We start from the raw sequence: 95,175 nt of genomic DNA, 5'->3' as shown, positions 1-95,175 counted from the left end.
CCGTGCGCCTCGCCCCGGCCTACGGTCAACGCCTCAGCGATTTTCAGCCGGACCAGGGGACCGCTGTAAGTCTTTTATTATCCTGTAATTTTTTCATTGCTTTAAGAGCAAGAAAATTACTGGGGAACCCTCAGCCTATGGGGAGAGGGTTAGGGTGAGGGGATAACCTCAGCGTCTCACCGGCGCGCCATTCGCCACATAATACGCCGCGGTGCTCTTCGCCAGCGGCTCGCGCCCGCGAATGGCATCGGCAATTTTCTCGCCGATCATGATGGTGGTGGCGTTCAGGTTGCCGGTGATGATCTGCGGCATGATCGACGCATCCACCACGCGCAGCCCTTCAACCCCGTGAACGCGGCCCTCGCCGTCGACCACCGCCATCTCGTCGCTGCCCATCTTGCAGGTGCCGCACGGGTGGAAGGCGGTTTCGGCGTGGTTACGCACGAACTCGTCCAGCTGCTCGTCGGTCTGGCACTCGGCGCCGGGACTGATTTCGCGGCCGCGGTATTTGTCCAGCGCGGGCTGGTGCATGATTTCGCGGGTGATGCGGATCGCGTCGCGGAACTCCTGCCAGTCCTGCTCGTGGGACATGTAGTTGAACAGGATCGCCGGATGCTGGTGCGGATCGCGCGATTTGATGCGCACGTGGCCGCGGCTCGGCGAGCGCATGGAGCCGACGTGGCACTGGAAGCCGTGCTCTTTTACCGCGTTCGAGCCGTTGTAGTTAATCGCCACCGGCAGGAAGTGGTACTGAATGTTCGGCCACTCGAACTCCTCGCGGCTGCGGATAAATCCGCCCGCCTCGAAGTGGTTGCTCGCGCCCACGCCGGTGCCACCAAACAGCCATTCCGCGCCAATCTTCGGCTGGTTCCACCACTGCAGGGCAGGGTAGAGGGAGACCGGCTCCTTGCATTCGTACTGGAGGTACATCTCCAGGTGATCCTGCAGGTTTTCGCCCACGCCCGGCAGATCGTGGACCAGCGGGATATCGAACTGCTTCAGCAGCTCCGCGCTGCCCACGCCGGAGCGCTGGAGGATCTGCGGAGAGGCGATGGCCCCCGCGCACAGCAGGACCTCTTTGTTTGCCGTCGCTTTTGACGGAATAGTGCTTTCCCCCTCCAGCCACTCGACGCCCACCGCGCGCTTGCCGTCAAATATGATGTGATCGGTCATGGCATGGGTGCGGATGGTCAGGTTCGGGCGCGGCTTCGCCTGGTCCAGATAGCCGCGCGCGGTGCTGGCGCGTCGGCCCTGCGGCGTCACCGTGCGGTCCATCGGGCCGAAGCCTTCCTGCTGGTAGCCGTTGAGATCCTCGGTGCGCGGATAGCCCGCCTGCACGCCTGCTTCCACCATCGCCTCAAACAGCGGGTTAACGCCCGGTTTGGAGGTGGTGACGCTCACCGGACCGTCGCCGCCGTGGTAGTCGTTCGGCCCCACGTCGCGGGTCTCCGCCTTGCGGTAGTAGGGCAGGCAGTTGAGGTAGCTCCAGTGCTCCAGGCCGTCTTCCTTCGCCCAGTTGTCCAGATCCATGGCGTTGCCGCGGATGTAGCACATGCCGTTGATCAGCGACGAACCGCCCAGCCCTTTACCGCGTCCGCACTCCATGCGGCGGTTGTTCATGAACGGCTCAGGCTCGGTTTCATACGCCCAGTTGTAGCGCTTGCCCTGCAGCGGGAACGCCAGCGCGGCGGGCATCTGGGTGCGAAAATCCATGCGGTAATCCGGACCGCCCGCCTCAAGCAGCAGCACGGTGGTGTTCGGATCTTCGGTCAGGCGCGTGGCCAGCACGTTGCCGGCAGAGCCGGCGCCAATAATGATGTAGTCAAATTGCAAATAAACCTCCCGGTTAAAATATGGACTGGAATTTACCCATCTCAACCTGGATGGACTTCACCTGGGTGTAGCTTTGCAGCGTCATCACCCCGTTCTCGCGGCCAATGCCGGAGTGTTTGTAGCCGCCCACCGGCATCTCGGCGGCGGATTCACCCCAGGTGTTGATCCAGCAGATGCCCGCTTCGAGCTGGTGAATGGCGCCATGCGCGCGGTTCAGATCGGCGGTGACGATGCCTGCCGCCAGGCCGTAGTCGGTGTCGTTGGCGCGGCGAATCGCTTCTTCGTCGGATTCGTAGGTGAGGATGGACATCACCGGCCCGAAAATCTCCTCGCGCACGATGGTCATCTCGTCGGTGCAGTCGGTGAACACCGTTGGAGCCACCCACGCGCCGCTGTCAAAGCCGTCGCCCTTCAGCGCGTCGCCGCCGCACAGCACGCGCGCGCCTTCCTCTTTGCCTTTGGCGATGTAGCGCAGCACGCTGTCGCGGTGCGGGAAGCTGACCATTGGGCCGAAGTTGGTGTTTTCATCGAACAGATCGCCCGCGCGGATGCGGCCCACGCGCTCAACGATCTTCTGCTCAAAAGCGGCTTTATGCTTTGCGGGCACGAACACGCGGGTGCCGTTGGTGCACACCTGGCCGGAGCTGAAGAAGTTGGCCATCATGGCGATGTCCGCCGCCAGATCCAGATCCGCGTCGTCGAAGACGATCAGCGGGGATTTGCCGCCCAGCTCCATCGTCACCTCTTTCAGGGACGAGGCCGCCGAGTTCGCCATCACCTTTTTGCCGCTGGCAACGCCGCCGGTGAAGGAGACTTTGGCAATGCCCGGGTGTTCGGTGAGGAACTGCCCGGTCTCCGCGCCCACGCCCGGCAGGACGTTAAACACCCCGTCCGGCACGCCCGCTTCGGTGTAAATTTCGGCAAGCTTCAGCGCGGTGAGCGGCGTCACTTCGCTCGGCTTGAAGATCATCGCGTTGCCCGCCGCCAGCGCCGGCGCGGATTTCCACAGGGCGATCTGGATCGGGTAGTTCCACGCGCCGATGCCCGCCACCACGCCCAGCGGCTCGCGGCGGGTGTAGACGAACGAGGTGTCGCGCAGCGGGATCTGGCTGCCTTCCAGCGCCGGGATCAGCCCCGCGTAGTACTCCAGCACGTCCGCGCCGGTGACGATATCGACGGTTGAGGTTTCGGAAAACGCTTTACCGGTATCGAGGGTTTCGAGCTTCGCCAGCTCGTCGTTGCGCTCGCGCAGGATATCCACGGCGCGGCGCAGGATGCGCGAGCGCTCCATGGCGGTCATCGCCGCCCAGATTTTTTGCCCGCGCTGTGCGCTTTCTACGGCGCGATCGACGTCCTCGCGCCCGGCGGCCTGTACGGTCGCCAGGACTTCACCGTTGGCCGGGTTGATGGTCTCGAAGGTGCGACCGCTGGTGGCCGATGTATAACCACCGTTGATATAAAGCTGCTGTTCTGCCATTCGGGACATAATTTCTCCTCGGTTAATCGGTCGGTAAATGCTGGCTGATAAAGTGGCCGGTAATCGACTGGGCCAGCGTTTTGTCCAGCGGCCTGCCGCTCAGCGCGGCGCGCAGCCACAGCCCGTCAATCAGCGCGGCGAGCCCGTAGCCCGCCTCCTGCGCCTGTTCGCGCGGCAGCTCGCGGCGAAACTCGCTCACCAGGTTCGACAGCAGGCGGCGGCTGCTGACCTGCTGCAGGCGGTAGAGCATCGGCTGGTGCATGCTGCTCGCCCAGAAGGCCAGCCAGGCCTTCATCGCCGCGCTGCTGACCTGGGTTTCATCAAAGTTGCCGCTGACGATTGCCTGCAAACGCTGTTCGGCACTGCCGTGCGGTAAGGCGTGCAGACGGTTCAGCACCGCGTCGCGCAGCTGGCCGGTGATGTCGCGCATGGTCGCTTCCAGCAGGCCGTTTTTGTCCTTGAAGTAGTGACTGATGATCCCCGTGGAAACGCCCGCCCGACGGGCGATCTGCGCGATCGTCGCGTCGTGCATTCCCACTTCATTTATTGCTTCCAGCGTGGCGTCGATAAGCTGCCTGCGCCGGATCGGCTGCATCCCCACTTTGGGCATTTTTGCCACTCCATTCATCAGCGTTGGTAATACATTAAAGCGGTTTTTGATTGGACGTTCAATATAAAATGTGTCTTAATTGTTGCGGATTTGGATTTTAATAGTTGCAAAAACAGTGGGGATACTGGATGACAGACCTTTCACAAGACAGAGAAAAAGACAAAATCAACCCGGTCGTTTTTTACACCTCCGCCGGGCTGATTTTGTTGTTTTCCCTGACGACGATCTTCTTTCGTGATTTTTCCGCCGAGTGGATTGGGCGCACCCTGAACTGGGTGTCGAAGACCTTCGGCTGGTACTACCTGCTGGCGGCGACGCTCTACATCGTCTTCGTCGTCTGCATTGCGTGCTCGCGCTTCGGCTCCGTGAAGCTCGGGCCGGAGCAGTCCAAGCCCGAGTTCAGCCTGCTGAGCTGGGCGGCGATGCTGTTTGCCGCGGGCATCGGCATCGACCTGATGTTCTTCTCGGTGGCCGAGCCGGTCACGCAGTATATGCAGCCGCCGGAAGGGGCGGGGCAGACGATGGAGGCCGCGCGCCAGGCGATGGTCTGGACGCTGTTCCACTACGGCTTAACCGGCTGGTCGATGTACGCCCTGATGGGGATGGCGCTGGGATACTTTAGCTATCGTTATAATTTGCCCCTCACCATCCGCTCCGCGCTCTACCCGATCTTCGGCAAAAAAATTAACGGGCCGATTGGCCACAGCGTGGATATCGCGGCGGTGATCGGCACCATTTTTGGTATCGCGACGACGCTGGGGATTGGCGTGGTGCAGCTCAACTACGGGCTGAGCGTGCTGTTTGATATCCCGGATTCAATGGCGGCGAAAGCGGCGCTGATTGCGCTGTCGGTGATTATTGCCACCATTTCGGTGACCTCCGGCGTGGACAAGGGCATCCGCGTGCTCTCCGAGCTGAACGTCGCGCTGGCGCTGGGCCTGATCCTGTTCGTGCTGTTTATGGGCGACACCTCGTTCCTGCTCAACGCGCTGGTGCTCAACGTGGGCGACTACGTGAACCGCTTTATGGGCATGACGCTGAACAGCTTCGCCTTCGACCGCCCGGTAGAGTGGATGAACAGCTGGACGCTGTTCTTCTGGGCGTGGTGGGTGGCGTGGTCGCCGTTTGTCGGCCTGTTCCTGGCGCGCATCTCGCGCGGGCGCACCATTCGCCAGTTCGTGATGGGCACGCTGATTATCCCGTTCACCTTTACGCTGCTGTGGCTGTCGGTGTTCGGCAACAGCGCGCTGCACGAGATCATTCACGGCAATGCGGGCTTTGCTCAGGAAGCGATGGCGCACCCGGAGCGCGGCTTCTACAGCCTGCTGGCGCAGTATCCGGCGTTTACCTTTAGCGCCTCCGTGGCGACCATCACCGGCCTGCTGTTCTACGTCACCTCGGCGGACTCCGGCGCGCTGGTGCTGGGCAACTTCACCTCGAAGCTGAAGGACATCAACAGCGACGCGCCGAACTGGCTGCGCATCTTCTGGTCGGTCGCCATCGGCCTGCTGACCCTCGGCATGCTGATGACCAACGGCATTTCGGCGCTGCAAAACACCACGGTGATTATGGGGCTGCCGTTCAGCTTCGTGATCTTCTTCGTGATGGCCGGGCTGTATAAATCGCTCAAGGTAGAGGACTATCGCCGCGAAAGCGCCAGCCGCGATACCGCCCCGCGCCCGCTGGGATTGCAGGACCGCCTGAGCTGGAAAAAGCGCCTCTCGCGCCTGATGAACTACCCCGGCACGCGCTACACCAGGCAGATGATGGAAACGGTCTGCTACCCGGCGATGGAGGAGGTGGCGCAGGAGCTGAAGCTGCGCGGGGCTTACGTCGAGCTGAAAAGCCTGCCGCCGGACGAGGGCGAGAATCTGGGGCACCTGGATCTGCTGGTGCACATGGGCGACGAGCAGAACTTTGTCTACCAGATTTGGCCGCAGCAGTATTCGGTGCCCGGGTTTACCTACCGCGCGCGCAGCGGGAAATCGACCTATTACCGGCTCGAGACGTTCCTGCTTGAGGGAAGTCAGGGTAACGATCTGATGGACTACAGCAAAGAGCAGGTGATCACGGACATTCTCGACCAGTACGAGCGCCACCTGAACTTTATTCACCTCCACAGGGAAGCGCCGGGCAATAGCGTTATGTTCCCGGATACCTGATTCCCTTCAAACATTTTCCGTTCCTCTGCGGGCAAGGTTGATAGTCAACCTTGCCTTTTTTTTACCTGCGTGATGCAGCGGTGATTATTGTTAATTTGCGTTGAGAAAATTGATCTGGGAAGGGGTTTTAATTCAATTATATGATTTTGTTAAGATTATTTTGCTTTTTGGAAGCGCCTGGAATGTTTCAAGTGTAAAGAAGGTTCAGCGTTTGTCAGTTTTCATTTGGGAAAATCGCAAAAGATGTCATGAAAAATCCTAAATTAACCCTATTAAGACTAGGTTTAACAGGGCTGAGATATCTTTGTAACTCATTGATTATAAAATAATGTTTATTTTTTGTAGGTTTTTTTACTAATCATACGTAAATTTTAGATAGATATATTGATGTGAATTTTTTGTTTCGCAATGCGGTTATAAAAAACATAAATGCAACATTTGTGTTTTTAAACTTAATAAAACGTGTTAAGTGGATTTTTGTGTCGCATTGAGTGTGTATGGTAGTGATTTGCTTTAATAAATTAGTCTCATTGTCACATTTTCTCCATTTTAATAACATTTCAGTGCATCAGATGAACACCGAAACCCTTTCGAATGGAGAAGACGCCGACATGGAAATGAGAACGATAAACTTCTAAGGAGTCTTTGTGCCTTTTGTCTCTGACGAGCTTCTGTATGGATACACGATTTTCCATCATCTTGAGTATCGGCTTTCAACCAGAACGCTTATCAACATCAAGAATGGACGTATTAAAAGATTCGGCACGACGAAAGCGAGACTGTTCGAGTATCTCCTGGCGGGGATGGATAACGAAATTGTTTACGATAATGACATCATCATCCACGTGTTCGACGATTATGGACTCCGGTGCTCGAAATCCTACTTGTTGTCCATGATGAAGAAAATTCAGAACGCGTTTAATACCGTGGGCTTTGAACGGTACCCTTTTACAAGAGCGTATGGGAAAGCGTACAAAATCGACCGCGGTTCGTTAGAACGCATATATGTTGTCAAACCTTCTTCACAATGACGATGATAAATTTCAAAAGGAATGAATTTTGACGGCGCTATTAGTTTTCTCCCGAAACTTTGCCATGAGGCAGGCAATTAAATCATTGAACTCAGGCAGCAGGGAAATATTTTATTTTGACAACCGGCTGGAGTTTTTAGTCAGCGCGACCATTCTGGATAAGTCCTACATTCTCATCGATACCATTGGAGAAAGTAGCGAGAATATCCGCTGGCTCTATTACCGGCTTGCGGCGAGAGGGTTATTGCGCCTTACCTATTTTATTGCGCCCGAGGATAATGCGGAGAACGGATTTTTAAAATTCTTCCGCCTTGTCACCACGCTTAAGGATCTCAAGCAGCTGTGCGAGCGCGCCTCTAAGCATCGGGCGACTGAAAACCCCTGCGTATTAAAAGACGTGCTGTATCAGAGGCTGTCGACGCGGCTATCGGACGATCATTTAAACTTTCTCCTGAAGGTTTATGACAAATCGACGAGCCAGTGTCGAATTAAAAATAAATACGAAATTAACAAAAATTACTATGTCAGAAATCGACTGGCGTTAGGCAATGGTCTGGAAATGAAACAGCTTATTTTACTTTTATCATCGCAAAGCCTGAGGTGTTCATAGCAAAACCACGCCTGATTACCGCCTCGAACGAAAAAAATTAATTTAGCGGCCCAGTTCCGCTCTTCCTGCGCAAAAGCGAATTTTGCGCAGATACCTTCAATCCTGAGGATATATAGCTATGCAAATGAAGTTAAGCAGTGTCATTCGAAATATGGTCGCGGCAGCAGCCGTTTCTGGAATAACGTTTGCCGCCAGCGCGGCCGACGGACAAATCAACTTTACCGGCACCATTCTGGATTCTGCCTGTACGATTGATACCAACACGGCGAACCAGACCGTTAACCTCGGCAAAATCCCTAAGAGCTCGTTTAACGCGGCCGGGGCCGTTGCTGCCGCAACCCGCTTCAGCATTGTGTTGAACAACTGCCCTGCGGCCGTCACCTCTGCCTCCGTGAAGTTTGACGGCACGGCGGACAGCAGCGACACCAACATTCTTGCGCTGAACAGCGGTCAAACGGCGAAAGGCGTCGGCGTGGCGTTCTATGAAGAGGACGGTATCACCGCGATCCCGCTGGCGACCCAGTCTAAGAGCATCACCCTCGACACCAGCGCAGGCGAAGAGCCCGCCAACAGCAACAAGATGACCTTCGTGGCGAAATACAAGGCGACGCAGGCTGCCGTGGTGGCGGGTACGGCAAACGCAACGTCAGATTTTACCATTACCTATCAGTAATACGCCGGGCGTACCTAAGGTGCGCCCCGTTGTTTCCTGCCGGAATATCGGGGAAGTATGATGAGTCAACTTATTCGAACGATTGTATTATTAGGCGCTTGCCTGCTCTCCATTCCTGGACAGGCCAGCATCACCGTTGGCGGAACGCGCTTAATTTATAATGGAGCTGAAAACGAAGCCTCACTTCCTGTGAGTAACAGCAAGGATGCTGTTCCTTATTTAATTCAGTCATGGGTTGAATTAAGCGAAAATTCGAAGGAGCAGGTTCCTTTTATCGTCACGCCGCCGTTGTTTCGCCTCGACGGTGGCCATGAAAATACGCTGCGGGTCATTTATACCGGCGAGAAGCCGCTGCCTGAAAATCGCGAATCCGTTTTCTGGCTTAACGTAAAGTCTATTCCCTCCATGACCCGGTCAGATGAAAACCGTCTGCTTATTGCCGTGAAGACGCGCATGAAGCTTTTCTACCGGCCTGCGGCCCTCTCGTCGGAAAACGCGGCTGAGGCATGGGCGAAATTAACCTTTGAGCCGCGCGGCGACCGTCTGGTGATAGCGAATCCGACGCCGTTCTACGTTTCTCTTTATTCATTAACGGTTGGCAATAAAACGATCGCGCAGCCGCCCATGATTTCGCCCTTGAGTTCCGTAACGGTGGCCGGGAGTGGAGGGCAGGTGGCGTGGAAAGCCATAAATGATTTTGGTGGCGTAACGACAGAAAAGCGCCAGATGCTGAAATAAAAAATATTAACAACACGCTATGTCACTCGCGCAGGTAAGCAAAGTGAATATTGTTTCTTATTCTCGATATGGTTTTTTCTCTGGCTCGTGGCCTCACCGCGTCAGTCGACTTTCGACGATAGCGCTTTTTATTTCGGGCGTATTTCCCGCAGCCGCGGGCGATCTCTATTTTATGGCCGATGCGCTTGAAAAAATGCACTCTACGTCTCAGGAGATCGATCTGGGCCGCTTCGAGCGGGGCGAGCAGTTGCCCGGCACCTACAGGGTGGAAATTTGGCTCAATGAAAATTATATCCGAACGGAAAATATCTCTTTTGTACCTGTAAACGGCGTCGGGCTGGCGCCGGAGCTTAACCGCGGCGAGCTGGAGTCGCTCGGCGTCAGGGTTAAAGCCTTTCCTGAATTAGCGATGCTGCCGGGCGAGACCATTATTACCGATCCCGGCGCATTTATACCGGATGCCACCGCCCGCCTGGATTTTGACCGGCAGAGGCTGGATATCTCCATCCCGCAATCGGCGCTTAACGCGCGGGCGCGCGGCACCGTCGATCCGGCGCTCTGGAACCAGGGCATTTCTGCGCTGCTGGTCAATTACAGCATCAACGGGTCGCGCAGCTGGAGCCGGGGCGGCGAGACGCAGGATCAGCTCTACACCAACCTGCAAAGCGGCATTAACGTGGGGCCGTGGCGCCTGCGCAACTACAGCACCGCGACGAAGAACAACGGAAAACAGTCGTTTTCGTCACTGAATACCACCCTGAGCCGCGACGTGCAGTTCTTGCGGGGGCAGTTCCAGGTGGGGGAAACCAGCACCCCCGGCGACGTGTTTGACAGCGTGATGTTTCGCGGAGCGCAGGTTTTTTCCGATGACACCATGCTGCCGGAGAGCATGCGCGGCTTCGCCCCCATCATTCGGGGGATCGCCCGCACCAACGCCACGGTCACCGTGAAGCAAAACGGCTATACGGTCTATCAAACCTACGTGGCGCCCGGCAGCTTTGAAATTCGCGATCTCTATCCCACGTCGGCGAGCGGCGATCTGGACATTGTGGTCACCGAAGCCGACGGCAGCGTCCAGCATTTCGTGCAGCCTTTCTCTGCGGTTCCGGTCATGCTGCGGGAAGGGCGCGTGAAGTATGCGCTGAGCACCGGGGAGTACCGCACCACGAAGCACGGCGCGCAAACGCCCTCATTCGGCCTCGGCACGCTGGCCTATGGCCTCTCCAATCACCTCACGCTGTATGGCGGCGTTCTGGGGGCGAGCAACTATACCTCCGGCGTGCTCGGTACCGGCCTCAGCTTTGGCGACATTGGCTCGCTGTCGGCGGACGTTACCGTTGCCGATAGCCAGCTCGATGATGAGAAAAAGCGCCGCAGCCGGGGGCAGTCCTATCGCGTGCAGTATTCGAAAACGGTGGCCACCACCGACACCACGGTGACGCTCGCCAGCTATCGCTACTCGACGGAAGGGTTTTATACCTTTCAGGAAGTGAATGAATTTAGCAGCCAGCGCTACAACAAGCGCAGCCGACTGCAGCTCAACCTCAGCCAGTCGCTGCAGAGCTGGGGAAACTTTTATATTTCGGCCTATCAGCAGGACTACTGGAGCAAGCGGGGCTATGAGCGCAACGTCAGCACCGGCTTTAACACCAGCATCAGCGATGTCAATTACTCGCTCGGCTACACCTACAGCGAAACGCCGGGCAAAGACCGCAAGGACCAGATCCTGGCCTTCAGCCTGCAGGTGCCGCTGAGCAAATGGCTGCCGCAAAGCTGGGCCAGCTACAGCGTGAATATGCAAAAGAATGGTCCGGAGACGCATCAGGTGGGGCTGAGCGGCACCGCGCTCGCCGATAACAACCTGAGCTACCTGGTCCAGCAGGGCTATACCTCGTCGGGCGGGGAGTCGAGAAGCGCCCTGAGTGGAACCTACAAGGGCGGCTACGGCACCGTGAGCGCGGGCTATAACCACAGCCGACAGAACAGCCAGCTGAACTTTGGCCTGCAGGGGGGGATCGTCGGCCATGAGCACGGCGTGACCTTCTCGCAGCCGCTGGGAGATACCGTTGTGCTGCTGGAAGCGCAGGGCGCGCCCGGCGTGCGGGTGCGCAACAACCCCGGCGTGAAAACGGACTGGCGCGGCTACGCGGTGGTGCCCTATGCCAGCGCCTATCAGGAAAACCGGATTGCGATAGACACCGGCTCGCTGGGGCCGGACGTGGATGTGGCCGAGTCGGTGGTCAACGTCGTGCCGACGCGCGGCGCGGTGGTGCGCGCGACGTTCAACGCGCGAACCGGGTACCGGGCCTTAATCACGCTGCGGTATCAGAACTCGCCGGTGCCCTTTGGCGCGATGGTCACGCTCAGCGGTAGCGATGCGATGAGCATTGTGGGAAGCGACGGCGAGGTTTACATGAGCGGCCTGAACGACGGCGACGGCTTAACGGTACGCTGGGGGGCGAAAACCTGCCGCGCCAGAATAACCCTGAATGCCCTACCGGGGAAAATTCAGCGTACCGCCGCGGCGTGTCGTTAAATTTCTTACTGCGTTGACGCGCATGATGACTTTTGTGAGGGAAGGCCTACGCCTCACCTAAAAGGAAGGAACGTATGATGTCCACCGGATTAAAAATCGCGACGGCCGCTGCATGTTGCGCGCTCTCCTGGAACGCCCTTGCGCTCTGCACCGCAAACGACGTGGCGGTGAACGTTGAGCAGAATATCGTCGTTCAGCGGGATGCGCCCGTTGGGACGGTATTGGCGACGATCGTCACCAGTAACCCCATGACGTGCGATCCTCAGGGACAGCAAATTGGCTACGATGGCTCGTGGTTTATTCAGCTCTCCGGGACGAATGCGGATTATGGCGCCTCGCCGCTGGCCAACGTGCGGGCGACGGAGGTTCCGGGCATCGGCATCCGCTGGAAGAACTTTTCCAGCACCACGCAAAGCAGCGAGTTTGTCACCCGGATGAACCTCAATAATGCGAGCTGGCGGCGAGGGATCCTCCAGGATGGCGTATCAACGTTCACGGATACCTTCGAGCTGATCAAAACCAGCACCACCCCGGCGACGGGCTCAATACCCGCGATGACGATCAATATGGAGTACAGCACGCCGGTCAGTAATAACGTCAAGCGCCTGCCGCTGTATAAATATCTCTTTTCGCCGATCAATATCAGCACCGCCTCCTGCCAGATTGAGGATAAAAATTTGAATATCAATATGGGGATTGCGCTGCTGCCGAAGTTTAACGGCGTGGGCAGCACCCAGAATCCGGTGGCGTTTTCCATACCGCTGATTTGCGATGCGCAGACCGCGGTGAATGTAACCCTGGATAACGTCAGCCCGCTTGCCGATCCCGCTAACGGCGTGCTGGGGTTAAACAGCAGCTCGACGGCACAAGGCTTGGGCATTCAGCTGAAATATAACGATGCGCCGGTGCAGTTCGGCACGCTCATCAACTACGGCACGACCACCTCGCCGGGGGAGGTGGTCAATATTCCCTTCAGGGCCGCGTATTATATGACCGCAGCGAATGCGCGGTCAGGCTCGGTGAGTGCCACGGCGTCATTTACCATGACCTACCGTTGACCTGCCCGCAGGCGGAAATACGCGAAAGGGGGCCATCTGGCCCCCTTTGCAACGGCGTAAATCTTGCCCTTATTTCCCCAGCAGCTCCCTGCGCACAATGTCCGCGCCCGCGCTCAGCGCGGCCAGCTTGCCGCGCGCCACGCCGCGGGACAGCGGCGCCATGCCGCAGTTGGTGGACGGATACAGCTTATCGGCATCCACGAACTGCAGGGCCTTGCGCAGCGTGGCCGCCACCTCTTCCGGCGTCTCGATGGCGTTTGTCGCCACGTCAATTGCGCCGACCATCACCTTTTTCCCGCGAATGATTTCAATTAAATCCATCGGCACGCGTGAGTTCTGGCACTCCAGCGAGATGATGTCGATGCTCGATTTTTGCAGCTTCGGAAATGCCTCTTCGTACTGACGCCACTCCGAGCCCAGCGTTTTTTTCCAGTCGGTATTAGCCTTGATGCCGTAGCCGTAGCAAATGTGCACGGCGGTTTCGCATTTTAGCCCTTCGACGGCGCGCTCCAGCGCGGCGACGCCCCAGTCGTTCACCTCGTCAAAGAAGACGTTAAACGCGGGCTCGTCGAACTGGATAATGTCCACGCCCGCCGCCTCAAGCTCTTTCGCCTCCTGGTTGAGGATGCGGGCGAACTCCCAGGCCAGCTTTTCGCGGCTTTTGTAGTGGCTGTCGTACAGCGTGTCGATCATCGTCATCGGGCCGGGCAGCGCCCATTTGATCGGCTGCGCGGTTTGGCTGCGCAGGAACTTCGCATCCTCCACGAAAACCGGCTTCAGGCGCGACACCGCGCCCACCACCGTAGGCACGCTCGCGTCATAGCGATTGCGGATTTTCACCACTTCGCGCTTCTCAAAATCGACGCCGTTCAGGTGCTCGATAAAGGTGGTGACGAAGTGCTGGCGCGTCTGCTCCCCGTCGCTGACGATATCAATCCCCGCCTGCAGCTGGTCCAGCAGGGACAGGCGCAGCGCATCCTGCTTGCCCTCGATGAGCCCTTCGTCCTGCAGTTTCCACGGCGACCACAGCGTCTCCGGCTGCGCCAGCCATGATGGTTTCGGCAGGCTGCCCGCGGTGGACGTCGGTAATAGCTTTTTCATAATCAGTAACCCTGTAAATTCGGTGAATCAGCGCGCGTAATGAGCAGACCACTGCTCGAGAATCGCTTTGTTCGGCTTAATGAAGTGTTCTTCGGTAAATTTCCCCTGCTCAACCGCCAGGTGGCTGCGCTCCTCGCGATCGTAAACAATGCGCGTCAGGGAGTGATCCGGGTTCGCCAGGCTGGGCTGATAGCGCTCGCCCGCCGCGGAGTTGGCGTTGTAAATCTCCGGGCGATAGATTTTCTGGAACGTCTCCATCGTGCTGATGGTGCCGATCAGCTGCAGCGGGCTGTAGTCGCTGAGCACGTCACCGGCGAAGTAAAAGGCCAGCGGCGCAACGCTGTTTTCCGGCATAAAGAAGCGAGCCTTCAGGCCCATCTTGCTGAAGTAGAGATCGGTGAGCGAGGGCGCATCCTGCTGGTATTCAGCCCCTAGCACCGGATGCACGTAGCCCGTGCGGGTGTAGACATTTTTACTCGACACGCTCAGGCAGATGGTCGGCTGCTGTGAAAAATGGCGTTTATATTCATCCGAATTAACGAAATGCTTAAACAAATTGCCGTGCAGCACGCCGAAATTTTCCGGCAGGCTGAAGGTGTGCCGGTTTTTATTATGCTCGGGCAGCAGCACGCTAAAGTCGTAATCACGAACGTAGGAAGAGAAATTATTCCCGACGATGCCCTCAGTGCGCTCGTTCGTCTGCCTGTCGAGAACGGTGGTTTTCAATATTTCAATGGCCGGGAAGGTTTCGCCGTTGCCGTTTATATCCACCTCGGCAGAGATAATATCCAGCTCTACGGCATAGCGATCGCCGTTCGGATTATCCTTTTGCGCCAGCGAGTTAAAGCGGTTGTTCATCATCAAAATGGCGTTACGCAAATTTTGCTGACGACTTTCTCCGCGCGCCAGGTTCGCAAAGTTGGTGGTAATACGCGTATTTTTTGAAGGGTTATAGTCTTCATCAAAACGAAGCGTTTTTATGGTGAAGGCGAAGGCTTTATTCATCGTAATAGGGTATCCCGGTCTCTCATATAAAATCTGACGCGATTCTATAAAACAATATTCTCGATATTGCTGGCGGTTAATAACATTACGTTATTTATGTCAGAGTCACCGGGCGGCGAACAGTGATTTAATTTCACTGAAGATGAACAAACTTCACGTTGGCAAAAGGGGCGGGGCGGCGGCACCTGCTGCGCCTGACGTCAGCGGCCGCGCTAAAAATCAATAATGATAACTATTTTCATTTAAATATAGCCTGTGCTATACAATATAGCTAAGGCTAATTTCGATATGTTTTTAACCACTTCAGGAGACTTCTGCGATGCACCCTATGCAAGGATTGAAAACGCTGCTGCTGAGCGCGCTGCTTATGGTGGGGACCTCCGCCAGCGCGCGGGCCGCCGAAAAATTTCAGGTCATCACCACCTTTACCGTCATTGCGGATATGGCGAAAAACGTGGCGGGCGACGCCGCAGACGTCACCTCGATCACCCGGCCGGGCGCGGAGATCCACGAGTATCAGCCGACGCCCGGCGACATCAAGCGCGCCCAGAAGGCGCAGCTGATCCTGTCCAACGGCATGAACCTCGAGCTGTGGTTTCAGCGGTTTTATCAGCACCTGAGCGGCGTGCCCGAAGCGGTGGTGACGACGGGCATCACCCCGATGGGCATCTCCGAAGGGCCTTACGACGGCAAGCCGAACCCCCACGCGTGGATGTCTCCCGATAACGCGCTGATTTACGTCGACAACATCCGCGACGCGCTGGCGAAGTACGACCCGGCGAACGCGCAGACCTATCAGCGCAACGCTGAAGCCTACAAGCAGAAGATCACCTCCACCCTCGAACCGCTGCGTAAGCAGGTGGCGGCGATCCCGGAAGACAAGCGCTGGATGGTGACCAGCGAAGGCGCCTTCTCCTATCTGGCGCGGGATCTGGGCATGAAGGAGCTGTACCTGTGGCCGATCAACGCCGATCGGCAGGGCACGCCGCAGCAGGTGCGCAAGGTCATCGACCTGGTGAAAAAACATCGCATTCCGGCCGTGTTTAGCGAAAGCACGGTCTCGGATAAGCCCGCCCGCCAGGTGGCGCGGGAAACGGGGGCGCACTACGGCGGCGTGCTGTACGTTGACTCCCTGAGTGCGGCAAACGGTCCGGTGCCAACCTACCTCGACCTGCTCAACGTCACGACCCGCACCCTGGTGCAGGGCATTAACGACGGTATGAAGGAGTAATTATGCCGAAGGGGATTGTCGTCACCGATCTGACCGTAACCTACCGCAACGGCCACACGGCGCTGCGCAACGCGTCGTTCAGCGTGCCCGGCGCATCGATAGCCGCGCTGGTGGGGGTTAACGGCTCTGGCAAATCCACGCTGTTCAAAGCGGTGATGGGCTTCGTGCGGGCGTCAGGCGGCGACATCACTATTCAGGGGCTGCCTCCGCAACGGGCGCTGCGGCAGAACCTGGTCGCCTACGTTCCGCAGTCCGAAGAGGTCGACTGGTCGTTTCCGGTGCTGGTTGAGGATGTTGTCATGATGGGCCGCTATGGGCACATGGGCTTTTTGCGTCGACCCAGGGCGGGCGACAGGCAGATCGTCACCGACGCCCTGAGGCGCGTTGATATGCTCGAGCTGCGCCACCGGCAAATCGGCGAGCTGTCCGGCGGGCAAAAGAAACGCGTTTTTCTGGCCCGGGCGATAGCCCAGCAGGGCGAGGTGATCCTGCTCGACGAGCCGTTTACGGGCGTGGACGTCAAAACCGAAGCCAGGATCATCACCCTGCTGCGGGAGCTGCGCGACGAGGGTAAAACCATGCTGGTGTCGACGCATAACCTGGGCTCGGTCACCGAGTTTTGCGATTACACGGTGATGGTTAAAGGCACGGTGCTGGCGAGCGGGCCGACGGAGACCACCTTCACCGCGGATAACCTTGAGCGCGCCTTTAGCGGCGTGCTGCGCCACGTGGTGCTCAGCGGTTCCGAAGATCGCATCATCACCGATGACGAACGTCCGTTTGTCACCCACCGTCAGGAGGCCAAATGAACGCGCTGCTTGAGCCGTTTGGCTATGAGTACATGCTGAACGCGATGTGGGTCTCTGCCATGGTCGGCGGCCTGTGCGCCTTTCTCTCCTGCTACCTGATGCTCAAAGGGTGGTCGTTAATCGGCGATGCCCTGTCGCACGCCATCGTCCCCGGCGTGGCGGGGGCCTATATGCTCGGGCTGCCGTTCGCGCTCGGGGCGTTCCTGTCCGGCGGGCTGGCCGCGGGCAGCATGCTGTTTCTCAACCAGCGCAGCCGCCTGAAAGAGGACGCCATTATCGGGCTGATTTTCTCCTCCTTTTTCGGGCTGGGGCTGTTTATGGTGTCCCTTAACCCGACTTCGGTGAATATTCAGACGATCGTGCTGGGCAACATTCTGGCGATTGCCCCGGCCGATATCCTCCAGCTGGCGATCATCGGCGCGGTGTCGATGCTGGTGCTGCTGGTGAAGTGGAAAGATCTGATGGTGACCTTTTTTGATGAGAACCACGCGCGGGCCATCGGCCTGCGTCCGGAGCGGTTAAAAATTCTGTTCTTTACGCTGCTGGCGGTGTCTACCGTCGCGGCGCTGCAAACCGTCGGGGCGTTTCTGGTGATCTGCCTCGTCGTCACGCCTGGCGCCACCGCGTGGCTGCTGACCGATCGTTTTCCGCGGCTGCTGGTGATAGCCGTCGCGATTGGCAGCATCACCAGCTTTCTCGGCGCGTGGGCCAGCTACTATCTGGACGGCGCGACCGGCGGCATTATCGTCGTGGCGCAGACCCTGCTGTTCCTGCTGGCGTTCGTCTTTGCGCCTAAGCACGGGCTGCTGGCGAGCCGCCGTCGCGCGCTGGAGGCACACCCATGATCGCGCTGCTCCTTGAACCATTCCAGTTTGCGTTTATGAACAACGCGCTGCTGATTGCGCTGGTGGTGGCAATTCCCTGCGCGCTGCTGTCGGTTTTTCTGGTGCTCAAGGGCTGGGCGCTGATGGGCGACGCCATGAGCCACGCCGTTTTCCCCGGCGTGGTGCTGGCGTGGATGATGGGCCTGCCGCTGGCGCTGGGCGCGTTCGTTGCCGGTCTGTTCTGCGCGGTAGCGACGGGATACCTGAAGGACAACAGCCGCATCAAGCAGGACACGGTGATGGGGATCGTCTTCTCCGGCATGTTCGCCGTCGGGCTGATTTTATACATCGCGGTAAAACCGGAGGTGCATCTCGACCACATTCTGTTTGGCGATATGCTGGGGATCAACGATATGGACATGCTGCAAAGCGGGATCGTGGCGGCGGGCATCGCGCTGGTGATTGGCCTGAAGTGGCGCGATTTTCTGCTCTTCAGCTTTGATTACCAGCAGGCTCAGGCCTGCGGGCTGCGCACGCGCTGGCTGCACTACGGTCTGCTGTGCATGGTCTCGCTGACGATAGTGGCGACCCTGAAGGCGGTGGGCATAATTCTGTCGATCTCGCTGCTGATTGCGCCGGGCGCGATTGCCGTGCTTCTGACCCGACGCTTTCACGCGGCGCTGCTGGCGGCAACGGTGATTTCGATGCTGACCTGCGTTACCGGCGTTTACCTCTCTTTCTACATTGACAGCGCGCCCGCGCCCACCATCGTGGTGCTGTTCGCGCTGGTGTTTATCGTCACCTTCACGGCGACCAGCCTCAGCGCGAAGCGGCGGGAGCAGAGTGCAGCAGCGCGATCAGCATAGTGTCCTCGCGCAGCCAGGGCAGCCGGAACGTGAAGCCCTCCCCGAAGCCCGCGAGCGGGCGGGTTAGGGCCAGCGTCAGGCTCTCGTCGTCCAGCGCGGTGACGCGGGCGCAGTCAAAGCCCATCATCTCGCCGACCGCGGGGTAAAGCGCCTTAAACAGGCTCTCTTTGGCGCTGAACGCCAGCGTCAGGGCCAGGGCAAAAGGCAGCGCCGCCGCGCGCAGCAGGGGCTCTTCGTCGGGGCCGATAATGCCATCCTTAATCTCTTCAGCCTCGCCTGCGGGAAGCATGATCTCGCAGTCAATGCCCGTAAGGGCGTTCGTTGCCACCACCGCCAGCGCGCAGCGCGAGGTGTGGCTGATGCTGCCGCTGAACCCGGCGGGCCACAGCGGCTCGCCGCTGCTGCCGGTGCCCGGTACCGCCGTGATGCCGTGCGCCTTCAGCGCATGGGCGGCGGCGATGCGTCCGGCCAGGTGTTCGGCTTTCCGCTTTGAGGCGGCATGTGAGAATTTTTCATGGTGAGGGAGCCAGAGGAGATCGGCGTCGGTGAAGGTTTCAGGAGCGAAGTCGACGCGGTGTACGGTGTGTCCGGCAAGAGAAAATGTGCCGTGGGCTGTGCGCATGGTTTTTCCCCCTCACCCTGACCCTCTCCCCGGAGGGGAGAGGGAATGATTGACTCCGATACCTTAAAAGCGCGTATTCACGCTCATATACCAGGTCCGACCCGGTTCATTATACGTATACGCTCCCGCACCGTACATATACGCGCCGGTCGCGGCGTTGCCGGTGGTCTGGGCGTTACCCGCACGCCACTGGCGCTTGTCGAAGACGTTGTCCACGCCGCCGGTCAGGCTGACGTTTTTGGTCATGTCCCAGGTCGCGCTCAGGCCGACGATACTGTAAGGGCTCACTTCGTCTTTCTCCGAGCCGGTCACTGGCTGGCCCTTGTAGTTGTATTTCTTCGGCTGCTGCTTGCCGTACCAGGTGAAGGTCGACTGCAGCGACACGTCCTGATGCACCTGCCAGCTCAGCGTGGAGTTCAGGGTGTATTCAGGAATGATCGACAGACGGTCGCCGGTCTCCTTGTTTTTACTCTGCAGCATGTAGGTGATGTTGTTGGTCCAGTTGATCGTGTCGCTGACCGGCACGTTCAGGGAACCTTCCAGCCCTTCCACCACCGCCTTCGGCACGTTTTCCCACTGGTAAATATCCGTGGTGACTTTGCCGGATGAGGTCTGGCCGATAGGCGCATAGCCCGCCTCAATCTTGTTGCGGTAATCGTTGCGGAACCAGGTCACGCCCGCCAGCCAGCCGTCGTGTTTCCACTCGAGGCCAATCTCCTTGTTGATGCTGGTTTCGGCTTTCAGATCGTCATTACCCATCATGTAGCAGCCCACGCCGTCGGAACTGGCGTAGCAGCCCTGGCCCTTGCTGTAGAGCAGGTAGTTCGGGTTCGTCTGGTACAGGCTCGGGGCTTTGTAGGCGCGCGCGATACCCATCTTCAGGGTGAAATCATCGCCTAAACCCTGCGACAGGTTCAGGGACGGGCTCCAGTTGTTGCCCACGATCGTGTGGTGATCGAAGCGCAGCGCCGGGGTCAGCATGGTGCTGTCGGTCAGCTCCATGTTGTTTTCGGCGAACAGGGAGAAAATCTCCGCCGAGGTGTACGGGCTGCGGTCGTCGCTCATGCCCGGAATGGTGCCGCCCTGCTGGGTCTGGGTGAAGGAGGTCGAATCCTTCATGCGCTGCTGGTTCCACTCGGTGCCCAGCGTCAGGTTCTGGTTGACGAGGAAATCAATCGGCAGGTTGATTTCGCTGTGCAGCATCACGTCGGCCAGGTCGGTATCGGTAAATTTATCGCTGCTGAACAGCCCCTCCAGGCCGCCCGCCAGCCCCTCGCCGAGGCGGGAGTTGCGCGTATGTTCGTACTGCGCCCAGTTGCTGGTGGTAATGCCGTTATCCCAGCCGCCGTTCCAGGTCACGGCGTAGTTCTGGCGATAGATACGGTTGGTCTCTTTGCCGTAGTTTTTCTTCACCAGCGCGTTGTCGTTGTTGGTGTTCTGGGTATCGCCCGCGTAGAGGTTGTTCTGGCGGCTGTAGCCCGCCTCAAACTCCAGGGACTGCATCGGGGCGAAGTCCCAGCGCACCACGCCGTTGATGTCCTTATTCTCAACGCCCTCACGGCCTGCGGGCAGCGTGTTGGCATAGGCGCCGGTACGTTCAGACTGGTGGCCCTGGTTGATGTCCCACGCGTCGGCCTGGGTTTTGTCCAGATTGCCGAACATGCGGAAGCTGAAGTCGCCGCCCAGCGGGCCGCTGAGGCTGAAGTTGGTGCGTTTCGTTGAGCCTTCGTCTTTGTGCTCGGGCGCGTTGAAATAGGTGTTCCAGGAGCCATGCCACTGGTTATCGAATTTTTTGGTGATGATGTTCACCACGCCGCCCGCGGCACCGTTGCCGTAGCGCGCGGCGGCAGGACCGCGAATGACCTCAATGCGTTCGATCATCTCCGGCGGCACCCAGCCCGTGTCGCCGCGGGTATCGCGCTCGCCGCGCCAGCCCAGGCGGATAGAGTTACGGCTGGTCACCGGCTTGCCGTCGATCAGGATCAGGGTGTTTTCCGGCCCCATGCCGCGAATGTCGATCTGGCGGTTGTTGCCGCGCTGGCCGCTGGTGGAGTTCCCGGTGAGGTTAACGCCGGGCATGGTGCGGATGATTTCAGCCACGTCGCGGGCGGGCGGGTTTTTACGGATTTGATCGGCGGTAATGGTGGAGACCCCCGGCGCCTGCAGGTTTTGCTCGGCGGCGGTGATGACCATCGTATCTTCGTGCTGTGCGGTGGCCTTATCGTCTGCCAGCGCCGGCAGCGCGACGCCGTAAATCCCTACGTTGACCAGCAAGGCCAGGGAGTGAATCTTCTTATTCATTGTACGTCCTGCTTTTCGTGCCGCATCCCCTTGGCTCCATTCCCAAAGGGGAGAGGAGGCGGCAAGTTGTCATCCGCATGTTGCGTAAGCAGCCCTGTCCTCGAGCGCACACAACGCGTGGCATGGTTATTTTATAAGCGCGCTTCCCACAGCGCGGGCACTACGCTATTGCAAATGCAAATAGTTATCAATAATATTATCAATAAAATTTGTCTTGTAACAAAAAAAGACGTGTCAGACGTGGGGTTATAAGGGTGACGGCGTTAACAACGGGAAGTGAAGCCTGGTGGCAGTCGAAGCGCGGGCCTGAATGGGTGCGTGAAAAGGAGAAATATCGCGTCACGTTCTGGTGGCGCGATCCGGCAGGCGCGCAGGACGCCTCACCGGTAAAGCGCGTCTGGCTGTACGTCACCGGCGTGACCGATCACCATCAAAATGCCCGCCCGCAGTCGCTGACGCGCATTCCCGATACCGACGTCTGGCAGTGGCAGGGCGAGTTCAGCCCCGAGTGGCGCGGCAGCTACTGTTTTATCCCCTCAGAAAATGAAGATGACTTTGCCGATGCGGTGTTTGCAGGCGAGCAGCCGGACCGCGCTTCTCTGCGCGAAGGCTGGCGAAAACTACTGCCGCATGCGGTTTCTGATCCGCTCAACTCCCAGAGCTGGCGCGGCGGGCGCGGCCACGCGGTCTCCGCGCTGGAAATGCCCGGCGCCCCCGAGCAGCCCGGCTGGAACCGCCCCGATACGCCATATACCCCGCCCGTGCTTATCGACTGGCGCAGCGAGCGGCTGGGCAACCGCCGCCGCGTCTGGATCTTCACCACCGGAGAAGCGACGCCGGATCGCCCGCTGGCGGTGCTGCTCGACGGCCAGTTCTGGGCCGAAAGCATGCCCGTCTGGCCCGCGCTGGCGGCGCTCACCCGCGAGGGCAGGCTGCCGCCCGCGGTCTACGTGCTGATCGACGTCATCGATACCGCCCACCGTAGCCGCGAGCTGCCCTGCAACCCCGATTTCTGGCTGGCGGTGCAGGACGAACTTCTTCCCCGAATTAACGCCCTCGCGCCGTTCAGCGACCGCGCTGACCGTACCGTCGTGGCGGGCCAGAGCTTCGGCGGCCTGTCCGCGCTCTACGCCGCGCTCGGCTGGCCGCAGCGCTTTGGCTGCGCGCTCAGCCAGTCCGGCTCCTTTTGGTGGCCGCACCGCGGCGCGGCGCAGGACGGGCTGCTCGTCGAACGGCTGAAGGCGGGTGAAATCGCCGCGCGCGGCCTGCGCATCGTGCTTGAGGCCGGGCGCAACGAGCCGCTGATCTTCCGCACCAATCAGGCGATTTACGCCGAGCTGCAGCGCGCGCACCAGGTTGACTGGCGCGAGGTTGACGGCGGACACGACGCGCTGTGCTGGCGCGGTGGGCTGACGCAGGGGCTAATGACCCTGTGGCAGCCGCTTACTCAATAACGGAGCCCGTATGCAATTCAGCAATCCTTTCGATAATCCGCAGGGACGCTTTGCCATTTTGCAAAATGACCAGGCGCAGTACAGCCTGTGGCCCCAGCAGTGCGCGCTGCCGGCGGGCTGGCGCGTGGTGTGCGAAGCGCAGTCCCAGGAGGCGTGTCAGCAGTGGCTGGCCGAGCGCTGGCAAACCCTGCAACCCACCTGTTACGCGGGGGAAAACGCATGAACCGTCTTCCTCTCGTCGCCGCCCAGCCAGGCATCTGGATGGCGGAGCAGCTTTCCGCGCTGCCGAACGCCTGGAGCGTGGCGCACTACACCGAGCTAAGCGGTGACATTGACGCGCCGCTGCTGGCGCGCGCCATTGTTGAAGGAATAAGGCAGGCCGACACGCTGCGCACCCGCTTTGCTGAGGATAACGGCGAGGTGTGGCAGTGGGTGGACGACGCCATGACGCTGCCCGAACCGCCCATCGTTCGCGTGGATTCCCACGCCGCCGCCGTGGCGCTGATGGAGGCCGATCTCGGCCAGAACCTGCGCGTCGACGGCGGCCAGCCGCTGGCCTTTCATCAGCTGATTCAGGTCGGCGAACGCCGCTGGTGCTGGTATCAGCGCTATCACCATCTGGTGGTGGATGGCTTCAGCTTCCCGGCCATTACCCGCCAGATCGCCGCCATTTATCGCGCGTGGCAAAACGGGGAGCCAACCCCCGCATCGCCGTTTACGCCGTTCGCCGAGGTGGTGGACGAGTACCAGCGCTACCGTGAAAGCGACGCCTACGCGCGCGACGGCGCCTTCTGGGCCGAGCAGCGCAGGCAGCTGCCTCCGCCGGTGTCGCTCTCCTCTGCACCGCTGCCGGGACGGGCGGCAACGACCGATATTCTGCGCATGAAGATCGCGGCCGACGGCCACGCGTTTCGCCAGCTTTCGCAGGCGGCGGGGGCGGTGCAGGGCACCGATCTGGCGCTCGCGCTGGTAGCGCTGTGGCTCGGTCGCCTCACCGGGCGGCTGGACTATGCCGCCGGATTTATCTTTATGCGCCGCATGGGGTCCGCGGCGCTAACCGCGACCGGCCCGGTGCTGAACGTGCTGCCGATGGCGGTGAACATCGCGCCGCACGAGAGCCTGCCGGAGCTGGCGATGCGCCTTGCGGGCCAGCTGAGAAAAATGCGCCGCCACCAGCGCTACGACGCCGAGCAGATCGTTCGCGACGCCGGAAAGGCGGCGGGAGATGAGGCGCTGTTTGGCCCGGTGCTCAACGTTAAGGTGTTCGACTATCAGCTGGATATCCCGGGCGTGGAGGCCATCACCCACACGCTGGCGACCGGCCCGGTGAACGATCTTGAGCTGGCGCTGTTCCCGGACGAGCGGGGCGGCCTGAGCGTTGAAATCCTGGCCAACAAGCAGCGCTACGACGAGGCGACGCTCGCCCGCCACGCGGCGCGCCTGAACGCAATGCTGGTGCAGTTTGCGGCGAACCCGGACCTGCGCTGCGGCGAGGTCGAAACCGTTTCAGACCAAGAATACGCCCGGCTAGCGCGCGTCAACGATACCGGGCTGGCGCTGCCGTCCACCACGCTCGCGGATCTGGTGGCGGAGCAGGCGCGCAGAACGCCGGACGCTCCCGCGCTGGCGGATGCGCACATTACGCTCAGCTACCGCGAGATGCGCGAGCAGGTCGTGGCGCTGGCAAACCTGCTGCGCGCGCGCGGCGTGAAGCCGGGCGACAGCGTGGCCGTGGCCCTGCCGCGCTCGGTGTTCCTGACGCTGGCGCTGCACGGCATCGTTGAAGCGGGCGCCGCGTGGCTGCCGCTGGACACCGGCTACCCGGACGATCGCCTGCGGATGATGCTGGAGGACGCAAAGCCGTCCCTGCTGATCGCCACCGACGAGCAGCGCTCGCGCTTTAGCGATCTGTCGATTACCGCGCTTAGTTACAACATGCTTTTACCTGCTGCGGGCACGGAGCCGCTGCGGCTGGCGAAACCGGAGCAGACCGCGTATATCATCTTTACCTCCGGGTCGACCGGGCGTCCGAAAGGGGTGATGGTGGGGCATACCGCCATCGTCAACCGCCTGCTGTGGATGCAGAACCACTACCCGCTCACCGCGCAGGACGTGGTGGCGCAGAAAACGCCGTGCAGCTTTGACGTGTCGGTCTGGGAGTTCTGGTGGCCGTTTATCGCCGGGGCGAAGCTGGTGATGGCCGAGCCGGACGCGCACCGCGATCCGCTGGCGATGCAGAGCTTCTTTGCGCAGCACGGCGTCACCACCACCCACTTCGTGCCGTCGATGCTGGCGGCGTTCGTCGCCTCCCTCACGCCGGAAAACGTTGGCTGCTGCAGCACGCTCAACAAGGTGTTCTGCAGCGGCGAGGCGCTGCCGACGGCGCTGTGCCGCGAGTGGGAGCAGCTGACCCACGCGCCGCTGCACAACCTGTATGGCCCGACCGAAGCGGCGGTCGACGTAAGCTGGTATCCGGCGTATGGCCCGGAGCTGGCGGCGGTGGAGGGCAACAGCGTGCCGATCGGCTTCCCGGTGTGGAACACGGGGCTGCGCATTCTGGATGCGATGATGCGCCCGGTGCCGTTCGGCGTGGCGGGCGATCTCTACCTGACGGGGATCCAGCTGGCGCAGGGCTATCTGGGGCGGCCCGATCTCACCGCCAGCCGCTTTATCGCCGATCCGTTTGCCCCCGGCGAGCGTATGTACCGCACGGGCGACGTCGCCCGCTGGCTGGAGAACGGCGCGGTGGAATATTTAGGCCGCAGCGACGATCAGCTGAAAATTCGCGGCCAGCGCATCGAGCTGGGCGAAATCGACCGGGCGATGCTGTCGCTACCGGACGTGGCGCAGGCGGTGGCGCACGCGTGCGTCTTTAACCAGGCGGCGGCCACCGGCGGCGATGCCCGCCAGCTGGTGGGGTACGTTGTTTCTGAATCGGGCTTACCGCTGGATCGCGACGCACTGCTGGCCTCGCTCAGGGCGCAATTGCCGCCGCACATGGTCCCGGTGGTGCTGGTGCAAATCAGCGCGCTGCCGCTCAGCGCCAACGGCAAGCTCGACCGCAAGGCGCTGCCGCTGCCGGAGCTGACCAGCAAAGCCTCCGGCCGCGCGCCGGAGACGGAAACCGAGCACGCCGTCGCGCAGGCGTTTTCCGCGCTGCTGGGCTGCGAGGTGAACGATATCGAAGCCGATTTCTTTGCCCTTGGCGGCCACTCGCTGCTGGCGATGCGCCTGGCGGCACAGCTTAGCCGGGCGTTTGCCCGCCGGGTCACGCCGGGGCAGATCATGGTCGCCTCGACGGTCGGCCAGCTTAGCGCGCTGCTGGACTCAGCGATGAGCGACGAGCAGGCGCAGCGTCTTGGCTATGAAACGATCCTGCCGCTGCGCGAAAGCGACGGCCCGACGCTGTTCTGCTTCCATCCGGCGTCCGGATTTGCCTGGCAGTTCAGCGTGCTGGCGCGCTACCTCAGCCCGCGCTGGTCGATTACCGGCATTCAGTCGCCGCGCCCGGACGGACCCATGCAGCAGCGTGCGGATCTCGACGGCGTGATTGAGCATCACATGAACACGCTGCGCCAGCAGCAGCCGCAGGGGCCGTACTATCTGTTTGGCTACTCCCTTGGCGGCACGCTCGCACAGGGTATCGCTGCCCGACTGCGCGAACAGGGCGAAGCGGTGGCGTTCCTCGGCCTGCTGGACACCTGGCCGCCGGAAACGCAGAACTGGGCGGAAAAAGAGGCCAACGGCCTCGACCCGGAGGTGCTGGCGGAGATCGAGCGCGAGCGTCAGGCGTTTATCGCCGCGCAGCAGGGGCAGGGTTCCAGCGAGCTGTTTAACGCCATCGAGGGCAACTACGCCGATGCGGTGCGTCTGCTCACCACCGCGCACAGCGCGCGCTTTGACGGCAAGGCGACGCTGTTTGTCGCCGAGCGCACGCGCACGATGGATCCGCAGGCCGCCTGGGCGCCGTGGGTGGCGGATCTGGAGGCGTACAGCCAGGACTGCGCCCACGTGGACATCATTTCACCGCAGGCGTTTGAGAGGATTGGGCCGGTGCTGAAGGGGATTTTGGGGTAACGTCAAAAGCGCCTCACCCCAGCCCTCTCCCCAAAGGGGAGAGGGTGTAATCGTCCCCTCTCCCCTTTGGGGAGAGGGTCAGGGTGAGGGGACATCAAACCGCACGTTTTCCAAGCGGCACCACCAGCGGCGTGCCCGCCACCGGATCGTCAATAATCATGCAGCGCATGCCGTAGATCCGCTCGATCAGATCCGGCGTCACAATTTCCTTCGGCGCGCCCTGCGCCACGATCTCGCCGTCGCGCAGCGCAATCAGATGCGTGGCGTAGCGGCACGCCTGATTCAGATCGTGCAGCACCGCTGCCAGCGTATACCCCTGGGTGCGGTTCAGCTCGCTCAGCAGCTCAAGCAGATCGATCTGATGGCTGATGTCCAGCCAGGTCGTCGGCTCGTCCAGCAGCATGATCGAGGTTTCCTGCGCCAGCACCATCGCAATCCACGCCCGCTGGCGCTGCCCGCCGGAAAGCGTATCCACGCTCTGCAACGCAAGGTCGGTAATGCCCGTCGCCCGCATCGCGCGCGTCACCGCCGCGTCGTCCTCTTTGCGCCAGCGGGTGAACAGCGGCTGGTGCGGATAGCGCCCGCGCGACACCAGCTCCTGCACCGTGATATCCCCCGGCGTGGTGGCGTTTTGCGCCAGCAGCCCGATGCGCCGCGCCACCTCCTTGCTGGCAAAGCGCTGGATCTGCTCCCCGTCGAGGAACACGCTGCCCTCGGTCGGCGTCATCAGGCGGCTCAGGGTGCGCAAGAGGGTCGATTTGCCGCAGCCGTTCGGGCCGATTATCGCCGTGAAGTGGCCGTCCGGAATGGAAACGCTCAGGTCGCGGGCAATGATTTTTTTGCCGTAGCCGAGGGTTAAGCTTTCGCCGCGCAAGCGGGTTGTTGAATCGGTCATTTCCTGCGTGACTCCTGAACGAGCAAGACGATGAGGTAAATCCCGCCGAGGCTGACGGTCACCACGCCCACCGGAAGTTGATAAGGCATAAACAGACGCTGGGCGCAGAGATCGGCGGCCAGCAGCAGCAGGGAACCGCACAGCGCCGCCTGGGTTAAGCCCCAGCGTGCGGTGCCGCTGACCCGCCGCGCGATGTGCGGAGCCACCAGCGCGATAAACGAGATCGGCCCGGCGATCGCCGTGGCGGCGGCGGTCAGCAGTACGGCCACCAGCATCAGCATCAGCCGCGAGCGCTCGACGCTCACGCCCAGGGCGCAGGCGCTGTCGTCGCCCATCTCCAGCAGGCGCATGCGGCGCACCAGCAGCAGCGCGCCGACAAACATCAGCACGATCAGCGGCGCGGCGGGCCAGACCTTGCTCCACGTCAGCCCGTTGAGCGATCCGGCGTACCACAGCCCGGCCGAGACCGCCGTCTCCAGCGAGGCCTGCAGCAGAAGCCAGGTGTTGAACGCCATCAGCATGGCGCGCACCCCGATGCCGATAATGATCAGGCGGAAGGTGTCGATGCCGTTGCGCCAGGCCAGCGCCCAGATGACCAGCGAGGTTAAAATCCCGCCCGCCATCGCCGTCACGGTGATGGCCGTCAGGTGCTGACCAAACAGCACCATCGCCACCAGCACGCCGCTCCACGCCCCGGTGTTCAGGCCCATCACGTCCGGGCTGCCGAGGGGGTTGCGCATCAGCGACTGGAAGATCGCCCCGCTGACGCCCAGCGCCGCGCCGACGAGGATCGCCATCGCCACGCGCGGCAGCCGCCACTCGGTTACGACGAGGGTGACGTTGCGCGGCGCGTTGCCGAGCAGGGCGTTAAAGACCTGCGTAAAATCGAGCGTTACCGCGCCGCTGCGCAGGCTCCAGGCGGCCAGCAGCACAATGGCGAGAGCCAGCAGGGAAAGGCTGGTCACTAAGCGACGGGACGGGGCCATCATGCGCCACCTCCGCGCCTGCGTCGTACAAGGAAAATCAGCACCGGCGCGCCGATAAAGGCGCTCACCACCGACACGCGCAGCTCGCCCGGCACCAGCAGGCGGCCCAGCACGTCGGCAAACAGCAGCAGGGCAGGGGTGGCGAGCAGCGTCACCGGCAGCGACCAGCGGTGATCGGCCCCCACCAGCCAGCGCGCCATGTGCGGCATCATCAGGCCGATAAAGGCAATCGGGCCGACGACCGCGGTGGCGCTGCCGCAGAGTACGGTAATCGCCAGCAGGCCAATAAGCTGCGTGCGCGCCACGCGGTTGCCGAGCGCGGTGGCGGTGTCGCTGCCCAGGCTCAGGCTGTTGAGCGCCCGGCTTAAGAACAGCGCGACGGCGGCGGCAATTGTCACCGGGATGACGACGACCTTGAGGGTGTCAAGGGTGCGGATATCCAGCGAGCCCGCCTGCCAGAAGCGCAGCTGGTCGTAGACGTCCGGGTTGAGCAGGGCGATGCCGTTGGTCATGCCTTCCAGCACCGCGGCCAGCGCCACGCCTGCCAGCGTCAGGCGCACCGGGCTAAGCTGCCCGCCGCCCTGGCTGCCGGTAAAGGCTACCAGCAGCGAGGCAGCCAGCGCGCCGCAGAACGCCATCGCCAGCTGTTCGGTGGGCGACGAAAAGCCAAACAGCGCCGCGCCGAGGACAATGGCAAAGCTGGCGCCGGAGTTCACGCCCAGAATGCCGGGGTCGGCGAGCGGGTTGCGGGTCAGGGTTTGCATCAGCGCACCGGCAAGGCCGAGCGCGCCGCCGGCCAGCAGCCCGGCAAGGGTGCGGGGAAGACGCGCGTCCAGCACGATGGTGCAGTCGGCGCTCGTGCAGGTGCCCGAGAGCGCATCGATAATGACGGAAGCAGGCAGCGGCTTCGCGCCGACCAGCAGGCTGAGCGCAGCCGCAAGGATCAACAGCAGCAATAACGCGGGCACGGCAAGGGCGCGCACCGCGGAAGAGGAAAACGACATAGCAACATCCATGATGTGATAATGATAGTGATTATCGTTATCTATCTTATTTGGCTATGTTAGCATGTGCGCCCATGGAATGGATAGAAATACGCACAAGGCCTTGTCATGAATCAAAAATCCTGGCTGCTCAACCTCAGCCTGCTGAAAACGCATCCGGCGTATCGCGCCGTTTTTATCGCCCGCTTTATCTCCATTTTGTCCCTCGGCCTGCTCGGCGTGGCCGTGCCGGTGCAGATCCAGGCGATGACGCACTCCAGCTGGCTGGTGGGGCTTTCCGTGACCTTAACCGGCGGGGCGATGTTTATCGGCCTGATGGTTGGCGGCGTGCTGGCGGACCGCTACGAGCGTAAAAAGCTGATCCTGCTGGCGCGCGGCACCTGCGGCGTGGGCTTTATCGGACTGTGCCTGAACGCCCTGCTGCCAGAGCCGTCGCTAATGGCGATTTATGCGCTCGGCCTGTGGGACGGCTTTTTTGCCTCGCTCGGCGTCACGGCTCTGCTGGCGGCGACGCCCGCGCTGGTGGGGCGCGAAAACCTGATGCAGGCGGGGGCAATCACGATGCTCACCGTGCGCCTCGGCTCGGTGATTTCGCCGATGGTGGGCGGGCTATTGCTGGCGACCGGCAACGTGGCGTGGAACTACGGGCTGGCGGCGGCGGGGACGTTTATCACCACGCTCACGCTGCTGCGCCTGCCGCTGCTGCCGCCTCCGCCGCAGCCGCGCGAGCATCCATTGAAGTCGCTGATGGCGGCGATCCGCTTTCTCTTCAGCAATCCGCTCATCGGCGGCATTGCGCTGATCGGCGGCCTGCTGACGATGGCGAGCGCGGTGCGCGTGCTGTACCCGGCGCTGGCGGGCGAGTGGCGGATGAGCGCCTCAGAGATCGGCATTCTGTATGCGGCTATTCCGCTGGGGGCCGCGCTCGGCGCGCTGACCAGCGGCAATCTGGCGCAGAGCGCGCGCCCGGGGCTGATTATGCTGGCGTCGACGCTGGCGTCGTTTATCGCCATCGGCTTCTTTAGCCTGATGCCCGTCTGGGCGCTGGGCGTGATGTGCCTGGTGATTTTCGGCTGGCTGAGCGCGGTGAGTTCGCTGCTGCAGTACACCCTGATCCAGACCCAGACTCCGGAAGGCATGCTCGGGCGCATCAACGGCCTGTGGACCGCGCAGAACGTGACGGGCGATGCGATTGGCGCGGCGATCCTCGGCGGACTGGGTGCCGTGATGACGCCGGTGGCCTCGGCGAGCAGCAGCGGGTTCGTCCTTGCGATTATTGGCGTGATTTTACTGGTGACGTTGGCGGAATTGCGGCGGTTCCGGCAGGAGCCTGCTCCGGTTTAATGTGGTGGAATTTGCCGGGTGGCGCTGCGCTTTACCCGGCCAACATTTTGCACTCCGCCGACCCTGTAGGTCGGGTAAGGCGTAGCCGCCACCCGACAAAAAGTCCCGGTGGCGCTGCGCTTATTTAAATAACGAATCCAGACGCTGCAGCACCAGCATCGCGCTGTAATAATCCAGGCGGAACGTCTCCGTGCCTAATGCCCAGACGCGTTTGTTCTGCACGGACGGCAGGTGCGCCAGCAGCGGGTTGGCGTAAATCGCCTCTGCGTCCTTCTCGTCTCCGGCAAACAGGAACAGCCCTTCGCCGTTCAGGCCCGCCGCCAGGTTTTCCCCGCCCAGCTGAATGATGTCGTGGCGTTTGCCCTGGCTTGTCGAGGTCTGCAGCCCGGCAGGCAGCTCCGCCAGCGTGAAGCCGAGCTGGTGCAGCAGCTGGCCCTGCGCGGACTCGGCGGTCCACAGATTCGCGCTGTGCGCGGCGGCGGTGTAGACGATGGCGTTCACCGGCTGCGGCGGCATCTTCATCTGCTGTTTCACCTGCGCCAGCTGCTTATCAAACTCGGCAACGCGCGCGCTGGCCTGCTTCTCCTGCCCGGTTATCGCGCCGAGCTGCGTCAGCAGATCCTGCCAGCTTTTATCATCGTAGTTAATCACCAGCGTCGGGGCGATGGCGGAAAGCTGGTCGTACAGCGCCAGCGCGGAATCGCCCCCGGTGGCGCTGATCAAAATCAGGTCCGGCATCTGGGCCGCCACCGCTTCGGCGCTCGGCTCGCCGATGTACAGCCGCGCAACGTTACGCTGCTTCGCAATCTCTCCCCACTGGCGCAGGAAGCCCTGCGCATCCGCCACGCGGTTGTTGGGCGTAGTGGCGCCGCTGGCAACGACCGGCGCGTCAATGGCCAGCAGGGAGCCGGTCAGCGTCACGCTGGTGGAGACGATGCGCGTCGGTTTGCTTTCAAGCGTGTGGACGCCGCGGGCGTCGGTAACCTGACGCGGCCAGTCGGCGGCGGTGGCTGAGGTAAGTCCTAAAACCCAAATCCCGGCTAAAAGGAGGGCGTTTCGGCAAAGCGCGGAGAATTTCACGGCACGTGATCCTGTTTTTATTGAGGTTAATGCTTCTCATTTTCATCACTCCGCCGCCGCGATGCAAGCGATAGTCGCACAAGTTGCGCGCTCTGCGGTTGACAGTGAGGCGGTCTGGGATTAGGTTAGCGGTCGAAAATATAAATGATAATCATTATTGCTACTTTTATCATTTTAAGGAGGATGATATGGATACGTCATTGGCTGAGGACATCCAGCACACCGCGACCACGCTGCAATCAGACAGCTTTTTCTTTATGTCGCCTTACCGCAGTTTTACCACGTCAGGCTGCTTTGCCCGCTTTGCTGAACCCGCCGCTGGCGGCGACGATCCGGCCGGGCGCTTCCAGCAAAAGCTCGCGCAGGCTTTCCAGACCGCGAAGGCCAGCGGCATTGCTCACCCGATTATGGTGGGCGCTATTCCGTTCGATACCCGCAAGCCGTCTTCCCTGTTTATTCCCAAACAATGGCAAACCTTCTCGCGCCCGGCGCGCCAGCAGTCCGCGCGCTATTTTTCCGACGTCCAGGCGCTGAAGGTCGCGCAGCGCACCGAGATCCCGCCGCAGCCCGAATTTGAAGAGATGGTGGCCCGCGCGGCGGCGCTGACCGCCACGCCGCAGGTGAATAAGGTGGTGCTGTCACGCCTGATTGATATCGCTACCGACGCAAACATTGACGCCGGGGCCCTGCTGGAGCGCCTGATCGCCCAGAACCCGGCGAGCTATAACTTCCACGTGCCGCTGGAAGACGGCGGCGCGCTGCTCGGCGCAAGCCCGGAGCTGCTGCTGCGCAAAGAGGGGACGCATTTTAGCTCGCTGCCGCTGGCGGGCTCCGCGCGCCGTCAGCCGGACGACGTGCTCGACCGCGAGGCGGGCCACAGGCTGCTGGCGTCGGAAAAAGATCGCCACGAGCACGACCTGGTGACTCAGGCGATGAAGGCCGTGCTTGCCCCGCGCAGCCACCACCTCAGCATGCCTGCGACACCGCAGCTAATCACCACGCCGACGCTGTGGCACCTGGCCACGCCGGTGGAGGGCGACGCGCGCGACGGCGAAAACGCGCTGACGCTGGCCTGCCTGCTGCACCCGACGCCCGCGCTGAGCGGCTTCCCGCATCTGGCGGCAAAAGAGCTCATTGCCGAGCTGGAGCCGTTCGACCGCGAGCTGTTCGGCGGCATCGTCGGCTGGTGCGACAGCGAGGGCAACGGCGAGTGGGTGGTCACTATCCGCTGCGCGCGCCTGCGCGAAAACCGCGTTCGCCTGTTTGCCGGCGCGGGCATTGTCCCTGCCTCCTCACCGATCGGCGAGTGGCGTGAAACCGGCGTGAAGCTTTCCACCATGCTGAACGTGTTTGGCCTGCACTGAGGAATCCCCATGACTATTCCCTTTACCCGCTGGCCCGAGGATTTTGCCCGCCGCTACCGTGAAAAAGGCTACTGGCAGGATCTGCCGCTGACCCACATTCTGACCGACCGCGCGCAGAGCGATGCCGTCGCCATCATCGACGGCGAGCGCCTGCTGACCTACCGCGAGTTTCATCAGGCGGCGAACAACCTTGCCGCCGCGCTGCAGGCGCAGGGCGTCAAGCGCGGGGAGACCGCGCTGGTCCAGTTGGGCAACGTGGCCGAGTTTTACATCACCTTCTTTGCGCTGCTGCAAATCGGCGTCGCGCCGGTCAACGCGCTCTTCAGCCATCAGCGCAGCGAGCTGAACGCCTACGCCGCGCAGATTAAGCCCGCAGTGCTGATTGCCGATCGCGATCACTCCCTGTTCGCCAATGATGACTTCCTCAACGCCTTTGTGGACGAACACCGCTCGGTGCGCGCGGTGCTGCTGCGCGGGGATAGCGGTGAACGCGCGCTGGAAGCGGCGATTGCCCGCCGCGCGGAGGGCTTTATCCCGACCCCGACGCCCGCCGATGAGGTTGCGTTCTTCCAGCTCTCCGGCGGCAGCACCGGCACGCCGAAGCTGATCCCGCGCACGCACAACGACTACGACTACAGCATCCGCCGCAGCAACGTAATTTGCGGCATCACCGCCGAAACCCGCTACCTGAACGCGCTGCCCGCGGCGCATAACTACGCCATGAGCTCGCCGGGCTCGCTGGGCATTTTCACCGCGGGCGGCCGCGTGGTGCTGGCGAACGATCCAAGCGCCACGCTCTGCTTCCCGCTGATTGAAAAACATCAGATTACCGTCACCTCGCTGGTGCCGCCTGCGGTCAGCCTGTGGCTGCAGGCGATCGCCGACGGCGCGGGCAACGCGCAGCTTGCCTCCCTGACGCTGCTCCAGGTCGGCGGTGCGCGCCTCTCCGCCACGCTCGCCGCGCGCATACCGGCAGAGATCGGCTGCCAGCTTCAGCAGGTGTTCGGCATGGCGGAAGGGCTGGTGAACTACACCGCCCTCGACGACACGCCGGAGCGGATTATCAACACCCAGGGCCGCCCGATGTGCCCGGACGACGAGGTGTGGGTCGCCGACGAGAACGGCAATCCGCTGCCGCGCGGGGAAGTGGGGCGCTTAATGACGCGCGGCCCGTACACCTTCCGCGGCTATTTCAACAGCCCGGAGCACAACGCCAGCGCCTTTGACGCCGACGGCTTTTACTGTTCGGGCGATCTGATTGCCATCGACGAGCAGGGCTACATCACCGTGCAGGGGCGCGAAAAAGATCAGATCAACCGCGGCGGGGAGAAGATCGCCGCCGAGGAGATCGAGAACCTGCTGCTGCGCCACGAGGCGGTGATCCACGCCGCGCTGGTGAGCATGGAGGACAGCCTGCTGGGCGAGAAAAGCTGCGCGTATCTGGTGGTCAAGCAGCCGCTGCGCGCGGTCGAGGTGCGCCGCTTCCTGCGCGAGCAGGGCGTTGCCGAATTTAAGCTGCCGGACCGCGTGGAGAGCGTCGACGCGCTCCCGCTCACGCCGGTTGGCAAAGTCGATAAGAAACAGCTGCGCCTGTGGCTCGCGGAACGCGCACAGGGCTGAGGAAAAAGAGTATGGCTATCCCAAAATTAACCGCCTACGCGCTGCCAACGGCGGCAGAGCTGCCGACCAACAAGGTGAACTGGGCGTTTGAGCCCGAGCGCGCGGCGCTGCTGATCCACGACATGCAGGAGTATTTCCTGAACTTCTGGGGCGAAAACAGCCCGATGATGGCGCAGGTGGTGGCGAACATCGCGAAGCTTCGCGCGTACTGCAAAGAACACAACATTCCGGTCTACTACACCGCCCAGCCTAAAGAGCAGAGCGATGAAGACCGCGCGCTGCTGAACGACATGTGGGGGCCGGGGCTGACCCGCTCGCCGGAGCAGCAGCGCATCGTTGCCGAGCTTGCGCCCGACGAGGCGGACACCGTGCTGGTGAAGTGGCGCTACAGCGCGTTCCACCGCTCGCCGCTGGAGCTGATGCTGAAAGAGACCGGGCGCAACCAGCTGCTGATTACCGGCGTGTATGCGCACATCGGCTGCATGACCACCGCTACAGACGCGTTTATGCGCGACATCAAGCCGTTCTTCATCGCCGACGCGCTGGCGGATTTCACCCGCGACGAGCACCTGATGTCCCTCAACTACGTGGCCGGACGATCCGGGCGCGTGGTGATGACCGACGAGCTGCTGCCGTCCGTTCCGGCGTCGAAAGCCGCGCTGCGCGAGGTGGTACTGCCGCTGCTGGACGAATCCGACGAGCCGATGGACGACGAAAACCTGATCGACTACGGGCTGGACTCGGTGCGCATGATGGCGCTGGCCGCGCGCTGGCGCAAAGTGCACGGCGATATCGATTTCGTGATGCTGGCAAAAAATCCAACGATCGACGCCTGGTGGGCGCTGCTCTCCCGCGAGGTGAAGTGATGGCGTGTGATTTTACCGGCAAAAACGTGTGGGTCACGGGGGCCGGAAAGGGCATCGGGTACGCGACCGCGCGGGCGTTTAGCGAGGCGGGCGCGCGGGTGACCGGGTTCGACCTGGCCTTCCCGCTGGACGATTACCCGTTCGCAACCGAAACGCTGAACGTGGCGGACGCCGCGCAGGTGGGTGACGTTTGCGGGCGACTGCTTGGTCGCGTTGAGCGGCTGGACGTGCTGGTCAACGCGGCGGGCATTCTGCGCATGGGGGCGACGGAGCAGCTCTCGCAGGAGGACTGGCAGCAGACCTTCGCGGTCAACGTCGGCGGCGCGTTTAACCTCTTCCAGCAGACGATGGGCCAGTTCCGCCGCCAGCAGGGCGGGGCGATCGTTACCGTGGCGTCCGACGCGGCGCACACGCCGCGCATCGGCATGAGCGCCTACGGCGCGTCGAAGGCGGCGCTCAAAAGCCTGGCGCTGACCGTCGGGCTGGAGCTGGCGGGCAGCGGCGTGCGCTGTAACCTGGTGTCGCCAGGCTCAACGGACACCGATATGCAGCGCACCCTGTGGACCCGCGACGACGCGGAACAGCAGCGCATTCGCGGCTTCGGCGAGCAGTTCAAGCTCGGCATTCCGCTCGGCAAAATCGCCCGTCCGCAGGAGATTGCCAGTACCGTGCTGTTCCTCGCGTCCGACGCGGCCAGCCATATCACCCTGCAGGATATCGTCGTGGACGGCGGCTCCACGCTGGGGGCGTAAGATGATCTGGAAACGGCATTTATCCCTTGATGAGCTCAACGCCACCAGCATGAACACGATGGTGGCGCATCTCGGCATCGTTTATACCCGCCTCGGCGACGAGACGCTGGAAGCGGAGATGCCGGTGGACGCGCGCACCCATCAGCCGTTTGGCCTGCTGCACGGCGGGGCGTCCGCGGCGCTGGCGGAAACGCTCGGCTCAATGGCCGGGTTTTTGATGACCCGCGACGGACAGAACGTGGTGGGCACCGAGCTGAACGCCACGCACCACCGCGCGGTGTCGCAGGGCAAGGTGCGCGGCGTGTGCCAGCCGCTGCACCTGGGGCGTACCAGCCAGAGCTGGGAGATTACGGTGTTTGACGAGCAGGGAAGGCGGTGCTGTACGTGCCGGTTGAGTACGATGGTGCTGGGGTAGTATTGCGCAGAATTGCCGGGTGGAGGCTTCGCCTTACCCGGCCTACATTCGACGCGTAGGCCCGGTAAGCGAAGCGCCACCGGGCGGTATTTACAGCATCGATACAATCCGCTTCAACAACCGAATCCTCGGTTCAATCGACGCCTTATCCAGCCACTCTGCCGGGCTGTGGAAGCCCGCGCCAATCGGCCCCAGGCCGTCGAGGGTCGGAATGCCGAGTGCGGCGGTGTGGTTGGCGTCGCTGCCGCCGCCGACCGCCTGCCAGGTGATGGCGATCCCCTCTTCTTTGCCCGCCCGCTCGACCAGCTGCATCAGCTGCTGCGTGGCGTCACTCGCCGCCATCGCCGGCTTGTGGTTCACGCGGGTTAATGTGGTGGTCACGCCCTCTAAAAAGCCTTTTTCGCACAGCGCGTCCAGCGCCTGATTCACCCGATCGTACTCGTCGTTTTCCCAGAAGCGCACGTCGAGTTCGGCAAAGGCGCTGTCCGCCACCACGTTGGCCGCGCTGCCGCCGCGGATCGCGCCGACGTTCAGCGTGGTGCCGCGATCCCAGTCGGTCAGCGCGTTAATGGCGGCCACGGCGTGCGCCAGCGCGGTAATCGCCGAGCGGCCTTTTTCCGGATCGTTACCCGCGTGCGCCGCCACGCCGCTGAAGGTGAGGTGGTATCCCGCCATGCCTTTGCGCGCCTTCACCAGCGAGCCGTCGGCGCGCGCGGCTTCGCACACCAGCACGCGGCGCGAGCGCTTAGCCAGCTCGCCGATCCACGCGTGGGAATAGACCGAGCCGGTCTCTTCGTCGGGGTTCATCGCCACCGCGATCGCCAGACGATCCTTATCGGCGGCGTCCAGCTCGCGCATCGCCCACAGGATGTTCAGCAGCCCGCTTTTCATATCGGACACGCCCGGGCCGTACAGGCGGGTTGCGTCTTCGCTCATCGGACGCTCGGCCACGGTGCCGGGGGCAAATACGGTATCAAGATGGCCAACGAGCAGGACGTCGAACTGCTCGGCCTGCGGTTTGTTGCTGACGAAGACGCCGGGGCCAACCTTATCGCCCAGGTCAACCCGCTCGGCGTGCCAGCCTTCGCGCTGCCAGAGCGCTTCGATAATGCCCGCCACGGTGGCGACGCCGTCGGTGGTCTGGGTGCCGCAATCCACGTTCACCAGGGTTTTTAGCTCTTCAATATAGTGGTCAAGATTCATGATTACGTCCTGTTCAGAGAATGATGCGCATCAGCAGCATGGCTAAGAAGGCGTTGACCACCGAAATGGCGATCATCAGGGGAATGCGTTTGGCGCGCGTGCCGATCACGCCGAGGATGCGGCCGAGGTACTGCACCTGCGAGCCCATCAGGTAGATAGCCGGGGCGAGAATGGCCAGGTGTTCCCCGGTCAGAATGCCTTTATCAAACAGGCCAATGGCGACGCCGATGCCGCCGCCCATCGACATCCAGCCGCCGATCAGCACGGCGGCGGCTTCGCCCGGCAGGCCAAACAGCCCCATCAGCGGCGCGAAGATCATGCCGAGCCCTTTCAGCGCGCCGGTGATCTCCAGCGCCTTGATGATGATAAACGCCATTACCACGTTGGGCAGGGTGCTGCTGGTGGCGATGCCCCAGCCCTTGCGCGCGCCCTCGACGAAGACGTCGGTAATAACCGGATTAGACTGTGGCGCACTCATGCGGCTTCTCCTTGCTTCACGGCGGCAGGTTTTCCTGTAAACGTCAGGATCAGGCGCAGCAGGTTTGCGCCGACTATTTTCATGATAAACATCACGGCGACGCAGGCGCCTATCGAGGCGGGAACCGCCGCGGTGCCATCAGCGGCGACCAGCGTAAAGAGGATCGCCCCCGAGGAGAAGAAGTTGGTGATCATCGCACCCGCGGAAAACTGGAACATGGCGAAGACGTCTTTTTCCGTTTCGCTGATTTGCCCCTCATCGGACAGGTTGCGCGTGAGCGACGCGCCGACGTCGGTGCTTTGCAGGCTGCCGATCAGCGCCAGACCGGCGGTGCCGGGAATGCCCAGCAGCGGGCGCAGCAGCGGAGTTAACAGCTTGCGGGCGGCACGCAGCGCGCCGTAGTGCTCCAGCACGTTGATCATGCCGAGCGCAAACATAACCGCCGGGATCAGCCCGAGCGCGAAGAGAAATCCGTCCATCGCGCCGCTGCCGCCCGTGCCGCGAAAGGCGCTGGTTGCGGTGGTTAACGCGCCGTCGTCGAGGCTGGCCTTGCTGACCACCTTGCCGAACGCGCCGTTGAGGGTGGTGAAATCAAACACGCCGTACCACTCTTTGCCGCCTAACAGGCCGGAGAAGAAAACGGCAGCAAAAGCCAGCGCAAAGTACGCGCCGGGCCCGACCTTATACTCCTGAGGTTCTGAACTTTTCATATCCTTTTCCTTGTTAATGCGCGGGTGCGCAGGCTCATTCTGGCGATGTTTTGCGCAAAAAAAATGATGCAAATCATTTCGTAACGGCGTCACAGGCTGAAAAAGATAAAAATGTGACCAGCGACTGAGCGGGAGCAGGGGGAAAGTGATCGGCTTAACACTGTGGTGTAAATGTCTGGTTTGACCACGCATTATTGCGTTTCAAAGTTGTTAAATTTTAGCGGTTGTTCTAGAAACAAAATGTAACATCTCACTGTTCCACTACAACGGACAACAACTATGAACAACTCAGGGAAATACCTTTTATGGGCAGGGCTCTCCGTTGTGGGAGCCTTTGCCCTGGGCTATATCGCCCTTAATCGGGGCGAGCAGATTAACGCGCTGTGGATTGTGGTCGTCTCGGTCTGTATTTATCTGATCGCGTATCGTTTTTACGGCCGCTATATCGCGAAGAACGTTCTCGGCGTTGACGCGACGCGCATGACGCCTGCCGTGCGCCATAACGACGGGCTGGACTACGTGCCGACGGATAAAAAAGTGCTGTTCGGTCACCATTTTGCCGCTATCGCCGGCGCGGGCCCGCTGGTGGGGCCGGTGCTGGCGGCGCAGATGGGCTACCTGCCGGGAATGATCTGGATCCTGGCGGGCGTGGTGCTGGCCGGTGCGGTGCAGGACTTTATGGTGCTGTTCGTCTCTACCCGCCGCGACGGGCGCTCGCTGGGCGAGCTGGTGAAAGAGGAGATGGGCGCCACCGCAGGCGTGATCGCGCTGGTGGCGACCTTTATGATCATGGTGATCATCCTCGCGGTGCTGGCGATGATCGTGGTAAAAGCGCTGACCCACAGCCCGTGGGGTACCTACACCGTGGCCTTTACCATTCCGCTGGCGCTGTTTATGGGGATCTACATTCGCTATCTGCGCCCGGGGCGCATTGGCGAAGTGTCCGTCATCGGCCTGGTATTCCTCGTGTTCGCGATCATCTCCGGCGGCTGGGTGGCGGAAAGCCCGACCTGGGCGCCGTGGTTTGACTTTACCGGCGTACAGCTGACGTGGATGCTGGTGGGCTACGGATTCGTTGCCGCCGTACTGCCCGTGTGGCTGCTGCTGGCCCCGCGTGACTATCTTTCGACCTTCCTGAAAATCGGCACTATCGTCGGCCTGGCGATCGGCATTCTGATTATGCGCCCGACGCTGACCATGCCCGCGCTGACCAAGTTCATTGACGGCACCGGCCCGGTCTGGACCGGCAACCTGTTCCCGTTCCTGTTTATCACCATCGCCTGCGGCGCGGTGTCCGGCTTCCACGCGCTGATCGCCTCCGGCACCACGCCGAAGATGCTGGCGAATGAAAATCAGGCCTGCCTGATCGGCTACGGCGGCATGCTGATGGAGTCCTTCGTGGCGATTATGGCGCTGGTCTCCGCCTGCATTATCGACCCGGGCGTCTACTTCGCGATGAACAGCCCGATGGCGGTACTGGCCCCTGCCGGAACCGTTGACGTGGTGGCGTCTGCCGCGCAGGTGGTGAGCGGCTGGGGCTTTGCCATTACCCCTGACACGCTGACGCACATTGCGAACGAAGTGGGCGAGCAGTCGATCATCTCCCGCGCGGGCGGCGCGCCGACGCTGGCGGTGGGGATGGCCTATATTCTGCACGGCGCGCTCGGCGGGCTGATGGACGTGTCGTTCTGGTATCACTTCGCCATCCTGTTCGAGGCGCTGTTTATCCTGACGGCGGTCGACGCGGGCACGCGCGCGGCGCGCTTTATGCTCCAGGATCTGCTGGGGGTGATTTCGCCGAACCTGAAGCGTACCGATTCGCTTCCGGCGAACCTGCTGGCGACGGCGCTGTGCGTGCTGGCGTGGGGTTACTTCCTGCACCAGGGCGTTGTCGACCCGCTGGGCGGCATCAACACCCTGTGGCCGCTGTTCGGCATCGCCAACCAGATGCTGGCGGGCATGGCGCTGATGCTCTGCGCGGTGGTGCTGTTCAAGATGAAGCGCCAGCGCTACGCGTGGGTGGCGCTGGTGCCAACCGCGTGGCTGCTGATTTGTACCCTGACCGCGGGCTGGCAGAAAGCGTTTAGCCCGGATAACAAGGTCGGCTTCCTGGCGATTGCCAACAAGTTCCAGGCGATGATCGACAGCGGCAAAATCCCGGCGCAGTACACCGAATCCCAGCTGTCGCAGCTGGTGTTCAACAACCGCCTGGACGCCGGGCTGACCATCTTCTTTATGGTGGTGGTTGTGGTGCTGGCGTTGTATTCTCTCAAGACCGCGCTGGCGGCCCTGAAGGAAGATAAGCCGACGGCAAAAGAGACGCCGTATGAGCCGATGCCGGAAAACCTGGACCAGATTGTGACCCAGGCCAAAGGGGCGCATTAACATAACCAAACCCCTCACCCCAGTGTTATAAGTTCCCTCTCCCCTTTGGGGAGAGGGTTAGGGTGAGGGGGAAAAAAACGAGAAATGACCTATGTTCGACACCCTTTCCAAAGCAGGCAAATACTTAGGCCAGGCCGCCAAAATGATGATCGGCGTGCCGGACTACGATAACTACGTCGATCATATGCGCGTCACCCATCCGGACCAGACGCCGATGACCTACGAGGAATTTTTCCGCGAACGCCAGGAGGCGCGCTACGGCGGCAAGGGCGGCGCGAAGTGCTGTTAACCCTCTTTCGGTAAATAGAGGCTGATCTGCTCCTGCTTACAGCCGTAAATGGCCGCCAGCTTTTCGCGGGTGCGCTTTTGCGGGCGGGAGTCGAGGGCTTCAAGCTGCGACACCGCGGACTGGGTGATGCCCAGTTTCTCCGCCACCTCCTGCTGGGATAACCCGCAGTGGATGCGCCACGCGGCCTGCAGGCTGACGTTTTGCCAGGTCATGATGCTGCACACTTCACCGGGCAATTCCACGTCATCCAGACTATCGTGTTCGACTTCAATATCCTCCAAATCGTCGTCGGTTTCGTCGTCAATCTCAGCCATCTGCAAGCACATGCGGAAGTATTCGTGATAGGGAATAACCACGTACTGCGTTTTTCCGTTATCGTCCTTAATTAGCTGAACAGCCATAGGTGGCTTTCTCCTCGTGCAGGTAAGTTGTTGATGTTCTACGCTTAATGGCCAGAACATAACAATGGTCATCGGGATCGTCCCGAAGCGTATAGATGATGCGGTAATCGCCAACGCGAAGCCGGAAATGATTTTCTGTCGCCGATATTTTTTTGATATCGGGCCGGGGAGCCGAGCGGTCATCCAGCTCGGCAAGCTTTACCTCAATGCGACGCTGATACCGCTCGTCAATTCTGGAAAAAGCCTTTTTTGCACCATTAGACCAGACAATCTTCATCCGTACCTCCACTGTACGCCCACACGAAATATAAGGAAATAGTAAGACTATTAGATAAATTCCGAATTTCTAATGTGTACTGTAGGGCGGGCAACGCGCGGGAGAAAGCGGCAAAACGCAACGCGTCGAGGCGGCTCGAAAACGCCTCTGCCGGGCGGCAGAGGCTTGCAGAAAAAATGCGATCAGGCGTTCAAACCGCCGTCGACGTCCAGCCCCGTGCCGGAGATCTGCCCGGCGGCCGGGCTGGCCAAAAAGGTCACGGCAGCGGCGATATCATCCGGCTGGCCGTAATGGCCGACGGCAATCATCTGGCGCTGCGCGTCGGCCTGTTCGCCGTCTTCCGGGTTCATATCGCTGTTCGTCGGGCCGGGATGGACAATATTGACCGTAATACCGCGCGGCCCGAGGTCCCGCGCCAGCCCGCGCGTGAGCGAGTTAAGCGCCGATTTGGTCATCGAATAGACGGCAATGCCCGGCATCGCCACGCGATTTGCCAGGCAGCTGCCGATGTTGATGATTCGCCCGCCGTCCGAAAGGTGAACGAGCGCCGCCTGGGTGGCGATGACCACGCCGCGGATGTTGACGTTGATCAGCGCGTCGATGTCAGCCAGCGTCATCGACTCCAGCGGGCCACCGCGGGCGATCCCGGCGTTGTTGACCAGAATGTCCAGCCCGCCGAGGGCGCGCGCCGCATGGGTCACGGCGTCCTGAATGGCCTGCGCGCTGGCGCTGTCGGCCTGAACGGCCTCGCCGTGCCGCCCGGCCGCCTTTATTTCATCGGCGACCGCCTGCGCCTTATCGGCAGATTTTTCATACGTAATGACCACGTCGGCCCCGGCCTTTGCCAGCGAAAGGGCGATGGCGCGGCCTAGCCCGCGGCTGCCGCCGGTAACCAGCGCCTTCTTACCTGTTAAATCGATCTGCATGATGACCTCGTTGTGAAAGTGGTGAGGATCCTCATTAGGTATAGTCGGTCGGCGCGATTAACGGCTGAAGGATTCTACCTTCTCAAACGCGGCGCGCAGGACGTCGGGGGTGACGTCGATCGGCAAGGCGTGAATGGACTCAACGGGGCGCAGGGTATGGGCAATGACCTTATCCAGTTCGGCGCGATTGTGAATATCCACGTCCAGCGCGCGAAGCGTGGTCGGCAGGTTAAAGCGCCGATACGCCGTTGCCAGCTGGGCCAGCACGTCGTCCTGGCCGAGAAGGGCGCATTGCACCAGAATGCCGTAGGCCACCTTGGTGCCGTGCAGGTATTTCTCCGTCTGCGGCAGGACGGTTAAGCCGTTATGCACCGCGTGCGCGGCGGCCACGCGGGTGTAGCGCTCGCCTAAGCCTCCCACCATTCCGCCGCCCGCGATGATGGCGTCCACGATATCGCGAAACGCCTGGGTCAGCTCGCCACGCTGCTGGTCCGCGAGCGCCGCCTCGCTGTGCTCAAGCAGGATGTCGCGGATCGCCAGCGCGGCGTTGATCCCGAGCCGCACGGTGAGTGGCAGGTTTTCCGGCTCAGGAGCTAACACAACGGCTTCATACCACTTCGCCAGCGTGTCGCCGATGCCCGCCAGCAGGTATTCCGCCGGAGCGCTGAGGATGATGTGCGGCTCCACCAGCACCAGGAAGTTCGCGTCGTCAAAAATCTCAAACTGCAGCGCCTGCCCGGCATCGTTGTACCAGACCGACAGCGGCGTCCACGCGGCGCAGGTGGCGGCAATGGTAGGAATAGCCACGAACGGCACATTCAGGCGGCGCGCCACCGCCTTGGCGGTATCCATCACCGCGCCGCCGCCGACGCCAATCACCACGCTGGCGCTGCTGCCGGAGTCGGTCACCAGCTGATTGACGTCGCGCTCGCTGCAGTGGCCTTTAAACAGCAGATGCTTCGCTCCCGGGGCGCTAAAGCTCTGCGGCAGGAACGGACGAGCGCCCTCGATGGCGCGTTCTCCGTAGATCCACACCGCCCGGGAGAGCTGCTCCGGGGTAAAAAAATCGTTCAGGCGGGCAAGGCAGCCGGGGTGCGAGAAGTAGTTCGCCGGGCCCGGCACAACGCGAATATCGGTATTGCTCATGATGGTGTCCTTTTTAGCAAGCGCTAACCCGATGTTATGTCTGGACATCCGGATGGCTAATATTATTTCGCTTTATCTTATGCCTTTTATGTCGTTGTCAGTCAACCTCGCCTGTGAAAAATTCGATAAATCAAAAGGGTAATGAAGGGGTTAGGCGAATGGCTTCCAGTCGGCTTGAGATGCGCGGTATCAGCCTGGCCTTTTCCGGCTTTCAGGCGCTGTCGCGGGTGGATTTCACGCTGAGCGGCGGCTCGGTGCACGCGCTGACCGGCGCAAACGGCGCGGGAAAATCGACGCTGATGGCGGTGCTGTGCGGCACGCACGATCGCTACGAGGGGGAGATCTGCATAAACAACCAGCCCGTGACGATCCGCGAGCCTCGCGACGCCAGGCGGCTGGGTATTCATCTGGTCCAGCAGGAGGTGGACGTGGCGCTGATCCCGGGCCTGAGCATTGCCGAAAATATCATGCTCGACCAGCTGGCGCTGCCGGGGCATCGCTACAGCTGGCGCGCTATCCGCCAGCAGGCGAGACGGGCGCTGGCGCAGCTCGACGTCTCCCTTGACGTGCGTCGCGGCATCGACGGCTGCACGCTTGCGGAAAAGCAGCAGATTTTGCTGGCGCGGGCGCTGTCCCACCACTGCCGCTTTTTGATTCTGGACGAGCCCACCGCGCCGCTGGACGCGCACGAGAGCGAGCGCCTGTTCGCGGTAGTGCGGCGCTTAAAAGAGCAGGGCATCGGCGTGGTGTTTATCTCCCACCGCATTCACGAGCTGAAGGCCATCTGCGACACCCTGACGGTGCTGCGCGACGGCAGGCGCGTGGAGACCGGACCGATGGCGGCGCTCAGCGGCGAAGAGATTGTCGAGAAAATGCTCGGCCACGAGCTGAGCGATATCTACCCGCCCGCGCGGCCGCGCCACAGCGAGGAGACGCTGCTTCGGGTTGAGGGGCTTCACGACGACGCGCTGCTGAAGGACGTCTCCCTGCACCTGCGCAAAGGCGAAATCCTCGGCATTGCGGGCCTGGCGGGCGCGGGGAAAACCGAGCTGTGCAAAGCGCTGTTCGGCGCCAGCCGGAGCGTTGTGGCGCGCGGCGAGCTGAACCATCAGGCCTGGACGCCGCGCGATCCGGCGGACTCCGTGCTGCGCGGCCTGGCGCTGGTGCCGGAGGAACGGCGGAAAGAGGGCATTTTTATCGATGAGACGGTCAGCATGAACCTGGCGGTCGCGGCGGACAAAACGTTTTCGCGCTGGAGCCTGTTCGGCCACCGCCGGGCGTGGCGCTGGGCGGAAGAGGTGATCGCCCGGGTTGGCGTGCGCACGCGCGGGCCGGGGCAGGTGTTGCGTCGCCTGTCCGGCGGCAACCAGCAGAAGGTGGCCATCGGCAAATGGCTGCGCAACGACGCCCGCGTGCTGATTTTTGACGAGCCGACGAAGGGCGTGGACGTAAAGGCCAAAACCGAGCTGTTCCAGCTGATTGACGGCCTGGCGCGCGAGGGGAAAGGGGTGATTTACGCCTCCGGCGAGTTTGCCGAGCTGGTCGGGCTGTGCGACCGCATCTGCGTGCTGTGGGACGGGCGCATCGTGGCGGAGCTGGAAGGCGCGGCCGCCCGCGAAGAGACATTACTGTACTATTCAACCGGAGGAACGGCGCCGTGAGCAAGGCCCTTTCAGTGAACGCGGCGGCGTCTGGCCGTCAGCAGATTTTCGATTTTTTCTACAGGTGGGGCATGCTGCTGACCGTGGTGGCGCTGGTGGCCGTTTTTGGCCTGGCGTCGGACAGCTTCCTCGATCCCAATAACATCATCAACATCCTGCGCTCGATCGCCATCGTAACGGTGATTGCCATTGGCGTGTCGATTTCCCTGACGGTCGGCGGCTTCGATCTCTCCGTTGGGTCAACCGCGTCGCTGGCCAACGCGCTGGTGATTTCACTCTTCGTCTGGCACGGCTTTGGCACCACCGAGTCGATTGCGATCACGCTCGCGCTCTGCACGCTGGTGGGGCTGTTTAACGCCTTTCTGATCGTCATCCTGCGCATTCCGGACATGCTCGCCACGCTGGCCAGCCTGTTTGTGGTGCAGGGCGTGGCGATGACCTACAGCTACGGCGGCTCGATTACCGAGAACATGGTTCTGCCGAGCGGCGACATGGCGGAGGGCACCGTTCCGGCGGCGTTTGGCCTGCTGGGGCAGGTGCCGACCATCGTGATTATCATGCTGGCCGTGACGGTCGTCGCGCAGCTTGGGCTGTCGCTGACCACCCACGGTCGGCGGATGTACGCCATCGGCGGCAATCCGGAGGCGGCGCGGCTCTCCGGCATTCGCACCACGCGCTATAAGGTGGCGGCCTACGTCATCGCCTCGCTGCTGGCGGGGCTGGGCGGCATCCTGCTGGCGTCGCGCATCGGTTCGTCGCAGGTGAACGCGGGCGGCGGCTACCTGATGGACGCGGTGGCGGCGGCGTGGATAGGCTTCTCGCTGGCCGGATCGGGCAAGCCGAACGCGCTCGGGACGCTGGTCGGGGCGATTATTCTTGGCGTGCTGTCGAACGGGCTGGTGATGCTCTCGGTGCCGTATTACGCCATGGACATTATAAAAGGGCTGGTGCTCGCGGCGGCGCTGGCGCTGACCTACGTACAAAAACGCTAACCACACAACGGGATAACAGAATGAAAAAAACGGCACTTTCTTTGGCGGCGCTTGGGCTGCTCACTGCGCTTCCGGGCTTTGCGGCCACGCCCGCGCCGCTTCCGGCGGCGATTGCGAACCACGACGGGCCGATTCGCATCGCGGTGATCCGCAACCTCGGCTCGGACGACAACACCACCCAGTTCGTCGCGGGGGCGATTCAGGAAGGGAAGAAGCTCGGCTTTAAGGTCAGCACCTTTTTGAGCAACGGCGATGACGCCAAATTCCAGGACTTCGTCAACCAGGCGATTGGCCAGAAATATGACGGGATTATCCTCTCGCAGGGGCGCGATCCGTATTCGACGGCGCTGGTGAAAAAGGCGGTTGACGCCGGGATTAAGGTGTCGGTGTTTGATACCGCCGTCAACGGCGAGATCCCCGGCGTGACCGTGACCCAGCAGGACGATGCGTCGTTGACCGAGCTGTCGTTCGGCCAGCTGGCAAAGGATTTCAACGGCAAGGCCAACATCGTCAAGCTGTGGGTGGCGGGCTTCCCGCCGATGGAGCGCCGTCAGGCGGCGTATAAAGCGCTGCAAAAACAGTATCCGGACATCAAAGAGCTGGAGTCCATCGGCGCGGTTTCATCTGACGTGCAGGGCGATACCGCCAACAAGGTGGGCGCGATCCTGGCGAAATACCCGAAAGGCAAAATCGACGCCATCTGGGGCACCTGGGACGCCTTCAGCCAGGGCGCCTATAAGGCGCTGAAGGAGAACGGCCGCACCGAGGTTAAGCTCTACAGCATTGATATCTCCAACCAGGATCTCCAGCTGATGCGCGAGCCGGGCAGCCCGTGGAAGGTGAGCGTGGCGGTCGATCCGAAGCTGATTGGCGCGACCAACGTGCGCCTGGTGGCGAACAAAATTGCCGGGGAAGCGACGCCAGCTACCTACGATTTTAAAGCGGCGGCGATCCCGCAGGCGCTGCTGGCCGCGCAGCCGGGGGCGGTGAACGTGGCGTCGCTGGGGAAAATCATTCCGGGCTGGGGCCAGACGGAAGATTTTATCGCGCCGTGGTTTGCGACCCTGGAAGCCAGGTCAAAATAATGCCCGGTGGCGCTTCGCTTACCGGGCCTACGGTGTTGTAGGCCGGATAAGGCGCAGCCGCCATCCGGCGAAAGGACTCAAATATGTCTGCATTACCTCAACCCGAATACAGCCGCAACATGCGGCTGATTGGCCATAGCGATCAGGGCGGTCGTCCGGACGGCGTGCAGCTGATGGTGCATCGCGGCTTTGCCTACATAGGCCACATGGTGTCGCAGGGCTTTTCCATCGTCGACGTGCGCGACCCGAAAAATCCGCGTCCTGCAGGCTACGTGCCCGCGCCGCCCGGCACCTGGAACGTGCACCTGCAGGCGCACGACGACCTGCTGCTGGTGATTAACGCCCGCGATCTGTTTGCCGACGCCCGCTTTGCCGACGAGAAGGTCTACTACACCCGCCAGGTGGGGGAAACCGTCCGCGACGTGCAGGACAGGGGCTGGAGCGCGGGGCTGCGCGTCTTCGATATTTCGACGCCGGACGCGCCGCGCGAAATTGGCTTTCTGTCTCTGAGCGGCATCGGCATTCACCGCATCTGGTACGTCGGCGGGCGCTGGGCGTACGTGTCGGCGCTGATCGACGGCTTTACCGACTACATCTTCCTGACCATCGATCTGGCTGACCCGCGCCGGCCCGAGGTGGCGGGGCGCTGGTGGCTGCCGGGCATGAATCAGGCCGAAGGCGAACAGCCGAACTGGCCGGAAGGAAAACGCTATGCGCTGCACCACGCGATTATCGCGGGCGACACCGCCTACGGCAGCTGGCGCGACGGCGGGCTGACGCTGCTGGACGTGAAGGACAGAACGAACCCGACGCTGATTAGCCACCGCAACTGGAGTCCGCCGTTTGGCGGCGGCACGCATACCGCGCTGCCGCTCCCGGATCGCGACCTGCTGGTGGTGCTGGACGAAGCGGTGCTGGATAACCAGCAGGACGGCGAGAAGCTCATCTGGCTGTTTGACATCCGCGAGCCGTCGAACCCGGTGAGCATCTCTACCTTCCCCCAGCCGGATGAGATCGACTACGTGGCTAAAGGGGCGCACTTTGGCCCGCATAACCTGCACGAGAATCGGCCGGGAAGCTTCATCAGCTCGACGCTGATTTTTGCGACGTACCAGAACGCGGGCGTGCGCGCGTATGACATTTCGAACCCGTATCATCCGGTGGAAACCGGCGCGCTGGTGCCTGCCGCGCCGCAGAAGATGATGGATACGCGGCCCAACCGGCCGCAGGTGATCCAGTCGTGTGACGTGTTTGTGGATGCGCAGGGGATTATCTACAGCACGGATTACAACGGCGGGCTGTCGGTGATTGAGTATTTGGGGTGAGTTTTTGCCGGGTGGCGGCTTCGCCTTACCCGGCCTACATTCGATTCGTAGGCCCGGTAAGCGCAGCGCCACCGGGCACAAAGCCGGTACTCAGCTGTACTGCCGAACCCGCGCCACCAGCTCTTCCACGCTGTCGATGCGATCGGCAATCACGATCAGCGCCTTGCCGAGCGTAACGGCGTGGCGCAGGCACTCGTGGCGCATCGCCTCGTCCTGAATGGTGTCGATGTCGGCCACGTGCGATAACCCGACGCTGCGGCGGATCAGCTCGGTGCCGCAAAAGCCGACGGCGTCCGTCCAGACCTTCTTCAGGAATCCGGAGGCATAGCCCGGCGCGGCGAGCGCGGCGTCGCGCGTTTTTTCGCTAGCCAGCGCCTGGAAGCGCTCGGCAAACGCGTGCCATAGCTCCTGTATGTCGGTCAGGCGCTGCTCGCGGGCGGCGGCGGCATCGCGAATGCCCAGATGCCCCGGCAGGCCGCAGAAGTTCAGAAGCAGGTTGCCGATAGCGGTGCCGATATCAAAGCCAATCGGACCAAAATAGCCGAACTCGGCGTCGATGGCCTTCAGGCTGTTTTCCGCCACGAAGATCGACCCGCTGTGGATATCGCCGTGCAGCAGGGCCTCGGCCTGCGAGAAGAAGCGGTGTTTCAGGGAGGCCACGGCCAGCTTTAGCTGGGCGTCGTCGCGCAGGGCGGCCACGTCGTTTTCCAGCTCGGCCGGGTAGCTGTTGCGCGCGTGGATCTGATACGGATCGTTGAAGAACAGATCTTCGGTGATCTCGCACATCTCCGGGTTGATGAACTGCGCCACCTGCGCCTTTTTCTCGTGCGGGTGCAGATAAAAGTCGCTGGTGTGGAACAGCGCGTGGGCAAGATATTCCCCCACCTGGCGCGCGGCCTGCGGGTAATAGACATTGTTAATCAGCTCGCCGCGCCAGATGCGGTGGCTGGAGAGATCTTCCATCACCATCACCGCCAGCTCCGGGTCGAAATGGTGGATTTTCACCGTGTGCTGCGGGCTGTGCCGGTAGTGTTCGACCAGCGTTTGCGCCTCAAGGCGCGCGCGGTCCAGCGTCAGCGGCCAGGATTCGCCGACGCAGCGCACGTAGGGCAGCGCCTGCTTGACGATGATGCGGCTGGTGCCTTGCTGGTCGAAAATTTTAAATACCAGATTGAGGTTGCCGTCGCCCACCTCCTGCGCCTCCACCAGCGATGATGGGTTATCAACGCCGCCAAACTGCCTGGCATACTCCACGGCGTCCTGGGCGGTAAAGGTACGGTATTGCGGCATGGCCTGCTCCTCGCGCGTTTTGCTAATTAAAGACATGTAGACGTCTATACATCTGGATTTCATCCTGACACAATGTGATACAACAACGCAACAGAGAATTAACGACATGCAGACATTACAGACGACCAGCCTGCGGGTGGCGGATAATCAGCTCCTTATTCTCGATCAGCAGGCGCTTCCGCAGGAGAAACGCTGGCTGGACGCCTCCAGCGTCGAGGCGCTGGTGGGGCATATTCACGCCCTGCGCGTGCGCGGCGCGCCGCTAATTGGCCTCTCCGCGAGCCTGCTGCTGGCGCTGCTGGCGGAAAACGGCAACAGCCGCGACGCGCTGGCGGCGGCGCTGGAAACCCTGCGCGCCTCGCGCCCGACGGCGGTGAACCTGATGAACAACCTCGACCGCATGAAGCAGGCGCTGTGGCAGGAAGATTATGTTCCGGCCCTGGTGGCCGAAGCGCTGCGCCTGATTGACGAAGATAGACAGCTTTGCGACGCGATTGCGAAGGCGGGCAGCGCGCTGGTGAAGCCCGGCAGCCGCCTGCTGACCCACTGCAATACCGGCGGGCTGGCGACCGCGGGCGTCGGCACGGCGCTGGGCGTGATTGCCCGCGCGCATCGGGAAGGCAACGTCAGCAGCGTCTGGGTGGATGAAACGCGCCCGCTGCTGCAGGGCGGCAGGCTGACCGCGTGGGAGCTGGGCGAGCTGGGCGTGCCGTATCGTCTCATCACCGACTCCATGGCCGCCAGCCTGATGGCGAAAGGGCAGGTAGACGCCGTGTGGGTCGGGGCCGATCGCATTGCCGCCAACGGCGACGTGGCGAACAAAATTGGCACCTATTCCCTGGCGGTGCTGGCGAAATTCCACGGCATTCCGTTCTACGTTGCCGCGCCGCAAACGACCCTCGATCCGGACTGTCCGAACGGCGAGGCGATCCCGATTGAACAGCGCGCCGCCAGCGAGGTAACGGGCGTGGCGGGGAGCTTCGGTGCGGTGCAGTGGGCGCCGGAAGACGCGCAGGTCTATAACCCGGCGTTCGACGTAACGCCTGCCTCGCTGATCAGCGGCTGGGTGCTGGATTCGGGCGTGGTCACGCCGGAAGAAGTGGCGGCGGGGAAATTTGCCTGAGTGCATGAAGGGTGGGGGATTGTACTGGATCAGCTGGTGGGGTACGTGAAGGGATTGAAGGCGTAGAGACTTTAGACCCCCTCTCCCTTGAGGGAGAGGGTTGGGGTGAGGGGGAGAATTCAATGATCACGTCGAAGAGTGATTTCTCCTTTTAGTGTTCCTCATCTGACGAAATATTGGCTCTCCCTTCTCATCAACATACCTTTCCGGCCATATCACATCCGGCGGAATGTTTAGCGCCTGAGCGATAAGCAGTTCTCCTTTTGGCCACGGTCGGGTAAGCGCATTAGACAGTGTGGATGATGAAAGCCCGGCTTTTCGGGACAGTGCTGCCAGACTTGTTCCATGTTTCTTTAGCGCGGCGATGATATCGGCAGGATGCCAGTTCTGATGACGCATTGTGTCCTCCTTACATGTGTTCGTTACGCTCTCAATTATCCTGTTTTGGGATAAAAACGCAACGAGAGGATATTCGATTTCAGGATATTTTAGGGAATCGGAACAATGGCCTCAGTCTATTCAGAAGAATATCAGCGCGTTATCAATGCGTTGAAAAAAGCGCGTAAAGATAAGGGGATGACTCAGGCGCAGCTTGCGGAGGCGTTGGGCAAGCCGCAGTCTTTTATTGCGAAAGTGGAAAACGGTGAGCGCAGACTGGATGTGGTGGAGTTTGTGCATCTGGCGAGGTTGGTTGGAGCTGATACGCAGCGGATTATCGCCAACATTTAATTAATGCCTGAACAGGGAACTGACTCCCTGAGCCGTATGTTCCCCTCACCCTAACCCTCGCCCCAGAGGGGCGAGGGGATAGCACAGTGCTCGCATTACTTTGTGGGGTTTCCTCAGCCCACAGGGAGAGGAAGAAAGGATCAAGCGAGGCGTGGATACGCATCCGCGATCGCATCACCCGTAAACTGGGCCACCCAGCCTTCAGGGTTATCGAAAATACGAATGGCGGTAAAGTTCGGCTCTGAGCCCATATCAAACCAGTGCGGCGTGCCCGCAGGTACGGAAATCAGGTCGTTTTTCTCGCACAGCACCTGATACACCTCATCGCCTATGTGCAGGCAGAACAGTCCCGCGCCTTCGACGAAAAAGCGCACTTCGTCTTCGCCGTGGGTGTGTTCGTTCAGGAACTTCGCGCGCAGCGCCTCTTTCTGCGGGTTATCGGCGCGCAGGCTGATGACGTCCCAGCTCTGATAGCCTTTCTCCGCCACCAGCCTGTCGATCGCGTGCTGATAGGCGTCGATCACCGCGTCGGGGGCAGGATCGCGGCCTAAATCACGATCCGCCGCCCAGCGCTCGAAGCGCACGCCTTTCGCGTTGAGCTTTTGGGCGATCTCGGCGGCGTCGATGCTGTGCCACAGCGGCTGGCTGGCGTCTTTGTCGGAATAAAGGGTCAATGCGCTCATGAAGGGATCTGCTCCGGGTTTATCTCGTCAAACTGGTGAACCTGGTGATGATGGCTTGCGCCGTCGTCGTCACCGCGAATCAGCTGCAGGGTGCGAAAGCCGGCCTGCTCGGCGGCGTCCAGCTCCTGGTGAACGTCGGACAGGAACAGGATCTGCGACGGGGCAATGCCCGCGTGCGCCGCGATGTTCTGATAGGACTGCACCTCGCGCTTGGCGCCGATGCGCGTGTCAAAATAGCCGCTGAACAGATGAGTAATATCACCTTCGTCGCTGTAGCCAAATAACAGTTTCTGCGCGGCAACGGAGCCGGAGGAATAAACATAGAGATCAATGCCCTGCGACTTCCATTTTTCCAGCGCGGGCAGGACGTCCGGGTAAAGATGGCCGGTAAAGTCGCCGTTGACGTAGCCGTCGTGCCAGATGATGCCCTGCAGCGCCTTCAGCGCCGTGGATTTGCGGTCTTCGTCCATAAACGCAAACAGCGCGTCGATAAGCTCGCCGGTAGTGGCGTGCGGATTGCTGATTTCATCGCGCAGGTTGTCCAGAATTGATTTGACCGGCTCGGCGTACTGCTGGGCGGTGACGAACGCCGCCAGACGCTCGCGCGCATAGGGGAACAAAACGTTGTGGACAAAACGAATATCGCTGGTGGTCCCTTCAATATCCGTCACAATCGCGCGAATCATACTCTCTCCAGTTGTCGTAAACGCATCTCGCATTCGAATAAAAACTCTAATCCTTCCAGATGGCGGCGGGCTTCGGCCACGTCGCGCCCCCAGCAGGTTAAGCCATGGCCGCGCAGAAGAAAACCATAATTAAGCGGGCGCGCCTGCGCGGAGTGGGCGATGCGGGCGGCGAGGGCGTCGATATCCTGGTCGTTGTCAAATACCGGGATAACCACCGTATCAAGATGCGAGGTTTGCCCGGCGAGGGATTTTTGCATTTCAAAGCCGCTGAGGCGCAGTTCCGCCCCTTTCACCAGCCTGGAAAGCACCGTGGCGTTGACCGTGTGAACGTGCAGCACGGCGTTGGCTTGCGGATACAGGCGATAAATCAGCGTATGCAGCCCGGTTTCTGCCGAGGGTGTGCGGCCGGACGGCGCGCGGTTTGTCGCGATCTCGACCTGGAGAAAATCGTCGGTCGTCAGGCTGCCCTTGTCCTTGCCGGATTCGCTGAGCCAGCACAGGCTCGCGTCCTGGCGTACCGACATATTTCCGCCCGTGGCGGGCGCCCAGCCTTTGGCGCCGATCCAGCGGCAGGCCTCGACCAGATGTGTAAGCTGCAGGTTGTCCGTCATTTTCCTTTACCCTCCCGGCGAGGAATATTCATATTGTTTAGACGTCTAAGCGTCTTGATTGCCAAAGACTAACATCGTGTTATAGTGGCAGCAACATAAGTATTACAAACAGGCGCAGCGTAATGAGCAACAACGCATTGATTCCACAAAGTAAACTTCCTGATTTAGGCACAACCATCTTTACCCAGATGAGCGCGCTGGCTCAGCAGCATAACGCCATCAACCTTTCGCAGGGATTCCCGGATTTTGACGGCCCGGCCTATCTGCAGGAGCGCCTGGCCTACCACGTTGCTCAGGGCGCAAACCAGTACGCGCCGATGACCGGCGTGCAGGCGCTGCGGGATGCGATTGCCGATAAAACCGCGGAGCTGTACGGCTACAGGCCGGATGCGAACAGCGACATCACGGTGACGGCAGGGGCGACCGAAGCGCTGTATGCCGCGATTACCGCGCTGGTGCGTACGGGCGATGAGGTGATTTGCTTCGACCCAAGCTACGACAGCTACGCGCCTGCGGTGGAACTTTCCGGCGGCGTGGTGAAACGCATCGCCCTTGAGCCGCCGCATTTTCGCCCGGACTGGCAGGCGTTCGCCGCGCTGCTGAGCGACAAAACCCGCCTGGTTATTCTTAACACGCCGCACAACCCGTCCGCCACTGTGTGGCAGAAAGCGGACTTCGCCGCGCTGTGGCAGGCCATTGCCGAGCGCGAGATCTATGTTCTGAGCGACGAGGTGTATGAGCACATCTGTTTTTCAACGGAAGGGCACGCCAGCGTGCTGGCGCATCCGCAGCTTCGCGAGCGCGCCGTCGCCGTATCTTCGTTTGGCAAAACCTACCACATGACCGGCTGGAAGGTGGGTTACTGTGTTGCGCCCGCGGCCATCAGCGCGGAGCTGCGCAAGGTGCATCAATATCTGACCTTTGCGGTGAACACCCCGGCGCAGCTGGCGCTGGCGGATATGCTGCGCGCGCAGCCGGAGCATTATCGCGAGCTGCCGGAATTTTACCGCGCGCGCAGGGATCTCTTCGTTGATGCGTTAAGCCAGAGTCGGCTGGAAATTTTACCGTGCGAAGGAACCTATTTCCTGCTCGCCGACTACAGCGCCATTTCCGATCTGGACGACGTGAGCTTCTGCCAGTGGCTGACGAAAGAGGTTGGGGTTGCGGCGATCCCGCTGTCGGTCTTCTGCGCCGACCCCTTCCCACACAGGCTGATTCGCCTGTGCTTCGCGAAGCAGGCGTCGACGCTGCTCGCGGCGGCCGAGCGCCTGAATACGCTCTGACTATTTTACCGTCCAGGCTTCCGAGTATCGACGGTCTGCAAACAGCTCCAGCAGGCCGTTGATTTGCTTCAGGCGCAGCACTTCGTCGCTGTCCATGCCCAGCTCTTTTCCTACCCTCACGTCGTCCCAGCCGAGCTGCACAAGCTCGCGGACAATCTCCGACATCGCGTGGATCTGGTGCCGCCCTCGGGCGCGGTTGTGGCGAATCGTCGCCGCCATGCGGTTGTATTTGTCCTGACGCTCTTTTCGCAGGCAGGTGACGGGTAAATATCCCTTCAGCTGCCGTTTTAGCGCGGCTTTATTTTTACCTATTTCGTGGCGATGAAAGCCGTCGATGATTTCATAATGCCGTGGTGTATTTTCCGTCACGACAATAGGTTGGGTGAAGCCGTCCAGCTCCAGCGATTTGCTGAGTAAACGCTTTTCGGGCGGCGCGACGTTATTCGGGTTGTAATCATTGGCGGTAATATCGTCCTGCTTAATCCACAGTACGCAGTCTACGGGCTGTTCGCGAAAAGGACTGTTTTCATGTATCGCCTGACGAAAGGCGTTGATGGCCTCAATACGCTGCTCTTCAGGAAGTGACTGAAGATATATGTTCATTTCCTCGATCAGTCTTTGCTGCATAATATATTCCACTCCTTGCGTTTCAATTTTATGCGGTCGCTGTAGCGCTTATAGTGCTTTGGCTTATTCGGGCTAAAGGATAATGCCCGGCACCAGTAATCGTTATTCAGCAGGACCTTGCAGATGCGTCTCCATGACGGAATATCTTTTGAACCGATGTCACCCTCTTGGGTATCGGGTATATCGGCCATTCCCTTATTGATGTACCAGTGCAGATAAACGGCAATTTTATTCCGGTAATGCTCTGCCGTGTTTTGCGGCATGCTGTTGAGCAGCAGCAGGGCATATTCTTTCCAGCTAAGCCGATCGGGCTTAAGGATTTTGCGGTGCCCGTAGAAGTGATTATCCTGGCCGGCATAGACGCCGCCGCTTCGAACGCCGCTGACGCGCTCGCACATGGCGGCCCAGCGATCGGGTTCAATAACGTGATAAAGCCAAAGCCCCTGGCGCTGCTCTGGGCCAAACGGCTCGCAGATGCGCATATAGCGCGGAGGGACGCCCGCCTGAAACATCAGGTCATACAGGGGGTTATAGCTACTGCCGGTTTTGGCGAACCAGGTCCACAGATCGGCGGTTTTCCAGTCGTAGATGGGATAGAGATACCACGCGTGCCCGCCGGGCGCGACGGTCGTCCAGGGTTTGTCGTCGGCAAACCGCTGCTTGCGGGCGTTGGCGATGGTCAGAAATCGGTTATAGGACTCATCCGCGCGTATGCCGATCATGACGGCGGCGGGGCGGTTGTTGGCAAACCAGTCGGAAAAGGAGCGGACAAACTCTTCAAAGGTCATGCCCGGTTGATAAAAATCGAAATAGTCCGGAGAGGTAATGGCCTCCTCCGGGGGCTGGCGCACCCATTTTGCATCCGGTTCCCAACATTGCCACTCAGGCTGGTACTGCGAAAGGGCGTTTTGCGTCGTCAGGGGAAGGGCGACCCAGTAGAAGTTTTCAATCACGTCCCGATACGCTTCGCGCATCCTAATAACATGCTCGATGGTGCATGAGAATTGCGCTTCCCAGTCGATAAAGAGGACGCTAATTTTCTTATTACGCTTACGGGCTAATTGCGCCGTAAGGTGCAGCATAACGGTAGAATCTTTTCCCCCGGAAAAAGAGACGCAAATGCGAGGGAAATTGGCAAGAGTCCACTCAATGCGTTCTTGCGAAGCCTCAAGCACGTTTTGGACGAGCGGGTATTTATAGAGTGACATATTCAATCTCTTCCTGAGTATGAATGTCTGGAATTGGGTGGTTACCTATTCAATATGTCTCATTTTCCTTTATGCTTCAAGATATATTTGGGTAAAACACTTTCAGAATCTTACCCAATGTAACATTTTGAAAATATAGTGCTGCTAATCTTTATCCATCGACTCAATAAATTGTGCAAATATGCGATTATTTAACGCGGAGCGATTATATTGCATAAATATTTCCGGCGTCGGCAGCGGGAAATTAATATTTACCTTTCTAAGGTTCATTAATTCTTTATAACGTTCAAAGATCTGGATGGGCATATACCCTAATAAATCGCTTGCGCAAATAACGTTTAAGATTGAAATATAGGAATCACCACGAAAAGCAATGGTGCGATCCGGGAAGACGATTTCCGCCTGCGTTTGAAGATCTTTGACGCCAGACTCCTGGGTCCTGAACTGCGTGAATTTTTCCTGCTGCAGATCTTCTTGCGACATGATGTCCTTGATGCGCGGATGGTCGGCGCGAGCCGCCAGAATCATGGGCAAGGTGTGAAAGCGTGTGCTGATGACGGAGCGATTGTTTATCGGCGCAAAGGTAAAGACCAGATCGGCCTTGCGGTAGGCCAGTAAGTCTTCCGCTGAATCCGGTGATAACAGCATATCATACTGATCTATATTATAATTTCCCTCGTCGAGCATTCGCGTCATAAGTTCGACCAGGCGTCCCTGAAGAATAATTTGCGGACAATAGATAACGAAATTTTTCTTTAAATGGGACTCATTCATCACGTTGATGGTCTGCTCAATCTGGTTGAGATTTTGTTCCAGATGGTGGTGCAGGTTAACGCCAACCGTCGTCGGGGTAATGCCCTTTCCGGCACGAATGAACAGGGGATCGTTAAGCTGCGTACGCAGACGCTGCAGCGACTGGCTTACCGCTGAAGGCGTGATATAGAGCGTTTCTGCTGCTTTACTGATGCTCAGGTTTTGGTAAATACACTCAAAAATGACAAGCAGGTTGAGATCGAATTTTTTAAGGTCGTAAAGGTTGGCCATGGTTCATCCTGAGTGAGCTGATGTTGTGAGGGCTAGTACATAATCGTTAACTATAGTTTCAGGTTAACCATTTACAATCCTTGTGGATGGCTAACTTAAAACAATTTGAATATTTACTAAATATATCACGATGCTGGATTATTGAAATAGAACTTTAATTGAGATTAAGATATTTTTACTCCTGAAATATGCGGATTTTTTTATAGAGATAATCTGTCGTTATAACTCATCTTCCTGGTATTTTTCCTGGTTGTAGTTTTGCCTCCATTTCTTGTCTGTTGCGATTAATTCTCATTAATAATGCCGCCTGTTTATGGCTAAAGTCGGACATGTTCGTTAAAACCTATTGTAACCATAGACAAGATTGCCCCTGTTGCGGATTGCCCGGCATTCATTGAAGTGATGTAATCGTTGCGCTGTTACGGCCTTGATATAAAGGGTTGTAGAGCGCAACGCAACGCCAGCTTCGGCTGGCACTGAATAACCCGCGGGAAGTTCAGGTATCAGGGCCGCCCGCTGAGGCGGCCTTTTTACGTTCAGGCGTTCCGCTGCATTTTTCGCGTTGTTAGGTTTGGCTGATTGATTTGATAAAGCATACGCATTAGCCCCGATGAACAAAGTTAGTTACCTTACATCTCAACGAAAACACGGAGGAAGTACAGATGTCCTTGATTAACACTAAAATTAAACCTTTCAAAAACCAGGCGTTCAAAAACGGTGAATTCATCGAAGTTACCGAAAAAGATACCGAAGGCCGCTGGAGCGTCTTCTTCTTCTATCCGGCTGACTTCACCTTCGTATGCCCGACCGAACTGGGCGACGTGGCTGACCATTACGACGAACTGCAGAAGCTGGGCGTAGACGTTTACTCTGTTTCTACCGACACCCACTTCACCCACAAAGCGTGGCACGGCAGCTCTGAAACCATCGCTAAAATCAAATACGCGATGATCGGCGACCCAACCGGTGCCCTGACCCGTAACTTCGACAACATGCGTGAAGATGAAGGCCTGGCCGACCGTGCGACCTTCGTTGTTGACCCGCAGGGCATCATCCAGGCTATCGAAGTGACCGCTGAAGGTATCGGCCGCGACGCGTCTGACCTGCTGCGCAAAGTGAAAGCCGCTCAGTACGTGGCGTCTCACCCAGGCGAAGTGTGCCCGGCGAAATGGAAAGAAGGCGAAGCGACCTTAGCGCCATCTTTAGACCTGGTCGGCAAGATCTAAGTCTTTTTTGCCTGGCGGCGCTGCGCTTGCACAGGCCTACAACAACCGTAGGCCGGGTAAACGAAGTGCCACCCGGCATTCGATGGGCGCACCCCGCGCCCATTTCATTCCAGCACCATGATGCAAGTTGCATTCAAGCCGCCTGTCTAAGGCAGCTTGCATGATGACGTTTTAAGAGAGGGAAGAACAATGCTCGACACAAACATGAAAACCCAGCTCAAGGCATACCTTGAGAAACTGACCAAACCCGTTGAGCTGATTGCCACGCTGGACGACAGCGCGAAATCGGCTGAGATCAAGGCGCTGCTGGTGGAGATCGCCGAGCTGTCGCCGAAGGTGACGTTCAGGGAAGATAATTCACTGGCCGTGCGCAAGCCCTCTTTCCTGATTACCAACCCGGGCTCTGACAAGGGGCCGCGCTTTGCGGGCTCTCCGCTGGGCCACGAATTTACCTCCCTGGTGCTGGCGCTGCTGTGGACCGGCGGCCATCCGTCGAAAGAGGCGCAGGCTTTGCTCGAACAGATCCGCGATATCGACGGTGACTTTGAGTTTGAGACCTACTACTCGCTCTCCTGCCACAACTGCCCGGACGTGGTGCAGGCGCTCAACCTGATGGCGGTGCTTAACCCGCGCATCAAGCACACGGCGATTGACGGCGGCACGTACCAGAACGAAATCACCGAGCGCAACGTGATGGGCGTTCCGGCGGTTTATCTGAACGGTAAAGAGTTTGGCCAGGGCCGCATGACGCTGAGCGAAATCGTTGCCAAAGTGGATACCGGCGCGGAAAAACGCGCGGCGGAAGAGTTGAACAAGCGCGATGCCTACGACGTGCTGATCGTGGGTTCCGGCCCGGCGGGCGCGGCGGCGGCGGTTTACTCCGCGCGTAAAGGCATTCGTACCGGCCTGATGGGCGAGCGTTTCGGTGGTCAGGTGCTGGATACCGTGGATATCGAAAACTATATCTCCGTGCCGAAAACCGAAGGCCAGAAGCTGGCAGGCGCCCTGAAGGCGCACGTTAGCGATTACGAGGTTGACGTCATCGACAGCCAGAGCGCCAGCAGGCTGGTTCCGGCGGCGGTTGAAGGCGGCCTGCACCAGATTGAAACGGCGTCCGGCGCGGTATTGAAAGCGCGCAGCGTTATCATTGCCACCGGCGCGAAATGGCGCAACATGAACGTACCGGGTGAAGATCAGTATCGCACCAAAGGCGTCACCTATTGCCCGCACTGCGACGGCCCGCTGTTTAAAGGCAAGCGCGTGGCGGTGATCGGCGGCGGTAACTCCGGCGTTGAGGCGGCTATCGACCTGGCGGGGATCGTGGAACACGTGACGCTGCTGGAGTTTGCCCCAGAGATGAAGGCGGACCAGGTGCTGCAGGACAAGGTGCGCAGCCTGAAAAACGTCGACATCGTGCTGAACGCGCAAACGACGGAAGTGAAGGGCGACGGCAGCAAGGTGACCGGCCTGGAATACCGCGACCGCGTAAGCGGGGACGTACACAGCGTGCCGCTGTCGGGGATCTTCGTTCAGATTGGCCTGCTGCCAAACACCACCTGGCTGGAGGGCGCCATTGAGCGCAACCGCATGGGCGAGATCATCATCGACGCGAAATGCGAAACCAGCGTGAAGGGCGTGTTTGCCGCCGGTGACTGCACGACCGTCCCGTACAAGCAGATCATCATCGCGACGGGCGAGGGCGCGAAGGCATCGCTGAGCTCCTTCGACTATCTGATCCGCACCAAAACCGCATAATAAAAGAAAGTAAGGCTACACCTGCACGCCGCCTCTTCATGAGGCGGCTTTTTTTTATTTCTATTTTATTTTTTACCGATTTTCCTCCCGATTTTTCCCTTCAAGAATCGAGTTGCCCGCTTTGATCAAAGAAAATATTTAATGTATTGCTAATATCTGCGAGATTTTTAGCGGATAATTATTTGCATTTCGTATGAATGATAAAAACATATTCACCAATTCAATATATGACGCGCTGTCATTATTTGAGTCAACGGGGCTGGCGCTGCGCGACTTTTTTAACGCCGCGGAAATGACCTCCCGAAATAAGGCCTTGCGACAGCTTCTTCCCGAAAGCGCAGAGTGGCATGACGATATCTGGCTGGATATTGAATATGACTTCAATGCGCTCTTCGTCGGCCCCATGGCCCCGCTGGCTGCGCCCTACGCCTCGGTGTATATCGATGATGAACCGATGGTGATGGGCCCGACGACCCTGGGGGTCCGCGAGTTTTTACACAGCATTGGTCTGTTTGTTGATGACGAAAACGGCGTGCCGGACGACCACGTCAGCTTCGAGCTGGAATTAATTGTGATGTTATCCGCGCATGCCAGACGGTCCCCGCAATATCATGACGCGTTAACCCGCTTCACGACGGGACATGTCGAATTATGGCTACCGACATTTATTGAAAAAATAAATAACAAAGCAAAAACTTCCGCAATCAAATCGGTCGCGAATCGTATGACTAATTGGTTAGATGAATTAAAAGCGAGAGTAATATTATGAGCATTGATACAGGGCAACTGAACAGGCGCTCCTTTTTAAAGGGGCTTATTGCATTAGGCACGGTCGCCGCGTTACCCGGCGGATTATTATCCTCCCGCTGCGCGATGGCGCAGCCGCCGATTCCGTTTAATCCGAAGACCTACAAAATCTTCCGCAACGCCTGCCCGCGTAACTGCTATGACACCTGTAGCTTAAAAACCTGGGTGAAGGATGATGTGATCACCTTCGTCGAAGGCGCGAGCGAATCGACCTTTACCCACGGCTCGCCGTGCGTGAAGGGGCTGACCTATCCTCGCCGCGTTTACTCTCCGGACCGCATTAAATATCCGATGATTCAGGACGGGCGCGGCAGCGGTAAATGGCGCCGCATCTCCTGGGATGAAGCGATGCAGCGTATTGCCAGCAAAATGCTGGAGATCAAAAAGAAAGACGGCTCCCTGCTGGGGCTGGCGCTGACCAAATACTCCGGCAACCTCGGCGTGATGAGCTATGCCGTCGAGGGGATGATGTCCTCTCTGGGCTACACTACCCGCTTTGCGGGCACGCCGTGCTGGCCTGCGGGCATTGACGCCCAGCATTACGACATGGGCGACATGTGGTGTAACGACCCGGAAGATATGGTGAAAGCCAAGTACATCATCCTCTGGGGCGCGAACCCGGCGTGGTGCTCCATGCACTCCATGAAGTACATCTACGAAGCGCGCGAGAAAGGGGCGAAGGTGGTGGTAATCGATCCGCTGTTCTCGCAAACCGCCGCAAAAGCCGACCTCTACCTGCGCGTGCGCTCGGGCTCCGACGGCGCGCTGGCGCTCGGCATGGCCCGCCATCTGGTCGACATCGGCCGCGTGGACCAGGATTTTGTGAACAACTATGCTCACGGCTATCCGGAGTTTGAACAGTATCTGCTCAACAACGTGACCGTCGAGTGGGCCTCTGAAATCTGTGGCCTGGCGCCGGACGTGATCCGCCAGCTCGCCGAAGAGTTTACCGCCGTGAAGCCGTCCACCGTCTGGATTGGCTACGGCATGCAGCGCCACGTCAACGGCGGCGCGAACGTGCGTGCGATCGATGCCTTTGTGGCCATGACCGGCAACATCGGCGTAGAAGGCGGCGGTGCGCGCTACGGCCAGCTGCAAACCTGGGGCTATAACTACCACGCGATGGCGCAGAAGCCGCCGGTCGGCTCCGTTGGGATGGAAGGGACGTCAGGCCCGGTCGGGGAATTCGTCAGCGACAGCGGTGAAAAGAGCAAATACTCTGACCGCGCGCTTAACCTCAACCAGACCGCGCAGAGCATTCTCGACGCCAACGATCCGCCGATCCGCATGCTGTGGGTGGCCTGTAAGAACCCGTTCGCGCAGGATTTTGACCGCAACAAGATGGAAAAAGCGTTCGAGAAGCTGGAAATGGTGGTCTGCGTTGACCAGTTCTTCAACGAGACGGTGCAGCACGCAGACATCGTTCTGCCGGTGACCACCACCTTCGAACACTGGAGCGCGTCGTCCTCCTACTGGCACTACTGGCTGACGGTTAACGAACCGGCCATCAAGCCGATGTACGAATGCAAGAGCGACCTGGACATTGCCGTGCTGCTCTCCCGCACCATCAACAAAATGGAGCCGGGTTCGTGCACCTTCCCGCAGGATGTCGATCAGAAAACATGGCTGGATCTGGAGTTCAACGACGGGCTGGCGGAGAAGTTTGGCATCAGCTCCTGGGACGATCTGCTGAACGGGCCGGTGAAGGCGAAAATGCCGAGCAGCGCCGCCTGGTACGATCGCAAGTTCAAAACGCCGTCGGGCAAGTATGAGTTTTTGTCCGAACTGTGCGAGAAAAACGGCCACAAAGCGCTGCCGGAATACCTGCCGGCTGCCGAAGGCAAGCTGCCGTTCCACCTCTTTACGCCGCACCTGCAGTACGGCCTGCACTCCCAGTTCGTTAACCTCGACTGGATGCAGGTCTTCTGGCCGGAACCGTTCGTCTATATCCACCCCGTCGCGGCGAAGAAAAAAGGCATCCGCGACCTGGCGAAAGTCCGGGTATTCAACGAGATCGGTCATGTAGAGCTGCGCGCCAAGGTAACCACCAACGTGCCGGAAGATTTCCTGGTGATGTACGAGTCCTGGTTCAACAAGCTCAGCTATAACGTGCAAAACGTGGTGAAAGACACCCCGGCCGATATGGGCCTGATGGCTACCGGCGCGCCGGGCGCGGCGATCCACGACCAGTTTGTAGATATTGTCCTCATCGCGAATGAAGGAGTAGAGGCATGAGACGCGCATTTTTAGTGAACAGTGATAAGTGTATTGGCTGCCGCGGATGCGCAATGGCCTGCAAAAGCTTTAACCAGCTTGAGCCGGAGCGCTTCTGGCGCAACGTTTACCCGCTGGATAAAGAGATTTATCCGCACGAGGAGCGCGCCTTCTTCTCGCTGGCCTGTAACCACTGTGAAAACCCGGCCTGCCTGGCGGCCTGCCCGGTTGAGGCCTATACCAAACGCGACGACGGCGTGGTGGTGCATAACCCTGAGCGCTGCATCGGCTGTAAGAACTGCATCCGCAACTGTCCTTACGGCGCGCCGCGCTTTAACGAAGAGACGCAGAAAGCCGAGAAGTGCAGCATGTGCTACGAGCGTCTGGATATCGGCATGAATCCGGCCTGCGTGAACGCCTGTCCGGTGGGCGCGCTGACGCTTATCGATCTCGATGCCGATCCGCTGCCAAATAACGCCGTGCAGTATCCGCCGGGATTCCCGCGCATGCCGCAGCTCAACCCGGGCACGCGCTTTATTCTCGCTCGTCAGCCAAAACAGCCGGGGGATAAATAATGGAAAAGTATGAACTGCCGCTCGTCATCTTCACCGTGCTAAGCCAGATGTCCGTCGGCATGACGCTGCTGTTGACCTGGCGCACGCTGCGCGGCGAGCTTGAGGGCAATCGCATCCACTGGCTGATTACGGGGCTGATCCTCGGCGTGGCCTCCGTGGCCGCGATCCTGCACCTGGCGCACCCGGAGCACGCCTACAACGCGCTGATTAACCTCAAGCACGCCTGGCTGAGCCGTGAAATCCTCGGCGCGACGCTTTACGGCGGCACGATTGGCCTTGCCTTCCTGACCAAGGGCAACAAAGGCGCGGCGCTGCTGGCCTCGCTGTTTGGCATCCTGCTGGTGGTGGTTCAGGGCATGACCTACGCCGCTCCGGCGATGCAGGCGATTGCGAACGGCATCACCATGATGCTGTTCTTCGCCACCGTCTGGGTGATGGGTTGCGCCGCCGCGCCGCTGCTGCGTCTGAACGCCTCTAACTGCGCCCTGCGCAATGGCGTGCTGGTGCTGCTGGCGCTGATGATTGCCGCGCCGGTGATGTGGCTGAGCGGGGGAACCATCATGAAGATGACCGCCCACGCGTGGCTCAGCTCACCGCTTTATCTGGGGAGCCTGGCCTGTTGCGCAGTGGGTTGTGCGCTGACCCTGATGCGCCAGCCGAAGCAGAAAGCCATTTTTGTCATTCTGCTGGTGGGCCTGGTGCTCAGCCGCCTGACGTTCTTCGGCGATACCGTGAGCACTATCGTCAATATCGGTCACTTGTACTGAGAGCAAAAACCCCGCAAAAGCGGGGTTTTTTATGCGCGCTATCTGACCACCATCACCGGGATATGGGTATGGCGGATCACGCTGGAGGCGTTGGAGCCCAGAAGATGCGTGGTGATCGACGGATTGCGCGAGCCAATGACGACGACGTCGGCCTTCAGCTCGCCCGCCAGCTCGTTCACCGCGTCGCGCACGCTGCCAAACCGGACGTGGGTTTTAATACGTGAAGGGTCGATGCTGAAATGCCCGACCATGGTTTGCAGGCGCGTTTCCGCTTCATGCTGCAGATGCTCCTCGAAGCGGCGCACGTCGGCGGCGAAGCGATGCAGGCTCAGGCTGGCCGAACCCGGCAGAACGTGTAAAAGATGAATGATCCCATCCTGCTGCGCCAGGAACTCGGCGTGGCGAACGGCCTTGTCGCTCAGCTCCATTTCAAAAACATCAACCGGCATTATGATTGTCTGATACATACCCGTTTCTCCTTGTTTAAAAACGCTAAAAACATTCAACCACAAAATAATACAAGTTTCTGCTAGCCGTCTGGCATTTTTTTGCCTTGCCAGGAAAAATCTTAAAAGACCCGATTTCCGGGGCGGATCGTCTGAGGTAGCTACCCTTTTTAAAAGCTTACCCCTATCCCTGGAGATCGTATGAAAGCGCTTACTTACCACGGTCCACACCATGTTAAGGTTGAAAATGTTCCCGATCCCATCATCGAACAGCCTGATGACATTATTCTTCGCGTGACGGCGACGGCCATCTGCGGCTCGGATCTTCATCTCTATCGAGGCAAGATCCCGAAGGTGGAGCACGGCGATATCTTTGGCCACGAGTTTATGGGGGAAATCGTCGAGTGCGGCCGCGACGTGAAGGGGCTGCAAAAGGGCGAGCGGGTGGTTATTCCCTTCGTGATAGCCTGCGGGGACTGCTTCTTCTGCCGTATCAACCAGTTTGCGGCCTGTGAAAAAACCAACGCCGGGCAGGGCGCGGCGCTTAACAAGAAGCAGATCCCCGCACCGGCCGCGCTCTTTGGCTACAGCCACCTCTACGGCGGCGTACCGGGCGGCCAGGCGGAGTACGTCCGCGTGCCGAAAGGCAACGTGGGGCCGTTCAAAGTGCCCCAGCTGCTGTCGGATGACAAAGCCCTGTTCCTCTCGGATATCCTGCCGACGGCCTGGCAGGCCGCCAAAAACGCCCAGATTGAGAAGGGCTCAAGCGTGGCCATCTTTGGGGCGGGCCCCGTCGGGCTGCTGACGATCGCGTGCGCGCGGCTGCTGGGCGCAGAACAGATTTTCATCGTCGATCATCATGCCTATCGGCTGCGTTTTGCTCAGGAGCGCTACGGCGCTATCCCCATTAACTTCGATGAGGACAGCGACGCCGCCGAAAAAATTATCGAGCAAACGGTCGGGCAGCGCGGCGTGGATGCCGTCATCGACGCGGTTGGCTTCGAGGCCAAGGGCAGCACCACGGAAACGATCCTCAGCAACCTTAAGATTGAGGGCAGCAGCGGCAAAGCGCTGCGCCAGTGCATTGCCGCAGTGCGGCGCGGCGGGGTGGTCAGCGTGCCGGGTGTGTATGCCGGGTTTATTCACGGCTTCCTGTTTGGCGACGCCTTCGACAAAGGATTGAGCTTTAAAATGGGTCAGACCCACGTTCACGCGTGGCTGGGCGAGCTGCTGCCGTTAATCGAAAAAGGCCTGCTGACGCCGGAGGAGATCGTGACCCATTACCTGCCGCTGGCGGACGCGGATCGCGCCTACAAAATTTTCGAGAAGCGGGAAGAAGAGTGCCGCAAGGTTATTCTGGTGCCCGGCGCGGCGTCCGCGGAAGCGGCGGAGCAGAAGGTCAAAGGTCTTGTTAACGCCTTTCCCGGCGGGGTCGTGTGAGGGCGATCGCTTACCAGTGTCGTTCAAGATAAAGCACGGCTGTGACGATGACCGCCAAAATAATGAGAAAAACCAGCGTAATAACCAGCGCCTCACTCATGACCGTCCCCGCGGCACCAAATCAGATTAAGCGTGGATTAAGGGCGTGTAGCGCGAAATAGGACGATTGGGTGAAAATGCACAAAGAGGATGCCGGGCATCCTCCGGGCAGCGCGGAAGGGCGCGTGATGAGGCGGGATTAACGCAGGTATTCGCCCGCGGCTTCTGGCTGGTAGATCAGCTCAAGCACTTCCAGATGGGCAGCGGCACCGCCCGGCAGCTCCCAGTGGATGGTATCGCCAGTGCGCAAACCGAGCAGCGCAGCGCCCACGGGAGCCAGAACGGAAAGCTGCGTGCTGCTGTCGGTCATGTTCGCCGGGTAGACCAGCGTGCGGGTCAGCTCCTCGCCGGTCGTCAGGTTGCGGAACTTCACCTGGCTGTTCATCGTCACCACGTCGTGCGGCATAGACTCCGGGGTGCACATTTGCGCCCGGTCGAGCTCCTCGTTCAGCGCGTCGGCTACCGGAAGCGAGGCGAACTCCGGTTTTTCCAGGAGTCGGTCGATACGTTCTGCGTCAAGTTCGTTAATGATGATTGTAGGTCTGGACATTTTTACTCCATGTCGTTAATGCTGCGCGTCACGCAGAAACCAATCCAAAAGAAAACCCTCGCCGTCTGGCAGCGAGGGTTTAACTCTCCTGATGATACTGGCTGAGCGCACAAGTTTGAAGTGATGAGGGTCACATTCATGCGCCAGATGAATATTTAGCGAAAAACGTGAAGCCTCGCCAATTTGCATTACGCTTTTTATGCGCCTTTTGTCGGCGACGCTCCGCACCGTGCTTTTTTCGGTCATCATTTAGGGCGGATTGCGTTACGCTGAGTGTCCCGTAACGGAGCGAAGCGCAGTTCGTTCGCCCATCTTAAAGAGAACGCTATGTACTTTTACCAACCGTCTGAGGGGCACGGCCTGCCGCATGACCCGCTGAACGCCATTATCGGCCCGCGTCCGATTGGCTGGATCTCATCCTGCGATAACGACGGGCAGCTCAACCTCGCGCCGTACAGCTTTTTCAACTGCTTTAACTATCGCCCGCCGATTATTGGATTTTCCAGCAACGGCTGGAAGGACAGCGTGCGCAATATTACCGAAACCGGCGAGTTTGTCTGGAACCTGGCGACGCGCGAGTTGGCCGAGGCGATGAATCAGACCTCCGCCATGCTGCCGCACGGCGAGGATGAATTCCGCTTTGCCGGGCTGACGCCCGCTGCCAGTAACCTTGTGCGTACGCCGCGCGTGGCGGAAAGCCCGGTTAACTTTGAATGCAGGCTTTCACAGTGTATTCAGCTGACGGGTGCCGACGGTGCGCCGATCGACACCTGGCTGGTGCTGGGAGAGGTGGTCGGCATTCATATCGCCGAAACGCTTCTGGAAGAGGGGATTTACCAGACCGCCAGGGCGCAGCCCATCCTGCGCGCGGGCGGGCCGACGGCCTACTATGGCATCAGCGATGAGCATCGCTTCGATCTGGTTCGTCCTGGGGCAGGTCAGTAACCGACCTTATCAATCACGAACTGCTTGCCGCAGTTGCCCGGGTGCGGCTGCGGTGCAAAGGAACCCGCCGCGAGCGGATTATTAATGGTGCTGGCCTTCAGCGAGATCTGCATCTCGGTGAGATACGCCGGGTTGCCATTGCAGGTAAGTTTGAACGCCTTCACATTCTCTTTGCCCCAGCTTTTCGCCACGGCGTCGTCAAAGTCGCGGCGGCTCACGGTTTTTCCGTAATTCTGAGCCAGAAAATCACCCACCGCGCTCTCTTTGACCTCCTGGTTCATCCGCACCATGGTGCCGAAATAGGCGTCCGGATCGAAGCCAAAGCAGACGCCGTGCTTGGCGTACTCGTAGCGCTCAAGGCAGGAATCTCCTCCCGCGGCGGGCATCACGCCGTTCAGCTTAGCCGCGGCGGAAAGGGATAAGCCCGTTTCGGCGGCCGCGCATTTGCGGCTGGCGCGCGCCTCCGGCATGTTAGGCACGGGCCGGGTGGCGCAGCCAAAGCGCATCCAGCGGCGTTCGTCCACGCCCCGCGCGGCGACCGATTTCGGCAGGCCGGGCCAGAGGCCGTGAACGGTCAGAAAATCGGTTTTGCGGTCGCTCTCTTTTTGCAGGCGGCACTCGGGCGGCTCGTTTCGGTTGCGTTCGACCATGCTCTGACAGAACCCCGTCTGCCAGGAGAGCGCCAGAACGTAGCGATCGAAGTCGCCGTACTGCGTCGCCTTAAGCGGTTCTGCCTGTACAGAGAATAGGCAGAGTGCAAGCCCGAGGGCGCCAGAGGGGATAACGATATCCTTCCTGAACATTTGATTTCCTGATCGGTGGGGTGTGATTTATTTCTGAGGGTTATTAAAGCACAAAAAGCGCCGGGAGGCGCTTTTTGATGGTCAGGGGATTTAGCGTATGGCAGAGCCGGGGACCATGATTTCCGTGGCGATAATCACGATGATCAGGCCAACCACGACGGGAACCGAGGTGCGTTTTACCACTTCGAACGGGGAGATTTTCGCCATACCCGCAACGGCGACCACGACGCCGGAGACGGGCGAAATGGTGCGCCCCAGGTTTGACGCCTGCAGCATAGGAATAGACAGGTAGGCCGGGTTAATGCCGGATGAGTGGGCCAGCTTCGGGATCATCTCAACGAACGCGTAGAACGGCGCGTTACCGGAACCGGTGGTCATCGCCGCCAGCATGGTCAGCACCACCAGCACCAGCATCAGGATAATGCTGGCCGAGCCGAACGAGGTGGCGATAGAGATCAGGCTTTGAATAAAGCCGATGGTGCTGAGGCCCTGGGCAAACACGCCCGCGGCCACCAAAAGCATCACCACGCTGGCAAAGGCATCGGCCATGCCGCGGTACGCCACTTCCAGACCGGAAAACACCTTTTGCGTATTGAAGCCGCGAACGAACTCCAGCACCGCCGCCAGCAGCATGCAGATCACCAGGATGGTAATAATGTGCAGCTGCGGGCCCCACTTACCGTCAAAAATCAGCACGCCAATAATCGGCGTGAACGGCAGGATGGCGTAAAAGGCGGGCGCGGTGGTGGTGATTTCACTCACGTCCAGCATCTCGTGGTTAATGTTCTCTTTTTTATCGAGATAGCGCTGCCAGAAGAAGTGCGCAATCGCCATGCCGATAATGGCGGCAATAGAAATCGGCAGCGTGGTTTTAAAGGCAAAGTCGATCAGCGACATTTCTGCGGCTTTTGCCGCCAGCACCACGTCGCCGGACGTAGGAGAAAGAATGATCGCCGCAGGGGAGGCGCAAATGGCCGCTGCCGCGCCGCGGCTAATGCCCACGTTTACCATCACCGGGAACAGGGTCGCCATTAATAACACGCCCAGGCCGGTCGCCGAGGAGACGGCGAGGGACATCAGGCAGGCAACGAAATAGGCGGCGATCATCAGCAGATACGGGGAGTTAATAAACTTGAGCGGTTTGGACGCCAGCTTCACGACCATGTCGTTCGCGCCGATGTGGGTCATATAGGCGGCGAAACCGCACAGCATCATAATCATCATGCCCAGATCGCCGCCGCGGCTCATGAGCAGGATCTTGATGTATTCGACGATGTCGGTGGCCGTGTAGCCGGTGCTGGTTTCGCTGGCAGGCAGAACCTGGTGGCCCATGAGCGCGCTGATAATCAGCAGCGTCAGGCCGCCGACAAACAGCACGCCCGTGGCGGAATACCCTTTGATGATGTAGCGCGCGACGCCGACAATGACGACGACTCCAATAAGGAGCTCGATAAACGTTAGCATGGTTTCCCCTGTATCCTTGCTGCCTGAGAGCAAAAAAAAATCAATAAAAAAGAAGGATGAAATGTGCCGAATTAACACTCACCCATAGCTGATTAAAATCAAGAAATGGATGACTAGAGACAATATCGGCGTTATTTTGCCATCGCGGCAACATTTATGTCATGAGTTTATTGACCGACTGAATGATTATCATATGTCATTGATATGCTAATAAATTGTTAGCGTGCTGAGAATAATTAACAGGTATTTGATTAAAAACGTAAATCTCCTTAAACGCGCTTTTCTCTGTTTTCTTTTGCCGCTTATACTTGGCCCACTCTTTATCACCCGATGACGCCGATATGCACGCCAGCTGGACCTATCGTCTGCGCTTTCTCAAAAAGCATCTGCTGATGTTTTTGATCGCCTTTGGCTGGCTGCTGATCCAGAGTCAGGTGGCCGCTGCGTCTCACGGCTGCTCCATCGATCTGCGCGGAGAGGTTGCCGCTATCCAGCATATGGATATGATGGGCAAAACCGCTCCGCTGCACGCGTCCGACGCTTCGCCGCTGTGTGAAAAACACTGCATGCCGGATCAGGCTCAGAAAGATCCGGCCCAGCCGCAGCTCGTCGCGCTTCCGTCAGCAATGACGATCGCCCTGAACGTGCCGGAATGCCGCGCTGCGAGCCCTTCTGCATGGTCCGTTAACCCGCCCGCCGTGGGGCCACCGGCAACGATTCGCTATTGCCGGTTTAGAGAATAAGAACCTGTTAATTCGTTGATTTTATTTTAATTTACGTTTAACAGGAGCTTTATCATGCGTGCTTTATTTTTCTCTGCGCTGCTTGGCGCATCGCTTTCTTTCGCCCCTTATGCCGCTCAGGCCACCGAGGCCGCCGCGCCGTCGGCGCAGCGCTGGCAGGGCCACGGGGTTGTCCAGTCCTTCTCTGCGCAGTCGGTCATGCTTGAGCATGACGCCATTCCCGAACTGCAATGGCCAGCCATGACCATGCCCTTTACCTTATCTCCCGGTGCCGTGCTGAACGGCGCGAAGCCCGGTGACAAGGTGACCTTCATCCTCGAACGCGCGGGCGATGGTTTCCAGATTGTCTCGCTGACGCCGCAGCGCTAGGCGAGGACACCATGAAACAACACACACTGAGCCTGTGGCTCGGTGGGGTGCTGTTCGGCCTTTTAAGCTCCGCCGCACAGGCGGAGCCGTGGACGCTCGAACAGACCCTGGCCGAAGCCCAACGCTATTCAGCCGAACTTTCCGCCAGCCGCAACGAGGCGCAGGCGCTGGATGCCATGGCCGATTCCGCCACGCAATTACCCGACCCAAAGCTGAAGTTTGGCATTGAAAACGTGCCCGTACAGGGCAGCAACGACCGGCGGATGACGCGGGAAGGCATGACGATGCAGAAAATTGGCATCATGCAAAGCTACGTCAGCGCCGAGAAGCGCGAGCGCAAGGCGCAGACGTTCCAGGCGCAGGCGCGGGGCGTGCTGGCAAAATCTGAGGCGATCCGCGCGGCGCTTCAGCGCGATACCGCCCAAGCGTGGCTGGATTTAGCGCTTGCGCAGCAGGCGTTGAAAACCGCGAGCGCGCTGGTCCGCGAAACGGAACGCCAGCGCGGCGTACAAAAGGCGAGCGTCGGGGCAGGCGGTTCCGCCCCTGACACCGTGCTGGCACTGCAGGTCACCCTGAGCGCGATGCGCGACAAAGAGACGCTGGCGCGTCGCGACGTCAGGCTCGCCCAAAGCTGGCTGCTGCAGCTGACGGGACAGACCGTCACCGACGCGAGCGGGCCGCTCCCGCGCTACCAGCGCCTGCCTGCCGATATCAACACCCTGGAAGCGGGCGTGCTGCAGCATCCTGAAGTTGAAGCCGCCCGGCGCGAAGCGGAAACGGCCAAGGCCCGTTCGGCGCAATCCGCCGTGGCGGCCATTCCCGACGTTGATGTGGAGGTGTTTTACGCCCATCGCGCGGAAGGCTATGACGACATGGCGGGCGTGATGTTTAGCGTCGATCTGCCCCTGTTCCAGTCCAAAAGGCAGGACAAAGCGTATGCCGCCGACGTTTCCCGCTCAATGCAGGCGGTGGATCAGCTCACGCTTATCAAACGTGAACATATCGCGCAGATCCAAACGCTGGTGGCGCAGTATCAGGCGGCGCAGGCCCTGTGGCAGCGTCAGCGCGATGAGGTGTTACCCCTGCAGCGCCAGCGGCTGAATCTCCTGACCGCGCAGTATCGATCGGGACAATCGGATCTTCCCGCACTGCTCGAGGCACGCCGAAGCGTGCTGGATACGGAACTGGCGGTCAATCAGGCCGAGCGCGAGATGGCGCGCACCTGGTCCGCCGTAAACTGGCTGATCCCGCAGGAGCTGGCGAAATGAAAAAACTGACCTTAACGACTATCGCCCTTGCGATCCTCGCCGCAGCCGGCGGCGGCTATCTGCTGGGACAGAAGGCGGCCCATCCACCCGCAGCGGCGCACGCGCCAGAGCGTACCGTGCTGTACTGGTACGATCCGATGGTGCCCGGACAGCGCTTTGATAAGCCGGGTAAATCGCCGTTTATGGATATGGCGCTGGTTCCACGCTATGCCGATGAAGAGAAGGCGGCGAGCGGCGTGGCGATTAGCGCCCGGCAGCAGCAAAATCTCGGCATGACGACGGCTAAAGCGCAGATGCGCCAGATGGTCTCCCCGTTCTCGGCGTTTGCCACGGTGTCGGCCGACGAGCGCAGCGTGTCGGTGGTCTCTTCGCCCGCGAACGGCGTGGTGTCAAAGCTGTTTGTGAACGCCCAGCAGCAGCAGGTCAAGGCCGGAGAGCCGCTGGCAACGCTGTGGATACCGCAGTGGACGGCCGCGCAGCAGGAGTATTTAGCCGTTCGCCAGCTCGGTGATGCAGGATTAACCCGCGCCGCGCGGGAGCGGCTGGCGCTGCAGTTTATGCCGGAAGCGGTGATCCGCGCGGTGGAGAGCAGCGGCAGGCCGCAGGCCACGCTGACCCTGCGGGCCGAACGGGCGGGATACGTCGTGAAGCTGGACGTGCGGGAGGGGGCGCAAATCACGGCAACCGCGCCGCTTTTCGAAATCGCAGGCCTCGATCCCGTCTGGCTGATCGTTGATTACCCGCAGGCTCAGGCGCAGTCCCTGACGGTGGGCAGTGAAATGGTCGCCACGTCGGAAAGCTGGCCCGGCGAGGTGTTTCACGGTGCGGTCAGCGAGCTGCTGCCGCAAATGGACGCCGCGACCCGAACCCTAAAGGCCCGCGTTGCGCTGAAGAATGCCGGGCAGAAGCTAAGGCCCGGCATGTACCTCACGGTTCGCCGCGCGCAGGCCCCGGAGCGCCCGCCGGTGCTGGCCGTGCCGGAGGAGGCGGTCATCAGCAGCGGGGACGCCTCGCGGGTGCTGATCGCGACGGGGGACGGCTACTTCAGGCCGGTGAACGTCACGCCGGGCATCACGGCGCAGGGATGGACGGAAGTTCGCGCGGGGCTGAAGGAGGGCGACACCGTGGTGACGTCCGGCCAGTTCCTGATTGATTCAGAAGCCAGCCTTCGCAGCGCAGTGCCGGAGGTGACGCCATGATTGCCGCCGTGATCCGCGCTTCATTGCGTAACCGACTGCTGGTGATCCTTGCCGCGCTGGCGATGGCGGGGTGGGGCATCTGGGCGGTGCAGCGCGCGCCGCTGGACGCGCTGCCCGATCTTTCTGACGTGCAGGTTATCGTCAAGGCCAGCTATCCCGGCAAAGCGCCGCAGGTGATTGAGGATCAGGTCACCTGGCCGTTGACCACCTCAATGCTGTCCGTTCCGGGGGCGAAAACGGTCCGCGGGTTTTCAATGTTTGGCGATGCTTACGTCTACGTGCTGTTTGAGGAGGGGACCGATCTCTACTGGGCGCGCTCCAGAGTGCTGGAGTATTTAAGCCAGGTGCAGGCGCAGCTTCCGGCGGGGGTGAAGGTTTCTCTTGGGCCGGACGCAACGGGCGTCGGCTGGATCTATGAATATGCGCTGATCGACCGCAGCGGGAAGCACAGCCTGGCGGATCTGCGCGCCATTCAGGACTGGACGCTGAAGTTTGAGCTTAAGTCCGTGCCGAACGTATCGGAGGTCGCGAGCATCGGCGGGATGGTGCGCCAGTATCAAATCGTCGCCGATCCGGCAAAAATGCGCGCGCTCAACATTACCCACGTCCAGCTTTCCAGCGCCGTTCAGGCCGCCAATAAGGAGAGCGGCGGCGCGCTGCTGGAAATGGGCGAGGCGGAGTATATGGTGCGCACCACGGGCTACCTGCACTCGCTGGAGGATTTTCGCAACGTGGTAATAACCAGCCGGGACGGCGTGCCGGTGATGCTCAAGGACGTGGCGACGATCGGCTTTGGTCCGGAGATCCGTCGCGGCGTGGCCGAGCTGAACGGAGAGGGAGAGGTCGCCGGGGGCGTGGTGGTGATGCGCTACGGGCAAAACGCGCTGGAGACCATTCGCGCGGTGAAGGCGAAGCTGGCTGAACTGCAGAAAACGCTGCCGCAGGGCGTTGACGTTGTGCCGGTGTATGACCGTTCGGCGCTGATTGAGGACTCGGTCAAAACCCTCACCCACAAGCTGCTGGAAGAGTTTGCGGTGGTTGTGCTGGTGTGCGCGCTGTTCCTGTTCCATTTCCGCTCGGCGCTGGTGGCGATCGTCTCGCTGCCGCTGGGTATTTTGGGCGCGTTCGTCGTCATGCATTATCAGGGCATCAACGCCAACATCATGTCCCTCGGCGGGATTGCGATTGCTATCGGCGCAATGGTGGATGCGGCAATCGTGATGATCGAGAACATGCATAAGGTGCTCGAGCAGTGGCGGCATGATAACCCGGGGCGGCAGCCTTCGTCCGCGGAGTACTGGCAGCTGGCGGAACGGGCGGCTATTGAGGTGGGGCCCGCGCTGTTTTGCAGCCTGCTGATCATCACCCTGTCGTTTATTCCGGTGTTCTCGCTGGAAGCGCAGGAGGGGAAAATGTTCTCGCCGCTGGCGTTCACCAAAACGTGGTCAATGGCCGTAGCGGCCGGGCTTGGGATCACGCTGGTGCCCGTGCTGATGGGTTACTTCATTCGCGGGAAAATCCCGGATGAAAAGGCGAACCCGATCAACCGCGCGTTGATTCGCTTATATGAACCTCTTCTGGATAAGGTCCTCACCTTTCCAAAAACCACGCTGGTGCTGGCGTTTGCGCTGTTACTCGCCACGCTATGGCCGCTGAGCCGCCTGGGCAGCGAGTTTATGCCGCCGCTGGATGAGGGCGATTTGCTGTATATGCCTTCAACCCTGCCGGGAATTTCAGCCAGGGAGGCTTCAAGACTGCTACAGCAGACGGACAGGCTGATTAAAAGCGTGCCGGAGGTTGAGAGCGTATTCGGTAAAGCCGGGCGGGCGGAGTCGGCCACCGATCCCGCGCCGTTAACCATGCTTGAAACGACCATCCGCTTTAAGCCGCGCGAGCAGTGGCGCCCCGGGATGACGCCGCAAAAGCTGGTCGACGAGCTCGACAAAACGGTATCGCTGCCGGGCATCGCAAACGTCTGGGTTCCGCCTATCCGCAACCGGCTGGACATGCTGGCTACCGGGATCAAAAGCCCGGTCGGCATTAAGGTGAACGGCAATAATATTGCCGATATCGAGCGCGTTGCGCAGCAGATTGAGCACGTGGTGAAGCAGGTGCCCGGCGTGACCTCCGCGCTGGCTGAACGATTGGCAGGCGGGCGCTATGTGGATATTCAGATTGACCGGCTCAAGGCCGCGCGCTACGGCGTCTCGGTTGACGAGCTGCAGGGCATGGTTTCCACGCTGGTCGGCGGCGATAACATTGGCGAAGTCATACAGGGGCGCGAGCGTTATCCCATCAACCTGCGCTATCCGCGCGATATTCGCGACAATGTCGACAAGCTTCGCACGCTGCCGGTCGTCACCGCAAACGGCAGCCAGGTGGCGCTGGGCGAGCTGGCTAAAATCACGGTGTCAGAAGGTCCGCCAATGTTGAAAAGCGAGAACGCCCGCTTATCCAACTGGATTTACGTCGACTTGCGCGGGCGTGACCTGAAATCAGCCGTGGATGAGATGCAGCGGCGCGTGGCTGAACGGGTGGCGCTGCCGCAGGGCGTTTCACTTGCCTGGTCCGGGCAGTTTGAATATCTTGAGCGGGCAACGGCAAAGCTCAAATTAGTCCTGCCGGTAACGCTAATGATTATATTTCTACTGCTTTGGCTGACGTTCAAACGCGTTTCTGATGTCCTGATAATAATGGGGACATTGCCGTTTGCGCTAATAGGCGGCGTATGGCTGCTGTGGCTGCTGGGATATAATCTCTCCGTGGCCGGAGCTGTGGGCTTTATCGCCCTTTCCGGGGTAGCGGCGGAATTCGGCGTAATTATGGTTTTATATTTAAACCATGCGCTGGATAAATATTGGCGGCACGGATCCGAGGGTAAGAATAGCGTGCTGATGCAGGCGATTCATGAAGGCGCGGTGCTGCGCGTGCGCCCGAAGGTGATGACGGTTGCCACCATCATGGCGGGCCTGCTGCCCGTGATGTGGGGCGGCGGCAGCGGCTCTGAGGTGATGCAGCGTATCGCCGCGCCGATGATTGGCGGTATGGTAACGGCACCCTTATTGTCGATGCTGGTTATTCCCGCCCTTTACAAGCTGATACACCAGCGGTAAGGCCGACGCCTGCATGCGCTTATTACGGCATGCAGGCGTTCTTTTATGAGAATATTCCCATTTGGCCTGAAGGTAATAAGGTTTCACATTAATGCTGTTAAGGTTTTATTCAACTTTTCTGTGATAGACTTCACGCTTAATAGCAAGAATGGTAATAGTAAAGTGAACGCACGTAATAGATTTTTTTTGATTTTATTGTTTATTTTTGGGCAGTTGACCCTTTCATCCGTTGCACAGGCTGATGACAGCGCTGCGGGCAAAGGCTGGCTGTCAACTTTTGGCGATAACGTCGCGCAGACCTGGAAGGAACCAGAGCATTATGAACTTTATATTCCGGCGATAACGTGGCATGCACGTTTTGCCTACGACAAAGAAAAAACGGACAAGTACAACGAGCGTCCGTGGGGCGCGGGCTTTGGCCAGTCCCGCTGGGATGAAAAGGGGAACTGGCACGGCATCTATCTTATGGCCTTTAAAGACTCCTATAACAAGTGGGAGCCTATTGGGGGCTACGGCTGGGAGAAGACCTGGCGCCCGCTGGCCGACGATAATTTCCACCTGGGGCTGGGCTATACCGCCGGGGTGACGGCGCGTGATAACTGGAAGTACATTCCCATTCCGGTACTCCTGCCGCTGGCGTCCATCGGCTATGGCCCGGCGACGTTCCAGATGACCTACATTCCCGGAACGTACAATAACGGTAACGTTTACTTTGCCTGGATGCGCTTTGAGTTTTAACTGCTAAAAAGGACCATTCTGGTGAAAAAACACCCTGCCGTTGAACCCTAAAGCATAAAAATTCAACGGCAGAAATTAACGCGACTTTTGTCACTTTTTAACAAAGATCCGCTGGACAAAATGCCTAACAATTGTTGTACTGATACCCGACACAGCATTTGTGTCGTTTTTTAATGTAAAGGTAATTTTGATGTCTAAGATTAAAGGTAACGTTAAGTGGTTTAATGAGTCCAAAGGATTCGGTTTCATTACTCCTGAAGATGGCAGCAAAGACGTGTTCGTACACTTCTCTGCAATCCAGTCTAATGGTTTCAAAACCCTGGCTGAAGGCCAGCGCGTTGAGTTCGAAATCACTAACGGTGCCAAAGGTCCTTCTGCTGCTAACGTAATCGCTCTGTAATTCAGACGCGTCAGCAAGAATTTCAAAACCCGCTCATTGAGCGGGTTTTTTTCGTTTGGCGCTAGCCTAAAAAATACATTTTCAGGAAAATGGCGACGATTGCCACGCTCAGCAACACCATACCCGCACTCATCACGCTCTCTTTCATTCTGCCACCCTCGTTCAGTATTGAGGCAAGAGTGACAGAGAAAAATTAAGCCAACATTAATGTGCTGGCGTTTAGTGCGCGCTGGCAGAAGAAAATAGCCAAAATGCGAGCGCGGTCATCGCAAAGGAGCCGAGCATGTTGACCGCAATATTGCTCAGCGCCCATCCCACGCGGCCCTCCTGGAACAGAAAAACAACCTCAGCTGAAAACGTAGAGAAGGTGGTTAAGCCGCCGCAGAAGCCCGTGGTAATCAATAATTTCCACATCGGATCAACGTTCGTCATGCGGTTAAACCAGGCGAGCCCCATGCCGATGATGAATGCGCCAATCAGGTTTGCTGCCAGCGTGCCCACGGGGATAGCATGATGCAGCGGATTCAACCGCATGCTCAGCAGCCACCGCGCGACGCTCCCGGTACCTCCACCAATAAAAACGGCTAAAAGAAGTTGAATCACCGTAAATACCTGCTATTTGATGTGTAAGAGCGTCAAGTGTAACGCTGTTTTGGATGAGGGGACAAATATGCATGTGGCGGTTGGGCAGTTTGCGGTCACGCCGGACTGGAAGGAGAATGCGCGCAAGTGCGTCTCTCTTATGGCACAGGCCCGAGAAAAAGGCGCGGCGCTGCTCGTACTCCCTGAGGCGCTGCTGGCCCGTGACGACGGCGATCCCGATCTGTCGGTGAAATCGGCGCAGCCGCTGGAAGGCCCGTTTCTGCAGCAGCTGCTGAGCGAGAGCGTCGGCAATCGGATGACGACCGTGCTAACGATCCATGTGCCTTCAGCGCCCGGACGGGCGCTGAACACGCTGGTGGCGATCCGCGAGGGAGCCATCATTGCGCGCTACGCAAAGCTTCATCTTTATGACGCGTTCAGCGTGCAGGAATCACGGCTGGTCGATCCGGGCGACTGCGTGCCTCCTCTGGTGGATATTGAAGGGATGAGAATCGGCTTAATGACCTGCTACGACCTCCGCTTTCCCGAGCTGGCGCTTAGCCTCGCGCTGCAGGGGGCCGATGTGCTGGTTCTCCCCGCCGCGTGGGTGAAAGGCCCGGCAAAAGAACACCACTGGTCAACGCTGTTGGCTGCCCGCGCCCTGGACACCACCTGCTATGTGGTGGCCGCAGGAGAGTGTGGAAATAAAAACATCGGGCAGAGCAGGGTAGTCGATCCGCTGGGCGTGACGATTGCAGCGGCGGCGGAAGCGCCCGCGCTGCTGGTTACGGAGATAATTTCAGCGCGGATAACGCTTGCGCGCGAGCAATTACCTGTTCTTCGCAACCGCCGCTTTGCGCCACCGCAATTATTGTGATGTTTTTTTCAACAATGCTTGATTCACCTTGTTACAGATTGCTATTGTGTGCGCGCGCCAAATGACCGTTAATACATTCAGGTTTTATTGGCGCTGAATGCAGCCTGTTTTATGTAAAGAAGGTATCTATGGGTGAGATTAGTATTACTAAACTGCTGGTGATTGCCGCACTGGTCGTCCTGCTGTTTGGTACCAAGAAGTTACGTACGCTGGGTGGAGACCTGGGTACCGCCATTAAAGGCTTTAAGAAAGCGATGAATGATGATGACGCGGCTGCTAAGAAAAGCGCCGAGGATGACGTCCCTGCAGAGAAGCTTTCTCACAAAGAGTAACCGCATGGCTTTCGCGCATGCAAAAGAAAAAACCGGCTACTGAGCCGGTTTTTTTTCGCTTAACGGTAAATAAATATTACCGTCTTACTTCACTTCTTCGCCCTTCGCCTGCATGTCGGCGTGATAAGAAGAGCGTACGAAAGGACCGCAGGCAGCATGCGTGAAGCCCATCGCCATCGCTTCGGCTTTCATCTCATCAAACTCGTCCGGGCTCACGTAGCGCTGAACCGGAAGGTGATGGCGGCTTGGCTGCAGGTACTGGCCCAGCGTCAGCATGGTGACGCCGTGGCGGCGCAGATCGCGCATCACCTCAATGATTTCGGCATTGGTTTCGCCAAGGCCAACCATCAGGCCCGACTTGGTAGGAATGTGCGGGTGCGCCTCTTTGAAACGCTCCAGCAGCTTCAGGGACCAGTTATAGTCGGCTCCTGGACGGACCTGACGATAAATGCGCGGCACGTTTTCCAGGTTATGGTTAAACACGTCCGGCGGCGTCGCGGTGAGAATATCCAGCGCGCGGTCCATACGGCCGCGGAAGTCGGGAACCAGCGTCTCAATCTTAATGGTTGGGTTCTTTTCGCGGATAGCCGTAATGCAGTCCGCAAAGTGCTGAGCACCGCCGTCGCGCAGATCGTCGCGGTCAACGGAGGTAATCACCACATAGCGCAGCCCCATGTCGGCGATGGTCTGCGCCAGTTTTTGCGGTTCGTTGGCGTCAGGCGCGACAGGGCGACCGTGCGCAACGTCGCAGAACGGACAGCGGCGGGTACAGATGGCACCCAGAATCATAAAGGTCGCCGTACCGTGGTTGAAACATTCAGCAAGGTTAGGGCAAGAGGCTTCTTCACACACGGAGTGGAGGCCATTTTTGCGCATCGCCGCTTTGATCCCCTGGATACGCGAAGAGTCTGCCGGAAGTTTAATTTTCATCCATTCCGGTTTTCTTAACAGCGCTTCGCGCTCTGTAGCCACGTTTTTAACCGGGATAAGGGCCATTTTATCGGCATCGCGGTATTTAACACCGCGTTCCATCACAATGGGTTTACTCATAGCGTGCGTGTTCCAGTTGCGAATATCGAAGGAAAGCGTTTTAGTTCAAGGGAATGTTGTATTTATCAACTATTTTTGAACGAACGACAGGCAGTATATCATTTAAAGGGCCGATAAAGCAGCCTGCCGCGTCGCCAATTTGTAAAATAGTTGTTGTTTAGTGCCTTTTGCCCCACCGGCTTCTGGGGCAGATGGGGGCTTATCGGTCAGAAGGTCTGGCGGATAATGTTAATCACGTTGTCGAGCACCGGATCGCGCAGGCTAAGCTTGTTGTAATGAAGTGAAATTTCAACAGATTCTGTATTAAGCGAGCTCAATGGGATGCGCTCAAGCGGCCAGCATTTTTTGAGCAGGTTAAAGAGGCGCAGTGGCATCACGCAGAGCATGTCGCTGCTGCCCAGCAGGGATGCAATCGTAAACATATTGTAACTGCTGAAACTGACCTGACGTTCCGGGAAGAGCTCGTTGATGCGCTGACGCTGCGGTAGCTGTGCATGCCCTTCGGTCAAAAACGATGAATGCTCGTAGTGGCGTAGGTTCTCGAGCGTTGGCGGCTGGCCTAGCGCCGGATGCTGCTGGCGGCACACAAGAACCAGGCTGTCGGCGTAAAGAACATGTTGTCCTAACGCCCGTGCGCTTAAGCTGGTGATATCGATTACCAGGTCGGTCTGGAATTGCGCCAGCTGGGCTTCTGGCTCGGTTATAGGCACGTTGCGCAGGAGAAGCTGCGGCGCATGCTGCTTTACGGCCTGGTAGATCGCCGGCATCACCAGCACCCCAAGGGCAGGGGAGGTGCCGATGGTGATGGTTCTTTGCTTATCGTAGCTGCCGGTTAAATCGAGCGCGCCGAGGATCGATTCAAGCCCCTGACTAATGTATTCATGCAAATGGGTTGCGTAGGCCGTAGGGGTGACGCCCTGGCCTTTGCGAATAAATAACGGATCGGGAAATATGGCGCGTAGCTTTTGAATAGACTGGCTAATTGCGGAAGGCGTGAGGTTTAGAATTTTCGCCGCGTTGACGATACCATTATGAACATATACCGCCTCAAAAATAGTCAGTAAATTGAGATCTATATTACGTAAAGTCCGAAAAATTTGCGGCTTATCATCTCCAACGGATTCGTTGATACGCTTAGCTGGTAGATTTTTATACTCCACGCTTTCACTCCGTATTCATTCACAGTATGAATGATAGTTGAATTTATTTATTATGCTTGTAGAGATTCGTAAAATAGCTGATGTAATTCGCTTGTTTATCAAAAACAAACAGTTGGGTGATTATCACACATGTTGCATTTTTCCCGCAGGCCAGCCCAGGCAGGGCCTGAGAATAAGTGATGCTAATATGCGGAAGCATCGAAAATATAGAATCTGCTGAATGTTGTAAAGTATAAAAGCGGGAAATAAGTCATGGTCCGGTAAATAAATGGACCATGATGTATGTTGTATTAAGCGGTGATATATTCGTGAGGGGGATTGTTAAGTAGTGCTAAAAGATTGTTTAAGAGCACTGGTCGAATATTATCGGGTGTCGCTTCTTCGACCCACTGACGCATTTGCGTCATTTCCATGCCCGCGTAGCCGCACGGGTTGATACGCTGGAAGGGGGCCAAATCCATATTAATATTGAGCGCCAGCCCGTGGAATGAACAGCCCTTGCGGATGCGCAGCCCAAGCGAGCAGATCTTACTCTCACCCACGTACACGCCGGGCGCATCGGCGCGCGGATGCGCTTCAATACCGTATTCTGCAAGCGTGTTAACGACGGTGTTTTCCAGCAGGGTCACCAGCTCACGCACGCCAAGCTTCCTGCGCTTCAGGTTCAGCATGACGTACATCACCTGCTGACCCGGGCCGTGGTAGGTCACCTGTCCGCCGCGATCGCTTTGAATCACGGGGATGTCGCCCGTCATCAGCAAATGTTCAGCTTTTCCGGCCTGGCCCTGGGTGAACACCGGCAGATGCTCTACCAGCCAAATTTCATCCGGGGTGGCGTCGTCGCGGGAATCGGTGAAGTCGTGCATGGCCTGGGAGACAGGCTCATAGGGCTGTAGCCCGAGGTGGCGGACAAGGATTTTATCCTGATACAAAACAACGTCTCCGAAGACGAGGGACAAAAGGTAGCGGGAAGTATATCACAGCGGGGGAGTGGGTTACCCGGCTAACCGGGCAACCGCAAAGGGACTACAGCACCATACGAACAATTTCGATATTGCCGAGCTCTTCGTACAGCGTCTCAACCTGCTCAATGTGCGTCGCAGTAATGGTGATCGAGACAGAGTGATAATTGCCTTTGCTGCTTGGTTTCACCGACGGAGAGTAGTCGCCCGGCGCATGGCGCTGAACCACTTCAACCACCTGATCAACCAGCTCAGGTTTCGCCAGACCCATTACTTTGTAGGTAAATGAGGTAGGGAATTCAAGCAGTTCGTTAAGTTTGGTTTTCATGTCAGCTCCGGCGTAACGTCAAAAAATAATAACTCCCACGTCAGGTGGGAGTTATCAGGATACTTAGTATATGGGGATCAAAATCACACTTTCAAGTGTTCAATTTTTAGCCAAACCAGTGGTGGAACATCAATTTAATGTAATCAATGATTTTGCCGAAGAAGTTGCCTTCTGGAATTTCATCCAGCACAACGAGCGGACGCTGGTCGATGGTTTTGCCGTCCAGCTGGAAGTTAATGGTGCCCACAACCTGGTTTTTCTGCAGCGGAGCATGCAGTTCGGTGGTGTTGAGCACGTAGCTGGCCTTAAGGTCTTTCATGCGGCCGCGCGGGATGGTCAGATAAAGGTCTTTATCTACGCCGAGTGACGCGCGGTCGTTGTCGCCGAACCAGACCGGTTCAGACGCAAATTCTTTACCTGCTTTCAGCGGATTGACGGTCTCGAAGAAGCGGAAGCCCCAGGTCAGAAGTTTCTTACTTTCCGTTTCGCGGCCCTTGAAGGTACGACCGCCCATCACCGCAGAGATCAGACGCATTTGACCTTCGGTTGCCGAAGCCACCAGGTTATAGCCTGCTTTGTCCGTATGGCCGGTCTTGATACCGTCGACGTTCAGGCTGTTGTCCCACAGCAGGCCGTTACGGTTGGTCTGACGAATGCCGTTGAAGGTGAACTCTTTTTCTTTATAGATGGAGTACTCGTTCGGCACGTCGCGGATCAGCGCCTGGCCGATCAGCGCCATGTCGCGCGCAGAGCTGTACTGCCCTTCGGCGTCCAGGCCGTGGACGGTCTGGAAGTGGCTGTTTTTCAGGCCCAGCGCGGAGACGTAGCTGTTCATCAGGCCAACAAAGGCATCCTGACTGCCAGCAGCAAAGTCCGCCATCGCCACGCAGGCGTCGTTACCGGACTGCAGGTTGATGCCGCGGATCAGCTGGGAGACCGGCACCTGCATGCCAGGCTTCAGGAACATCAGCGATGAGCCTTTGAACACCGGGTTACCCGTTGCCCACGCGTCGTTGCCGATGGTCACCAGGTCGGTTTCTTTAAACTTGCCCGCCTTCATGGCCTGGCCGATGACGTAGCTGGTCATCATTTTGGTCAGGCTAGCCGGATCGCGACGCGTGTCGGCGTTCTGTTCTGCCAGCACTTTGCCAGAGTTGTAATCGATCAGGATGTAGGATTCCGCGTCGATCTGCGGAACGCCAGGGATCATGGTCTTGATGTTCAGGTCATCCGCGTGAGCCGCAGAGAATGCAGCCGCGCATAAGGCCGTGGTCAGCGCCATGCGCTGCACAAAACGAGCAGATAAAGTGGTCTTCATGGTCAGAACTACGACGTCCGTGATGGAATTAAAAAAAGTGCCCTACTATAGCAAATGCTATACGGGCAGGCATCCGACTTTAAGCGTGAGTTTGTTAACGTTGTTTACACAAACTGACGTTTCGGATACCACCGATTCATTATTTTGCAACAGTAATAAACGACTGCAGCTGGGCTTCGCTTTGCAGACGCTGCTGCAGCCTGGCGGCCTGAGACTTGCTCGCAAACGGCCCCATCTGAATACGCCAGACCGCGCCGTTTTGCTGAACGCGGCCAGGCACGCTGAACTGCTGGCTCAGGCGCTGCTGATACTGCTGCGCTCTGGCCTGGTCGCTGACGGCACCCACCTGTACCACATAGCTGCCGCTTGCCGCTGCCGGGGCAGCGACCGCCGCGCTTTGCTGTGGGGCAGGGGCCGTGACGGGCGCAGGCTGTGCGACCGGAGCGGCCGCTGGGGCGGGTGTAGGTTCGCTGCCCTCAAGCACGCCAGAGGCCAGGGTCGTTGGCGCACCGAGGAAGCCGCTGCTTTTTACCGGCGCACCCGTGCTGTCATCGCTTTGCAGCGTATCGTTGCTGATGGCGCGCACTTCGCCCTGAGGCTGGGCTGGCTCTGCCGGAGAGGATACGCCGCCCATGCCCCCGCTCAGGTCAGGACGTGCGGGAAGGGCGTAGGTCTGCTTGGCTACCGTCGTACAGGCGGTGCCCGGGCCAGAGAGCGTGCCGTCCTGGGCCACAATAATCGGGTCAATACGCACTTTGGTATTGTTTGAAGTGTTCAGACGGTCAGCGGCCGCGCGCGACAGCGAGATCACGCGGTCGTTGCCGTACGGGCCACGATCGTTAATGCGCACCACAATCATGCGTCCGTTTGCGAGGTTGGTTACGCGAACGTAGCTTGGGATGGGTAGCGTAGGGTGCGCGGCGGTGATTTGCATCGGATCGAACGTCTCGCCAGATGCCGTCAGGTTGCTGCCGGGCTCCGCATCATAAATGGCGGCAAAGCCGGCCTGGCTGAAGCGGGACGGGTCCTGGACAATTTTGTAGCTCTTGCCGTCGCGCTGGTAATCCTGATTCGCGCTGGCATTCAGCGGTTCATAAACAGGATCGGCACCGCTGATTTCCACTATCGGGCCATTACATACCGCAGGCTGCGGCGGCGCGACGGTTGCCTGTTGCTGACCATCATCACTTGTGCAAGCTGCAAGTAAACTTGCTGCGATACAGATCCCCAGCCACTGCTTACGCATTGCGAACCCCTTATTTTTATACGCTTTTTGACAACATTTTTCTGTGGGTATGGATCGACATGACGATACCAAACCCGGCCATCAACACGATCAGTGCCGAGCCTCCGTAGCTCACCAGCGGCAGCGGAACGCCTACAACCGGCAGAATACCGCTCACCATACCAATATTTACGAAGACATAAACGAATAAAATCAGCATCAGCCCACCTGCCATCACGCGGCCAAAGGTGGTTTGCGCCCGTGCGGCAATCCACAGGCCGCGCATAATCAGCAGCACGTAGAGGGCAAGCAGGATCAGAATGCCCACCAGCCCCAGCTCTTCGGCCAGAACCGCAAAGATAAAGTCGGTGTGGCGCTCGGGTAAAAATTCCAGCTGGGACTGCGTGCCGTGCAGCCAGCCTTTACCGCTCAGGCCGCCCGAGCCAATCGCAATCTTCGACTGAATGATGTGGTAGCCCGCGCCCAGCGGATCGGTTTCCGGATCGAGCAGCATCATCACGCGCTGGCGCTGATAGTCATGCATCAGGAAGAACCACAGGATCGGGATAAAGGCCGCCACGAGCACCACGGCGATGCCGATCAGGCGCCAGCTCAGTCCAGATAAGAACAGCACAAACAGGCCGGACAGGGCGATCAGGATCGAGGTGCCCAGGTCAGGCTGTGCCGCCACCAGCAGCGTCGGCAGGAAAATTAACACCAGCGCGATGGCCGTATTCTTCAGCGAAGGCGGGCAAACGTCGCGGTTAATAAAGCGCGCCACCATCAGCGGCACGGCGATTTTGGCAATTTCCGAAGGCTGGAAGCGGACGATGCCGAGGTCCAGCCAGCGCTGCGCGCCCTTGGAGATGGCGCCAAAAGCGTCCACCGCAACCAGAAGAATAATACAGAAGATATAGAGATACGGCGCCCAGCCCTCGTACACGCGCGGTGGAATTTGCGCCATCACCACCATAATAACCAGACCCATTGCGATCTGGCCAATCTTGCGCTCCATCATGCCGATGTCCTGGCCGCTCGCGCTCCAGATCACCATCGCGCTGTAGAAGAGCAGGGCCAGCAGGATCAGCAGCATGGCAGGGTCGATGTGGATTTTGTCCCACAGCGATTTTTTATTTGGATTATCCGTCATGATTATTGGTCCTCACCTGCGGCGGCGGCCGCCGGGTTTTCAGCCGGCAGATCGGTGTTGTTGTCGCCCAACATAATGTGATCGAGGATCTGGCGCATGATTGTCCCTACTGCCGGACCCGCGCCGCCGTTTTCCAGAATCATGGCCACCGCAACCTGCGGGTTATTGTAAGGGGCAAATGCCGTCATGAGCTTATGGTCGCGCAGACGCTCCGCAATGCGGTGGGCGTTATAGGTTTCGTTGGCCTTCAGGCCGAACACCTGCGCGGTACCCGACTTCGCGGCCACCTTATACGGCGCGCTGGCGAAATATTTATGTGCCGTACCGTTCGCACGGTTGGCTACGCCGTACATCCCGTCCTTGGCAATCTCCCAGTAGCCGGAATGAATGTCGCCAACGGGCGCTTCCTGCGGCTGAACCCACGGCACTTTTTTGCCGTCTTCAACCGTGCTTTGCAGCAGATGCGGCACTTTAACAATGCCGTCGTTGATGAGGGTCATCATCGCTTTGTTCATCTGGATAGGCGTCGCCGTCCAGTAGCCCTGGCCGATACCGACCGGGATGGTGTCGCCCTGATACCACGGCTTCTTAAAGCGCTTCTGCTTCCACTCGCGGGTTGGCATGTTGCCGGAGCGTTCCTCGGAAAGATCCACGCCGGTGTAATGCCCGTAGCCGAATTTGCTCATCCACTCCGACAGGCGGTCAATGCCCATGTCATAGGCGACCTGGTAGAAGAAGGTATCCGCCGACTCTTCCAGCGATTTGGTCACGTTAAGATGGCCGTGGCCCCATTTTTTCCAGTCGCGGTAGCGTTTTTCAGAGCCGGGGAGCTGCCACCAGCCCGGATCGAACAGGCTGGTATTGCGGGTGATCACGCCTGCGCTCAGCGCGGAGACGGCGACATACGGCTTCACCGTGGAGGCCGGAGGGTAGACCCCCTGCGTGGCGCGGTTCACCAGCGGCGTGTTCGGATCGTTGAGCAGGCCGGAGTAATCCTTGCTGGAGATACCGTCGACGAACAGGTTAGGGTCGTAGCTCGGCATTGATACCATAGCCAGAATCCCGCCGGTTCGCGGATCGGTCACAACGACGGCCGCGCGGCTGCCCGCCAGCAGGGTTTCAATATACTGTTGCAGCTTAAGGTCGAGCGTCAGATAAACGTCGTGCCCCGCCTGTGGCGGCACCTCTTTCAGCTGACGAATAACGCGGCCGCGGTTGTTAACTTCAACCTCTTCATAGCCGGTTTGTCCGTGAAGAACCTCTTCGTAATAGCGCTCAATGCCGAGCTTGCCGATATCGTGCGTCGCGGCGTAGTTCGCCAGCTTGCCGTCTTTATCGAGCCTTTCGACGTCTTTATCGTTAATTTTGGAGACGTAGCCGATGACGTGCGTCAGCGCGGAGCCGTAGGGGTAGTAGCGGCGCTTATAGCCTTTGACCTCGACGCCGGGAAAGCGGTACTGGTTTACGGCGAAGCGGGCAACCTGGACTTCCGTCAGGTTGGTTTTCACCGGAATGGACGTAAAGCGGTGCGAGCGCGAGCGCTCTTTCTTGAACGCGGCGATATCATCGTCGGTCAGGTCGACCACGCTTTTCAGCGCTTCCAGCGTATCCTGAACGTTATCCACTTTTTCCGGCATCATCTCGATTTGGTAGATGGTGCGGTTCAGCGCCAGCGGCGTGCCGTTGCGGTCGTAAATAATGCCCCGGCTGGGCGCGATGGGAACCAGCTTGATGCGGTTTTCGTTTGAGCGCGTCTGGTAATCGGTATAGCGAACGATTTGCAGATTATAAAGGTTGGCGATCAGCACGCCGGTAAGCAGCAAAATCCCCAAAAAGGCGACCAGCGCCCGGCGCACAAACAGCGCGGACTCAGCCGTATAGTCGCGAAAAGAATTCTGTAGTTTCATCCGCTGCTTAATCTACCCTGGTCAAGTCACTACTCGCGGTGATAGGGGTGGTTGGTCGTTATGCTCCATGCGCGATAAAGACTTTCTGCCACCAGCACCCGAACGAGGGGGTGGGGGAGCGTCAGCGCGGAGAGAGACCAGCTTTGTTCTGCCGCCGCTTTGCAGGCGGGGGATAACCCTTCCGGGCCGCCAATCAACAAGCTGACGTCGCGGCCATCCTGCTTCCAGCGCTCCAGTTCGTGCGCCAGCTGCGGCGTATCCCAGGGTTTGCCTGGAATATCGAGGGTGACGATGCGGTTTTTGCCTGCGGCAGCCAGCATCAGCTCCCCCTCTTTATCGAGAATACGTTTGATATCCGCGTTCTTGCCGCGCTTTCCTGCTGGGATCTCCACCAGTTCGAACGGCATATCTTTGGGGAAACGACGCAGATACTCAGTAAAACCGGTTTGTACCCAGTCCGGCATTTTGGTGCCGACGGCGACCAGCTGCAACTTCACGCATTAACCCCAGAGTTTTTCCAGCTCATACAGACGACGGCTTTCGTCCTGCATGACGTGGACAATCACATCGCCAAGGTCGACAACCACCCAGTCAGCGGTCGCTTCACCTTCAACGCCAAGCGGTAACAGCCCTGCGGCGCGCGATTCCTGAACAACATGATCGGCAATAGAAACCACATGGCGAGTAGACGTCCCGGTGCAGATGATCATGCAGTCGGTGATGCTGGATTTACCCTTAACGTCGATAGCGATGATGTCCTGACCCTTCAGGTCATCAATTTTGTCGATAACAAAATCCTGGAGTGCTTTACCCTGCAAGTTTTCCCCCTGGGTGAAAAGATGGTGCAACAAAGAATTTGTGGTCAGCCAGTATACCTGAACTGAGGCCAGTGTCGGGACAAATGTCACCGTCCGGGCTTTTGAAGGCGGGTATCATCCCACCCTCCGCCTGAGATTGCATCGCCATTTTTGTAAAACAATTTCTGTAAAGCAATGTTCGGCGGGAAAGTCTGGCAGCGGAGGATAACAGTATGACTTTACCTGTCAAGGCAGGATAATCAATAAGGTGTTTTTTCAGGTGTCGGGATTATTGATCTGCTCTTTTCTGATACAAACCGTGCTGATGAATATATTCCAGCACCGGGGAGGGCAGCAGGGCGTCGCAGGGCTGGCCCGCCTGTAGGCGCTCGCGGATAAGCGTTGCTGAGATATCAAACCACGGCGTCTCGGCCAGATAGATTTTACCGGCGGGCAGCGCGTGGAGATCGTCAATATTGTCCGTCAAATGGTCTTCCAGCCATGCCTGATACTGTTCTTCGCGCATGGTCAGGGGATAGCCCGGGCGACGGGTCACGATAAGGTGGCTGTTGTTCAGAATCGTGTCGTACTGGTGCCAGCTGGGGAAGTTAAGCAACGAATCCTGGCCAATGATAAACGCCAGCGGTTTCTCCGGCCCTTCTTCCGCGCGCCACTCCCGCAGCGTTTCGGACGTCCATGACGGCGCGTCGCGCTTGAGCTCGCGCTCGTCGAGGGTGAACAGCGGCTTATCGGCAATTGCCAGCGCCAGCATCGCTTTACGCTGCTCGCTGGTCGCTTCCGGCTGGGGGCGGTGCGGCGGAACGTTGTTAGGCATGATAATCACGCGCTGCAGGCCAATCAGGTTTGCCAGAATTTCGACGGGCTTGAGGTGACCATAGTGTACCGGGTCGAAGGTACCGCCATACAGCGCCTGTAAAGAGTGCATATTATCCATCAATAAATACGTCGGCCAGCGCCTTATGGCACAGCAGCAGGGAAAGACTTTCAAGCTCTTCCCACACCGATTGACCGTAGTCCTGCTTCAACGTCAGCTCGGCGCGTGTGAGCAGATGCACGGCCTGGCGCAGCTGGTCGTGGCTGAGGCGGTTAATGGCCTCGGTGGTCATCGCCCTGCGGTTTTGCCAGACGCGGTGTTTATCAAACAGCGAGCGCAGGGGCGTGTGGGCCGACTGGCGCTTAAGATTGATTAACAGCAGCAGTTCGCGCTGGAGCGTACGCAATAAAATGACCGGCTCGCTGCCTTCAAGGCGCAGCTGCTGCAGGATATGCAGCGCGCGTTTGCTCTTGGCGGCCAGCAGCGCGTCCACCCAGTGGAACGGCGTAAAGTGCGCGGCGTCGTTAACCGCCTGCTCAACGCGCGGCAGCGTCAGCTTGCCGTCCGGCCACAACAGGGAAAGCCTGTCCAGCGCCTGCGCTAATGCCAGCAAATTGCCCTCATAGCAGTAGCAAAGCAGCTGATTCGCCGCATCGTCAAGCTGCAGGTTATGCTGCTTTGCCCTTGCCGCAACCCACTTAGGCAGGTGTGCCTGCTCGGGTGTCTGGCAGGTCACAAGCACCGCGTTGGTGGCGAGCGTCGTTACCCACGCCGCATTTTCCTGCGGTTTAGTCAGCTTGTTGCCGCGCACAATCAGCAGCAGATCGCCGTGAAGCAGGCTTACCAGCGTCGCCAGCTGTTCATTTATGGCCGCGTTAGGGCCATTTTCCGGCAGCAGGATCTGGATGGTTTGACGAGACGCGAACAGGCTCATCGCCTGACAAACTGAAAAGATCGCGTTCCAGTCTGTGCTGTAATCAAGCTGGAAGGTGTGGTGTTCATCGAAGCCATGCGCCGCCGCCGCGTGGCGAACGGCATCAAGACTTTCCTGGAGCAAAAGCGGATCGTTTCCGAGCAGCAGATACGCCGCGCGCAGCCCTTCATTGAGCTGCGCGCGGAGTTGTTCAGGATACAGCCTGATCATCAGTTACCCAACGAAGTGGCTGCCGGAAGCGACGCTGCCTCAGGCTTGTCGACAATGTCTGAACCCTGTTTAGACGTTGAGGCAATGCGCGGCAGCTGACGGATCAGCTGTTCCGCAGCCTTGTCGTACATTTCGTTAATGATAATTTGCTGTTCGGCATCTTTCGCCAGCGCCGTCTGCGGGTTATCAAAGAACGAACGGTAGACCTTGGTGCTGATTGGGTAGATATCTTTACCCGGGATCAGCACGGCTGCGCTAACCGACATCACCATCTGATATTCCGCCGTGCGCCCGTCCTGGAAGATAGACGCCGTATCTTTGCTCAGCGTTGAGCGCAGAACGCGGAATGACGGTACATCCTGGCGAAGCGTGTCTTTCTCAATGATCTCCACGCCGTTCAGGCGCAGCTGACTACGAAGCGCACGGCTAAGTGGGCCGTTTGGATCCGAGGAGTCGAAGATCATCGTTTTCATCTGCTCTGGCACCGCCGTTGTATTGCGCAGGTGCCAGCCACAGCCGGCGGTGACAAGCACCGCCAAAGATAGAAGTATTGTTGCCAGTTGTCGCACGTTTCCTCCCGCGCTTAGCCAACGACCAGATTAAGGAGTTTACCCGGTACGTAGATAACCTTACGTACGGTAACGCCCTCAAGATATTTCGCCACCAGATGCTCCTGGCCCGCGCGCTCGCGCACCTGTTCCTCGGTTGCATCCACGGCAACGGTAATTTTACCGCGCACTTTACCGTTAACCTGCACGACGACCAGCGTGGTGTTTTCCACCATTGCCGCTTCGTCCGCGACCGGCCACGGCGCGTTGTCGATATAGCCTTCGCCCTTCAGCGCCTGCCACAGGGTGAAGCTGGCGTGCGGAGTGAACGGGTTCAGCATACGAACGACGGCCAGCAGCGCTTCACGCATTAAGGCGCGATCCTGCTCGCCCTCCTGCGGTGCTTTAGCCAGTTTGTTCATCAGTTCCATAATAGCCGCAATTGCGGTGTTGAAGGTCTGACGACGACCGATATCATCGGTGACTTTCGCAATGGTTTTATGCACGTCGCGACGCAGCGCCTGCTGATCTTC

At 59.4% G+C, this 95,175-nt stretch carries 91 protein-coding genes (1 of these 91 cut by a window edge); 45 read left to right on the top strand and 46 right to left on the bottom strand.

Annotated elements, in window-relative coordinates:
• Positions 1–168: 168 nt before the first annotated feature.
• From betA to betI, 3 genes are read right to left on the bottom strand one after another with little or no spacing between them, the layout of a single operon-like run.
• Positions 169–1,833, bottom strand: a complete 1,665-nt coding sequence (gene betA / locus AB8804_RS11245; protein ID WP_371186025.1) for a choline dehydrogenase — start codon at positions 1,831–1,833, stop codon at positions 169–171.
• Between the two features lie 13 nt (positions 1,834–1,846).
• Complete coding sequence (betB, locus tag AB8804_RS11240) at positions 1,847–3,319, bottom strand: betaine-aldehyde dehydrogenase (protein WP_371186023.1); 1,473 nt, start codon at positions 3,317–3,319, stop codon at positions 1,847–1,849.
• 13 nt (positions 3,320–3,332) lie between these two features.
• Positions 3,333–3,920 carry a transcriptional regulator BetI gene (gene betI / locus AB8804_RS11235; protein WP_371186021.1) on the bottom strand — a complete coding sequence of 196 codons (588 nt, stop codon included), beginning with the start codon at positions 3,918–3,920 and terminating at the stop codon, positions 3,333–3,335.
• 128 nt (positions 3,921–4,048) lie between these two features.
• Between betI and betT the strand changes: the two genes are divergently transcribed.
• The 6 genes from betT to AB8804_RS11205 all read left to right on the top strand — a co-directional run bounded on the left by betT (position 4,049) and on the right by AB8804_RS11205 (position 12,728).
• Positions 4,049–6,082: a choline BCCT transporter BetT gene (gene betT / locus AB8804_RS11230; protein ID WP_371186019.1), complete on the top strand. Its 2,034-nt coding sequence runs from the start codon at positions 4,049–4,051 to the stop codon at positions 6,080–6,082.
• 1,059 nt (positions 6,083–7,141) lie between these two features.
• Complete coding sequence (locus AB8804_RS11225; protein ID WP_371186016.1) at positions 7,142–7,723, top strand: hypothetical protein; 582 nt, start codon at positions 7,142–7,144, stop codon at positions 7,721–7,723.
• A 118-nt stretch (positions 7,724–7,841) separates the two neighbouring features.
• Positions 7,842–8,396 carry a fimbrial protein gene (locus AB8804_RS11220; protein ID WP_371186014.1) on the top strand — a complete coding sequence of 185 codons (555 nt, stop codon included), beginning with the start codon at positions 7,842–7,844 and terminating at the stop codon, positions 8,394–8,396.
• Between the two features lie 57 nt (positions 8,397–8,453).
• On the top strand, positions 8,454–9,134 hold the full coding sequence (locus AB8804_RS11215) for a molecular chaperone (protein ID WP_371186012.1): 681 nt from the start codon (positions 8,454–8,456) through the stop codon (positions 9,132–9,134).
• Between the two features lie 172 nt (positions 9,135–9,306).
• Positions 9,307–11,670: a fimbria/pilus outer membrane usher protein gene (locus tag AB8804_RS11210; protein ID WP_371186010.1), complete on the top strand. Its 2,364-nt coding sequence runs from the start codon at positions 9,307–9,309 to the stop codon at positions 11,668–11,670.
• Between the two features lie 74 nt (positions 11,671–11,744).
• The gene (locus AB8804_RS11205; RefSeq protein WP_371186008.1) at positions 11,745–12,728 is read left to right on the top strand and encodes a fimbrial protein; all 984 of its coding nucleotides are present in this window, start codon (positions 11,745–11,747) and stop codon (positions 12,726–12,728) included.
• 69 nt (positions 12,729–12,797) lie between these two features.
• Here the strand turns inward: AB8804_RS11205 and AB8804_RS11200 are convergent, their stop codons facing one another.
• Positions 12,798–13,829, bottom strand: coding sequence for a methionine synthase (locus tag AB8804_RS11200; RefSeq protein WP_371186006.1), 1,032 nt, complete (start codon positions 13,827–13,829; stop codon positions 12,798–12,800).
• 27 nt (positions 13,830–13,856) lie between these two features.
• Positions 13,857–14,834 carry a DUF1852 domain-containing protein gene (locus tag AB8804_RS11195; RefSeq protein ID WP_371186004.1) on the bottom strand — a complete coding sequence of 326 codons (978 nt, stop codon included), beginning with the start codon at positions 14,832–14,834 and terminating at the stop codon, positions 13,857–13,859.
• 319 nt (positions 14,835–15,153) lie between these two features.
• On the opposite strand from AB8804_RS11195, the gene AB8804_RS11190 reads away from it, so the two are divergent.
• From AB8804_RS11190 to AB8804_RS11175, 4 genes are read left to right on the top strand one after another with little or no spacing between them, the layout of a single operon-like run.
• Positions 15,154–16,065 (top strand): metal ABC transporter substrate-binding protein, encoded by a 912-nt coding sequence (locus AB8804_RS11190; RefSeq protein WP_371186002.1) that lies wholly within the window; start codon positions 15,154–15,156, stop codon positions 16,063–16,065.
• 2 nt (positions 16,066–16,067) lie between these two features.
• Positions 16,068–16,874, top strand: coding sequence for a manganese/iron ABC transporter ATP-binding protein (locus tag AB8804_RS11185; RefSeq protein ID WP_371186000.1), 807 nt, complete (start codon positions 16,068–16,070; stop codon positions 16,872–16,874).
• Positions 16,871–17,719 (top strand): iron/manganese ABC transporter permease subunit SitC, encoded by an 849-nt coding sequence (sitC, locus tag AB8804_RS11180; RefSeq protein WP_371185998.1) that lies wholly within the window; start codon positions 16,871–16,873, stop codon positions 17,717–17,719. The genes AB8804_RS11185 and sitC overlap by 4 nt, the downstream gene beginning before the upstream one ends.
• A complete protein-coding gene (locus tag AB8804_RS11175; protein ID WP_371185996.1) occupies positions 17,716–18,564 on the top strand; it encodes a metal ABC transporter permease in 849 nt (282 codons plus the stop codon). The genes sitC and AB8804_RS11175 overlap by 4 nt, the downstream gene beginning before the upstream one ends.
• Here AB8804_RS11175 and entD read toward each other — a convergent pair.
• Both entD and AB8804_RS11165 read right to left on the bottom strand, forming a co-directional pair.
• Positions 18,518–19,186 (bottom strand): enterobactin synthase subunit EntD, encoded by a 669-nt coding sequence (entD, locus tag AB8804_RS11170; RefSeq protein WP_371185994.1) that lies wholly within the window; start codon positions 19,184–19,186, stop codon positions 18,518–18,520. The two genes, AB8804_RS11175 and entD, sit on opposite strands and share 47 nt — an antisense overlap.
• Positions 19,187–19,249: 63 nt before the next feature.
• Positions 19,250–21,487: a TonB-dependent siderophore receptor gene (locus AB8804_RS11165; protein WP_371185992.1), complete on the bottom strand. Its 2,238-nt coding sequence runs from the start codon at positions 21,485–21,487 to the stop codon at positions 19,250–19,252.
• Between the two features lie 254 nt (positions 21,488–21,741).
• Between AB8804_RS11165 and fes the strand changes: the two genes are divergently transcribed.
• The 3 genes from fes to entF are packed head-to-tail and all read left to right on the top strand — an operon-like array spanning position 21,742 to position 27,018.
• The gene (gene fes, locus AB8804_RS11160) at positions 21,742–22,941 is read left to right on the top strand and encodes an enterochelin esterase (RefSeq protein ID WP_371185990.1); all 1,200 of its coding nucleotides are present in this window, start codon (positions 21,742–21,744) and stop codon (positions 22,939–22,941) included.
• Between the two features lie 10 nt (positions 22,942–22,951).
• Positions 22,952–23,164, top strand: coding sequence for an MbtH family protein (locus tag AB8804_RS11155; protein ID WP_371185988.1), 213 nt, complete (start codon positions 22,952–22,954; stop codon positions 23,162–23,164).
• Complete coding sequence (gene entF / locus AB8804_RS11150; protein WP_371185986.1) at positions 23,161–27,018, top strand: enterobactin non-ribosomal peptide synthetase EntF; 3,858 nt, start codon at positions 23,161–23,163, stop codon at positions 27,016–27,018. The genes AB8804_RS11155 and entF overlap by 4 nt, the downstream gene beginning before the upstream one ends.
• Positions 27,019–27,112: 94 nt before the next feature.
• Here entF and fepC read toward each other — a convergent pair whose 3' ends face one another.
• From fepC to fepD, 3 genes are read right to left on the bottom strand one after another with little or no spacing between them, the layout of a single operon-like run.
• Positions 27,113–27,913, bottom strand: coding sequence for an iron-enterobactin ABC transporter ATP-binding protein (fepC, locus tag AB8804_RS11145; RefSeq protein WP_371185984.1), 801 nt, complete (start codon positions 27,911–27,913; stop codon positions 27,113–27,115).
• A complete protein-coding gene (fepG, locus tag AB8804_RS11140; protein ID WP_371186040.1) occupies positions 27,910–28,899 on the bottom strand; it encodes an iron-enterobactin ABC transporter permease in 990 nt (329 codons plus the stop codon). The genes fepC and fepG overlap by 4 nt, the downstream gene beginning before the upstream one ends.
• A complete protein-coding gene (gene fepD, locus AB8804_RS11135; RefSeq protein ID WP_371185982.1) occupies positions 28,899–29,903 on the bottom strand; it encodes a Fe(3+)-siderophore ABC transporter permease in 1,005 nt (334 codons plus the stop codon). The genes fepG and fepD overlap by 1 nt, the downstream gene beginning before the upstream one ends.
• A 108-nt stretch (positions 29,904–30,011) precedes the next feature.
• Here fepD and entS point away from each other — a divergent pair, with 108 nt between their 5' ends.
• Positions 30,012–31,247 (top strand): enterobactin transporter EntS, encoded by a 1,236-nt coding sequence (gene entS, locus AB8804_RS11130; RefSeq protein ID WP_371185980.1) that lies wholly within the window; start codon positions 30,012–30,014, stop codon positions 31,245–31,247.
• 120 nt (positions 31,248–31,367) lie between these two features.
• On the opposite strand, the gene fepB is transcribed toward entS, so the two are convergent.
• Entirely contained in the window at positions 31,368–32,327 is a 960-nt protein-coding gene (fepB, locus tag AB8804_RS11125) for a Fe2+-enterobactin ABC transporter substrate-binding protein (protein WP_371185978.1), read from the bottom strand.
• Positions 32,328–32,515: 188 nt separating this feature from the next.
• On the opposite strand from fepB, the gene entC reads away from it, so the two are divergent.
• From entC to entH, 5 genes are read left to right on the top strand one after another with little or no spacing between them, the layout of a single operon-like run.
• A complete protein-coding gene (entC, locus tag AB8804_RS11120; RefSeq protein WP_371185976.1) occupies positions 32,516–33,691 on the top strand; it encodes an isochorismate synthase EntC in 1,176 nt (391 codons plus the stop codon).
• Positions 33,692–33,700: 9 nt separating this feature from the next.
• Positions 33,701–35,311 (top strand): (2,3-dihydroxybenzoyl)adenylate synthase EntE, encoded by a 1,611-nt coding sequence (entE, locus tag AB8804_RS11115; protein WP_371185973.1) that lies wholly within the window; start codon positions 33,701–33,703, stop codon positions 35,309–35,311.
• Between the two features lie 11 nt (positions 35,312–35,322).
• Complete coding sequence (locus AB8804_RS11110; protein WP_371185971.1) at positions 35,323–36,177, top strand: isochorismatase family protein; 855 nt, start codon at positions 35,323–35,325, stop codon at positions 36,175–36,177.
• Positions 36,177–36,929, top strand: coding sequence for a 2,3-dihydro-2,3-dihydroxybenzoate dehydrogenase EntA (gene entA / locus AB8804_RS11105; RefSeq protein ID WP_371185968.1), 753 nt, complete (start codon positions 36,177–36,179; stop codon positions 36,927–36,929). The genes AB8804_RS11110 and entA overlap by 1 nt, the downstream gene beginning before the upstream one ends.
• Position 36,930: 1 nt before the next feature.
• A complete protein-coding gene (gene entH, locus AB8804_RS11100; RefSeq protein ID WP_371185966.1) occupies positions 36,931–37,344 on the top strand; it encodes a proofreading thioesterase EntH in 414 nt (137 codons plus the stop codon).
• Between the two features lie 90 nt (positions 37,345–37,434).
• Here entH and AB8804_RS11095 read toward each other — a convergent pair whose 3' ends face one another.
• Genes AB8804_RS11095 through AB8804_RS11085 form a run of 3 tightly spaced genes read right to left on the bottom strand, consistent with a single transcriptional unit; the run spans position 37,435 to position 39,735 of the window.
• Complete coding sequence (locus AB8804_RS11095) at positions 37,435–38,547, bottom strand: M20 family metallopeptidase (RefSeq protein ID WP_371185964.1); 1,113 nt, start codon at positions 38,545–38,547, stop codon at positions 37,435–37,437.
• A gap of 13 nt (positions 38,548–38,560) precedes the next feature.
• Positions 38,561–39,025, bottom strand: a complete 465-nt coding sequence (locus tag AB8804_RS11090) for a YjiG family protein (protein WP_371185962.1) — start codon at positions 39,023–39,025, stop codon at positions 38,561–38,563.
• Positions 39,022–39,735: a nucleoside recognition domain-containing protein gene (locus AB8804_RS11085; protein ID WP_371185960.1), complete on the bottom strand. Its 714-nt coding sequence runs from the start codon at positions 39,733–39,735 to the stop codon at positions 39,022–39,024. The genes AB8804_RS11090 and AB8804_RS11085 overlap by 4 nt, the downstream gene beginning before the upstream one ends.
• Positions 39,736–40,014: 279 nt before the next feature.
• Between AB8804_RS11085 and cstA the strand changes: the two genes are divergently transcribed.
• Entirely contained in the window at positions 40,015–42,120 is a 2,106-nt protein-coding gene (gene cstA / locus AB8804_RS11080; RefSeq protein ID WP_371185958.1) for a pyruvate/proton symporter CstA, read from the top strand.
• 91 nt (positions 42,121–42,211) lie between these two features.
• Entirely contained in the window at positions 42,212–42,409 is a 198-nt protein-coding gene (locus tag AB8804_RS11075) for a YbdD/YjiX family protein (protein ID WP_371185956.1), read from the top strand.
• On the opposite strand, the gene AB8804_RS11070 is transcribed toward AB8804_RS11075, so the two are convergent.
• The 4 genes from AB8804_RS11070 to AB8804_RS11055 all read right to left on the bottom strand — a co-directional run bounded on the left by AB8804_RS11070 (position 42,406) and on the right by AB8804_RS11055 (position 45,159).
• Complete coding sequence (locus AB8804_RS11070; protein WP_112011568.1) at positions 42,406–42,810, bottom strand: helix-turn-helix domain-containing protein; 405 nt, start codon at positions 42,808–42,810, stop codon at positions 42,406–42,408. The genes AB8804_RS11075 and AB8804_RS11070 overlap by 4 nt on opposite strands.
• Positions 42,791–43,087, bottom strand: coding sequence for a type II toxin-antitoxin system RelE/ParE family toxin (locus AB8804_RS11065; RefSeq protein WP_371185954.1), 297 nt, complete (start codon positions 43,085–43,087; stop codon positions 42,791–42,793). The genes AB8804_RS11070 and AB8804_RS11065 overlap by 20 nt, the downstream gene beginning before the upstream one ends.
• A 182-nt stretch (positions 43,088–43,269) precedes the next feature.
• Positions 43,270–44,013 carry an SDR family NAD(P)-dependent oxidoreductase gene (locus AB8804_RS11060; RefSeq protein WP_371185951.1) on the bottom strand — a complete coding sequence of 248 codons (744 nt, stop codon included), beginning with the start codon at positions 44,011–44,013 and terminating at the stop codon, positions 43,270–43,272.
• 57 nt (positions 44,014–44,070) lie between these two features.
• Entirely contained in the window at positions 44,071–45,159 is a 1,089-nt protein-coding gene (locus AB8804_RS11055) for an oxidoreductase (RefSeq protein ID WP_371185949.1), read from the bottom strand.
• Between the two features lie 158 nt (positions 45,160–45,317).
• Between AB8804_RS11055 and AB8804_RS11050 the strand changes: the two genes are divergently transcribed.
• From AB8804_RS11050 to AB8804_RS11035, 4 genes are all read left to right on the top strand, one after another.
• Entirely contained in the window at positions 45,318–46,820 is a 1,503-nt protein-coding gene (locus AB8804_RS11050) for a sugar ABC transporter ATP-binding protein (RefSeq protein WP_371185905.1), read from the top strand.
• A complete protein-coding gene (locus AB8804_RS11045; protein ID WP_371185903.1) occupies positions 46,817–47,812 on the top strand; it encodes an ABC transporter permease in 996 nt (331 codons plus the stop codon). Before AB8804_RS11050 ends, AB8804_RS11045 begins: the two co-directional genes overlap by 4 nt.
• A 20-nt stretch (positions 47,813–47,832) precedes the next feature.
• On the top strand, positions 47,833–48,897 hold the full coding sequence (locus tag AB8804_RS11040) for a sugar ABC transporter substrate-binding protein (RefSeq protein ID WP_371185901.1): 1,065 nt from the start codon (positions 47,833–47,835) through the stop codon (positions 48,895–48,897).
• An 83-nt stretch (positions 48,898–48,980) separates the two neighbouring features.
• Positions 48,981–50,222 (top strand): LVIVD repeat-containing protein, encoded by a 1,242-nt coding sequence (locus tag AB8804_RS11035; protein ID WP_371185899.1) that lies wholly within the window; start codon positions 48,981–48,983, stop codon positions 50,220–50,222.
• Positions 50,223–50,312: 90 nt separating this feature from the next.
• Here the strand turns inward: AB8804_RS11035 and mtnK are convergent, their stop codons facing one another.
• The gene (gene mtnK / locus AB8804_RS11030) at positions 50,313–51,512 is read right to left on the bottom strand and encodes an S-methyl-5-thioribose kinase (protein ID WP_371186038.1); all 1,200 of its coding nucleotides are present in this window, start codon (positions 51,510–51,512) and stop codon (positions 50,313–50,315) included.
• A 106-nt stretch (positions 51,513–51,618) separates the two neighbouring features.
• Between mtnK and mtnA the strand changes: the two genes are divergently transcribed.
• Complete coding sequence (gene mtnA / locus AB8804_RS11025) at positions 51,619–52,635, top strand: S-methyl-5-thioribose-1-phosphate isomerase (protein ID WP_371185897.1); 1,017 nt, start codon at positions 51,619–51,621, stop codon at positions 52,633–52,635.
• A gap of 126 nt (positions 52,636–52,761) precedes the next feature.
• On the opposite strand, the gene AB8804_RS11020 is transcribed toward mtnA, so the two are convergent.
• Positions 52,762–53,034 (bottom strand): helix-turn-helix domain-containing protein, encoded by a 273-nt coding sequence (locus AB8804_RS11020; protein WP_371185895.1) that lies wholly within the window; start codon positions 53,032–53,034, stop codon positions 52,762–52,764.
• A gap of 105 nt (positions 53,035–53,139) precedes the next feature.
• On the opposite strand from AB8804_RS11020, the gene AB8804_RS11015 reads away from it, so the two are divergent.
• A complete protein-coding gene (locus AB8804_RS11015) occupies positions 53,140–53,364 on the top strand; it encodes a helix-turn-helix domain-containing protein (RefSeq protein ID WP_371185893.1) in 225 nt (74 codons plus the stop codon).
• Between the two features lie 140 nt (positions 53,365–53,504).
• On the opposite strand, the gene AB8804_RS11010 is transcribed toward AB8804_RS11015, so the two are convergent.
• From AB8804_RS11010 to AB8804_RS11000, 3 genes are read right to left on the bottom strand one after another with little or no spacing between them, the layout of a single operon-like run.
• Entirely contained in the window at positions 53,505–54,047 is a 543-nt protein-coding gene (locus AB8804_RS11010; RefSeq protein ID WP_371185891.1) for an acireductone dioxygenase, read from the bottom strand.
• Entirely contained in the window at positions 54,044–54,733 is a 690-nt protein-coding gene (mtnC, locus tag AB8804_RS11005; RefSeq protein ID WP_371185889.1) for an acireductone synthase, read from the bottom strand. The genes AB8804_RS11010 and mtnC overlap by 4 nt, the downstream gene beginning before the upstream one ends.
• Positions 54,730–55,344 carry a methylthioribulose 1-phosphate dehydratase gene (locus tag AB8804_RS11000; protein WP_371185887.1) on the bottom strand — a complete coding sequence of 205 codons (615 nt, stop codon included), beginning with the start codon at positions 55,342–55,344 and terminating at the stop codon, positions 54,730–54,732. Before AB8804_RS11000 ends, mtnC begins: the two co-directional genes overlap by 4 nt.
• Before the next feature lie 122 nt (positions 55,345–55,466).
• Between AB8804_RS11000 and AB8804_RS10995 the strand changes: the two genes are divergently transcribed.
• Positions 55,467–56,627, top strand: a complete 1,161-nt coding sequence (locus AB8804_RS10995; protein ID WP_371185884.1) for a pyridoxal phosphate-dependent aminotransferase — start codon at positions 55,467–55,469, stop codon at positions 56,625–56,627.
• On the opposite strand, the gene AB8804_RS10990 is transcribed toward AB8804_RS10995, so the two are convergent.
• From AB8804_RS10990 to AB8804_RS10980, 3 genes are all read right to left on the bottom strand, one after another.
• Entirely contained in the window at positions 56,628–57,254 is a 627-nt protein-coding gene (locus AB8804_RS10990; RefSeq protein WP_371185882.1) for an IbrB-like domain-containing protein, read from the bottom strand.
• Entirely contained in the window at positions 57,239–58,462 is a 1,224-nt protein-coding gene (locus AB8804_RS10985) for a phosphoadenosine phosphosulfate reductase (protein WP_371185880.1), read from the bottom strand. The genes AB8804_RS10990 and AB8804_RS10985 overlap by 16 nt, the downstream gene beginning before the upstream one ends.
• Before the next feature lie 144 nt (positions 58,463–58,606).
• The gene (locus AB8804_RS10980; protein ID WP_371185878.1) at positions 58,607–59,506 is read right to left on the bottom strand and encodes a LysR family transcriptional regulator; all 900 of its coding nucleotides are present in this window, start codon (positions 59,504–59,506) and stop codon (positions 58,607–58,609) included.
• A gap of 662 nt (positions 59,507–60,168) precedes the next feature.
• On the opposite strand from AB8804_RS10980, the gene ahpC reads away from it, so the two are divergent.
• The 6 genes from ahpC to AB8804_RS10950 all read left to right on the top strand — a co-directional run bounded on the left by ahpC (position 60,169) and on the right by AB8804_RS10950 (position 66,850).
• Complete coding sequence (ahpC, locus tag AB8804_RS10975; protein WP_032638815.1) at positions 60,169–60,732, top strand: alkyl hydroperoxide reductase subunit C; 564 nt, start codon at positions 60,169–60,171, stop codon at positions 60,730–60,732.
• A gap of 189 nt (positions 60,733–60,921) precedes the next feature.
• Positions 60,922–62,487 carry an alkyl hydroperoxide reductase subunit F gene (gene ahpF / locus AB8804_RS10970; RefSeq protein WP_371185875.1) on the top strand — a complete coding sequence of 522 codons (1,566 nt, stop codon included), beginning with the start codon at positions 60,922–60,924 and terminating at the stop codon, positions 62,485–62,487.
• 193 nt (positions 62,488–62,680) lie between these two features.
• A complete protein-coding gene (locus AB8804_RS10965) occupies positions 62,681–63,256 on the top strand; it encodes a molecular chaperone (RefSeq protein ID WP_371185873.1) in 576 nt (191 codons plus the stop codon).
• The gene (locus AB8804_RS10960; protein WP_371185870.1) at positions 63,253–65,529 is read left to right on the top strand and encodes a molybdopterin-dependent oxidoreductase; all 2,277 of its coding nucleotides are present in this window, start codon (positions 63,253–63,255) and stop codon (positions 65,527–65,529) included. Before AB8804_RS10965 ends, AB8804_RS10960 begins: the two co-directional genes overlap by 4 nt.
• Entirely contained in the window at positions 65,526–66,083 is a 558-nt protein-coding gene (locus tag AB8804_RS10955) for a 4Fe-4S dicluster domain-containing protein (protein WP_112011542.1), read from the top strand. The genes AB8804_RS10960 and AB8804_RS10955 overlap by 4 nt, the downstream gene beginning before the upstream one ends.
• Positions 66,083–66,850: a dimethyl sulfoxide reductase anchor subunit family protein gene (locus tag AB8804_RS10950; RefSeq protein ID WP_371185868.1), complete on the top strand. Its 768-nt coding sequence runs from the start codon at positions 66,083–66,085 to the stop codon at positions 66,848–66,850. Before AB8804_RS10955 ends, AB8804_RS10950 begins: the two co-directional genes overlap by 1 nt.
• A 38-nt stretch (positions 66,851–66,888) precedes the next feature.
• Here AB8804_RS10950 and uspG read toward each other — a convergent pair whose 3' ends face one another.
• The gene (gene uspG, locus AB8804_RS10945) at positions 66,889–67,317 is read right to left on the bottom strand and encodes a universal stress protein UspG (protein ID WP_371185866.1); all 429 of its coding nucleotides are present in this window, start codon (positions 67,315–67,317) and stop codon (positions 66,889–66,891) included.
• Between the two features lie 180 nt (positions 67,318–67,497).
• Here uspG and AB8804_RS10940 point away from each other — a divergent pair, with 180 nt between their 5' ends.
• Positions 67,498–68,736, top strand: a complete 1,239-nt coding sequence (locus tag AB8804_RS10940) for a zinc-dependent alcohol dehydrogenase (protein WP_371185864.1) — start codon at positions 67,498–67,500, stop codon at positions 68,734–68,736.
• A 10-nt stretch (positions 68,737–68,746) separates the two neighbouring features.
• Here the strand turns inward: AB8804_RS10940 and yldA are convergent, their stop codons facing one another.
• Both yldA and rnk read right to left on the bottom strand, forming a co-directional pair.
• The gene (yldA, locus tag AB8804_RS10935) at positions 68,747–68,836 is read right to left on the bottom strand and encodes a small membrane protein YldA (RefSeq protein WP_371185862.1); all 90 of its coding nucleotides are present in this window, start codon (positions 68,834–68,836) and stop codon (positions 68,747–68,749) included.
• Between the two features lie 138 nt (positions 68,837–68,974).
• Positions 68,975–69,385 carry a nucleoside diphosphate kinase regulator gene (gene rnk, locus AB8804_RS10930; protein WP_371185860.1) on the bottom strand — a complete coding sequence of 137 codons (411 nt, stop codon included), beginning with the start codon at positions 69,383–69,385 and terminating at the stop codon, positions 68,975–68,977.
• Positions 69,386–69,712: 327 nt separating this feature from the next.
• On the opposite strand from rnk, the gene AB8804_RS10925 reads away from it, so the two are divergent.
• A complete protein-coding gene (locus AB8804_RS10925) occupies positions 69,713–70,330 on the top strand; it encodes a flavin reductase family protein (protein ID WP_371185858.1) in 618 nt (205 codons plus the stop codon).
• Here the strand turns inward: AB8804_RS10925 and rna are convergent.
• Together rna and dcuC are read right to left on the bottom strand one after the other, a co-directional pair.
• Complete coding sequence (rna, locus tag AB8804_RS10920; RefSeq protein WP_371185855.1) at positions 70,324–71,133, bottom strand: ribonuclease I; 810 nt, start codon at positions 71,131–71,133, stop codon at positions 70,324–70,326. The two genes, AB8804_RS10925 and rna, sit on opposite strands and share 7 nt — an antisense overlap.
• A 90-nt stretch (positions 71,134–71,223) precedes the next feature.
• Positions 71,224–72,597, bottom strand: a complete 1,374-nt coding sequence (dcuC, locus tag AB8804_RS10915) for an anaerobic C4-dicarboxylate transporter DcuC (RefSeq protein WP_371185853.1) — start codon at positions 72,595–72,597, stop codon at positions 71,224–71,226.
• A 341-nt stretch (positions 72,598–72,938) separates the two neighbouring features.
• Between dcuC and AB8804_RS10910 the strand changes: the two genes are divergently transcribed.
• The 7 genes from AB8804_RS10910 to cspE all read left to right on the top strand — a co-directional run bounded on the left by AB8804_RS10910 (position 72,939) and on the right by cspE (position 80,427).
• A complete protein-coding gene (locus AB8804_RS10910; RefSeq protein ID WP_371185851.1) occupies positions 72,939–73,340 on the top strand; it encodes a hypothetical protein in 402 nt (133 codons plus the stop codon).
• A 54-nt stretch (positions 73,341–73,394) separates the two neighbouring features.
• Positions 73,395–73,709, top strand: a complete 315-nt coding sequence (locus AB8804_RS10905) for a copper-binding protein (protein ID WP_371185849.1) — start codon at positions 73,395–73,397, stop codon at positions 73,707–73,709.
• Positions 73,710–73,720: 11 nt separating this feature from the next.
• Positions 73,721–74,977 (top strand): TolC family protein, encoded by a 1,257-nt coding sequence (locus tag AB8804_RS10900; protein ID WP_371185847.1) that lies wholly within the window; start codon positions 73,721–73,723, stop codon positions 74,975–74,977.
• Positions 74,974–76,176, top strand: coding sequence for an efflux RND transporter periplasmic adaptor subunit (locus AB8804_RS10895; protein WP_371185845.1), 1,203 nt, complete (start codon positions 74,974–74,976; stop codon positions 76,174–76,176). Before AB8804_RS10900 ends, AB8804_RS10895 begins: the two co-directional genes overlap by 4 nt.
• Positions 76,173–79,289, top strand: coding sequence for an efflux RND transporter permease subunit (locus AB8804_RS10890; protein WP_371185843.1), 3,117 nt, complete (start codon positions 76,173–76,175; stop codon positions 79,287–79,289). The genes AB8804_RS10895 and AB8804_RS10890 overlap by 4 nt, the downstream gene beginning before the upstream one ends.
• A gap of 162 nt (positions 79,290–79,451) precedes the next feature.
• A complete protein-coding gene (pagP, locus tag AB8804_RS10885) occupies positions 79,452–80,027 on the top strand; it encodes a lipid IV(A) palmitoyltransferase PagP (RefSeq protein ID WP_371185841.1) in 576 nt (191 codons plus the stop codon).
• A 190-nt stretch (positions 80,028–80,217) separates the two neighbouring features.
• Positions 80,218–80,427 (top strand): transcription antiterminator/RNA stability regulator CspE, encoded by a 210-nt coding sequence (cspE, locus tag AB8804_RS10880; RefSeq protein ID WP_002439184.1) that lies wholly within the window; start codon positions 80,218–80,220, stop codon positions 80,425–80,427.
• Between the two features lie 219 nt (positions 80,428–80,646).
• On the opposite strand, the gene crcB is transcribed toward cspE, so the two are convergent.
• Positions 80,647–81,030, bottom strand: a complete 384-nt coding sequence (crcB, locus tag AB8804_RS10875; protein ID WP_371185833.1) for a fluoride efflux transporter CrcB — start codon at positions 81,028–81,030, stop codon at positions 80,647–80,649.
• A 67-nt stretch (positions 81,031–81,097) separates the two neighbouring features.
• Here crcB and AB8804_RS10870 point away from each other — a divergent pair, with 67 nt between their 5' ends.
• Together AB8804_RS10870 and tatE are read left to right on the top strand one after the other, a co-directional pair.
• Complete coding sequence (locus AB8804_RS10870; RefSeq protein ID WP_371185831.1) at positions 81,098–81,886, top strand: deaminated glutathione amidase; 789 nt, start codon at positions 81,098–81,100, stop codon at positions 81,884–81,886.
• Positions 81,887–82,014: 128 nt separating this feature from the next.
• Positions 82,015–82,218: a twin-arginine translocase subunit TatE gene (gene tatE / locus AB8804_RS10865; protein WP_371185829.1), complete on the top strand. Its 204-nt coding sequence runs from the start codon at positions 82,015–82,017 to the stop codon at positions 82,216–82,218.
• A gap of 84 nt (positions 82,219–82,302) precedes the next feature.
• Here the strand turns inward: tatE and lipA are convergent, their stop codons facing one another.
• The 14 genes from lipA to leuS all read right to left on the bottom strand — a co-directional run.
• On the bottom strand, positions 82,303–83,268 hold the full coding sequence (gene lipA / locus AB8804_RS10860) for a lipoyl synthase (RefSeq protein WP_112011524.1): 966 nt from the start codon (positions 83,266–83,268) through the stop codon (positions 82,303–82,305).
• A 206-nt stretch (positions 83,269–83,474) separates the two neighbouring features.
• Positions 83,475–84,428: a YbeF family transcriptional regulator gene (locus AB8804_RS10855; protein ID WP_371185826.1), complete on the bottom strand. Its 954-nt coding sequence runs from the start codon at positions 84,426–84,428 to the stop codon at positions 83,475–83,477.
• 290 nt (positions 84,429–84,718) lie between these two features.
• On the bottom strand, positions 84,719–85,360 hold the full coding sequence (lipB, locus tag AB8804_RS10850; protein WP_371185824.1) for a lipoyl(octanoyl) transferase LipB: 642 nt from the start codon (positions 85,358–85,360) through the stop codon (positions 84,719–84,721).
• A gap of 94 nt (positions 85,361–85,454) precedes the next feature.
• Complete coding sequence (ybeD, locus tag AB8804_RS10845; RefSeq protein WP_006177135.1) at positions 85,455–85,718, bottom strand: DUF493 family protein YbeD; 264 nt, start codon at positions 85,716–85,718, stop codon at positions 85,455–85,457.
• Positions 85,719–85,824: 106 nt separating this feature from the next.
• Positions 85,825–87,036: a D-alanyl-D-alanine carboxypeptidase DacA gene (dacA, locus tag AB8804_RS10840; protein ID WP_371185821.1), complete on the bottom strand. Its 1,212-nt coding sequence runs from the start codon at positions 87,034–87,036 to the stop codon at positions 85,825–85,827.
• Between the two features lie 139 nt (positions 87,037–87,175).
• Positions 87,176–88,282 (bottom strand): endolytic peptidoglycan transglycosylase RlpA, encoded by a 1,107-nt coding sequence (gene rlpA, locus AB8804_RS10835; RefSeq protein ID WP_371185819.1) that lies wholly within the window; start codon positions 88,280–88,282, stop codon positions 87,176–87,178.
• A gap of 16 nt (positions 88,283–88,298) precedes the next feature.
• Positions 88,299–89,411: a peptidoglycan glycosyltransferase MrdB gene (gene mrdB, locus AB8804_RS10830; RefSeq protein WP_112011518.1), complete on the bottom strand. Its 1,113-nt coding sequence runs from the start codon at positions 89,409–89,411 to the stop codon at positions 88,299–88,301.
• A gap of 2 nt (positions 89,412–89,413) precedes the next feature.
• Positions 89,414–91,318 carry a peptidoglycan DD-transpeptidase MrdA gene (mrdA, locus tag AB8804_RS10825; protein WP_371185817.1) on the bottom strand — a complete coding sequence of 635 codons (1,905 nt, stop codon included), beginning with the start codon at positions 91,316–91,318 and terminating at the stop codon, positions 89,414–89,416.
• 29 nt (positions 91,319–91,347) lie between these two features.
• Complete coding sequence (gene rlmH, locus AB8804_RS10820; protein ID WP_003858701.1) at positions 91,348–91,815, bottom strand: 23S rRNA (pseudouridine(1915)-N(3))-methyltransferase RlmH; 468 nt, start codon at positions 91,813–91,815, stop codon at positions 91,348–91,350.
• 3 nt (positions 91,816–91,818) lie between these two features.
• Positions 91,819–92,136, bottom strand: coding sequence for a ribosome silencing factor (rsfS, locus tag AB8804_RS10815; protein WP_023334893.1), 318 nt, complete (start codon positions 92,134–92,136; stop codon positions 91,819–91,821).
• 268 nt (positions 92,137–92,404) lie between these two features.
• Entirely contained in the window at positions 92,405–93,070 is a 666-nt protein-coding gene (gene nadD / locus AB8804_RS10810; RefSeq protein ID WP_371185812.1) for a nicotinate-nucleotide adenylyltransferase, read from the bottom strand.
• Positions 93,063–94,094, bottom strand: a complete 1,032-nt coding sequence (gene holA, locus AB8804_RS10805; RefSeq protein WP_371185810.1) for a DNA polymerase III subunit delta — start codon at positions 94,092–94,094, stop codon at positions 93,063–93,065. Before holA ends, nadD begins: the two co-directional genes overlap by 8 nt.
• Positions 94,094–94,663 carry an LPS assembly lipoprotein LptE gene (lptE, locus tag AB8804_RS10800; RefSeq protein WP_371185808.1) on the bottom strand — a complete coding sequence of 190 codons (570 nt, stop codon included), beginning with the start codon at positions 94,661–94,663 and terminating at the stop codon, positions 94,094–94,096. The genes holA and lptE overlap by 1 nt, the downstream gene beginning before the upstream one ends.
• Positions 94,664–94,677: 14 nt before the next feature.
• Positions 94,678–95,175 carry the 3' portion of a leucine--tRNA ligase gene (gene leuS / locus AB8804_RS10795; RefSeq protein WP_371185806.1) on the bottom strand. The gene runs 2,085 nt beyond the window's last position, so 498 of the gene's 2,583 nt are visible here — the last part of the coding sequence; the start codon falls outside the window, past its right edge; the stop codon is at positions 94,678–94,680.

It is taken from the genome of Enterobacter sp. KBR-315C3_2022 (assembly GCF_041399425.1).
Lineage (GTDB): Bacteria > Pseudomonadota > Gammaproteobacteria > Enterobacterales > Enterobacteriaceae > Enterobacter.
This window is presented reverse-complemented; position numbering and strand designations above follow the sequence as displayed.

Excerpts from the sequence above, each read along its gene's own strand:
- AB8804_RS10910 (WP_371185851.1), top strand. The coding sequence starts at position 72,939 with ATGCACGCCAGCTGGACCTATCGTCTGCGCTTTCTCAAAAAGCATCTG.
- AB8804_RS10900 (WP_371185847.1), top strand. The coding sequence starts at position 73,721 with ATGAAACAACACACACTGAGCCTGTGGCTCGGTGGGGTGCTGTTCGGC.
- AB8804_RS11050 (WP_371185905.1), top strand. The coding sequence starts at position 45,318 with ATGGCTTCCAGTCGGCTTGAGATGCGCGGTATCAGCCTGGCCTTTTCC.
- mrdB (WP_112011518.1), bottom strand. The coding sequence starts at position 89,411 with ATGACGGATAATCCAAATAAAAAATCGCTGTGGGACAAAATCCACATC.
- AB8804_RS11070 (WP_112011568.1), bottom strand. The coding sequence starts at position 42,810 with ATGGCTGTTCAGCTAATTAAGGACGATAACGGAAAAACGCAGTACGTG.
- lipA (WP_112011524.1), bottom strand. The coding sequence starts at position 83,268 with ATGAGTAAACCCATTGTGATGGAACGCGGTGTTAAATACCGCGATGCC.
- cspE (WP_002439184.1), top strand. The coding sequence starts at position 80,218 with ATGTCTAAGATTAAAGGTAACGTTAAGTGGTTTAATGAGTCCAAAGGA.
- entF (WP_371185986.1), top strand. The coding sequence starts at position 23,161 with ATGAACCGTCTTCCTCTCGTCGCCGCCCAGCCAGGCATCTGGATGGCG.
- AB8804_RS10870 (WP_371185831.1), top strand. The coding sequence starts at position 81,098 with ATGCATGTGGCGGTTGGGCAGTTTGCGGTCACGCCGGACTGGAAGGAG.
- AB8804_RS10925 (WP_371185858.1), top strand. The coding sequence starts at position 69,713 with ATGTACTTTTACCAACCGTCTGAGGGGCACGGCCTGCCGCATGACCCG.
- AB8804_RS11000 (WP_371185887.1), bottom strand. The coding sequence starts at position 55,344 with ATGACGGACAACCTGCAGCTTACACATCTGGTCGAGGCCTGCCGCTGG.
- AB8804_RS11075 (WP_371185956.1), top strand. The coding sequence starts at position 42,212 with ATGTTCGACACCCTTTCCAAAGCAGGCAAATACTTAGGCCAGGCCGCC.
- AB8804_RS11155 (WP_371185988.1), top strand. The coding sequence starts at position 22,952 with ATGCAATTCAGCAATCCTTTCGATAATCCGCAGGGACGCTTTGCCATT.
- AB8804_RS11210 (WP_371186010.1), top strand. The coding sequence starts at position 9,307 with ATGGCCGATGCGCTTGAAAAAATGCACTCTACGTCTCAGGAGATCGAT.
- holA (WP_371185810.1), bottom strand. The coding sequence starts at position 94,094 with ATGATCAGGCTGTATCCTGAACAACTCCGCGCGCAGCTCAATGAAGGG.
- AB8804_RS10995 (WP_371185884.1), top strand. The coding sequence starts at position 55,467 with ATGAGCAACAACGCATTGATTCCACAAAGTAAACTTCCTGATTTAGGC.
- AB8804_RS11185 (WP_371186000.1), top strand. The coding sequence starts at position 16,068 with ATGCCGAAGGGGATTGTCGTCACCGATCTGACCGTAACCTACCGCAAC.
- AB8804_RS10940 (WP_371185864.1), top strand. The coding sequence starts at position 67,498 with ATGAAAGCGCTTACTTACCACGGTCCACACCATGTTAAGGTTGAAAAT.
- ahpF (WP_371185875.1), top strand. The coding sequence starts at position 60,922 with ATGCTCGACACAAACATGAAAACCCAGCTCAAGGCATACCTTGAGAAA.
- AB8804_RS10895 (WP_371185845.1), top strand. The coding sequence starts at position 74,974 with ATGAAAAAACTGACCTTAACGACTATCGCCCTTGCGATCCTCGCCGCA.
- AB8804_RS11090 (WP_371185962.1), bottom strand. The coding sequence starts at position 39,025 with ATGAGTGCGCCACAGTCTAATCCGGTTATTACCGACGTCTTCGTCGAG.
- AB8804_RS11195 (WP_371186004.1), bottom strand. The coding sequence starts at position 14,834 with ATGAATAAAGCCTTCGCCTTCACCATAAAAACGCTTCGTTTTGATGAA.
- AB8804_RS11175 (WP_371185996.1), top strand. The coding sequence starts at position 17,716 with ATGATCGCGCTGCTCCTTGAACCATTCCAGTTTGCGTTTATGAACAAC.
- ybeD (WP_006177135.1), bottom strand. The coding sequence starts at position 85,718 with ATGAAAACCAAACTTAACGAACTGCTTGAATTCCCTACCTCATTTACC.
- AB8804_RS10950 (WP_371185868.1), top strand. The coding sequence starts at position 66,083 with ATGGAAAAGTATGAACTGCCGCTCGTCATCTTCACCGTGCTAAGCCAG.
- dcuC (WP_371185853.1), bottom strand. The coding sequence starts at position 72,597 with ATGCTAACGTTTATCGAGCTCCTTATTGGAGTCGTCGTCATTGTCGGC.
- AB8804_RS11200 (WP_371186006.1), bottom strand. The coding sequence starts at position 13,829 with ATGAAAAAGCTATTACCGACGTCCACCGCGGGCAGCCTGCCGAAACCA.
- AB8804_RS10985 (WP_371185880.1), bottom strand. The coding sequence starts at position 58,462 with ATGTCACTCTATAAATACCCGCTCGTCCAAAACGTGCTTGAGGCTTCG.
- AB8804_RS11020 (WP_371185895.1), bottom strand. The coding sequence starts at position 53,034 with ATGCGTCATCAGAACTGGCATCCTGCCGATATCATCGCCGCGCTAAAG.
- AB8804_RS10905 (WP_371185849.1), top strand. The coding sequence starts at position 73,395 with ATGCGTGCTTTATTTTTCTCTGCGCTGCTTGGCGCATCGCTTTCTTTC.
- AB8804_RS11060 (WP_371185951.1), bottom strand. The coding sequence starts at position 44,013 with ATGCAGATCGATTTAACAGGTAAGAAGGCGCTGGTTACCGGCGGCAGC.
- entA (WP_371185968.1), top strand. The coding sequence starts at position 36,177 with ATGGCGTGTGATTTTACCGGCAAAAACGTGTGGGTCACGGGGGCCGGA.
- nadD (WP_371185812.1), bottom strand. The coding sequence starts at position 93,070 with ATGGATAATATGCACTCTTTACAGGCGCTGTATGGCGGTACCTTCGAC.
- AB8804_RS10955 (WP_112011542.1), top strand. The coding sequence starts at position 65,526 with ATGAGACGCGCATTTTTAGTGAACAGTGATAAGTGTATTGGCTGCCGC.
- uspG (WP_371185866.1), bottom strand. The coding sequence starts at position 67,317 with ATGTATCAGACAATCATAATGCCGGTTGATGTTTTTGAAATGGAGCTG.
- AB8804_RS10890 (WP_371185843.1), top strand. The coding sequence starts at position 76,173 with ATGATTGCCGCCGTGATCCGCGCTTCATTGCGTAACCGACTGCTGGTG.
- mtnK (WP_371186038.1), bottom strand. The coding sequence starts at position 51,512 with ATGCCGCAATACCGTACCTTTACCGCCCAGGACGCCGTGGAGTATGCC.
- mrdA (WP_371185817.1), bottom strand. The coding sequence starts at position 91,318 with ATGAAACTACAGAATTCTTTTCGCGACTATACGGCTGAGTCCGCGCTG.
- AB8804_RS11085 (WP_371185960.1), bottom strand. The coding sequence starts at position 39,735 with ATGAAAAGTTCAGAACCTCAGGAGTATAAGGTCGGGCCCGGCGCGTAC.
- tatE (WP_371185829.1), top strand. The coding sequence starts at position 82,015 with ATGGGTGAGATTAGTATTACTAAACTGCTGGTGATTGCCGCACTGGTC.
- betT (WP_371186019.1), top strand. The coding sequence starts at position 4,049 with ATGACAGACCTTTCACAAGACAGAGAAAAAGACAAAATCAACCCGGTC.
- dacA (WP_371185821.1), bottom strand. The coding sequence starts at position 87,036 with ATGAAGACCACTTTATCTGCTCGTTTTGTGCAGCGCATGGCGCTGACC.
- AB8804_RS11065 (WP_371185954.1), bottom strand. The coding sequence starts at position 43,087 with ATGAAGATTGTCTGGTCTAATGGTGCAAAAAAGGCTTTTTCCAGAATT.
- rnk (WP_371185860.1), bottom strand. The coding sequence starts at position 69,385 with ATGTCCAGACCTACAATCATCATTAACGAACTTGACGCAGAACGTATC.
- AB8804_RS11055 (WP_371185949.1), bottom strand. The coding sequence starts at position 45,159 with ATGAGCAATACCGATATTCGCGTTGTGCCGGGCCCGGCGAACTACTTC.
- AB8804_RS11110 (WP_371185971.1), top strand. The coding sequence starts at position 35,323 with ATGGCTATCCCAAAATTAACCGCCTACGCGCTGCCAACGGCGGCAGAG.
- betB (WP_371186023.1), bottom strand. The coding sequence starts at position 3,319 with ATGTCCCGAATGGCAGAACAGCAGCTTTATATCAACGGTGGTTATACA.
- AB8804_RS11040 (WP_371185901.1), top strand. The coding sequence starts at position 47,833 with ATGAAAAAAACGGCACTTTCTTTGGCGGCGCTTGGGCTGCTCACTGCG.
- fepG (WP_371186040.1), bottom strand. The coding sequence starts at position 28,899 with ATGGCCCCGTCCCGTCGCTTAGTGACCAGCCTTTCCCTGCTGGCTCTC.
- fepD (WP_371185982.1), bottom strand. The coding sequence starts at position 29,903 with ATGTCGTTTTCCTCTTCCGCGGTGCGCGCCCTTGCCGTGCCCGCGTTA.
- betI (WP_371186021.1), bottom strand. The coding sequence starts at position 3,920 with ATGCCCAAAGTGGGGATGCAGCCGATCCGGCGCAGGCAGCTTATCGAC.
- AB8804_RS11205 (WP_371186008.1), top strand. The coding sequence starts at position 11,745 with ATGATGTCCACCGGATTAAAAATCGCGACGGCCGCTGCATGTTGCGCG.
- cstA (WP_371185958.1), top strand. The coding sequence starts at position 40,015 with ATGAACAACTCAGGGAAATACCTTTTATGGGCAGGGCTCTCCGTTGTG.
- mtnA (WP_371185897.1), top strand. The coding sequence starts at position 51,619 with ATGCAGACATTACAGACGACCAGCCTGCGGGTGGCGGATAATCAGCTC.
- AB8804_RS10990 (WP_371185882.1), bottom strand. The coding sequence starts at position 57,254 with ATGCAGCAAAGACTGATCGAGGAAATGAACATATATCTTCAGTCACTT.
- AB8804_RS10980 (WP_371185878.1), bottom strand. The coding sequence starts at position 59,506 with ATGGCCAACCTTTACGACCTTAAAAAATTCGATCTCAACCTGCTTGTC.
- AB8804_RS11215 (WP_371186012.1), top strand. The coding sequence starts at position 8,454 with ATGATGAGTCAACTTATTCGAACGATTGTATTATTAGGCGCTTGCCTG.
- mtnC (WP_371185889.1), bottom strand. The coding sequence starts at position 54,733 with ATGATTCGCGCGATTGTGACGGATATTGAAGGGACCACCAGCGATATT.
- AB8804_RS11190 (WP_371186002.1), top strand. The coding sequence starts at position 15,154 with ATGCACCCTATGCAAGGATTGAAAACGCTGCTGCTGAGCGCGCTGCTT.
- entS (WP_371185980.1), top strand. The coding sequence starts at position 30,012 with ATGAATCAAAAATCCTGGCTGCTCAACCTCAGCCTGCTGAAAACGCAT.
- fepC (WP_371185984.1), bottom strand. The coding sequence starts at position 27,913 with ATGACCGATTCAACAACCCGCTTGCGCGGCGAAAGCTTAACCCTCGGC.
- rna (WP_371185855.1), bottom strand. The coding sequence starts at position 71,133 with ATGTTCAGGAAGGATATCGTTATCCCCTCTGGCGCCCTCGGGCTTGCA.
- AB8804_RS10965 (WP_371185873.1), top strand. The coding sequence starts at position 62,681 with ATGAATGATAAAAACATATTCACCAATTCAATATATGACGCGCTGTCA.
- AB8804_RS10960 (WP_371185870.1), top strand. The coding sequence starts at position 63,253 with ATGAGCATTGATACAGGGCAACTGAACAGGCGCTCCTTTTTAAAGGGG.
- entH (WP_371185966.1), top strand. The coding sequence starts at position 36,931 with ATGATCTGGAAACGGCATTTATCCCTTGATGAGCTCAACGCCACCAGC.
- yldA (WP_371185862.1), bottom strand. The coding sequence starts at position 68,836 with ATGAGTGAGGCGCTGGTTATTACGCTGGTTTTTCTCATTATTTTGGCG.
- AB8804_RS11165 (WP_371185992.1), bottom strand. The coding sequence starts at position 21,487 with ATGAATAAGAAGATTCACTCCCTGGCCTTGCTGGTCAACGTAGGGATT.
- AB8804_RS11015 (WP_371185893.1), top strand. The coding sequence starts at position 53,140 with ATGGCCTCAGTCTATTCAGAAGAATATCAGCGCGTTATCAATGCGTTG.
- sitC (WP_371185998.1), top strand. The coding sequence starts at position 16,871 with ATGAACGCGCTGCTTGAGCCGTTTGGCTATGAGTACATGCTGAACGCG.
- AB8804_RS11220 (WP_371186014.1), top strand. The coding sequence starts at position 7,842 with ATGCAAATGAAGTTAAGCAGTGTCATTCGAAATATGGTCGCGGCAGCA.
- rlpA (WP_371185819.1), bottom strand. The coding sequence starts at position 88,282 with ATGCGTAAGCAGTGGCTGGGGATCTGTATCGCAGCAAGTTTACTTGCA.
- entE (WP_371185973.1), top strand. The coding sequence starts at position 33,701 with ATGACTATTCCCTTTACCCGCTGGCCCGAGGATTTTGCCCGCCGCTAC.
- AB8804_RS11035 (WP_371185899.1), top strand. The coding sequence starts at position 48,981 with ATGTCTGCATTACCTCAACCCGAATACAGCCGCAACATGCGGCTGATT.
- entC (WP_371185976.1), top strand. The coding sequence starts at position 32,516 with ATGGATACGTCATTGGCTGAGGACATCCAGCACACCGCGACCACGCTG.
- AB8804_RS11010 (WP_371185891.1), bottom strand. The coding sequence starts at position 54,047 with ATGAGCGCATTGACCCTTTATTCCGACAAAGACGCCAGCCAGCCGCTG.
- entD (WP_371185994.1), bottom strand. The coding sequence starts at position 19,186 with ATGCGCACAGCCCACGGCACATTTTCTCTTGCCGGACACACCGTACAC.
- AB8804_RS11095 (WP_371185964.1), bottom strand. The coding sequence starts at position 38,547 with ATGAATCTTGACCACTATATTGAAGAGCTAAAAACCCTGGTGAACGTG.
- ahpC (WP_032638815.1), top strand. The coding sequence starts at position 60,169 with ATGTCCTTGATTAACACTAAAATTAAACCTTTCAAAAACCAGGCGTTC.